Source organism: Enterobacter cloacae complex sp. IR53030 (assembly GCF_049238365.1).
In the GTDB taxonomy this organism is placed as follows: Bacteria; Pseudomonadota; Gammaproteobacteria; order Enterobacterales; family Enterobacteriaceae; genus Enterobacter; species Enterobacter kobei.
Genome location: NZ_JBMKHA010000006.1, coordinates 1 through 115,343, shown reverse-complemented (window position 1 = coordinate 115,343; position 115,343 = coordinate 1). Strand labels below are relative to the sequence as shown.

Below are 115,343 nucleotides of genomic sequence, written 5' to 3'. Positions count from 1 at the left end.
CTAATCCAAATTGCTCACGGAACGTACGTTGTACAAAACTGGAACAGTCAATACCTTTTTTAGTATTGCCGCCAAGACGATAACGCACGCCTTTCCAGTCAGCATACTGGTCCATAATACGGGACTTCACGTCCAGATTACGTACCATATTTTCAAATTCATCCTGAGAAGCTTGCAGTGAAGAGGAATCTTCCGTTCCCACAACACGCGTCTCAGGATGCATATTCTTTGCGGTGTTCGATGTACTACATGCAGATAACAGTACCGCGACTGCTATCGCCGGGATCCCCCGTAAGATATATCTCAGAAACGGTTGAGATTTGACCATTTTGTTTATTTTCCCTTGAAGTCCTTAACGACAAATATCGTTATAAAAATGCCAAACGTGACGAGACTAATTATCTGTACACAATGAGACAATTGTTTCTGATGACATTTGTGGCACAGCGCACAAAATTATTCACCATCGAAATAATTATCCCTATGGGGCAAAACGAGTTCGAGATTAACCGATTGCCTGGGGTATTGCGAGTAAAAAAACCGTTTTTTTTATAAGAAATTGTGATACAGAAAGTAAAAATGGGCAATTGCTCAAAATAGCGGCAGATCCGCAGCGTTATCGCGCAATTGCTTCATTTTTATCATGAATACGATGACGAGAATATGACAGCGTGAAAGGATCGGGGGACGTGATCTATCAGGGATCGCAATGATCCCTGACGATTAACGTTAAAAACGGTAGTTATTTGTTTAATACTTGTTGCTTTCTGCGCGGGAGATAGCGATCAAAAACGGCAATCAGGCGATCGCTCAAGGGGGTCATCAGCACCCACGGCAGACCAATCAGCACTGCTGAAAGAGAACCCACGACAATATCCGTCAGCCAGTGAGCGCCAATCATCACGCGCGGGAAGGCAAATATCACCACAATAAGCAGGGCAATAGTGAATGCCTTCTTGCCGAAATAGCGCAGCATGAAACCTGAAAAAATAAGCAGCATCATGCCGTGATCGCCCGGAAAACTGTCTTTCGACGCATCTTTCGTTGGAATATGCAGCAATTCGCTGACGCGGTAAATATTCGGGAAAGAGAGCGACGGGCTGGCGCGTTTTACCGGCATCAGATGTTGCGCCAGCTGATTAATAACCACCGCAGCCAGAAGCATCACCAGACCGATGATCAGGATACGGCGACGCCCTGTGCCATCCTCTTTGAGCCAGAAAGAGAGCATCAGACCGCCCATCGCCAGCAAGGAAATGCCGTCGAAGGCGCGGTTGTTGGTGATTGCCACCAGCCACAGGAACGCATCGCTCTTCACCAGCGCCTGGTTGAAGAAATGAAACAGGCCTGAATCCAGCGGGAACCAGAAACCGTGATTCGCCGGGATATACCAGGAGAAAAACAGCGCCAGACCGGCGACATTAAGCAGTAATATCAGGGGAAATCGAGTTGTCATAACGTTCAGCATAGAGTGAAAACTGGTGCAACGTTAGCCGCCTGAACTTAAACGAAGCTTCAACAGGCTGGACTGCAGGGCATTCCAGTCGGCGTTAACCGCACTAATTAACTCTATTCGGCTATCCGGCGGCGCGACGTTTTGCGTTTCGATAAAGAAATCCTCGCCCTGACGGTTGATCCGCACCAGCCCGTCTGGCGTGCGCATAATGCCTTTTACGCGATCAACCGGCGCAAGTCTGGCCCACTCAAGGATGCCTATGGTGTCGAAAACCGTATCGGCATCGAAAATCCATCCGCAGGCCTGATATCCCTGGCCGCTGTTCAGATTACGTCGCCAGCGCTGGTGCTCTGGCAGGCTAAGCGCCGCCAGTCCCTGTTTAACGGGATGGTGATGAGCATGCTCTGCGCTGGCCGGGAGTTCCGCCAGATTCTGGCGAGGCAGGTCGAGCAGGGCGCTATCGATTTTTCCCTGGGTGGTCTGCACGCGGGTACGATTGCCGCCGAAATGTTGCCACCACGCCTCAAGCGCGGCCTGGCTTTCCGCCGTGGCGCGATCTTCTTTATTAGCGACAATAACGTCCGCCGAGGCGAGCTGATCGCGGAAGTTCTCATTGGCCACCGCTTTTTCATCAAGCAGCAGACGCGGGTCGAGCAGGCACAGGGTGGCGCGCAGATCGATCCACGGCTCGTAGACCGGTGCGGTCAGCAAATCGAGGATCTGCTTCGGATGGCCCAGACCGGTAGGCTCAATCAGCAGGCGGTCCGGTTTACCCTGACGCAGCAGCGTATTGAGCCCGACCTGCATCGGCAGGCCATTGACGCAGCACATGCACCCGCCGGGGATCTCTTTAATCATTGCGCCACTCTCTGACAGCAGCGCACCATCAATGCCCACTTCGCCAAATTCATTGACCAGTACGGCCCATTTCTCTGCAGGATCTTTATTCGCCAGCAGATGGAGAATTGAGGTGGTTTTACCGCTGCCGAGAAAACCGGTGATGAGGTTCGTTTTGGTCACATGCACTCCAGTCGAGAATTGTGATGCTATAACACTATTCTCTTATCCTGGCGAAAAACGTACCCAATGAGAAGGGGAAGGGCGAACGGAGGCGACGTCCGTTCGCGTTAAGCGCAATAATCGTTAAATATTTAACGTTTCTATAACAGCCTGACGGGCGCCGCGGCGGGTGATGCGCGCGTATGCCTCGCTTACCGCCTCAACAAATACGCTATTCTGGGGGAGATCGTGGCCAAAGACCTCGCTCAGCTCCAGCAGCGCGTTAACGCGGTCAGCGTCGCGGCTGGCCCCGACAATCGCGCGAATTTTATCGCTGAGGGGATCGCGAACATCAATCGCGTTGCCGCGTTCGTCGATACCGCTGACGTACCGTATCCAGCCGGCAACGCCCAGTGCCAGAAGAGGCCAGTCGGTGTTTCGCTCAAGGTGGATGCGGATGCCATCCAGCATCCGTTGCGGCAGTTTCTGGCTACCGTCCATCGCAATCTGCCAGGTCCGATGTTGCAGCGCCGGGTTGGCGAAGCGCGCAATCAGGCTGTCGGCATAGGCGGTCAGGTCCACATCCTTTATACGCAGCGTAGGCGCCTGCTCCTCCAGCATTAACCGCCGGGCGGCTTCACGGAAGGCGGCATCCTCCATACATTCATTAATATGCGCGTACCCGGCGAGGTATCCCAGATACGCCAGGAAAGAGTGGCTGCCGTTGAGCATGCGTAATTTCATCTGTTCCCACGGCAGAACGTCCTGCACCATCTGGACACCTGCCACTTCCCACTCCGGACGCCCGGTAACAAAATTATCTTCCACCACCCACTGAATAAACGGCTCGCAGCTGATGGCACACGGATCGTCGACGCCGAGCGCATCGGCGATTTCTGCAAGCGAGGCCTCCGTCGCCGCGGGAACAATTCTGTCTACCATCGTGCCCGGAAAACTCACGTGGCTTTCGATCCACTCCGCCAGCGCCGGGGAACGTTTCTGCGCCATACCAAGCACGGCATTTTTCACCACGTGGCCATTGTCAGGAATATTGTCACAGGAAAGCACGGTAAACGCTGGCAAACCTCGCTCGCGGCGGCGATGTAGCGCCTCGACCAGGATCCCAGGCGCAGAATGCGGTTCGGCGGGGTTGTCCAGGTCGTGCTGGATCCGCGCGTTTTGTCGATCCAGCTTACCGGTCGCGGGATCGATGCAGTAGCCTTTCTCGGTGATGGTGAGCGATACAATCGCCACCTGGGGCTCACAAAATTTCTCAATAATGGCGGACAGGGAGTCAAGCTTTGCATTCAGGCATTCATGAACGGCGCCGACAATGATTGGCTGATTTCCTTCAGCACCTTTCTCCAGCACGGTAAACAGATGATCCTGCCCGCGTAGCTGGCCCATCAGCACATCGCCGCTAAAGAGGCTAATTTCACAAATCCCCCAGTCGCCGCCTTTTTCATTCAACACCCGGTTTGTTAACAGCGCCTGGTGCGCGCGGTGAAATGCGCCAAAGCCAAAATGGACGATCCGGGAGCGTAATTGCTTGCGATCGTAGCGAGGTTGCTGAACATGGGCAGGAAGCGAGGTGGAGGCAATTGTCTTCATGAAATACACACCTGATTAACCATTAATTAACAATGCCAGTGTAAAGTTATATGACAGCAAATAAAATTGGTGAGCCGTAAATATCCCCGTTCTGTGAGTTAGATCAATCAACGTGTGGCGGTATGTTGACCCTGTACGCTAAACATGTATGGTAGTCGTCATTGCGGTAACACATATTGGTATAACAACTTTAGAGGGTGAGGCAATGGAACAAACCTGGCGTTGGTACGGGCCGAACGATCCGGTTTCTCTTGATGATGTGCGTCAGGCTGGCGCAACGGGTGTCGTGACGGCGCTGCATCACATTCCTAACGGCCAGGTCTGGCCGGTTGAGGAAATTCAACAGCGCCAGGCGCTGCTGGCGGAGAAGGGATTAACCTGGTCTGTCGTGGAGAGCATTCCGGTCCACGAAGATATCAAAACCCATTCCGGGGATTACCAGACCTGGATTGCGAACTACCAGCAGAGCATTCGCAACCTGGCGGCCTGCGGCATTGATACGGTTTGCTATAACTTCATGCCTATTCTGGACTGGACGCGGACCGATCTGGAATACCCGATGCCGGACGGCTCAAAAGCGCTGCGTTTCGACCAGATTGCCTTTGCGGCATTTGAGCTGCACATCCTGAAACGCCCTGGCGCCGACGCGGATTACACCGCTGAAGAGCAGCAGCAGGCGCTTCAATGGTTTAATGACGCGAGTGCAGCGGATATTGAAAAGCTGACCCGCAACATCATTGCGGGCCTGCCGGGCGCAGAAGAGGGATACACGCTGGACCAGTTCCGCGCGCGTCTGGCGGAATACGGCGATATTGATAAGAACCAGCTGCGTGAAAACATGGCTTATTTCCTGCGCGCTATCGTACCGGTTGCGGAAGAAGTCGGCGTGCGTCTGGCCGTGCATCCGGACGATCCACCGCGTCCTATCCTCGGTCTGCCGCGCATCGTTTCCACTATCGAAGATATGCAGTGGCTGAAAGAGACGGTCAACAGCATCTATAACGGCTTTACCATGTGTACGGGCTCCTACGGTGTTCGCGCGGATAACGACCTGGTGCAGATGATTGAAGCCTTTGGCGATCGCATTCACTTCACGCATTTGCGCGCGACCTGCCGGGAGGATAATCCTAAGACCTTCCACGAAGCCGCGCACCTGGGCGGAGACGTCAATATGGTCGCGGTGGTCGATGCCATCCTGGCAGAAGAGGCGCGTCGTAAGCAGGCTGGCGATGTCCGTCCTATTCCGTTCCGCCCGGACCACGGGCACCAGATGCTGGACGATCTGCGCAAGAAAACCAACCCTGGCTATTCGGCGATAGGCCGACTGAAAGGGATGGCGGAAGTGCGCGGCGTTGAGCTGGCGCTGAAGATGACGAAATACCCGGAGCTTCTTTAAGTTCTGTTGCCCGGTGGCGCTACGCTTACCGGGCCTACAAAAAAACCGGCCTGAGAGCCGGTTTTTATGTTTTTGTAGGTCGGGTAAGGCGAAGCCGCCACCCGACAAACGCCGCGATCAGTCAGCGCGACCCATATAGCGTTTTTCTTCGATATGGATGCGGATCTTCTCGCCTGCGGAGAGGTATTCCGGCACCTGCACAACCAGACCGGTGGTCAGAGTGGCAGGTTTGTTGCGGGCACTTGCGGATGCGCCCTTGATGCCAGGTGCCGTCTCAACGATTTCCAGATCGACGGTCTGAGGCAGTTCCAGCGCCAGCAGCACGCCATCCCATGTCAGAACCTGCATGTCAGGCATACCGCCTTCAGGGATGAACAGCAGCTCTTCTTCAATCTGATCTTTGGTGAAGATATACGGGGTGTAATCTTCTTTATCCATGAACACGTACTCGTTGCCGTCGACGTAAGAGAAATCAACATAGCGACGGGTCAGGGTCACGGTATCGACAATATCGTCACCTTTAAAGCGCTCTTCCACTTTCAGGCCGGTACGCACATCGGCAAAACGCATTTTGTACAGCGTGGCAGCACCACGGGCGCTGGGAGCCTGAATGTCGATGTCTTTCACAATCAGCAGTTTGCCGTTGTAATTCAGTACCATACCTTTCTTAATTTCGTTCGCTCTTGGCATTGCAATAATCCTGTTTACGGGAGGTAAAAAATATCGCGCCAAATTACTCGTGCGCGGCCTTTCAGGCAAGCGGAATTCGTGGCTTTTGCTATCAACGCACAAAAGGTGTTACTGTGCGCCCGATGCCCGACTGCACGGGCTTCGTCACTGAGAGAGCATGTATGGATTGTCGTCCAGATTGCGGCGCGTGCTGTACCGCTCCGTCCATTTCAAGCCCGATACCCGGAATGCCGGAGGGCAAGCCCGCCAATACCCGCTGTGTTCAGCTCTCTGAATCCAACCTGTGTATGATCTTTGGTTCGCCCCTGCGCCCGAAGGTCTGCTCCGGGCTACAGCCTGGGGTCGAGATGTGTGGCAGTTCGCGTGCGCAGGCGATGCTCTATCTGCTTGAGCTGGAAGCGCTCACCGCGCCTTAAACGTCTTTGATTCTCGCCAGACAGCCAATGGTCAGCGTACACATCACCAGCGCAATCCAGAACACCGTGTGGTAGTTCCAGATCTCAGCAACGACCCCGGCCATGGAGCCTGCAATAATCCAGCCCACGCGCGTGGTATTAGTATAAAGGGTGGTCGCTGAGCCTGCCTGGCCCGGCATCAGATCCTGGAAGTAGAGCATGCCAATCCCCGCCAGAATCCCGATATAGATGGCGTTCAGCAGCTGTAAAGCCAGCAGCAGCCCCGGCGTATGGACCGTCAGCATACCGACGTAGAACAGCAGCCCGGCGACGGCCGCGATGCGCATCAAAAAACGTTTTCCGAAACGCTTCGCGTAATAGCCCGCTATCAGCATGGTCGGGATCTCCAGACCAGCAGCGGTGCCCATCATTATGCCGGCCAGTTTCTCCGGCAGATGCAGTTCATCAATAATAAACAGCGGCATGTTAATGATATACAGGCTGTTGGTGCCCCACATCAGCGTGCAGATAATAAACAGCAGCAGGGCATCGCGACGATTACGGCGCGGGGCCTCCAGGACGCCTGTCGCCACTTTGGGCTCTTTGCGCATTGACGGCAGGAAGCACCACACCATCGCACCGCACGCCACAAACGCGACCGCCGCGCTCAGGTACATCACCGTAAAGCCAAACCCCATCGCCAGCGCGTAAGCCAGCGGCGGGCCAATCACCCACGCCAGCGACACCTGAGCACGTAGGACCGAGCTGAACATCACCGCTTCACGCCCGGTATGGTCGGCATGCTCGCGGGCGAGGGCAAACAGCTGCGGGTTGGCGGTTGAGCCAAAGCTGCTCAGAAAAACCCCCACGAACAATAAAATGAAGTAGCTACGGTTCCAGGCAAACAAAACGCAGGCCAGGACGCCCATCAGGCAGCAGAAAACGATCAGGCTTTTACGATCGCCTTTTCGGTCGGAACGGCCCGCCAGGAACTGGCTTACCAGGATGCCGATAATGGCGCTCCCGGTAAAAAAGAAGCCAACCATCGCAGGACGGGCGTGAACCTCGTTGGTCAGGAATAAGCTCAGCGTTGGGGTTTGCAACGAGCCAGCAATGCCCGTGAAGAAGGCAACAATCAGGAACGCCGTTGACGTCAAATCGAAGGGCTTCGGCGAGGTGGCCGCAGGGGTGTTATGCATGTTTTATAATTAGCGAGTAACAGAGAGGGGCGGAGTTTACGCCGTTAGCTAAAAAATAAACAGTGGACGAGGTCAATGATGCCACGAAAAATCAAAATGGCATTTCAACTTCTCATCCTGCTGGCTGAACTTAGCTGAAACTCATTTGCTGAACTTCAGCAAAATTCAGCTGAATGCGGAAGAAATGTGCTGCATCTCTAAATTCTGAGATCGTAAATACGACTTTTCTTGCAAGACATTGCAGAAAGCGCAAGACTTTTTGAAACGTTTCAGCGCTATCTTGTTTTAACCAGCGGAGCAGGCTAGCGTATTTTTTCTCATGTAAGCTGAAACGATTCAATTTCAGCAGGAGAGGAGAACCATGTTCCAGTTATCTGTTCAGGATATTCACCCGGGCGCTCAGGCCGGGGATAAAGAAGAGGCTATTCGTCAGGTTGCCGCTGCCCTTGTGCAGGCAGGCAACGTCGCGGACGGCTACGTAAACGGTATGCTGGCGCGCGAGCAGCAGACCTCCACCTTCCTCGGTAATGGGATTGCCATTCCGCACGGTACAACAGACACCCGCGACCAGGTGCTGAAAACCGGCGTGAAGGTTTATCAGTTCCCGCAGGGCGTGCTCTGGGGCGAAGGTCAGGTAGCGTATGTGGCTATCGGCATTGCGGCCAGCAGCGACGAACATTTGGGTCTGCTGCGTCAGCTAACGCATGTCCTGAGTGATGACGCCGTGGCGGAACAGCTGAAGTCTGCGACAACCGCTGAAGAGCTGCGTGCCTTGCTGATGGGTGAAAAACAGAGTGAAGCGCTGAAACTGGATAATGACACGCTGACGCTGGATGTTGTGGCTTCGGATCTGGTCACGCTGCAGGCGCTGAACGCGGGTCGTCTTAAAGAAGCCGGGGCGGCTGATGCCACCTTTGTGACGCGCGTGATTAACGACAAACCGTTGAATCTTGGCCAGGGTATCTGGCTGAACGACAGTGCTGAAGGCAACCTGCGCAGTGCTATCGCGGTGAGCCGTGCAGCCACAGCGTTTGACGTTGAGGGTGAGCCTGCCGCCATGCTGGTCACCGTGGCGATGAACGATGAGCAGCCAGTGTCGGTGCTGAAGCGTCTGGGCGATCTGCTGCTGAATAATAAAGCTGAAAAATTGCTGAACGCGGATGCTGCCACCGTGCTGGCTCTGCTGACCAGTGATGATGCGCTGACGGATGACCTGCTGACCGCTGAGTTCGTGGTACGTAACGAACACGGCCTGCACGCCCGTCCAGGCACCATGCTGGTGAATACCATTAAACAATTCGAAAGTGAGATCACCGTGGCTAACCTTGATGGCACGGGCAAACCGGCCAACGGCCGTAGTCTGATGAAAGTGGTCGCGCTGGGCGTGAAGAAAGGTCACCGTCTGCGTTTCACCGCGCAGGGTGCTGATGCTGAACAGGCGCTGAAAGCGATTGGCGACGCCATCGCGGCAGGTCTGGGGGAGGGCGCATAATGAGCAGACGTGTTGCGACTATTACGCTGAACCCGGCATATGACCTGGTGGGGTTTTGCCCGGAGATTGAGCGCGGCGAAGTAAACCTCGTGCGTACCACTGGCCTGCATGCTGCGGGCAAAGGGATTAACGTCGCGAAAGTGCTCAAGGATCTCGGTATCGATGTCACCGTGGGTGGATTCCTCGGTAAAGATAACCAGGACGGTTTCCAGCAGCTGTTCAGCGAGCTGGGCATTGCTAACCGCTTCCAGGTCGTTCAGGGCCGTACCCGTATCAACGTCAAGCTGACGGAGAAAGACGGTGAAGTGACCGACCTGAACTTCTCTGGCTTCGAAGTCACCCCGTCAGACTGGGAGCGCTTTGTTAACGACTCCCTCACCTGGCTCGGTCAGTTCGACATGGTGTGCGTCAGCGGCAGCCTGCCGTCCGGCGTGAGCCCGGAAGCGTTTACCGACTGGATGACGCGCCTGCGTAGCCAGTGCCCATGCATTATTTTCGACAGCAGCCGTGACGCACTGGTTGCGGGTCTGAAAGCGTCTCCATGGCTGGTGAAACCGAATCGCCGCGAACTGGAGATTTGGGCTGGCCGTAAGCTGCCAGAATTAAAAGATGTGATTGATGCAGCCCATGCGCTGCGTGAGCAGGGTATCGCTCACGTCGTGATCTCGCTGGGTGCAGAAGGCGCGTTGTGGGTTAACGCTTCTGGCGAATGGATTGCCAAACCGCCGTCAATGGAAGTTGTGAGTACCGTTGGCGCTGGGGATTCGATGGTTGGCGGCCTGATTTACGGCCTGCTGATGCGTGAATCCAGTGAACATACGTTACGTCTTGCCACCGCCGTTGCAGCCCTGGCCGTGAGCCAGAGCAATGTCGGTATTACCGATCGTACCCAGTTAGCCGCGATGATGGCGCGCGTTGACTTAAAACCTTTTAACTAACAGCAGGAGAGGAATAATGAAAACGCTGCTGATCATTGACTCCGGTCTCGGACAGGCTCGCGCCTATATGGCGAAGACCCTGCTGGGCGCGGCGGCACAAAAAGCACACCTGGACATCATTGATAACCCGGGTGATGCTGAACTGGCGATTGTTCTGGGTGATAAAATCCCTGCGGACAGTGCGCTGAACGGCAAAAAAGTGTGGCTGGGCGACATTAATCGCGCGGTGGCACATCCAGAACTGTTCCTGAGTGAAGCGAAAGGCCACGCGTCGGTTTACAGCGCACCTGTCGCGACAGCACCGACCGCGGCTGCGGCCACCGGGCCGAAACGCATCGTGGCGGTAACGGCGTGTCCAACTGGGGTAGCGCATACCTTTATGGCGGCTGAAGCCATTGAAACCGAAGCGAAAAAACGCGGCTGGTGGGTAAAAGTCGAAACCCGTGGCTCCGTGGGTGCCGGTAACGCCATCACCCCGGAAGAAGTGGCGGAAGCCGATCTGGTGATTGTGGCGGCCGATATCGAAGTCGATCTGGCGAAGTTTGCCGGTAAGCCGATGTACCGCACCTCAACCGGCCTGGCGCTGAAAAAGACCGCTCAGGAATTTGATAAAGCGCTGGCGGAAGCCAAACCTTACCAGGCTACCGGTGCGGCTAAAACCGCCACCGAAGGGAAGAAAGAGTCTGCGGGGGCCTACCGTCACCTGCTGACGGGTGTGTCTTACATGCTGCCGATGGTGGTGGCGGGTGGTCTGTGTATCGCGCTGTCGTTTGCGTTTGGTATTACAGCATTTAAAGAAGAAGGTACGCTTGCGGCTGCGCTGATGCAGATCGGCGGGGGGTCAGCGTTCGCGCTGATGGTGCCGGTTCTGGCAGGCTTTATCGCTTTCTCCATCGCTGACCGTCCTGGCCTGACGCCGGGTCTTATCGGCGGTATGCTGGCTGTCAGCACCGGTTCCGGCTTTATCGGCGGTATCATTGCCGGTTTCCTGGCCGGTTACGTCGCGAAGCTGATCAGCTCGAAGCTGAAGCTGCCGCAGAGTATGGAAGCGCTGAAACCGATTCTCATCATCCCGCTGATTTCCAGCCTGGTGGTGGGTCTGGCGATGATTTACCTCATCGGTAAACCGGTAGCGGGCATCCTGACGGGTCTGACCCACTGGCTGCAAACCATGGGTACGGCGAACGCGGTTCTGCTGGGCGCAATCCTCGGCGGTATGATGTGTACCGATATGGGCGGTCCGGTGAACAAAGCGGCATACGCGTTTGGCGTTGGCCTGCTGAGTACCCAGACCTACGCGCCGATGGCGGCGATCATGGCGGCCGGTATGGTGCCACCTCTGGCGCTCGGCCTGGCGACCATTATCGCCCGTCGTAAGTTCGACAAAGCGCAGCAGGAAGGCGGTAAAGCGGCGCTGGTGCTGGGTCTGTGCTTCATCACCGAAGGTGCAATCCCGTTCGCGGCGCGTGATCCAATGCGTGTGCTGCCATGCTGTATCGTGGGCGGTGCGGTGACGGGGGCCATCTCCATGGCGATTGGCGCGAAGCTGATGGCACCACATGGTGGTCTGTTCGTCCTGCTGATCCCTGGCGCAATCACCCCGGTATTGGGTTACCTGCTGGCAATCATTGCCGGTACGCTGGTGGCGGGTCTCTCTTACGCGGTGCTGAAACGTCCGGAAGCGGAAGGGGTTGCAAAAGCAGCGTAAGCGATAAGCAACAAAAAAGCCGGGTGCTAAGCAACCCGGCTTTTTTTATGCCGCCTGTTCAGCGGTCTGCTGTGCCTTGAGCCACGCGATCTCTTCCGCCCAGATATCCGGATTGATGGTTTCCAGCACCATGGGGATACCGTCGAAACGGGCATCCTGCATAATAAAGCGAAATGCATCGTGACCAATATTGCCTTCGCCCAGGCTGTGGTGGCGGTCAACCCGGCTACCAAAGGCGCTTTTCGCATCGTTGAGGTGCATACCGCGCAGGTACTTGAAACCCACGATGCGCTCAAACTCATCGAACGTGTTTTTCGTTGCCTCGGTTGTACGCAGATCGTAACCAGCCGCAAACGCGTGACAGGTATCAATGCACACGCCCACGCGGGATTTATCTTCCACGCCGTCGATGATCGCCGCCAGATGTTCGAACTTAAAACCGAGATTGCTGCCCTGACCGGCGGTGTTTTCGATCACCGCGGTCACGCCGTTGGTTTTCTCCAGGGTGATGTTGATGGACTCAGCAATACGCGCCAGACAGGCGTCTTCGTCGATCTGCATCAGATGGCTACCCGGATGGAAGTTCAGCAGCGTCAACCCCAACTGTTCACAGCGCTGCACTTCATCAAGGAACGCCTCGCGGGATTTATCCAGCGCTTCCTGAACCGGATGACCGAGGTTAATCAGATAGCTGTCGTGGGGAAGGATCTGGCCCGGCCCGTAGTGGTATTTTTCACAGGCGGCTTTGAAATCATCAATCACGTCGGTGGTGAGCGGTGCGGCGCGCCACTGGCGCTGATTTTTGGTGAACAGGGCGAAAGCGGTTGCTTCGATTTCGGCGGCGCGAATGGCGGCGTTTGCAAGGCCACCTGCAGCGCTGACGTGCGCTCCAACATATTTCATAAATAGACTCCTGTTAACCCGAAACGCTTATCATAACGGGTTAACAGGAGAACGACGAGAGGGTTTATGCCATCAGGCTGTGTACGGCGAGGTTAATCGCGCCGCCGCCCACAATCAGCCAGATAAAGAGCACCAGCGCCATCAGCAGCGGTTTTGCGCCGGCTTTTTTCAGGGCGCTGACGTGCGTGGTCACACCCAGAGCCGCCATCGCCATGGCCAGCAGCACCGTATCCAGCGTCACCAGCATATCCACGACCGCTTTTGGCAGCAGGTGGAACGAGTTAAAGATAGCGACCACGATGAACAGGATCGCAAACCACGGAATGGTGATTTTGCTTTTCTCGCTGCCACCTGCCGGAGCCAGTTGCTTAACCCGCGCGGCCAGGAAAATCAGGAACGGGGCCAGCATCATGACGCGCAGCATTTTGGCGATGACCGCGGCATTTTCCGCTTCCGGATTGATGGCGTGACCTGCTGCGACCACCTGCGCCACCTCGTGCATCGTCGAACCGATATAGATGCCGTAGGTTTCCGGGCTAAACCAGTGCGCCACCAGCGGATACATAGCCGGATAAAGGAAGATTGCCAGCGTACCGAAGATAACCACCGTCGCGACGGCCACCGTCACTTTACTGGCTTCAGCTTTAACGACCGGTTCCGTTGCCAGTACCGCTGCCGCACCGCAAATGCTGCTGCCTGCGCCAATTAACCAGCTGGTCTGCTTGTCCAGGCCAAACACCTTCTGGCCGATAAAGCACGCCAGCATAAAGGTGCTCGAAAGGGTCAGGACATCAATGGCAATCCCGCTCACGCCGACATCCTCAATCTGCGAAAAGGTCAGGCGGAAGCCGTAAAGAATAATGCCCAGACGTAATAAATGTTGTTTGGCGAAAATGACGCCCCCGTCGCAGGATTTCCAGATGTGCGGGTAGACGGTATTCCCGACCACCATGCCGAGCAAAATAGCCAGCGTTAAGGCACTAAACCCGGCACCGGCCACTGCCGGTATACTGCCGCCCCATAAGGCCACACCGGTGACGACGGCGCTGAGCGCGAGACCCGGCACGAAGTGCCACACTGTACGATGATGTTGTAAGGTGAATTCTGACATAACCTTCTCCTTTGTCTGGCTAAAGGTTACGGCGATCTGGCTTAAAAATAAAATTGATTATATACTTATAATCAATCTATATAAGTGGTAAGTGACCATGCACATTACATTGCGTCAGCTGGAAGTGTTTGCCGAAGTGCTGAAGAGCGGCTCTACGACTCAGGCGTCACAAATGCTGGCGCTCTCTCAGTCTGCCGTTAGCGCGGCGTTGACCGATCTTGAAGGACAGTTAGGCGTTCAGCTTTTCGACAGGGTAGGGAAGCGTCTGGTGGTCAATGAGCATGGCCGCCTGCTTTACCCGCGCGCGCTGGCTCTGCTGGAGCAGGCTATCGAAATTGAACAGCTGTTCCGTGAAGACAACGGCGCGATCCGCGTTTTTGCCAGCAGTACCATCGGTAACTACATCCTGCCGGAAGTGATTGCCCGCTATCGACGGGATTTTCCCTCGTTGCCGCTGGAGATGAGCGTGGGTAACAGCCAGGACGTCATCAACGCGGTGATCGATTTTCGCGTGGATATCGGTCTCATTGAAGGTCCGTGCCACAACGTCGATATCATCGCCGAGCCCTGGCTGGAAGACGAGCTGGTAGTGTTTGCCTCCCCGGCCTCTTCTTTATTACAGGGCGAGGTGACGCTGGAGCGCCTGGCGCAGGCTCAGTGGATCCTGCGCGAGCAGGGTTCCGGCACGCGTGAAATTGTCGATTACCTGCTGCTGTCTCATTTGCCGCATTTCCAGTTGGGAATGGAGCTGGGGAACTCGGAGGCGATTAAGCATGCGGTGCGTCATGGACTGGGTATCAGCTGCCTTTCCCGACGCGTGATTGCGGAACAGCTTGAGACGGGATCGCTGGTGGAAATTCCTGTTCCATTGCCGAAACTGGTGCGCACGCTGTGGTGCATCCATCATCGTCAGAAACACCTTTCCAGTTCGCTGCAGCGTTTTCTGCGCTATTGCGAGATGTGAAATTGCCCCTCATCCTGGCCCTCTCCCCAAAAGGGGGAGGGAAAAATGATGCTTTACTTATAATCCTGGCCGCGTCATGAAGCTCTCTTATAACTGAGTATTTCTGCCGGAAGGAACGCCGATCGTCTGCTACAATCGCGCCTCATTTATTGAATGGACAGCATTTTCACATGGTTTCAGAAACTAAAACCACAGAAGCGCCCACGCTACGTCGTGAACTCAAGGCGCGTCACCTGACGATGATCGCCATTGGCGGATCCATCGGTACAGGTCTTTTCGTTGCCTCTGGCGCAACGATTTCGGCAGCTGGCCCGGGTGGGGCATTATTCTCTTATATCCTGATTGGCCTGATGGTCTACTTCCTGATGACCAGCCTGGGTGAACTGGCGGCATACATGCCGGTATCCGGTTCGTTTTCGACCTACGGACAAAAATACGTGGAAGAAGGCTTCGGCTTCGCGCTGGGCTGGAACTATTGGTACAACTGGGCTGTTACCATCGCCGTTGACCTCGTCGCCGCACAGCTGGTGATGACCTGGTGGTTCCCGGACACGCCGGGCTGGATCTGGAGCGCGTTGTTCCTGGTCGTCATTTTCCTGCTGAACTACATCTCCGTACGCGGGTTTGGTGAAGCGGAATACTGGTTCTCTTTGATCAAAGTGGCAACCGTCATCATCTTTATCGTCGTCGGTGTGGCGATGATCGTTGGTATTTTCAAAGGGGCAGAGCCTGCGGGCTGGAGCAACTGGACAATAGGCGATGCGCCGTTTGCCGGTGGGTTCTCGGCCATGATTGGCGTGGCGATGATTGTCGGCTTCTCTTTCCAGGGCACTGAGCTGATTGGTATTGCGGCCGGTGAATCTGAAAACCCGGAGAAGAACATTCCTCGCGCGGTGCGTCAGGTCTTCTGGCGTATCCTGCTGTTCTACGTGTTCGCGATCCTGATTATCAGCCTGATCATTCCGTATACCGATCCAAGCCTGCTGCGTAACGATGTGAAAGACATCAGCGTCAGCCCGTTCACTCTGGTCTTCCAGCACGCGGGACTGCTCTCTGCGGCGGCGGTAATGAATGCGGTGATCCTGACGGCAGTGCTGTCTGCGGGTAACTCCGGTATGTACGCGTCCACCCGTATGCTTTACACCCTGGCCTGCGACGGTAAAGCGCCACGCATCTTCGCTAAACTGTCTCGCGGTGGTGTGCCACGTAACGCTCTGTACGCCACCACGGTGATTGCCGGTCTGTGCTTCCTGACCTCCATGTTCGGCAACCAGACGGTTTACCTGTGGCTGCTTAACACCTCCGGGATGACGGGCTTTATCGCCTGGCTGGGCATTGCCATCAGCCACTATCGCTTCCGTCGCGGTTACGTAATGCAAGGTCATGATCTGAACGACCTGCCGTATCGCTCAGGGTTCTTCCCGCTGGGGCCAATTTTCGCCTTCATTCTGTGTCTGATTATTACGCTGGGCCAGAACTATGAAGCGTTCCTCGCGGATACTATCGACTGGGGCGCCGTCACGGCAACCTACATTGGTATTCCGCTGTTCCTGATCATCTGGTTTGGTTACAAACTGACGAAAGGAACACACTTCGTTCGCTACAGTGAAATGGAATTCCCGGAACGATTTAAACAATAACCGCAATTCCTCTCTTTCAGCCCGCTCATTCGAGCGGGCTTTTTTATGGGGCGGTTAGAAGCTGTAAGTCATGCCAACGGTATAACGACGCCCATCAAGCACGGTGTCATACGTATCGTAATCAATTTGCTTATCGAGCACGTTATACACACCGGCAGTCACAAGCAGGTTTTTGTTCGCGTTGTAGCGCAGACCCACATCCACCTGGGTATAGGACGGTGTACCCTGGGACATTGATGTACGGCTCAGATACTCAGACGTTTTACCGCGCAGGTTCAGACGACTCCAGAAGCCGACGTCTGGTGTCGCCTGCCAGTCCAGGGTGGTATTGAACATATGTTTTGGCATTTTGTTCAACGGCTTACCGGAGAACTGGCCGCTCTTCTGCTCGGATTCCGTATAAGTGTAGTTGGCAGTCCAGTTCACATCGCGCGTGATTTTCCAGCCGAAGGTAGACTCCACGCCGCGCATGTTGGCTTTGTCCACGTTGACGCGATCGCTCACGAAATCATAGCTGTGATCGCCAATCGTACAGGCGGGATCGGAACTGCTGTTACAGCGGCGAACTTCAGTAATTTTGTCTTTGAAGTCGGTATTGAACAGCGTCACACCGGCATTAAGATTGTCGTTATTATCCCAGATCAGGGCGATCTCTTCACTCAGACTCTTCTCTGGTTTCAGGTCCGGGTTGCCAACGATGATACCGTCAAGACGGCCACCACCCGTTACCTGCCCCCAGCTGGCAGACGACTGACGCAGGTCCGGTGCACGGTAGCCCGCAGAAACCCCGCCTTTCAATGTCCACTGCTCGGCGAGGTGCCATACACCGTAACCACGTGGCGTCCAGTTAGTACCATAGTTTTGGTCTTTGTCCATGCGCAGGCCGCCGGTTAACGTAAAGCTTTCCGTCATTGCCCATTCATCTTCGGCAAACAGTGCCCAACTCCAGCGTGTCAGTTTGTTCAGGCCATCGGCAGCCTCCAGCTGATTGCCGTTGTCGCGCAGTTTCTCATAGCGATATTGCCCGCCGAGAGTCAGGGTATGATCGGCGAGGAAGATCTGGTTCTGGTTGTTGAAGGTGGTGTTGTACGAGCGCATTTCACGATCCGGATTATTCGTCTCTTCCTGTTGGATATAGCTGGTGGTATTGAAGTCGTCGTAATAACCGCTGTGGGTTAATGAGTAGGTGGTATGTTCATAGCGGGTTTCGCTTTTGGTATTTGGCGTACAGGTCGTTCCACGGCAGGTTTCCGTCGCTTTCGACATCCCCGGCGTGCTGTTTCTGTCCTGAAGTTCACGGGCAAAGTCGAGGTCGAAATCATTTTGCTCGTCCGGCGTGAAATTCAACGTAATACCGCCGTTACGCATTTTCTGCTCGTTATACCCGTTTACAATCTTATCTTCTGCGCGGCGTGACAAAAGCCCCGTCACTTTTGCGCCAAGCAGCCCGTCAATCAGGGGACCTGAAGCGTAGGCGTTGGTCTGAAAGATATCACCGGAATCATTGTTTTCCTGGAAGGTTGCATCGCCATGCAACGAACCTGTCCAGGCCTTGGTGTTCGACACTTTTTTGGTAATGACGTTGATGACTCCACCCATAGCATCAGAACCGTAAAGTGAGGACATCGGGCCACGGATAACCTCGATACGCTCAATGGACTCCAGCGGCGGCAGCCAGCCTTGTTCAATGCCCGAGTTGTCGCTGTTTGGGCGGGTACTGCGCGTACTCACGCGTTTGCCGTTCACCAGGAACAGCGTGTACTGCGACGCCATGCCGCGAATACTGATATCACTGCTGCTCCCGCCGCCAGTAACGACGACGCCCGGGACGTCTTTCAGGGCATCGGTGACATCACGGTAGGCTTTATCTTCAATCTGCTGTTTTGAAATCACCGAGATGGAGGCGGGGGCATTCTGGATTTTTTGTTCAAAACCCGTCGCAGTGACGACAACGGTGTCCTGATCGGCTGCGTGAACGAAGGAGGAAAGTGTGGCGGCGCCAATGGCGGCGGCCAGCAATTTAACGCGTGGTATTGTCATTTGTACATTCCATATAAAAAGAAAAAAACTCCATCGGGATAACCCTGAGAACTGTATGTATTTGTCTTGTAAGAACTCTTTGTGATGGAGAAGAGTCTGAAATTGTACAAAAGAATGAATAATTGTAAACACAAATGATAATTGAAATCATTTGTGTTTGATGTGTTGGCAAGAAAATAGCCTGGTTTCAAGCGGATAGGATTATGTCAATAAGGGGAAAAGCCCGACAGGCGAGAGGCTATCGGGCAAATAGCGAAAATTACGCGAACAAATGCGCCGCGTGGAAGCGGAGATGATCCTCAATAAAGGAGGCCATAAAGTAATAGCTGTGGTCATATCCTGGCTGAATGCGCAGCGTGAGCGGCCAGTCCTTCTGGCGTGCCGCTTCAGCTAAAACGGCGGGCTGGAGTTGCCCGGCGAGGAACTGATCCGCATCGCCCTGATCGACAAGCATCGGGATCGCATTCGCTGAGTCGCTCGCCAGCATCAGCGCACAGCTGTCCCATTCCTGCCATTTCGTTTCATCTTTGCCCAGATAGTGGGTGAAGGCTTTTTGTCCCCACGGTACCTGCGTTGGGTTAACAATCGGCGCGAACGCAGAGACGCTGGTATATTTCCCGGGGTTTTTCAGCGCCATGATTAGCGCCCCGTGTCCGCCCATGGAATGTCCGCTGATGGCGCAGCGATCGTTTACCGCGAATTCGGCCTGAATCAGCGCAGGCAGCTCGTCACGGATGTAGTCATACATACGATAATGACTCGCCCACGGCTGCTCGGTCGCATTCAGGTAAAACCCGGCGCCTTTACCCAGGTCGTATCCTGCATCATCCGCCACATCGTCCCCACGGGGGCTGGTATCGGGCATCACCAGCGCGATACCCAGCTCGGCCGCAATACGCTGCGCACCGGCTTTGGTTGTGAAGTTTTCGTCGTTGCAGGTCAGGCCAGAAAGCCAGAACAGAACAGGCGGATTCTCTGCCGGAGGCAGGAAAATACTGAACGTCATGGCGCAGTTCAGCGTGGTGGAGTCGTGCCGCCAGCGCTGCTGTCGACCTTCAAAACAACGGTGCTCTTCGAGCAGTTCCATGCAAGGCTCCTTAATGAGAATAGCTATTCATTGGCATCATAATACAGCGTTTTCATTTACCTGTGAGCAACTTTCACTTTCGCGGAACGGCAAGATGTTGCATCATAAATTTACTTTTCTTTAACAATTGGAGCGGTCATGGCGCTGCGTATCGCGCTTAGTGGGTTTGTCGTTCTGGTGGTGGCGATGGGGATAGGGCGCTTTGCCTTTACGCCTCAGGTACCGCTGATGATTGCCGCCGGGCAACTCACGCTCACCAGCGCAGGCCTGGTGGCGGCGATGAATTATCTTGGCTATCTGGTGGGAGCATGGGATGCCATGCGCGCGCACCGCTTTGTTGAAACGCGGCTCTGGCTCGGCATTACGGGTGCGGTTGCGTTGACGCTGCTCTCCGCGGCGGCGGATAACGCCGTCGTACATGGCCTGCTGCGCTTTGCGATCGGCTGCATGAGTGGCTGGTCAATGGTACTCATTGCCGCCTGGACCAACGAGCGGCTGGGGCAACTGGGTAAACCGGGGCTCAGTGCTGCGGTGTTCGCCGGCCCCGGCGCGGGTATCGCCCTGAGCGGCCTGCTCGCGGTCTATATTCAGGCGAAATCCCTTTCGGCCGGTGCGGCGTGGCAGATCTACGGCGTGCTGGCGCTCGTGTTGATTACGCTGGTGGCACGCTATCTGCCGCGTGCGGGACAGCTTCATCGCCCGGGGACTGCGCCTGAGCCGCTGCGGCTGACCGCGGATTTAAAGCGCCTGGTCTGGAGCTACAGCCTGGCGGGATTTGGCTATATCCTTCCGGCGACCTTTTTATCGCAAATGGCCGCCGTGCGCTTTCCCGGCAGCCTGTTTGCTCAGTTTGTCTGGCCGATTTTTGGTCTCGCCGCTGTGGTGGGGATTGCGCTCAGCATTGCCTTGCGACATATCTCCACGGCTAACCGCAGGCTGGCTATCGTGCTGTGGCTTCAGGGCGCGGGTGTCCTGGCGGCCTGGCTGCTGCCGGGCATCGGCGGTTTGCTGACGGGCGGGCTGCTGGTAGGTGGTGGGTTCCTTTGCGCCGTGCAGCTCTCTCTTTTATACGGCCGAGAGCTGGCACCGAACCACACGCGTTATATGGCGGGACTGCTCACCACCGGGTATGCCATCGGGCAGTTGATTGGCCCGGTGACGTCGGCGTTATCGACCTGGCTAACCCACCGGCTGGAGCCTGCGCTGGGGCTGGCGGGCGTCGCGTTGTTCATCGGCGGCGCGCTGGTCTGGAATCGTCACGCTGAAAGGCAACAGCAATTGCAATAATTATCGTCGTGAATACTGGATTATGTGCGTCGCCTCACGCACAATGAGCGCATACTTTTGCCACAACGAGGGCGAAAGACGCCACACCTGCAGGAGAAGAAAATGTCATCACTCAGTAAAGAAGCTGCCCTGGTCCATGAAGCCCTGCTTGCGCGCGGTCTCGAAACGCCATTGCGTCCGCCCGTTGAGGATATGGACAATGAAACCCGTAAAAGTCTGATTTCCGGGCATATGACCGAGATCATGCAACTGCTGAATCTCGATCTGAGCGATGACAGTCTGATGGAGACGCCTAAGCGCATCGCGAAAATGTACGTCGACGAAATTTTCTCTGGCCTGGATTACGCCAACTTCCCGAAAATTACCGTTATCGAGAATAAGATGAAGGTGGACGAGATGGTCACGGTACGTGATATCACGCTGACCAGCACCTGCGAACATCACTTCGTCACTATCGACGGTAAAGCGACCGTGGCTTACATCCCGAAAGATACGGTGATTGGTCTGTCGAAGATCAACCGTATTGTGCAGTTCTTCGCGCAGCGTCCTCAGGTTCAGGAGCGTCTGACGCAGCAGATCCTGATTGCCCTGCAAACGCTGCTGGGCACCAATAACGTGGCGGTCTCCATCGATGCCGTTCACTACTGCGTGAAAGCCCGCGGCGTACGTGATGCGACCAGTGCAACCACCACCACTTCGCTGGGCGGTCTGTTTAAATCGAGCCAGAACACCCGCCAGGAGTTCCTGCGCGCCGTGCGTCACCACAACTAATCTCACAGGGCAGGGACCATGGAGCGAAACGTCACGCTCGATTTTGTTCGCGGCGTCGCCATACTGGGTATCCTGCTGCTGAATATCAGCGCCTTCGGTCTGCCGAAGGCCGCTTATCTCAATCCCGCCTGGTACGGCGATATCACCCGAAGCGATGCCTGGACCTGGGCAATCCTTGATCTGTTTGCCCAGGTTAAATTCCTCACGCTCTTTGCCCTGCTGTTTGGCGCAGGACTACAGCTTCTGCTTAAACGCGGCACCCGCTGGATCCAGTCGCGCTTAACCCTGCTGGTGATACTCGGTTTTATCCACGGTCTGTTCTTCTGGGACGGCGATATTCTTCTCGCGTATGGGTTAGTCGGGCTTATCTGCTGGCGTCTCATTCGTGATGCGCACAGCGTGAAAAGCCTGTTTAACACCGGCGTGATGCTCTATCTCATGGGGCTTGGGGTGCTGCTGCTGCTGGGGATGATCTCTGGCGAAGCGACCAACCGTTCCTGGATCCCGGATGCTGCAAACCTCCAGTACGAGCAGTTCTGGAAGCTAAAAGGCGGTACGGAAGCCATTAGCAACCGGGCGGATATGCTGGGGGATAACCTTCTTGCGCTGGGGGCGCAATACGGCTGGCAGCTGGCAGGGATGATGCTGATGGGGGCGTCATTGATGCGCACCGGGTGGCTGAAAGGGGAGTTCAGCCTGCGTCATTATCGTCGCACCGGGGCGGGGCTGGTTCTGCTCGGCGTGCTGATAAACCTCCCGGCGGTGATGACACAGTGGCACATTCACTGGGATTATCGCTGGTGCGCTTTCCTGCTCCAGGTACCGCGTGAACTGAGCGCGCCATTCCAGACCATCGGCTACGCGGCGCTAATATATGGCTTCTGGCCGCAGCTTTCTCGCCTGTGGCTTGTCAGCGCAGTCGCCTGCGTCGGGCGCATGGCGTTAAGCAATTACCTCCTGCAAACGTTGATATGCACCACGATTTTCTATCGCTTTGGCCTGTTTATGAAATTCGACCGCCTCGGGCTGCTGGCGTTTGTTATTCCGATCTGGGCGGTTAATCTGGCGTTTTCCGTTATCTGGCTGCGTTATTTCCGTCAGGGGCCGCTGGAGTGGGTGTGGCGTCAGTTAACCGCACATGCTTCAGGGGTATCATTGAGTAATACATCCAGATAACGATCTGGATCACAATCATTAACAAAACGGATGTAAGCGTTTTCATGACTGTGAGCTTCTTCACGTAGTCCCTTTTCTCTCGCTGCCAAAATAGCCACCTTGCTAAACACAGGGGGTGTCTGTGAGTTGCTGCAATCCTTTGAAGGATGGTGAATATGATCACCATTCGTGATGTCGCCCGTCTGGCGGGCGTTTCTGTGGCTACCGTCTCCCGCGTACTGAACAACAGTGCGCTGGTGAGCCCTGAAACCCGTGAAACCGTAATGAAAGCCGTGACCCAGCTCGGGTACCGGCCAAATGCCAACGCGCAGGCGCTTGCCACGCAGGTCAGCGATACCATCGGCGTGGTGGTGATGGATGTCTCAGACGCCTTTTTCGGTGCGCTGGTGAAAGCGGTCGATGTGGTTGCCCAGCAGCATCAAAAATATGTGCTGATTGGCAACAGCTATCATGAGGCGGAGAAAGAGCGTCATGCCATCGAAGTACTGATTCGCCAGCGCTGTAACGCCCTGATTGTTCACTCCAAAGCCTTAAGTGATGAAGAGCTTGCCGGGTTTATGGAACAGATACCGGGCATGGTGCTGATTAACCGGATTGTGCCGGGCTATGCCCACCGCTGTGTTGGGCTGGATAACGTCAGCGGCGCCATGATGGCCACCAAAATGCTTATCAATAACGGCCATCAGCGGATCGGTTATCTTGCCTCCAGCCATCAAATTGAAGATGACGCGTACCGGCGTGAGGGCTGGCAAAACGCCCTGAAAGAACACGGCATTACCGCATCAGAGAGCTGGATCGGCACTGGTACGCCTGACATGCAGGGCGGTGAGGCGGCAATGGTGGAGTTGTTGGGCCGCAATCTGCAGCTTTCTGCGGTGTTTGCGTATAACGACAGCATGGCAGCAGGCGCGTTGACGGCACTGAAAGATAACGGCATTGCGGTGCCGCAGCATTTGTCGTTGATTGGCTTTGACGACATTCCGATCGCCCGTTACACCGACCCGCAGCTGACTACGGTGCGCTATCCCATTGCTTCTATGGCAAAACTGGCTACTGAACTGGCGTTACAGGGAGCCGCAGGGCTGCTGGATCCTGGGGCGACCCATTGCTTCATGCCAACCCTGGTGCGTCGACATTCCGTCGCGTCGCGGCAAATTGTGGCTCCGATCACTAACTGATTACATGAGGTGATGTAACCGTTTTCAATCTGTGAGTAAATTCACAGTATCTTAACAAGGCGCTGACTATGATGTCAGCGTTTTAGCAGCTGAAACGCTATGTAACGGTGATTATTCACTTTAACAGTAGCCAATGTGCCGCAAACAACGAATAAAACGCATTTCTGGAGCGTTACCGACCACGGAAGAGAGAAATTTTATAAGTGAACGTCGGCTGTCAGTAACGTTTTATTAACATCTGCCTGCCGCTCGTTATTCACCAGAACTACCCTGCATAAAAAAAACCGGAGATACCATGAATAAGAAGGTGTTGACCCTGTCTGCTGTAATGGCAAGCATGCTTTTTGGTGCAGCAGCGCACGCTGCAGATACCCGTATTGGTGTGACGATTTATAAATACGACGACAACTTTATGTCTGTTGTACGTAAAGCTATCGAGAAAGATGCGAAAGCAGCGCCAGACGTACAGCTGCTGATGAATGACTCCCAGAATGACCAGTCCAAACAGAACGACCAGATCGACGTTCTGCTGGCGAAAGGCGTGAAAGCCCTGGCGATCAACCTGGTTGACCCTGCTGCTGCAGGCACGGTAATTGAAAAAGCGCGCGGCCAGAATGTGCCAATCGTCTTCTTCAACAAAGAACCTTCCCGTAAAGCGCTGGATAGCTATGACAAAGCGTATTACGTCGGTACTGACTCCAAAGAGTCCGGCATTATTCAGGGCGATCTGATCGCGAAACACTGGGCAGCGAACCCGAACTGGGACCTGAACAAAGACGGTCAGATCCAGTTCGTTCTGCTGAAAGGCGAACCTGGTCACCCGGATGCTGAAGCGCGTACGACTTACGTTATCAAAGAGCTGAATGATAAGGGCCTGAAAACCCAGCAGCTGGCATTAGATACCGCGATGTGGGATACCGCCCAGGCGAAAGATAAGATGGATGCCTGGCTGTCCGGCCCTAACGCGAACAAAATCGAAGTGGTTATCGCCAACAACGATGCGATGGCAATGGGTGCGGTAGAAGCGCTGAAAGCCCACAATAAATCGTCCATTCCGGTATTCGGTGTGGATGCCCTGCCAGAAGCGCTGGCGCTGGTTAAATCTGGCGCGATGGCCGGTACCGTTCTGAACGATGCCAATAACCAGGCGAAAGCCACCTTCGATCTGGCGAAAAACCTCGCTGACGGTAAAGGCGCGGCAGATGGCACCAGCTGGAAAATTGACAACAAAATCGTTCGCGTACCTTACGTGGGCGTAGACCAGTCCAACCTGGCTGAGTTTATCGGTAAATAAGTGAGTTAACCTGTCTCCACTGGGCGCAATTCGTTGCGCCCTTTTATAACGCGATATGCGAGGCCAACAAGGTATAATTATGGTCAGCACAACTACTCAGTCAACCGGTGAATACTTGTTGGAAATGAACGGTATTAACAAGTCATTTCCCGGTGTTAAGGCACTCGATAATGTAAATTTAAAAGTCCGTCCTCACTCTATTCATGCATTAATGGGGGAGAACGGTGCGGGTAAATCAACATTATTAAAATGTCTTTTTGGGATCTATCAAAAAGATTCTGGCAGCATTCTTTTTCAGGGGAAAGAGATCGATTTCCATTCAGCGAAAGAAGCACTGGAAAACGGTATCTCGATGGTTCACCAGGAATTAAACCTGGTACTGCAACGTTCCGTTATGGATAACATGTGGTTGGGGCGTTATCCAACCAAAGGTGTCTTTGTCGATCAGGACAAAATGTATCGTGACACCAAAGCGATTTTTGATGAGCTGGATATTGATATCGATCCGCGCGCTCGCGTGGGAACCTTATCCGTCTCACAAATGCAGATGATCGAAATTGCCAAAGCGTTCTCCTATGATGCGAAAATCGTCATCATGGACGAACCGACATCGTCATTAACGGAAAAAGAGGTTAATCACCTTTTTACCATTATTCGTAAGCTGAAAGAACGCGGCTGCGGCATTGTCTACATCTCTCACAAAATGGAAGAGATCTTCCAGCTGTGCGATGAGATTACCATCCTGCGCGACGGCCAGTGGATTGCCACGCAGCCGCTTGAAGGGCTGGATATGGACAAGATCATCGCCATGATGGTTGGCCGCTCCCTTAACCAGCGCTTCCCGGACAAAGAGAACAAGCCGGGTGAAGTGATTCTTGAAGTGCGCAATCTCACCTCGCTGCGTCAGCCGTCCATCCGCGATGTCTCCTTCGACCTGCACAAAGGCGAAATCCTGGGGATTGCCGGTCTGGTGGGGGCAAAGCGTACCGACATTGTGGAAACCTTGTTTGGTATCCGTGAGAAGGCCCAGGGCACCATTACGCTGCACGGAAAGAAAATTAACAACCACAATGCCAACGAAGCCATTAATAACGGTTTTGCGCTGGTAACGGAAGAACGTCGTTCGACGGGTATTTATGCTTATCTGGATATTAACTTTAACTCGTTAATTTCTAATATTCGTAATTACAAAAATAAAGTCGGACTGCTGGATAACTCCCGCATGAAGAGCGATACCCAGTGGGTGATTGACTCCATGCGCGTGAAAACGCCTGGCCACCGCACGCAAATTGGTTCGCTTTCGGGGGGTAACCAGCAAAAAGTCATTATCGGACGTTGGTTATTAACCCAGCCAGAAATTCTGATGCTGGATGAACCTACCCGTGGCATTGACGTCGGCGCGAAGTTTGAAATTTATCAGCTGATTGCCGAGCTGGCGAAAAAGAATAAAGGGATCATTATTATTTCTTCCGAAATGCCGGAACTGTTAGGGATCACAGACCGTATTCTGGTTATGAGCAATGGTCTCGTTGCCGGTATTGTTGACACCAAAACGACAACGCAAAACGAAATTTTGCGTCTTGCGTCTTTGCACCTTTAAGATCAGGGGCTCCTCATGAGTGCGTTAAATAAAAAAAGTTTTCTCACTTACCTGAAAGAAGGCGGAATTTACGTTGTTCTTTTAGTCCTGCTGGCCATTATCATTTTCCAGGACCCTACGTTCTTAAGTCTGCTGAACCTGAGTAACATTCTGACCCAGTCTTCCGTGCGTATTATCATTGCGCTGGGCGTGGCGGGCCTTATCGTCACCCAGGGTACTGACCTTTCTGCCGGTCGTCAGGTCGGCCTGGCGGCGGTTATTGCGGCAACCCTGCTGCAGTCGATGGAAAACGCCAACAAGGTCTTCCCGGAAATGGCGACCATGCCGATTTTCGTGGTGATCCTGATTGTCTGTGCCATCGGCGCGGTGATTGGTCTGATCAACGGTATCATCATCGCTTACCTGAACGTGACGCCATTTATCACCACGCTGGGTACGATGATCATCGTTTACGGTATCAACTCCCTCTACTACGACTTCGTGGGCGCGTCTCCTATCTCGGGCTTTGACAGCGGCTTCTCAACCTTCACGCAAGGGTTTATCGCGCTGGGCAGTTTCCGCCTGTCGTATATCACCTTCTATGCGCTGATCGCGGTGGCGTTCGTCTGGATCCTGTGGAACAAAACGCGCTTTGGTAAAAACATCTTTGCTATCGGCGGTAACCCGGAAGCGGCGAAAGTTTCCGGCGTCAACGTGGCCCTGAACCTGCTGATGATCTATGCCCTCTCCGGGGTGTTCTACGCCTTCGGTGGGATGCTGGAAGCGGGTCGTATCGGTTCTGCAACCAACAACCTCGGCTTTATGTACGAACTGGATGCGATTGCAGCCTGTGTGGTCGGCGGCGTCTCCTTCAGCGGCGGCGTGGGTACCGTACTCGGTGTGGTCACCGGTGTGATCATCTTCACCGTGATCAACTACGGCCTGACCTACATCGGCGTGAACCCGTACTGGCAGTACATCATTAAAGGCGCGATTATTATCTTCGCCGTTGCGCTGGATTCACTGAAGTACGCACGTAAGAAGTAAGCTCAACAATGAAAAACCCGCAGCGATGCGGGTTTTTTTATGAGAAAAGTGAGGCTATCAGCGATTTTGAAATGGGCACCAGCCCGGTTTGAAGCCCGAAGGGTTTAAAGATTTTGTTAATGATGTCAGCGGAATAGTTGCCTCTGTTATTTTCTACATCTGACAATGTTTTTCGGGATACGCTGACTAATTTTGCATATTCATCCTGTTTTAGCCCCAACACCTCGACCCTGAGTTTTCTCAGTGCTTCTCCTTGCGTGATTTTACCCAACAATATGTCCCGAATGGCTGCGTGCAAGAGATCCTGACGATCGCGTGTATCGACGCGTGTTAAGCTTGGTGAAACGCGTTGCCTGTTTACCTGCGTTAACTTGTCAGGATCCTCTGCGTCGTCATGATGTCTCCTTCCATTTGCACTGCGTATACGGGCTAATGTTTGCAGAAACTCTGACTCTGTCTTATCAGGTATTTTCATAATAAGCCCCAGCGGGAAAGTTTGTCTGGAATAAAGCGAAAACCGATTGCAGGCATTTCCAGTATCTGTTTTGGAACACCGCGCGCCGCCAATCTTTCCGGTAGGTCGACGAGTTGAACGGCTGTCTCATGCAGGGCGTTAAGCAACGTCGAAGGGGGAATCCACTCCGCCAGCTCCGGTTGCGCCACCTGCCGCGGCGCCTCTTTCCTGGGCATAATCCAGAAAGTCGGCTGCCCGCTCGATGACGTCCGTAACCGTAAACGTTTTAGCGCTTGCGAATTCATTCCATTCCGGTACGGATTCTTTAATGCGTAAATTCCCAACAGGGGACATTGTGCCAAATTTTAGCAATAAAAAATTTTGCTGGCTGAGTGGTAATTCACTGATACCAAGCGCATTTATCCAGTAGCGACGACTGGCGCCGGCGGGAATGATATCGTCGATGAATCGCAGCCAGCCTGGATTTCCGTGGTCATTAAAAAAAAGTGATACGGGGTGATTCAGCGTGACGGCGTGTAAATCATCATAATCCAGAAAATTAATCGCATACTCAGTGCGATAGTTTAATTGCGTGGTGTTCCAGTCGTTGTTTTCACTACCGGGAAATGTGATGAGAGCAATATCCGTCCATACTTCATGTAGATACGCCTGTACAGTTAACGTTTCCATCTCACCTCCATAACCGTTCAATGAGTAAAATATTACTCATTGATCGTGATTAAGGTAAGTAATGCCACTTATACCTCACATTATCCATTTTTTGAGAGGTTAATGAGTAATATATTACTCATTGTGCAAATTTATTTTTTCTTCTGCAGATCAAGCAGCTGCTCCGGCGTCACAGCCGGGTAACCCTGCGCGTCTTCCGGTACTTCATGCATCGCCGGAATCGGCACCAGCGGGCCTAAAAAGCGCGGTTCACGTTTGAAAATGTAGAGGTCCGCCAGCGCGCCAAAGCGCGCGCCAAATTCGCGCACGCGCACGCTCAGCATATCTTTAGGCGACGGCACCGCGTAGCACTGCGCCTGAATACCCATATGCAGCGCAATAAACAGCGCGCGCTCGCAGTGGAAACGCTGGGTGATGATGATGAAGTCGTTGGTGTCGAACACTTTGCGGGTGCGCACGATGGAGTCGAGGGTGCGGAAGCCTGCGTAGTCGAGCACGATGTCGGCAGGATCCACGCCTGCGGCAATCAGGTCCTTACGCATCGTCACCGGTTCGTTATAGCTTTGCAGCGCGTTATCACCGCTTAACAGCAGATAGTTCACCTTGCCGCTGTTGTAAGCGTTCAGCGCGCCCTGAATTCGGTAACGATAATACTGGTTGATCACCCCGGTGCGGTAATACTTGGCGGTGCCGAGTACCACGCCCACCTGGCGATAGGGCAGGTCCTGCAGGTCATCAAAGATGTAAGGGGCGGTTTTCCAGCTCATCCAGCGGTCGAGACCCAGCACGATCAACAGCAGTATGCCGACCAGGACAGACAGGCTGTAAAAAACGCGCTTTAACATGGAGATGGCTCGTTCGTGGATGAAAGTTCACTCAGGCTACTTTACCCGTCTGGTTAGCGCAAGAAACAGCGACTCAACTGAGGGGTTTTTCAGCAATGTGGCGGACATTTCAGTCCGCCGGAAGGATTTATGCCAGCAGTACGCGGTCGATCGTCGTGCAGCCTAACGCCTTGAGCGTCGCAGCGGTGGCATCCCACTGAATCAGTGGCGCATCGGCCTTTTCGGCCAGAATTGCGCGCTGAATGTCGGGGTAGTCGTAGCCGTTCAGGCTCAGCAGGTTGAGCGCACCCTGCAGCGGCGGCAGCGTTGGGTTAAACGCGGCGTTTTCCGCATAGCTGCCGGTGAAGATACGGCCATCGCGGCACTGCAGCGCCACGCCGCTTGGGGCGTTACTGTACGGAGTGTGGCTCTTGTTAGCCGCACGAATGGCCGCTTCGCTCAGGTCATCGCCGGACAGGGCGAAACCATGATCCTGCTCGTCCATCAGCAGCGTTTTAATGTCCAGATCTTTCGGGCCGAAGGCATCCGGCAGGTAATCGCCCAGCGTATGTGGCGCACGTCCCGGCAGGTTGATGCGCAGTTGCAGCCCGCTGTTCAGCTCGTTCATAAACTGACGGCAGTGGCCGCACGGCGTGTAGTTCACGGTGATGGCGCTCAAGGCCTTTTCACCGCGCAACCAGGCGTGACTGATAGCGCTCTGCTCCGCATGAACGGTTTGCTGCATGGTTGCGCCCAGGAACTCCATGTTTCCACCGAAGTACCAGGTTCCGCTGACGCCGCGCGCAATAGCGCCGACGTTGAAGTGGGAGAGATCGGCACGCGCGCAGGCGGCAGCCAGGGGCAGCAGTGCGAAAGCCAGCGCGTCTTCGTCCAGTCCCGCTGCTTGTTTCAGCATGGTGACCTGCTCTGCCGTCAGCAGGGCGGGGAAATGTGCATCTGCCAGGACGGGAGCAAGGGCTGATTGCAAATTCTCTGCAAGCTGAGCGAAGGCAGCTTGAAAACGTGGGTGCATGGCGTTTGCCTCATAAAGGTTAATGGATCGGTAGTTTACGGAGCCGCTGGGGCTTTATATGTGATCCACTTCTCATTATGTATGCAACTTATGAAATCAAAATGAAATTTGCGCGACGCATCGCAAATTTTAGCCCATCACCGCCAGTATCAACGGGAAAATGAACGGGGCGAGCAGGGAGGTGATAATCCCGCATATCACCAGCGCCAGGGAGCTAAAAGCCCCTTCCTGATAGTCCAGCTCCGCGCAGCGGGCGGTACCCAGGGCGTGCGAGGCGGTACCCATCGACAATCCCCGCGCCGCTTTAGTATGGATCCGCATCGCGTTCAGGAGGGTGTGACCAAACACCGCGCCGAGAATACCGACGAAAATGACGCACATCGCGCTGATGGCCGGGATCCCGCCGAGGCTGCCGCCTACCGCCATTGCGATAGGTGTGGTCACCGATTTAGGCAGAATAGAGGCCGCAATTTGTGGCGAAGCGCCCATCAATAGCGCCACCGACGTGCCGGTGATCATCGCCACCAGGCTGCCCACAAAACAGATAGTAATGATGGATTTCCAGCGGGCGCGGATCTGGTGCAGCTGCTCATATAAAGGAAAGGCGAGGGCCACAACGGCGGGTTGCAACAGGTCGTTTAAAATTTTGCTGCCGGCAAAGTAACGTTCGTAAGGGATGCCGGTGAGCAGCAGGAAAGGAATAATTACCACCATCGCCACCAGCAGGGGGTTGAGCAGCGGCATTTTGAAACGTGCGGCAAGTTTACGCGCGGCGAAAAAGACCAGCAGGGTTAACGGCAGAGACCACCAGATATTAGCCATCATTTTTTTGTTTTCTCCCCGATGACGTTACGTTCGCCATGTACCAGATGTGAACTCCAGCTCACAACAAGGAAAACCACCAGCGTGCTAACCGCGCAGGAGACCACAATCGGGCCGAACTGGGCTTTAAGCAAATCAAAATACTGCATGACCCCGACGCCGATGGGCACGAAAAGCAGCGCCATATAGCGGATGAGGACGAAACAGCCGGGGTTAACCCACTTTGCGGGCAGAATTTGCATCGCCAGTAAAACAAAGAGGATCAGCATGCCGATAATGCTGCCAGGAATGGTGATAGGCAGCAGCGACGCGATAAAAATCCCGGCATACAGGCAGGCGTAAATCAGGACGAATGCGCGCAGATATTGCCAGATAATGTTCAATGATTTGCTCATGGTGATAGTCCTTGATGAAACGCATTCATCATACAATTAAACCTGAAAATGTGCCACGGATCACATCATGAATTTTGAGCATACCAGACATTCCGGAATGGAACGCCGGGCTTTCCACATACATACAGAGCAGCTACTATAGCGCGTCTTTTTTCACAGGTACTCAGAATGCGTGTTTTACTGGCCCCGATGGAAGGCGTGCTCGACTCTCTTGTGCGCGAGCTGCTTACCGAGGTGAACGATTACGATCTCTGCGTGACGGAGTTTTTGCGCGTGGTCGATATGTTGCTGCCAGAAAAGTCATTCTACCGTCTCTGTCCTGAACTGCACCGCCAGAGCCGGACCCCTTCCGGTACGCTGGTGCGGATCCAGCTGTTAGGCCAGTATCCTGAATGGCTGGCGGAAAACGCCGCCAGGGCCGTGGCGCTGGGTTCGTATGGCGTCGATCTCAACTGTGGCTGTCCGTCAAAGCTGGTCAACGGCAGCGGCGGCGGGGCAACGCTACTCAAGGATCCTGAGCTGATTTATCGCGGTGCAAAAGCCATGCGCGAGGCGGTACCCTCGCATCTGCCGGTCACCGTGAAAGTTCGTCTGGGCTGGGACAGCGGAGATAAGCAGTTTGAAATTGCCGATGCGGTGCAGCAGGCTGGGGCCACCGAGCTGGTGGTGCATGGCCGCACCAAGGAAGATGGTTATAAAGCTGAGCGGATTAACTGGCAGGCGATTGGCGAGATCCGCAAGCGGCTCACTATTCCGGTGATCGCTAACGGCGAAATCTGGGATTACGAAAGCGCGCAGGCATGCCTGAAAGAGACGGGCTGCAATGCGGTGATGATTGGCCGCGGTGCGCTGAACGTGCCCAACCTCAGTCGCGTCGTGAAATATAACGAACCGCGTATGCCGTGGGCTGACGTGGTGACGCTGCTGCAAAAATACAGCCGTCTGGAAAAGCAGGGTGATACCGGTTTGTATCACGTCGCGCGGATCAAGCAGTGGCTGAGCTATTTACGTAAAGAATACAGCGAAGCGCTGGGGTTATTTCAGGCGATCCGCACGCTCCAGACGTCGGCTGAAATTGCGCGGGTCATTCAGTCAAAATAACTAGCGGTAATATTTAAATTTAAATAATTCACTCGGTGAATATTTTGCTGATTATGTAAATGTATAACAATTTGCGGATTGCCACGCGTTACTAAAAAACGGAAAGTCATCAAGCGTAAGTTGCGCCTTTATTTTTTGAGTGCATGGCGTAATGAAACGTTTTCCTATTTTATCTCTGAGTGCTCCCCTTGTTTTTATGCTGGCTGCGTGCGCACCGGAACATTCCACGGTAGCGCCAATAAAAACGCAGGCGACAGCTGCTTCTGTAAATACCCGACTTAACCATGCGGACTGGCCGAAAAACGAATGGTGGAAAGAGTATAACGACCCGCAGCTAAATGCGCTTATTGCGAAAGCGATAGCGGATGCCCCGGATATGCAAATTGCCCGGCAACGTATTACGCTCGCGGAAGCACAGGCGAAGGCCGCTATTGCTGCCGATGGCCCACAACTGGATTTTTCTGCGGATGTTGAACGGCAGAAAATGTCGGCAGAAGGCCTGATGGGCCCGTTCGCGCTGACCGATCCGGCAGCGGGAACGACCGGCCCATGGTACACCAATGGCACTTTTGGCCTCACGGCGGGGTGGGATTTGGATCTCTGGGGGAAAAATCGCGCCCGGATTGCCGCGCGTATCGGTAAAGTGAATGCGCAAAAAGCGGAGCTGGAGCAGACTCGCCAGCTGCTTGCCAGCAGCGTTTCGCGCCTTTACTGGGCGTGGCAGACCCAGGCTGCTGCCGGAGATGTCCTTTCCCAAATTAAGCAGGAGCAGAAAAATATTATCGATGCCGATCGCGAACTGTATCAGCACGGTATTACCTCCTCGGTGGAGGGCGTCGAAACCGATATTTATGCCAGCAAAACGGATGAACAGTTAGCGGACGTGAAGGGCAAAATGAAGGCCATTGAGGCGCGACTGACTGCGTTGACCGGTACATCGGCCATAGCGCTTACGCGCCATGCGTTGCCTGCGACAGAAGCCTCGCTCCCTTCAACGCTGGGATATGAACTGCTGGCGCGCCGCCCGGATCTTCAGGAGGCGCACTGGTATATCGAAGCCTCCCTGAGCGAGGTGGAGGCCGCCAGAGCCGCGTTCTATCCTGACGTGAATCTTATGGCCTTCTTACAGCAGGATGCCCTGCACCTCAGCGATCTGTTCCGCTCTTCCGCTCAGCAGATGGGCGTGACCGCCGGTTTGACCCTGCCGATTTTCGACAGCGGCAGGCTGAATGCTAATCTGGATAGTGCCCAGGCGCAGAATAACCTCTCTGTCGCGAACTACAACAAAGCGGTGGTGGAGGCGGTGAATCAGGTGGCGCGTACGGCCAGCGAAGTCGAAACCCTGTCGGCAAAAAACCGTCACCAGCAGCAGGTCGAAAAAGACGCGGCACGTGTCGTGGCGCTGGCGCAGGCTCGTTTTAGGGCAGGTATCATTGCGGGGTCGCGGGTCAGCGAAGCCAGAATCCCGGCGCTTAAAGAACACCTTGAGACGGTCATGCTGAAAGGACAGTATATCGACGCCACGCTGCAACTGACGTCGGCGCTGGGGGGCGGCTATCATCACGGCTAAAAAGAGGCGTTATCTATACTTATCTCTTTGCTGTTTTTCAGGAGGTGAGTATGACCAGAGTAGCGATTGTTACCGCATCGGATTCCGGGATCGGTAAAACCACGGCCCTGATGCTGGCAGAGCGCGGGTTTGATATTGGCATTACCTGGCATTCTGATGAAAAAGGTGCGCTGGAAACCTGCCGTGAAGTGGAAGCGAAGGGGCAGCGAGCAGAGGCTGTCCATCTCGATTTAAGCACGCTCCCGGAAGGTGCTGAAGCCATTGACGTGCTGATTGCGCGTTTCGGTCGGCTGGACGTGCTGGTTAACAATGCCGGGGCGATGACCAAAGCGCCCTTCCTGGAGATGCCGTTTGACGACTGGCGGAACATCTTCACCGTCGACGTGGACGGTGCGTTTCTCTGTTCGCAGATTGCGGCACGGCAGATGGTGAAGCAGGGGTAAGGGGGGCGAATTGTCAACATTACCTCGGTACATGAGCACACGCCGCTGCCGGAGGCCAGCGCCTACACCGCTGCGAAACATGCGCTCGGCGGCCTGACCAAATCCATGGCGATAGAACTGGTTAAGCACAACATTCTGGTGAACGCCGTTGCGCCGGGTGCCATTGCCACACCCATGAACGATATGGACGACTGCGAAGTGAAAGAAGGCTCAATGCCGGAAATCCCACTGGCGCGCCCCGGACATACGAGAGAAATCGCCAGCCTGGTGGCGTGGCTGTGCGACAGCGACGCCAGCTATACCACCGGGCAATCGTTTATCGTTGACGGGGGTTTTATGCTGGCGAATCCGCAGTTTAAGCCGGAGGGATAGCTACTTTTTGCCCTCTCCCTGTGGGAGAGGGTGAGGGGCAGGGCATCAGGCCGCATCCGGCTACGCCTCATCCCGCGCCTTTTCCCGATGTTTCAGCCACAGCCTGACGCCAATCACCGCCACAACCACGACAAGCAACCATGCCCAGTGCTTCAGATGCTGGTCGAGATTATGCAGCCACGGACCTATCACCTCGCCTCCCACGTAACCGAGCGTCGTAAAGATTAGCGCCCAGGCAATGGCGCCAAGAATATTCAGCGGCAGGAAAATTTTCGGCGGCAGACGGCTGGCGCCAATCAGTATCGGCCCGATTATCCTGAAGCCGTACATAAAACGGGTGCCAATGACGAACAGGTAAGGGTGGCGCTGGATCAGGCGCTGCGCGCGGTTAATTTTCTTTTTGTGTTTAGCGAAACGCTTGAGAAGCGTCGGACCAAAGCGCAGACCCAGAAAGTAGAGTAGCTGATCGCCAATCATGCCGCCCAGCGCGACCGCAGCGACGACCAGCGGAAATTTCAGTAAGCCCTGATGCGCGGCGACGCCGCCTAACAGCGTGATGGTTTCACCTTCTGCCACGCTACCAATGACCAGCGCGGCATAGCCATATTGTTCAATGAGTGCGTTAATATCCATTACGTAAATGTTATCTCCCTCAGCGTACCTCGTTTAATCATATACCCCATGAATCAACAGCGGGGAAATCAACGGAAATTTCCCACTGTACATAAAATAATCTAAAGCCTGCATTATACTTAAGGTATCGCTGACGGGCCGACAACAAGGGGGCGCTATGAACCATGTCTGGGGACTTTTCTCCCATCCCGATCGTGAAATGCATGTCATCAAAAGTGAGAACGAAACGGTCTCGCATCATTACACCCACCATGTGCTGCTGATGGCCGCGGTGCCGGTAATATGCGCGTTTATTGGCACAACACAAATCGGCTGGAATTTCGGTGACGGCACCGTGGTTCAGCTTTCCTGGTTTACCGGGCTTTATCTTGCCATTCTCTTTTATGGCCTGATGCTGGCGGGCGTGGCGGTCATGGGGCGTGTCATTCACTGGATGGCACGTAACTATCCGCAACGTCCATCGCTTGCGCGCTGTATGGTCTTCGCTGGATACGTCGCGACCCCGCTGTTCTTAAGCGGTATTGTTGCACTGTATCCACTGGTCTGGTTGTGCGCACTGATCGGTACGATTGCTCTCTGTTACACAGGTTATCTGCTGTATCTGGGGGTTCCAACCTTCCTGAATATCAACAAAGAAGAGGGGCTGAGCTTCTCCAGCTCAACACTGGCTATCGGTGTGCTGGTGCTGGAGGCGTTACTGGCACTGACGGTTATTCTTTGGGGTTATGGATACCGTCTCTTCTAAGCTCACTGCATTGCTGGCGTAAATGCCAGCAATGCAGCATCTGTTCACGATTATCCGCTGGCGACAAAGCACTGTGACGGCTATGATGCCGAAGCCAGCCTGCGTTTATCCGTCGACGCAGGCGGTGTACGTCATTACGTGCGTGAATAATTATCAGAAGTCTCACCATGCTGAAATTCCGAGTCTCTTTACTTAGCCTTGCGCTGTTGCTGGGGGCGTCCGCTGCTGTGCCAGCCGTCGCTAAAACGCCCGCGGTGACCACTGCTGCTGCCCAGCCGCAAATTGCATCCGGCAGCGCGATGATTGTCGACCTCAACACCAATAAGGTGATTTACGCCAGCCATCCGGACCTGGTGCGCCCGATCGCTTCAATAACCAAATTAATGACCGCGATGGTGGTGCTTGATGCCCATCTGCCGCTGGACGAAAAACTGAAAGTGGATATCAGCCACACGCCAGAGATGAAAGGGATCTACTCTCGCGTGCGCCTGAACAGCGAAATCAGCCGTAAAAACATGCTGCTGCTGGCGCTGATGTCATCCGAAAACCGTGCGGCCGCGAGCCTGGCACACCACTATCCTGGCGGTTACGACGCGTTTATTCGCGCGATGAACGCCAAAGCCAAAGCGCTGGGGATGAACAATACGCACTATGTTGAACCGACGGGTCTGTCGATTAACAACGTCTCGACGGCCCGCGATCTGACGAAACTGCTGATTGCCAGCAAGCAGTATCCGCTGATTGGCCAGCTCAGCACGACCCGTGAAGAGATGGCGACCTTTGCCAACCCGGCCTATACGCTGCCGTTCCGCAACACTAACCATCTGGTTTACCGGGATAACTGGAACATTCAGCTAACGAAAACCGGATTCACCAACGCGGCAGGACACTGTCTGGTGATGCGTACCGTATTTAACGGTAAGCCGGTGGCGCTGGTGGTGATGGATGCCTTCGGGAAATATACTCACTTTGCGGATGCGAGCCGCCTGCGGACCTGGATTGAGACCGGGAAAGTGCAGCCTGTACCGGCCGCGGCTTTGACGTATAAAAAGCAGAAAGCGGAGCAGATGGCGACGGCGCAGAACGATTAAGTACCTGCGCGCGCTGATGCCCTCACCCCAACCCTCTCCCACAGGGAGAGGGAGAACACACTAAAAACGGTAACCCAGGTTACCGTTTTGCTTTTATTCCGGCAGCGTCCAGTCCCCGTCGTTGAGGGGGCGCTGCATAATCACCGTATCCCGCCAGTCGCCTTTCTTGTATCCCACGCTGCGCAGCTGACCGACAATCTCGAAGCCATGCTTTTTATGCAGCCGCAACGAACCGGCATTGTTATTGCCATCTCCCACTACGGCAATCATCTGCCGCCACGGGCCTTGTTCGCAGCGTGCGATAAGCGCATCCATTAATGCCGTGCCAAAACCGCGGCCGGTGGTGCTGGCGTCCACGTAAATCGACTCTTCCAGGGTATAGCGGTAGGCGTGTCGCGGTCGGTAAGGACTGGCATAGCAGTAACCCACCACGATGCCGCGATACAGCGCGATGAGCCACGGTAAACCGTTCTCAGCCACGCTTTTCATACGCTGGCGCATTTCGTCGATAGTCGGGGGGACTTCTTCAAAGGACGCGCGTCCGTGAAGCACATGCCAGGCATAAATTGCGGTGATGGCATGCACATCATCGGGAAGGGCGTCGCGCACTTCCAGTTCGGTTTCGGATAAAACGTCAACAGCCGACATGATGTGCCTGCTCCTCGTGATCGCATGCCGGAGAAACGTTTCTCCGGCGACAGACCGCTACTCTATTACGATTAACAAGCGCTAAACAATCTCTCAAATTTGGCTGTAGTAATTAATCAGACGCTTGCGTTGAGTGCTGCTCCGCGTCTGGGCTCTCTTTCCAGTATTTCTTCCGCGTTGTTTTACCAATGCCGGGGTTCATGCTGTTTGTAGGGTCATTCTCGCGATAAAACTGCTTAAGTGCGTCAGGAGCTTTATAAAGATGCCCGACGTTGTGTTCCGCAGGATATTGTGCGCCACGCTCGTGAAGAAGGGCGAGCATCTGCTCTTTCAGTTCGTGGGCATCAACCCCTTTTTTGACAATGTAATCCTGATGGAAGACATAGCACATAAAATGGCCGTAATAGAGCTTATGCACCAGCTTGCTGTCGATTTCCGGCGGCAAATGCTCAAACCACTCGGTGTCGTTACGGCGCAGGGCAATATCCAGCGCCAGGATATCTTCCACCTCGTCGGAGTGTACTGCCTGGTAACGGATAGCGGCTCCCGCCGCGGCAAAACGGTGCAGGAAGGCTTTGCTGCCCTCTTCAGGGGTGCAGGCGAAGAAATCCCCTTCGGCGGTTTTGAAGAAGTCGGTAAGCCAGGCCTGCGCTTCGGCAATACCGTCCCCGGCCATTTTCAGCAGCAGATGATGTTCGTACTTATCACGCCAGGTTTTCATTCGCTCCGGCAAATGCGCCGGGAAAACGTTGCCCAGCTTCTGCATAAAGCGGTCGGTGAAGTGAGGTTTGAACAGCGACACTTTCTCCAGCATCGCATCGGTGCGGCCCTTCATGGTGAAGAAGAACGGCATTTTGTCGGTGCCGAGCTTGTCGATCATCAGGAACGTATCTTTGCCGTAACGCTCGGCAATGTCGTAAATGTCCCGATGCATATATTCGCCCGCCACCGGCAGGTGGGTGAATTCGCCCAGAATATGACGACGGATTTCGGTTAACACTTCAGGCTGGTTGGTGCCGATATAAAACACCTGCTGCTTTTTCTCTGCCGGGAAGGTGTCGAGACGCACCGCGAAAACGGCAAGCTTGCCCGCACAGCCGGAGGACTCAAACAGACGGTCCGGGTCGGCGTTATAGCGCGCCGGCGTATCGGCTTCAATATCGCGCACGCGGGTAATGTAGTCATGGTAATGCGCGTGGCGGCCATCGTGCTGAACGTCTTCATCCTTCACGCGATCGTCGTCGAGCTTGCTGAGGATCTGTTCCGGCGTTACGCCCAGGTCGATACCCAGGTGGTTCACCAGCGTCAGCTTGCCGTCTTCATTGATACGGGCAAACAGCGACATCTCGGTGTAAGCCGGGCCGCGCTGCACCAGCGAGCCGCCGGAGTTATTGCAGATCCCACCGACGACCGAGGCGCCAATGCAGGAGGAGCCGATCACCGAATGCGGTTCGCGTCCCAGCGGCTTAAGCGCTTTTTCCAGCGAGTAAAGAGTGGTACCTGGGAAGGCGAGTACCTGCTCGCCTTTATCCAGCAGATGCAGCTTGTCGAGGCGCAGAGTGCTGATAATCACGATGTCACGATCGTAATCGTTGCCGTTCGGCGTAGAACCTTCGGTCAGGCCGGTGTTGGCCGCCTGCATTAATATAATCTTGTCGGCGGCAACGCAGGCGCTCAGCACGCGCCACAGTTCCAGCAGCGTGCCCGGAAAGACCACCGCCAGCGCCTCGCCCTGACCGGAGCGGAACCCCTTACGGTAGCGGGCGGTTTTAGCCGGGTCGGTAAGCAGGTGAGAGGAGCCAACCAGGCGCGACAGTTCGTTAATGAATGTTTTGTTATCGTCAGTTCGAACAGAAGACATCTTCCACTCCTTGTGGTGGGGCAAATTTCTCGCTGTAAAGCATAGCGCGATTAACAGTTTCGCGGTCTACTATTCATGAGAAAAATCAGAGAATAACCCTGCAAGCAAAAGAGGGTTTATGGCACACTGCGCTTTTCGCCCGGACCGGTGGCCTTCTTCCGGCGGTTAATGATGAGAGAGTAACGACATGAGATGGATATGTTCTTTAGGTGTCGCCGTCAGCCTGGCGCTGCAGCCTGCGCTGGCAGATGAATTGTTTGGCAATCACCCGCTTACGCCTGAAGCCCGGGACGCATTTGTCACGGAACTGCTTAAAAAGATGACGGTTGATGAGAAGATCGGCCAGCTGCGTCTGATAAGCGTCGGCCCGGATAACCCGAAAGAGGCCATCCGGGAGATGATCAAAGAAAGCCAGGTGGGCGCCATCTTTAACACCGTCACCCGCCAGGATATCCGCAAAATGCAGGATCAGGTAATGGCGCTTAGCCGCCTGAAGATCCCTCTCTTCTTCGCCTATGACGTGGTACACGGCCAGCGCACCGTCTTCCCTATCAGTCTCGGCCTGGCCTCCTCCTTTAACCTCGATGCGGTGAAAACCGTCGGTCGCGTGTCGGCTTATGAAGCGGCGGATGACGGCCTGAACATGACCTGGGCTCCGATGGTCGATGTCTCGCGCGATCCGCGCTGGGGCCGCGCATCGGAAGGCTTCGGTGAAGATACGTATTTAACCGCCACGATGGGCAAAACCATGGTGGAAGCGATGCAGGGAAAAAGCCCGGCAGACCGCTATTCGGTGATGACCAGCGTCAAACACTTCGCGGCCTATGGCGCAGTGGAGGGCGGTAAAGAGTACAACACTGTCGACATGAGCCCGCAGCGCCTGTTCAACGACTATATGCCGCCGTACAAGGCAGGGCTGGATGCAGGCAGCGGCGCGGTGATGGTGGCGCTTAACTCGCTGAACGGCACGCCGGCGACCTCCGATTCGTGGCTGCTGAAAGACGTGCTGCGTGACCAGTGGGGCTTTAAAGGCATCACCGTGTCTGACCACGGCGCGATTAAAGAGCTGATCAAACACGGCACTGCATCCGACCCGGAAGACGCCGTGCGCGTGGCGCTGAAGTCTGGCATCAACATGAGCATGAGCGATGAATACTACAGCAAATACCTGCCGGGGCTGGTGAAGAGCGGCAAGGTGACGATGGCGGAGCTGGACGATGCCACGCGCCACGTGCTGAACGTGAAATATGACATGGGGTTGTTTAACGATCCTTACAGCCACCTGGGGCCAAAGGATTCCGACCCGGCGGACACCAATGCTGAAAGCCGCCTGCACCGCAAAGAAGCGCGTGATGTGGCGCGCGAAAGCCAGGTGCTGCTGAAGAACCGCCTCGACACGCTGCCGCTGAAAAAATCCGGCACCATTGCCGTGGTGGGCCCACTGGCTGACAGTAAACGCGACGTGATGGGCAGCTGGTCTGCGGCAGGCGTCGCCGATCAGTCCGTGACCGTGCTGACCGGTATCAAGAGCGCCGTCGGTGAAAACGCCAAAGTGGTGTACGCCAAAGGGGCAAACGTCACCAATGATAAAGACATCGTCACCTTCCTCAACCAGTACGAAGAAGCGGTGAAGGTCGATCCGCGCACGCCGAAAGAGATGATCGACGAAGCGGTAAACGCGGCTAAGCAGTCGGACGTTGTTGTCGCGGTCGTGGGCGAAGCGCAGGGGATGGCGCATGAAGCTTCCAGCCGTACCGATATCACTATTCCGCAGAGTCAGCGCGATCTGATTGCCGCCCTGAAAGCCACCGGCAAGCCGCTGGTGCTGGTGCTGATGAACGGTCGTCCGCTGGCGCTGGTGAAAGAAGACCAGCAGGCAGATGCCATTCTGGAAACCTGGTTCGCCGGTACCGAAGGCGGTAACGCTATCGCCGACGTGCTGTTTGGCGATTACAACCCGTCCGGCAAGCTGCCGATGTCCTTCCCGCGCTCCGTCGGGCAGATCCCGGTTTATTACAGCCACCTGAACACCGGTCGCCCGTACAACGCCGACAAGCCGAACAAGTACACGTCACGTTACTTCGATGAAGCCAACGGCCCGCTGTATCCGTTTGGTTATGGTCTGAGCTACACCACCTTCAAGGTCTCCGGGGTGAAAATGTCGGCCCCGACCCTGAAGCGTGATGGCAAAGTGACCGCCAGCGTCGAGGTGACCAACACCGGCAAGCGCGAAGGGGCAACGGTGATTCAGATGTACGTGCAGGATGTCACTGCGTCGATGAGTCGTCCCGTGAAGCAGCTGCGTGGTTTCGAAAAGGTTGACCTTAAGCCGGGTGAAACCAAAACCATCAGCTTCCCGATTGACGTGGATGCGCTGAAGTTCTGGAACCAGCAGATGAAATACGATGCGGAACCCGGCAAATTTAACGTCTTTATCGGGGTGGACTCCGCTCGCGTGAATAAAGGCGAGTTCGAACTGCTGTAACCTTTCCTGCCTTTGCATCCCCCCGTCCTGCGGGGGATGCATCTTACCTTATGCTAAAAAGGCATTTTGACGGTTAATTCTGCCGTTTTAAGCTACGCTTTTCTCTCAAGCCTCTGAAAAAGGCAGCAAAAAAATGAGGATAGCGGAATGACGATTATTAAGGGGATGTTGGGATCGGCGGCATTACTGGCGGCGCTGAGTGTGCCGTTACAGGCGGCGGAGCCGGTAAAAGTGGGTTCCAAGATCGATACCGAAGGCGCGCTGCTCGGGAATATTATTTTGCAGGTGCTGGAAAGCCACGGTCTGAAAACCGTCAATAAAGTCCAGCTCGGCACCACGCCCGTGGTGCGCGGGGCGATTACCTCCGGCGAACTGGATATCTACCCGGAATACACCGGCAACGGGGCATTCTTCTTTAAAGATGAAAACGATCCGGCATGGAAAAACGCCAAAGCCGGGTATGAGAAAGTCAAAAAACTCGACGCGGAACAGAACAAACTGGTCTGGCTGACCCCGGCTCCGGCCAACAATACCTGGACCATCGCTGTGCGCAAAGATGTGGCGGAGAAAGGTAAGCTGACCTCACTGACGGATCTTAGCCGCTACCTGAAAGAGAAGGGTGATTTTAAGCTTGCGGCGTCCGCAGAGTTTATCGAGCGTCCTGACGCGCTGCCCGCGTTCGAAAAAGCCTACGGTTTCAAACTCGACCAGGCGCAGCTGCTCTCTCTGGCGGGCGGGGATACTGCGGTGACCATCAAAGCCGCAGCGCAGCAAACCTCGGGTGTTAATGCGGCCATGGCCTACGGTACCGATGGCCCGGTGGCGGCGCTCGGCCTGCAGACCCTGACCGATCCTAAAGGCGTTCAGCCGATTTACGCCCCGACCCCGGTCGTGCGTGAGGCGGTGCTGAAAGCCCATCCGGAGATTGCCGACTGGCTCAAGCCGGTCTTCGAAAAGCTGGATGAAAAAACGCTGCAGCAGCTGAATGCCAGCATTGCCGTCGAGGGACTGGATGCCAAAAAAGTGGCCGCCGACTTCCTGAAACAACAAGGGCTTGTGAAGTAACGGGAAAGGGCTGTGCCAATAAAATGTCATAACCGCGTACTGCTGCTGTTGGCCTGCACGGCCATCGCGGCGGTCGCGTTACCGTTTGTGAATGTCGCCCCTAACCGCCTGATGTCGGGGGAGGGCAAAGCGCTCTGGCAGGTCTGGCCGTTTACGCCGGGGTGGCTGGCGGCGTCGCTGGGCGCGTGGGTGATCCTGTCGCTCTGGCAGGGACGCCCGGCGCAGTGGCTGACGCTGCTCCTCTCCGAAGGGCTGTTTATTCTCCTGTTCTGGAGCGCCGGACTGGCGGCGACGCATATGGCGTCGGCGGAAAGTCCACTGGCGAGGACCTCTATAGGCAGCGGCCTCTGGCTCTGGCTGGCGCTCTGTTTGCTGGCCTGCAGCGATGCGATTCGTCGACTCATCTCCAGTGCCGTCTGGCGCTGGGTACTGAATGCGCAGATATGGTGTATACCCTTGTTCCTGCTGTTCAGCGGGGAGCTGAACAACCTCTCGCTGTTAAAAGAGTACGCCAACCGCCAGGAGGTATTTGATGATGCCCTGGCGCAACACCTGACGATCCTCTTCGGCACGCTCCTTCCGGCGCTTCTGCTCGGGATTTCGCTGGGCATGTGGTGTTACCGCCATCCTTCCCGCCAGGGCAGCATTTTTGCCGTGCTCAACGTCATCCAGACGATTCCTTCCGTTGCGCTGTTTGGCCTGCTGATTGCCCCGCTGGCCGGGCTGGTGAAGTCGTTTCCGGTGCTGGGCGCGGCAGGCATCGCCGGAACGGGATTAACCCCGGCGCTTATCGCGCTGGTGCTCTATGCACTGTTGCCGCTGGTGCGCGGCGTGGTCGCGGGGTTAAGCCAGGTCGCGCCGGATGTGCTGGAAAGCGCCCATGCCATGGGGATGAGCGCGCGGCAGTGTTTCTGGAAGATACAGCTCCCGCTGGCGCTACCCCTGCTGCTGCGCAGCCTGCGGGTAGTTGCCGTTCAGACCGTGGGCATGGCGGTGATCGCCGCGCTGATTGGCGCGGGTGGCTTTGGTGCGCTGGTGTTCCAGGGGCTGCTGAGCAGTGCTCTCGATTTGGTGTTGCTGGGCGTGGTGCCCACGATTGCGCTGGCGGTGGTTGTCGACGCGCTGTTTGCCTTATGGCTCGCGCTGCTCAGGAGAAGCGCCAATGATTGAATTTCATGATGTCAGTAAAACCTTTGCGGGTCGCCCGGCGGCGAGCCATCTCAACCTGAACTTTGCCGAAGGCGCGTTTTCCGTGCTGATTGGTACGTCAGGGTCGGGAAAATCCACCACGCTGAAGATGATCAACCGTCTGGTCGAGCATGACAGTGGGCTGATCCGCTTTGCCGGGGAAGAGATCCGCAGTCTGCCGGTGCTGGAGTTGCGCCGTCGGATGGGCTATGCCATTCAGTCCATCGGACTGTTTCCCCACTGGACGGTGGCGCAAAACATTGCCACTGTGCTGCAGCTGGAGAAATGGTCGCGGGCTAAAACGGCTGACCGGGTGGAGGAACTGATGTCTCTGCTGGGGTTAGAGCCTGCCCTGCGCGACCGCTATCCGCACCAGCTTTCCGGTGGGCAGCAGCAGCGCGTGGGCGTGGCGCGCGCGCTGGCGGCCAATCCGCAGGTGTTGCTGATGGACGAACCCTTTGGTGCGCTGGATCCAGTGACGCGCGGGGCGCTGCAGACGGAAATGACCCGTATTCACCGCATTCTCGGAAGGACGATTGTCCTCGTGACGCACGATATTGATGAAGCTCTGCGCCTGGCCGACCATCTGGTCCTGATGGATCACGGCGAAGTGGTGCAGCAGGGCGCGCCGCTCGCGCTGCTGACCAGCCCGAAGAACGACTTTGTGCGTGAGTTTTTTGGCCGCAGCGAGCTGGGCGTCAGGTTGCTCTCCCTGCGCACGGTCGGTGATTATATGCGTCGACAGGATACGTCGCTCGCCGGTGAACCGCTACAGGCGCAAATGACCCTGCGGGATGCTCTCTCCGCGTTTGTGGCGCGCCAGTGTGAAGTGCTACCCGTTTCGGATGCCCGGGGGGCACCGTGCGGAAGCTTACATTTTCGCGATCTGCTGGCCGGGGAGGTGACGCGTGAAGGCTCTGCGTGATCCGCTCCTCTGGCTGGTAGCGCTGTTTGTCGCCTTACTGTTTTTGATGCCTCACAGCGCGGTACTGTTCAGCGCACTTTTCCCTGGGCTGCCGCGCCCGGTGTACCAGCAGGAGAGCTTTATTAATCTCGCCGTGGCGCATCTCTGGCTGGTGGCGATCTCCAGTTCTGTCGCGATTGTGCTGGGCACAGGTGCGGGTATCGCGGTGACCCGGCCTGCCGGGCGGGAGTTTCGTCCCCTGGTGGAAACCATCGCGGCTATTGGACAGACGTTTCCGCCGGTGGCGGTGCTGGCCATTGCGGTGCCGGTCATGGGATTTGGTCAGCAGCCTGCGCTTATCGCGCTGATTTTATACGGGGTGTTGCCCATTCTGCAGGGCACGCTGGCGGGTATTGCGGCTGTCCCGGCATCGGTGTTAAGCGTGGCAGAAGGGATGGGGATGAGTCGCTGGCAGCGGCTGCGCAAGGTGGAACTGCCGCTTGCAGCACCGGTTATCATTGCCGGGATCCGCACGTCGGTGATTATTAACATCGGGACGGCGACCATTGCGTCTACGGTGGGGGCCAATACGCTGGGAACGCCGATCATTATCGGCTTAAGCGGGTTTAACACGGCTTATATTGTGCAGGGGGCGGTGCTGGTCGCGCTGGCGGCTATCGTCGTCGACCGCCTTTTTGAGCGGCTGGCGATGTACCTCAGCCGACACCGCCACGAACAATAAACGAGTACCCTGCCAGCATTACGCCGCCGATACCGCTTACGGCCATCAGGACAAAAAGGGTAATCACGGCCAGTTTGGTTGCCTTCATCATGTGCTCCTGTTGTTAACGGAACAATTATACGGTGAAGCGCAGCTGTTAATGAACCATTAAATGCCGTTATGGCTCATCCGGGCCAAGGGAATAAACCGGATACCCATTCTCACGCCATTCCGTCAGCAGCTGTTGCTGCGTGGCGGACGGCACTTCGCCACACCAGACCAGCAGAGTCTGGCCGTCGAAAAACTCAGGCTTAAGCTGCGCCAGCGAGTGCGCAAGGACATCCACGCGCCAGCCCTGTTGGGTGGCAATCCACGCTTCCAGCCACAGGCGGGTGGTGTCGTGCACGTTCCAGCCGACCACCAGCGCATCTTTTCCGGCCTTGTTCTTCGCCGAGGCGAGGCAGACGGCAATGTAGTTAATCAGCACGCCGTCGAGCATGCTGAGCAGCGCCTGCAGGGTGGACTGCTGGCATTGCAGGCGTCGACGGAGCGGAATGAAAAGATGGGCGATGAGCGTCTGTGCCGGATAATCGCGGCCCTGCTCTTTGATCCATGCGCGCAGGCGCTGCACATTACCCGCCTGCAGGAGCCGCAGCAGGGTTTCCTGCTGTTCGCGCCAGAGGTGCTGCGTGTCCGGGTCGTCGTGGCTCAGCAAGGACTTCACTTTACCGACCTGCACGCCGTTGTCTATCCAGCTTTTAATTTCGCGGATCCGGTCGATATCGGCATCGTTGAACAGGCGATGTCCGCCGTCCGTTCTCTGCGGTTTAAGCAATCCATACCGTCGCTGCCACGCCCGTAGGGTAACGGGATTGATATCACAAAGGAGTGCCACTTCACCTATCGTGTAAAGCGCCATATTTGCCCCCTAGCTTACGCGTTCCCAGCTTAACTGTAGACCCACTTTGCCGAACCAGGAAGGATTGATTGATTTTTGAACAAATAATGCGAAGGATGCGCGATGATCGGAAAAAGGTGTGATAACGGACACGATTTTGCGCTTTTTTGGGATGCTTCAAAGAAAGCAAACCTGCAACAGTGTATGTTACGCGTTTTTAGCGTGTGCGGTTTTGAGTATGTACGAGTTTAATCTGGTGCTGCTGTTGCTTCAGCAGATGTGCGTGTTTCTGGTCATCGCCTGGCTGATGAGCAAAACGCGTCTTTTTATCCCGCTGATGCAGGTCACCGTACGTCTGCCGCATAAGCTGCTCTGCTACGTCACCTTCTCTATTTTTTGCATAATGGGGACTTATTTTGGTCTTCATATCGAAGATTCTATCGCCAATACGCGCGCGATCGGCGCGGTGATGGGTGGGCTGCTTGGCGGCCCCGTCGTCGGTGGCCTTGTGGGGTTAACCGGCGGGCTGCATCGTTATTCCATGGGCGGGATGACGGCGCTCAGCTGTATGATCTCTACGATCGTGGAAGGGCTGCTTGGCGGCCTGGTACACAGCTACATGATCAAGCGTGGTCGCCCGGATAAAGTCTTTAGCCCGCTCACTGCCGGGGCGATCACCTTTGTGGCCGAAATGGCGCAGATGGCGATCATCCTGCTGATTGCCCGTCCCTTTGACGATGCGCTGCACCTGGTCAGCAGTATTGCGGCCCCGATGATGGTGACTAACACCGTCGGCGCGGCGCTGTTTATGCGCATTCTGCTTGATAAACGCGCCATGTTTGAGAAGTACACCTCGGCCTTTTCTGCCACGGCGTTGAAGGTTGCCGCCTCGACCGAAGGGATCCTGCGCCAGGGGTTCAACGAGGAGAACAGCATGAAGGTGGCGCAGGTGCTCTACAAAGAGCTCGATATCGGCGCGGTCGCCATCACCGATCGCGAAAAGCTGCTGGCGTTTACCGGCACCGGAGACGATCACCATCTGCCAGGCAAACCTATCTCCTCAACCTATACGCTGCGGGCCATTGAAACCGGCGAAGTAGTGTATGCCGATGGTAACGAAGTGCCTTATCGCTGCTCGCTGCATCCGCAGTGTAAGCTGGGCTCCACGCTGGTCATTCCGCTGCGCGGTGAAAATCAGCGGGTGATGGGCACCATCAAGCTGTATGAGGCGAAAAACCGCCTGTTCAGCTCCATCAACCGCACGCTGGGGGAGGGGATCGCTCAGCTGCTGTCAGCGCAAATCCTCGCCGGGCAGTATGAACGGCAGAAAGCCCTGTTAACGCAGTCTGAGATTAAGCTCCTGCATGCGCAGGTTAATCCGCATTTCCTGTTTAATGCCCTGAATACGCTTAAAGCGGTGATCCGCCGCGACAGCGATCAGGCCGCGCAGCTGGTGCAGTTTCTGTCGACCTTTTTCCGCAAGAACCTGAAACGTCCGTCAGAGATAGTGACCCTGTCCGATGAGATTGAGCACGTGAACGCCTATCTGCAGATTGAGCAGGCGCGTTTCCAGTCTCGCCTGCAGGTGTCGCTTTCCGTCCCGGATGACCTGGCGTATCAGCATCTTCCGGCCTTTACCCTGCAGCCTATCGTGGAAAATGCCATCAAACATGGAACTTCGCAGCTGCTCGGGATCGGAGAGATCACGATTGCTGCCAGCCGTTTTAACCATCATCTGGTGCTGGATATTGAAGATAATGCCGGGCTTTATCAGCCTTCCACGTCGGGCGGGCTAGGGATGAGCCTGGTGGATAAACGTCTGCGTGCCCACTTTGGCGACGACTGCGGTATTACCGTGGCCTGTGAGCCGGACCGATTTACCCGTATTACCGTTCGACTGCCGCTGGAGGAAAACGCATGTTAAGAGTGCTGATTGTGGATGATGAGCCGCTGGCACGGGAAAACCTGCGCGTTCTGCTGCAGGAGCAGCCAGATATTGAGGTTGTGGGAGAGTGTGCGAACGCCATTGAGGCCATTGGTGCCGTGCATAAGTTGCGCCCTGACGTGCTGTTCCTCGACATTCAAATGCCGCGTATCAGCGGGCTGGAAATGGTGGGTATGCTCGACCCGGCGCATCGTCCCTACATCGTGTTTCTGACGGCCTTCGACGAGTATGCCGTTAAGGCTTTTGAGGAGCACGCGTTTGATTATTTACTCAAGCCGATTGAAGAGAAGCGGCTGGAAAAGACCCTGAACCGGTTACGCCAGGAGCGAACCGTCCAGGATGTCACGCTGCTGCCAGAGAACCAGCAGCCGCTGAAATTTATCCCGTGCACCGGGCACAGCCGAATCTATCTTTTGCAGATGGATGATGTGGCCTTCGTGAGTAGCCGACTGAGCGGCGTGTTTGTCACCAGTGCAGAAGGAAATGAAGGGTTTACCGAACTGACTCTGCGCACGCTGGAGAGCCGCACGCCGCTGATCCGCTGCCATCGTCAGTATCTGGTGAACATGGCGCATCTGAAAGAGATCCGCCTGGAAGACAACGGCCAGGCCGAGCTGGTCCTGCGCGCCGGGCAGACTGTTCCCGTCAGCCGCCGCTATCTGAAAAGTTTGAAAGAGGCGATTGGCCTATAAAGCTGGTACACTGCGCGCCATTGCATCATCGACATTCGAAGGCTCTATGCTCAGTAACGATATTCTCCGTAGCCTGCGCTACACCCTGAAAGCAAACAACAACGACATGGTGCGCATTCTTGCACTGTCTGACATGGAATCCACGTCTGCAGGCTTTGACACCTGGATGACCAAAGAAGATGAAGAGGGCTTCGTGCGCTGCCCCGACATCATTTTGTCGGGTTTCCTGAACGGTCTGATTTATGACAAGCGTGGCAAAGATGAGTCCGCCCCGGAGCTGGCGCTGGAGCGTCGCGTGAACAACAACACGGTATTGAAAAAGCTGCGCATCGCGTTCTCGCTGAAAACGGACGATATTGTGGCGATCATGACGGAGCAAAAATACCGCGTATCCGTGCCGGAAGTGACTGCCATGATGCGCGCGCCGGACCACAAAAACTACCGCGAATGCGGCGATCAGTTTCTGCGTAATTTTCTGCGCGGGCTGACCCACCGGGTGCATCACCCTAAAGCGTAAAGACGGCATGGGTGCGGCCTGATGCCCTCACCCCGACCCTCTCCCACAGGGAGAGGGAGAACAAAAAAGCCGGAGATAATCTCCGGCTTTTTTGTTATTTCACCTGCTGACCCGGCTTCGCGCCTTCGTCAGGGCTTAACAGGAAAATGTCTTTCCCTCCGGGGCCTGCGGCCATCACCATCCCCTCAGAGATGCCGAAGCGCATTTTACGCGGTGCCAGGTTCGCCACCATCACGGTCTGACGGCCAATCAGCACCTGTGGATCCGGGTAGGCTGAACGGATGCCGGAGAAGACGTTGCGCTTCTCGCCGCCCAGATCAAGCGTCAGGCGCAGCAGCTTGTCAGAGCCTTCCACGAATTCCGCGTTTTCAATCAGCGCTACGCGCAGGTCAACTTTGGCGAAATCGTCAAAGGTGATGGTTTCCTGAATCGGATCGTCCGCCAGCGGGCCGGTCACCGGTGCTGTAGCGGCCTTCACCTCTTCTTTAGAGGCTTCGACCAGGGCTTCAACCTGCTTCATCTCAATGCGGTTATACAGCGCTTTGAAGGTGTTCACCTTGTGGCTGAGCAGCGGCTGCTGGATAGCATCCCAGGTCAGTTCGGTGTTCAGGAAGGCTTCAGCACGCGCGGCCAGCTGCGGCAGAACCGGTTTCAGCCAGGTCATCAGCACGCGGAACATGTTCAGACCCATGGTGCAGATCGCCTGCAGGTCGGCGTCGCGGCCTTCCTGTTTGGCAACCACCCATGGCGCCTGCTCGTCTACATAGCGGTTGGCAACATCTGCCAGCGCCATGATTTCACGAATGGCTTTACCGAATTCACGGCTTTCCCACGCTTCGCCAACCGCAGCGGCGGCGTCAGTGAAGGTTTTATACAGCTCAGGATCGGCCAGCTCTGCGGAGAGCACGCCGTCAAAGCGTTTGGCGATAAAGCCTGCGTTACGGGATGCCAGGTTCACCACCTTGTTGACGATGTCCGCGTTCACGCGCTGGACGAAATCTTCCAGGTTCAGGTCAATGTCGTCGATGCGAGAGGAGAGCTTCGCCGTGTAGTAGTAGCGCAGGCTATCCGCGTCGAAGTGGTTCAGCCAGGTGCTGGCTTTAATGAACGTCCCGCGAGATTTAGACATCTTCGCGCCGTTAACCGTCACGTAGCCGTGCACGAACAGGTTGGTCGGCTTGCGGAAGTTGCTGCCTTCCAGCATTGCTGGCCAGAACAGACTGTGGAAGTAAACGATGTCTTTACCGATGAAGTGATACAGCTCGGCAGTGGAATCTTTCTTCCAGTATTCGTCGAAGCTGACGGTGTCGCCACGCTTGTCGCACAGGTTCTTGAAGGAGCCCATGTAGCCGATTGGTGCGTCCAGCCAGACGTAGAAGTATTTGCCCGGTGCGTTCGGGATTTCGAAGCCGAAGTACGGCGCATCGCGGGAGATATCCCACTGTTGCAGACCGGATTCGAACCACTCCTGCATCTTGTTCGCCACCTGCTCCTGCAGCGCGCCGCTGCGGGTCCACGCCTGCAGCATTTCGCTGAAGGATGGCAGGTCAAAGAAGAAGTGCTCGGAATCACGCATCACAGGCGTAGCGCCGGACACCACGGATTTCGGCTCGATAAGCTCAGTCGGGCTGTAAGTTGCGCCACACACTTCGCAGTTATCGCCGTACTGATCCGGTGATTTGCATTTCGGGCAGGTGCCTTTGACGAAACGGTCCGGCAGGAACATGCCTTTTTCCGGATCGTACAGCTGAGAGATGGTGCGGTTTTTGATAAAACCGTTCTCTTTCAGACGCGTGTAGATTAGCTCTGACAGCTCACGGTTCTCGTCGCTGTGGGTGGAGTGATAGTTGTCATAGCTGATGTCAAAGCCAGCAAAATCGGTCTGATGCTCCTGACTCATTTCGGCAATCATCTGTTCCGGGGAGATACCCAGCTGCTGCGCTTTTAGCATGATCGGCGTGCCGTGAGCATCGTCTGCACAGATGAAGTTTACCTCGTGGCCGCGCATTCGCTGGTAACGGACCCAGACATCAGCCTGGATATGCTCCAGCATGTGGCCGAGGTGGATTGAGCCGTTGGCGTACGGCAGGGCGCACGTTACCAGAATTTTTTTCGCGACTTGAGTCATAGTAGGCATTACTTCTTTTAACTGTGAAAAGGGTTTTCGATATTACCAAAAGGGGCATTATTAAGTAAGCACAAACCGCGGCCTTTCAGGTAAACTTGTTGTCTAAGGTCTTATTCACAAGAACAAAGGAGTCGGGATGAGTTCTCAATCCCAGGCCAAATCACCGGAAGCCTTACGAGCAATGGTCGCCGGGACGCTGGCTAACTTTCAGCATCCAACCCTGAAACATAATCTCACGACGCTGAAAGCGTTACACCACGTTGCGTGGCTGGACGATACGCTGCACATTGAGCTGCAGATGCCCTTCGTCTGGAGCACCGCCTTTGATGCGCTGAAAGAGCAGACCAGCTCTGAGCTGCTGCGCATTACCGGAGCGAAAGCGATCGACTGGAAGCTGAGCCACAGCATCGCCACGCTGAAGCGTGTGAAGAATCAGCCTGGCGTGAACGGGGTGAAAAACATCATCGCCGTGAGCTCAGGTAAAGGCGGGGTGGGCAAATCGTCTACTGCAGTAAACCTGGCGCTTGCGCTGGCGGCGGAAGGGGCGAAGGTGGGTATTCTCGATGCCGATATCTATGGTCCGTCCATTCCAAACATGCTGGGTGCGGAAAACCAGCGTCCAACCTCGCCGGACGGTACGCATATGGCGCCGATCGTGGCGCATGGGCTGGCGACCAACTCAATCGGTTACCTGGTGACTGACGATAACGCCATGGTCTGGCGCGGCCCGATGGCCAGCAAAGCGCTGATGCAGATGCTGCAGGAAACCATGTGGCCGGATCTCGATTATCTGGTGCTGGATATGCCGCCGGGTACCGGTGATATCCAGCTGACGCTGGCGCAGAACATTCCGGTAACGGGCGCTGTGGTGGTGACCACACCGCAGGACATCGCGCTGATCGACGCCAAAAAAGGCATCGTCATGTTCGAAAAAGTGGAGGTGCCGGTACTTGGTATCGTTGAGAACATGAGCATGCACATCTGCAGCAACTGTGGGCACCACGAGCCAATCTTTGGTACTGGTGGCGCAGAAAAGCTGGCCGAACAGTATCATACCCAACTGCTGGGTCAGATGCCGCTGCATATCACCCTGCGCGAAGATCTGGACAGTGGAAAACCGACGGTTGTTAGCCGTCCGGACAGCGAATTTGCGGATATGTATCGTCAGCTGGCGGGGCGCGTTGCGGCGCAGCTTTACTGGCAGGGCGAAGTCATTCCGAGCGAAATCGCGTTCCGCGCGGTGTAATTCCTCTGCACTTTAATGCCGGGTGGCGCTTCGCTTACCCGGCCTACAAATGGCACCATCACGTAGGTCGGGTAAGGCGAAGCCGCCACCCGACGTTAACTCAGCCGATAATGCATCAGATAGTACTCTCCGTCCGGAGAATCACCCGTTGCCTCAATGTGCCAGCCATGTCGCTGGTAAAACGCAATAGCCCGCCTGTTCTTCACCAGACACTTCAATGCACCCGTGCTGGTAAACGTTTTCTGTACGTGCTCAAGTAACAGATGTCCGACACCCAGGCTCTGAGACTGCGGATCAACAAACAGGTTGTGCAGAAAATTATCGTTGGTCCAGACGGAAGCAAACCCCAGTCGATGGCCGTCCTGCTCCGCAACCCAGATGGCTTCGTCCCGGGTAGCGGCGTCGAAATCTTCCAGATGCCAGCCAGAGTCATCAAGCCAGGGCCAGGCATCGCGTCGGGCGTGGAGATAGAGCGTGCGCAGGAAAGGCCGATCGCTCTCCTGCCACGGACGGATGACGATCGTATCAGCGATGATAGAAGATATCCCCATTATAGGCTTTGTAGATTTTGCCATCTGCATCGCCAATCAGGACGTAGTTTTCGCCCATGTAGGTCCAGTGGGTCCCTGCATCCGGTGCCGGCAGGTTACGCAACTGATACTGTTTGATGGTGTATTCGGGCGTTTGATACTGCGCCGGTGCGGTATCGCCGATTTTGAACTTAGTGAAATCAGCGATGAACTCTTGTTCCTCATAGGCTTTGATGCCTGATGGCGCAGCGGCGGTTTGCGGGGCAGAAAATGCGGATCCCGCCAGAGACAGTAATACACCCAGAAGCAGCAATTTACGCTTAGCCATTTTTTCTCCAGTGATATCGTTACAGATGTTTTGTCTGCGGGCGCGCGTATGAAGCAAGGCAGACAGTCCATTTTAAGGATCAACGCAAGCCGTGTATGAAAAAAATGTAACAAAAATGGACAGTTTTGTGTAGTCGAACCGTGTGGGTCTTATTTGCGTGGCCGATATTTACCATTACTAATATTTGTTATTTTTATTAATCTATTCTGAAAATAACTTTTAGCATCAAAATTGCGCGGTTAAGCGAATGCTTTACTGAGGAATACCCTTTAGTATCGCCTTCGGATGAAGTGATATTACTTTTGATTTAATTAGGCGATTGTGCATCGGCTCAGCTTTTTAAAGCGGATGTATTCGTTTTTTAGAATTTCATGGTAATGCCATTAAAATAATAACTAATTATATTTCATGGTGTTAGTTGCATTCTTTTTGCAGATGTAACGCCTGGCGCAACGATAAACCAACATTTTATATAAATGAAAAACACAACTGCATTCCCACTACTCTTTCTTTTTCTTAGCCAGTTAACAGGGTGTGTATTTTCACCGGGTCAGCACTTAAGTCTGTCTGGAAAAAAAGTTACGCCGAGTGAAGGAATTAATCATCAACTGGATAAACGTGTAGAAATTTTTCCAGTGACCCCTGGGTTGATTGAAAAACTGCGTCCGCCCGTGTCGAAATCTCAGGCGAATCCTAATCTGGATGAGCAGCTCAAAAACTGGGAATACCGTATTGGCACAGGCGACATCCTGACGGTCACCGTCTGGGATCACCCTGAATTAACGACGCCTGCCGGGCAGTATCGTAGCGCGAGCGATGCGGGCAACTGGGTCAACGCCGACGGTACGCTTTTTTACCCCTATGTCGGTAAGCTGCACGTAGCGGGCAAAACAGTTTCACAGATACGTGAAGAGATTACCGCGCGACTGGATAAGGTCATTGAGAGCCCTCAGGTGGATGTCAGCATTGCCTCCTTCCGTTCGCAAAAAGCCTATATCACTGGTGAGGTAGAGAAATCGGGCCAGCAGCCCATTACCAATATTCCACTGACGGTGATGGATGCAGTCAACGCTGCTGGTGGGCTATCTGCGGATGCCGACTGGCGGAATGTGGTACTCACGCATAATGGTCAGGACTCACGTCTTTCCCTCTATGCCCTGATGCAGCACGGCGATTTAACGCAAAACAAGCTGCTTTATCCAGGCGATATCTTGTTTGTTCCCCGAAACGACGCGCTGAAAGTGTTCGTGATGGGGGAGGTGGTTAAACAGAGCACCCTTAAAATGGATCGTAGCGGCATGACGCTGGCCGAAGCGCTGGGAAATGCTGGCGGCTTAAACCAGAACATGGCCGATGCCACCGGCATTTTTGTGATTCGACAGGTAGCGAAAAAAGGCGACGCGGACAAAATTGCCAACATCTATCAACTGAATGCAGAAGATGCGTCAGCCATGGTGCTAAGCACGGAATTTCAGCTGGAGCCGTATGACATTGTCTATGTGACCACCGCACCGCTTTCACGCTGGAATCGCGTCATTACCCAACTGGTGCCGACTATCACAGGTGTTCACGATCTGACCGAAACCGTCCGCTATATCAGATCGTGGCCGCAATAATGTTCAATTCAATCTTAGTGGTTTGCACAGGCAATATTTGCCGTTCGCCAATGGGTGAACGGCTGTTGCGCCAGCAGCTACCCGGCAGGCAGGTGACCTCGGCAGGTATCTTCGGTCTCGAAGGATGCCCGGCGGATGCCGCTGCTCAGGCCGTGGCCTGGCGTCATGGTATTTCGCTGGAGGGGCATGTTGCCCGCAAGGTGACGCGTAGCCTGTTACAAAAATCCGATTTGATTCTGGTGATGGAGCCGAAACACCTTCGTTTTATCGCCACTATGGCCCCGGAGAACCGGGGAAAATCGCTGCTATTTGGACAATGGCTGGAAACCAAGGACATTCCCGACCCGTATCACAAAAGTCGTGAAGCCTTCGAATATGTTTTCAACCAATTGGGAAAAGCCAGTCAGGAATGGGCTCGTCGTTTGAGTCAACAAGGAATGAAGCAGTAATGTCGTCTTCTAAATCAGACAAATTTGGTGCCGCGACACCGCAGAATAATGAAATCGATCTCATTCAGTTACTTGCTGAGATGTTTGATCACCGGATCATGATTGCGTGTATCACACTCCTGTTCACGGTATGTGCGGGGATTTATGCATTTAGCGCCACGCCAGTTTATCAGGCTGATGCACTGGTGCAGGTCGAGGCGAAGCAGGATAACTCGCTACTTAAAAGCTTAAGCCAGTTCGGGTCCGATCTCTCCCCCGATGTCGCCCCAGAACTTCTGCTCCTTAAATCAAGGATGATTCTGGGAGAGACCGTTGATCAACTCGGGCTAACATACCACGTTAAGCGGCGCGTACTCCCTGTTATCGGTCCTGTGTGGGAACAGATTCGGGGACGAAAAACTGATGAAATAACGATTGGCGCACTGACTATTCCGCTTCTGGAAGGTGAGCCACAAACGCTTTTACTCACCGCACAGGACCAGGGGCGATTTCATCTTGAGGGTAAGACGCTGGCTGTAGACGGCGTTGTGGGAAAAGCGATGGTTAAAGATGGGGTATCTCTGCTGGTGACATCCCTCGATGCGGTTCCGGGTACCCAATTTATCCTCAAAACCGTCACGAAACTTGAAGCGATCAACGCCATTCAAAAGAGGCTTACGGTTGCTGAATCGGCGAAACAGAGCGGTATGATCGCGTTAACCATAGCGGGTGAAGACCCCGGTAAGATCGCCAGAGTGCTTAATACAATCGCTGAAAATTATCTCAGCCAGAATATTGCGCGTCAGGAAGCTCAAGATACCCGGAGCCTGACGTTTTTACAGACTCAATTACCGAAGATCAGTCGGGAGCTGGATGAAGCCGAAGCACGACTGAATGCCTACAGAGAGAAGCGTGATTCTGTCGACTTGTCTCTGGAGGCAAAGTCGGTCCTGGATCAGGTTGTTAATGTGGAAAACCAGCTTAACGAGCTGACATTCCGTGAAGCAGAGGTTTCTCAGCTTTTCAAGAAGGATCACCCCACTTACCGCGCGTTACGAGAAAAGAAACAAACGCTCGAGCAGGAACGTACGCGCCTCAACAAACGCGTTTCAGCCATGCCCTCCACGCAGCAGGAAATATTACGCCTGAGTCGTGACGTGGAATCCGGGCGTACCATCTACCTGCAACTTCTGACGCGGCAGCAGGAGCTGAATATCTCCCGCTCCAGCGCGATTGGAAACGTGCGGATCATTGACCCGGCCGTGACGCAGCCCATTCCGATTAAACCGCGTAAAGCGCTTATTATTGTGCTGGGCATGCTGATGGGGTTAATGCTCTCGACCGGAACGGTTTTCGTGCGTTCGGCCTTTAAGCGGGGCATTACGTCATCTGAGCAACTTGAAGTGCAGGGAATACCGCTTCTGGCGACGCTCCCGCGCTCAGTCTGGCTCTGGAAAAAGACGCATCTGCGCAGGCGGAACCTGTTTGCTTCCCACTGGAAACACAGAACATCAAACGTACCTTTCCTGCCTGTTGACCGGCCGACCGATATGTTTATCGAAGCGGTGCGCGGGCTCCGTACCAGTCTGCATTTTACGATGATGGATGCAACAAACCGGATCGTAGTGGTGTCAGGCCCTACGCAGGACTGCGGAAAGACCCTGGTCAGTACCTCACTGGCGTCGATTGCGGCTCAGGCGGGACAGCGAGTCTTGTTTATTGATGCGGATATGCGCAAGGGGTATGTCCACAATATTTTCAAACTGAACAATCATCTTGGATTGTCCAGCGTGCTCGGAGGAAACGTAGAATGGCAGGACGCGGTTCAACGCTTTGAGAAAGGCGGTTTTGATGTCCTGACCTGCGGACCCCGGCCTTCACATCCCGTTGATTTGCTCATGAGTGAACGCTTCCAGGCGGTAATGTCACGGATCGACACACTTTATGACATCGTCATTATCGACACCCCACCCGTACTTGCCGTGACGGATGCATTGCTGATCACCAGAGCCGCGGCCACCACGCTACTGGTTGCCCGTTTTGGAAAAACCAGCGGTAAAGAGGTCGAGCACTCACTGAAGCGTCTGCGGCAAACGGGCGTGCAGGTGAATGGCGCTATCCTCAACGATATCGTGAAATCCGCTGCGCTCTATTACAACTCGGGCTATAGCCACTACGACTACGGCTACACTCAGGAATAAGCATCGCGCGACACTTCTTTACAGCACCGTGCCGAACAGCCCGTTAAGATGACCTCCGTTACAACGAGAGGTCATAATGGATAACCGTAAATTGAGTCGACTGCGCCGTTGGGCGCGGGAAGGGATCATTTTCTTTTTGCTCGCGCTGGCCGTGATGTGGGGCGTGGATCAATACCGCAAGCCCACACTCCCCGCCAGTTTTAGCGCCACCCCAATGCAAAGCATTGACGGAAAGCGCCACGATATCGAAGCACTCAGCCAGGAGCGGCCACTGCTGATTTACGTCTGGGCAACGTGGTGTAGCATCTGCCGTTATACGACACCGGCGGTGGATAAGCTGGCAGAAGAGGGCGGTAACGTCATCAGTATTGCCATGCGTTCCGGTGATGATGCGAAGCTGGCTCGCTGGGTCGAGAAGAAAAGCCTGAGTATGCCGGTGATTAACGATGCAAACGGTGCGGTGTCACAACAGTGGCAGGTGAGCGTAACGCCGACGCTAGTGATTGTATCGAAGGGGAATGTGGTCAGTACCACAACGGGCTGGACGAGCTACTGGGGATTAAAAGTCAGGATGTGGTGGGCAGGTCTGTAAAAATAACCCCTCTCCCGGTGGAAGAGGGGTTTTGTATTACTTAGCCAGAACTTCCTGCGCGGTGCGCTCAACCAAAGACAGCAGGGTTTTAATATCCTCCAGCGTCACGGTTGGGTTCAGCAGCGTAAGCTTCAGGCAGGTAACGCCGTTATGCTCGGTCACACCGACGTTCGCGCGACCAGACTCCAGCAGCGCATCACCAATTTTCTGGTTCAGCAGGGCGATACCCGCATCGTCCATCTGCACCTGGCCACGGAAGCGGAACAGCACGCTTGCCAGCTGTGGCTGCATAACCAGTTCCAGAGCAGGCTGCTCTTTCACGTAGGCGGCAACCTGCTGCGCCAGCGTCACGCCGTGATCGATGATCGCGGCGTATTGCTCCTGACCCAGTGCTTCCAGGCTCATCCACAGCTTCAGCGCGTCGAAACGACGGGTCGTCTGCAGAGATTTGGACACCAGGTTTGGCACGCCCGCCTCTTCGTCGAACTCAGAGTTCAGGTAGGCAGCCTGATAGCGCATCAGTTCATAGTGACGTGCTTCTTTCAGCAGGAACGCGCCGCAGCTGATGGTCTGGAAGAACTGCTTGTGGAAGTCCAGCGTGACGGAATCCACCAGCTCAATACCGTCCAGGTAATGACGATACTGCTCAGACATCAGCAGCGCCCCGCCCCAGGCCGCATCAACGTGTACCCAGATGTTCTGCTTCGCCGCCAGTTCAGCAATCGCACGCAGCGGGTCGATAGCACCGGCATCGGTGGTACCGGCTGTCGCGACGATCGCCAGAATCTGCTCGCCGTTCGCGTTGCACTGCGCAATTTTCGCCGCCAGATCGGACAGATCCATACGGGAGAATTCATCCGTTTTCACCTGCACCACGGACTGGTAGCCCAGACCCATCAGCGCCATGTTTTTCTGCACGGAGAAGTGCGCGTTTTCGGAGCACAGTACGCGGATCTTACGCAGATCGCCCACTAGACCGTCCTGCTGAACGGAGTGACCCTGACGCGCGAAGAATGCATCACGGGCCAGCATCAGACCCATCAGGTTGCTCTGAGTGCCGCCGCTGGTGAAAACACCTGCGTCGCCAGCCTGATAACCCACGCGGGTACGCAGCCATTCGATCAGTTTGATCTCAATGATGGTTGCGGACGGGCTTTGATCCCAGGAGTCCATACTCTGGTTAGTGGCGTTAATCAGCACTTCTGCCGCCTGGCTTACGACCAGACTTGGGCAGTGCAGGTGCGCCACACACTGTGGGTGATGAACGGACAAGCTGTCTTTCAGGAAGAACTCAACGGCGCGTTCAATCGCCGCTTCGTTGCCCAGCCCTTTCGGGTTGAAATCCAGCTTAATACGGTCGCGCAGTTCCGCGACCGTTTTGCCCTGGTACATCTCAGGCTGTTTCAGCCACTGCATCACAGCCTGAGTGCTTTGTTCAATCGCCTGCTGATAAGCGTCAATGCTCTGCGCAGAGGAGAACAAAATTGGGTTTGAATCTGACATCGTAATCAACTACTCCGGTTACGCCGGGCGAACGCCCGCAGCAAGCAGTGCCTGCTCGAATTTATCCAGGAAGATTTTCAGCTCTTCATCGCTGATCAGCAGAGAAGGCAGCAGACGCAGAACGATACCATTGCGACCACCACGTTCCAGAATCAGACCCGCTTCGAAGCATTTCTTCTGAATCAGTGCAGACAGCTCGCCGTCGCCCGGGAAGCAACCCATGTGGTCAGCCGCTTCGTGTGGCTTAACGATCTCAATACCGATCATCATGCCCAGACCGCGAACGTGGCCGATGACCGGATAACGTTTCGCCATCTCTTTCAGCTGGCCTTTCAGCCATTCGCCCTGTGCAGCCACTTTGCCTGCGATGTTCTGGTCTTTCAGGATTTTCAGCGTCGTCAGACCGGTTGCCATCGCCAGCTGGTTGCCGCGGAAGGTGCCGGTGTGGTGACCCGGTGCCCATGCGTCGAACTGCTTTTTGATACCGAGCACGGCCAGCGGCAGACCGCCGCCAACGGCTTTAGACATCACGATAATGTCTGGCTCAATGCCCGCGTGTTCGAAGGCGAAGAATTTACCGGTACGGGCAAAGCCTGCCTGAACTTCGTCGAGGATCAGCAGAATGCCATGTTCCTGCGTCACTTTACGGATGCGCTGCAGCCACTCAGCCGGAGCCGGGTTCACGCCGCCTTCACCCTGAACGGCTTCGAGGATCACCGCTGCAGGTTTACGCACGCCGCTTTCAACGTCGTTAATCAGGTTGTCGAAGTAGTAGGTCAGCGCTTTAACACCCGCTTCACCACCGATACCCAGTGGGCAGCGGTATTCGTGCGGGTAAGGCATGAACTGCACTTCTGGCATCATACCGTCAACCGCTTCTTTCGGAGACAGGTTACCCGTCACGGACAGTGCGCCGTGGGTCATCCCGTGGTAACCACCTGAGAAGCTGATGATACCGCTACGGCCGGTCACTTTTTTCGCCAGCTTCAGCGCCGCTTCAACGGCGTCAGCACCGGATGGACCGGTGAACTGCAGGCAGTACTCTTTGCCCTGACCCGGCAGCAGAGAGAGCAGGTATTCAGAAAACGCGTCTTTCAGAGGCGTCGTCAGATCCAGTGTATGTAACGGCAAGCCGCTGGTAATGACATTTTGGATGCTTTTCAGCACATCAGGATGGTTATGTCCAAGCGCAAGGGTCCCTGCACCTGCTAAACAGTCAAGGTATTCTTTATTATCTGCATCGGTGATCCACACGCCTTCTGCTTTAGTGATCGCTAAAGGCAGTTTGCGCGGATAACTCCTGACGTTAGATTCAAACTCGGCCTGACGGGCCAGATAGGTTTCGTTGCTTTTGTGGGCATCTACAGTGTCAATACGGACTTTATCCGTCATCATATCACTCCTACAACCGCCGCTTCGTTATGAGCCACGATTGAATAAAAAGTTAAAAAACAGATGGGGCCTGAAAAAAACGCCGCCAATATAGAGCCTTTTGCCACGGGGCTCAATGGTTAATTTGTTTACTGTTTTGTGACATGGGTTACAGGGGCGGGTTTATCCCCGTTTAAGGAGAGGAAATTACACTTTATGGTAAATAAAAACAGCCTGTTACGTACTTTACGCCCTGATTGTAAAATCATAAAAAAGAGTGTGGCAAATTGTGCGATTCGCTTGATGAAAAGGAGGTAAGCCGCCTCCTTTGCACGCTTATTTCTGCGACCTGTGCAAAAAGCTGCGGTCAGGATGCATGCGCAACGGAATCACGCTTTAAATATGGACTTTCAACACGTGTGGTTTCCAGGTGTTGCTCACCGTTAATAATATGCAGGGCGCTCAGGCGACCAATTTCATAATGCGGCAACTGAACCGTAGAGAGCGGAGGGAGGAAGAGTTCCCCAATGCCGACCATATTGTCGTAGCCGATAACCGCGACATCCTCGGGAATGCGAAGCCCTTGCGCCAGTAGCGTCTGATAGACCATCAACGCGATGCGGTCGTTGCCGCAGATCACGGCGTCGAACCGTGGGACACCATTCTGGATGCGCGCCAGCAACACTGAGGGAATGTCACGATAGTGCTCATCGCCGGGCGCCATATAGTTGTGCTCCAGGCTATCCGGGTCGATTCCCGCTTCAAGGCATGCGCGTTCCAGCCCCTGACGGCGTCGGGTTGTGGCCAGGTGGCCCGCAGGCAAATGCAGGCAGAGTGGTTGTTGATAGCCCTCCGCAAGCAACGCGCGCACGGCGGTGTACTGCCCCAGTTCGTCATCTGGAATATAGCTGGCTACCCGTTCACCGTCACTTTCGCAGTTGGCCAACACACAGGGTAGGGTAAGCAACTTAGCCGGGAGAGGAACCTGACGTAGCCCCATGGTGGTGTAAATAATCCCGTCAGGCCGATGAGACAGGAGAAGGTCGACAATGGCGTCCGGGTTATCATCGCTAAACATATTCATCACGAAGCTGTTCCAGCCGTGCATCCTGGCGGTCTCTTCAATGGACAGCGTAATCTCCACCGAGAAAGGTGTCGTCACCGTATCAAGGGCCAGCACGCCGATGGTTTTAGGTGAGGCATGTGCACCACGTATCTTCTTGGCGGACAGATCGGGCACATAGTTGGTCTGCTCGATGGCCCGATGTACGCGCGCCAGCGTTTCCGGTTTTAGGCGCTCCGGGCTGTTAAGCGCACGTGATACAGTCATCAGAGACACGTTCGCCAGCTTTGCGACGTCCTTCAGGGAAGCCATTTTCTTACTCCGTCAATGATCTGTAAGAGAGAATATACAACTAAGTACATGATGTAAAAGGAAATCCTGTTCTGGGGTAGTGTCGTGCAGCGATCACAGATGAATATTTGATCGCGATCGCACTCCTTCAATGTTAACGTTAACTTTCGTGATTAACATCATAAATCTTAGTCAAACAGCATGAGAATAAAATTATGTTAACGTTACCATTGCGCCATTACTCCAACATGAGAATGTCATGATGAAAACGCATCACTCTCACAGCTACCCTTTATTGAGCGCATTACTGTTTTTCTTTTTTGTGACCTGGTCGTCTTCCGGCTCGTTGCTTTCTATCTGGCTCCACCAGGAAGTGGGCTTAAAGGCAGGGGATACCGGCATTATCTATGCCGTGCTTTCAGTCTCTGCGCTGTTTGCTCAAATCTGCTATGGATTCATTCAGGACAAGCTCGGTCTGCGAAAAAACCTGCTCTGGTTTTTGACCAGTCTGCTCATTCTTTCGGGTCCGGCGTTTTTGCTGTTTGGTTATCTGCTGCAGATTAACGTTTTACTCGGCAGTATTTTCGGCGGGGTTTTTATCGGTTTGACGTTTAACGGCGGGATAGGGGTACTGGAATCCTATACCGAGCGCGTGGCACGCCAAAGCCAGTTTGAATTCGGCAAAGCGAGGATGTGGGGATCGCTTGGCTGGGCAGTGGCGACCTTTTTTGCGGGACTCTTGTTTAACATCGATCCGAAGCTGAATTTCGCTGTCGCGAGCTGCGCAGGACTGGTGTTTTTTATTTTGCTGGCGCGTCTCAGGGTCTCTTCCGCACCGCACGCCATGCAGGAAGCGGTCTCCGGCGGCAAGGTCACGCTGGAAGACGCGCTGCGCCTGCTGACGCTGCCACGCTTCTGGGCGCTGGTGTTTTTCGTAATCGGGACCTGTATTTACGGCGTTTACGACCAGCAGTTTCCGGTCTATTTCTCCTCCCAGTTCCCGACGTTGCAGGAAGGGAACGCCATGTACGGCTACCTCAACTCCTTCCAGGTTTTCCTTGAAGCGGCGGGGATGTTCTGCGCCCCCTGGCTGGTGAATCGCCTCGGCGCGAAGAATGGCCTGATTTTCGCGGGAATGGTGATGGCGATGCGTATGGTGGCATCGGGTCTGGTTGAGGGGCCGGTATTGATCTCCATAACCAAACTATTGCACGCAGTAGAACTGCCTGTTTTGCTGGTCTCAATCTTTAAATACAACAGTTTACATTTTGATAAGCGGCTCTCTTCCACCCTTTATCTGGTGGGCTTCGCCTGTACAAGCTCGGTAATTGCCTCAGTCCTGTCGCCGCTGGCAGGTTACAGCTATGAGAAATACGGTTTTGCCCAGTCTTATCTGATTATGGGGCTGTTAGTGTTCAGCACCACGTTTATCTCCATCTTCCTTTTGCGCTCGGGTAAGTCCTCTTCTGACCCGCTCATGCCGCAACCTTCCACTATCTGATCGAAAGAGTAGAGCAATGACGTATTCCATTACGAAAGCAGAGCAGGAACTTCAGTCCAGACGCGAGGGGCTTAACCTGCGCTGGTATCCGCGTTACCACCTCGCTGCACGCGCTGGCTGGATGAACGACCCTAATGGCCTGGTCTGGTTTGATGGCTGGTATCACGCCTTTTATCAACATCATCCGTATTCGACCCAGTGGGGCCCGATGCACTGGGGCCATGCGCGCAGCAAGGATTTAGTTCACTGGGAACATCTCCCGGTTGCACTGGCGCCAGAAGGAGCAGAAGACAAGGATGGCTGTTTTTCCGGATCGGCAGTGGTGGATGGCGATACGCTTGCGCTGATTTACACCGGACATAAATTCCACGGCGATCCTGATGATGAGGCAAATCTCTACCAGGTGCAGTGTCTGGCGACCAGCCGTGATGGTATTCATTTTAGCCGGGAAGGCATGGTTGTTGACACGCCGCCTGGCCTGCATCACTTCCGTGACCCGAAAGTGTGGCGTGAGGGGGAGAGCTGGTACATGGTCGTCGGTGCGCGGGACGGCGAAACGGGTCAGGTGCGCGTGTATCGCTCTGAAGATCTGCACGCGTGGCAGGATATGGGCGTGCTTGCGGTGGCAGAAAAAGAGATGGGGTATATGTGGGAATGCCCTGACTTTTTCACTCTCAATGGCAAGCGCGTACTGATGTTTTCACCTCAGGGAGTGGTGGCTAAAGGATACAAAAATCGTAATCTATTTCAGAGTGGCTATCTGTTGGGCGAGTGGCAGCCTGGTCAGCCTTTTGTGCGAGAAGGTGAGTTTGTGGAGATGGATCGCGGACATGATTTCTATGCGCCACAAAGTTTCCTGACCCCTGATGGCCGCCGTATCGTTATCGGCTGGCTGGACATGTGGGAATCCCCACTGCCGGAGCAGGAAGATGGATGGGCTGGCATGCTCTCTTTACCGCGTGAACTGACGCTGAGTGCGGATAACCGCCTGCAAATGCGACCGGCCAGAGAGGTCGAAGGCCTCCGGGGAGAGTGGTTCCCCTGGCCAGTAAGTACTCTTAAAAACCAGCAGATTACTCTGGTGGAACACTGCGACGCGATGGAGGTCATGCTGAAGTGGGATTGCGCCAACAGCGGTGCAGAGCAATACGGCATTCGTTTTGGAGATGGCTTACGCGTCTATGTTGATGCGCAGATGCAGCGCCTGGTGCTGGAGCGTTATTATCCGCAGTATGGCCTGTGCGGTACCCGAAGCGTCGCGCTGAACCTGAACGACACGCTAAGCCTGCGCCTGTTCGTTGACAGCTCGTCAGTGGAAGTGTTTGTCAATGAAGGGGAGGCGTGCCTGAGCAGCCGTATTTACCCTGATGCAGAGTGTCGCGAACTTGCGTTGTTCGCGTGGACCGGGGCCGCTTCGCTTATCGATGCCGGAGCATGGCAATTAGGGTAAACGAATGACGTCAGGAATAACGTCCTGAATTTCCTGACGTCATAATCCGTTATGGTCTGCAAATAAAAAGGCGACAGGCGACACCTTTGTTTTACGTTGCTTCTTTACTCACCGCCGATCTGCTCTGACAGAGTAATAAACGAAAGATGAACAGGTGATTCCTTTCCCGGTCTCTGCTGTGATGAGTACCGCGATAAATCGAAACCCCTTGCGCCTGGCACGCCGCCGCGGTTACACTAAACAACAGCAATAAACGTTAATTAACTCATTGTTTCAAAAGTATTTTGACTCGGGGTGCCCTTCTTTGTGAAGGCTGAGAAATACCCGTATTACCTGATCTGGATAATGCCAGCGTAGGGAAGTCAGATGCCTCCCCGGTCATCGCTTCTTCACGCAAGGCAGGAGCGAACCCATGCAGCCTGACCTGCTCGATTTACACGTTTTACATCATTTCCGTACCCGTTCTCCGCTTACCCATTGCATGACCAACGATGTCGTACAGACCTTCACGGCTAACGTGTTGCTGGCGCTTGGCGCATCCCCTGCGATGGTGATTGAGGCCGAAGAGGCTGAACAGTTTGCCGGGATTGCCGATGCCCTGCTGATTAACGTCGGCACGTTGACCTCGCCGCGCGCCCAGTCGATGCGTCGGGCGATTGAAAGCGCGGTGGCGGCAGGAAAGCCCTGGGCGCTGGACCCGGTGGCCGTGGGCGCGCTGACGTTCCGCACCCGCTTTTGCCACCAGATTCTTGCCCTTAAACCGGCCGCCATTCGCGGCAATGCCTCCGAAATCCTTGCCCTTGCCGGAATGAGCGCCGGTGGGCGCGGCGTTGATACCACCGATACCGCGGTCAGCGCGGTGCCAGCTGCACAGGCGCTGGCCCGTCAGACCAATGCCATTGTGGCGGTGACGGGGGAAATAGATTACATCACTGACGGACAGCGCACCCGAACGGTTGCGGGCGGCGACCCGCTGATGACCCGCGTAGTGGGTACGGGCTGTGCGCTCTCCGCCGTCGTCGCGGCCTGCTGTTCGCTGCCGGGCGACAGGCTGGATAACGTTGCCGCCGCCTGCGGATGGATGAAGCGTGCCGGAACGATTGCCGTAACGCACGCTCGCGGGCCAGGCAGTTTTGCCAGCGCGTTCCTTGATGCGCTCTATACACTGGAGGAGCAGGCATGAAACGGATTAACGCCCTGACCATTGCCGGTACCGACCCCAGCGGCGGCGCGGGTATCCAGGCTGACCTGAAAACCTTCTCGGCCCTCGGCGCGTACGGCTGTTCAGTGATTACCGCGCTGGTAGCGCAAAATACGCGCGGCGTGCAGTCGGTTTACCGAATCGAACCGGATTTTGTTGCCGCGCAGCTTGATTCGGTGTTCAGCGACGTGCGCATTGATACCACCAAAATCGGCATGCTGGCCGAAACGGACATTGTTGAAGCGGTGGCAGAACGACTGAAGCGTTATCAGGTGCAAAACGTGGTACTGGACACCGTGATGCTGGCAAAAAGTGGCGATCCGCTGCTTTCCGCTTCCGCGGTTGAGACGTTGCGCTGGAAATTGCTGCCGCAGGTGGCGCTCATTACCCCTAATCTGCCGGAGGCCGCCGCGCTGTTAGGCACATCGCATGCGCAAACTGAACGTGAAATGAAAGAGCAGGGAAACGCGCTGCTGGCGATGGGGTGTGGCGCGGTGCTGATGAAAGGTGGGCACCTCGATGATGCTGAAAGCCCTGACTGGCTCTTTACCCGCGACGGAGAAGTGCGTTTTACCGCCCCGCGCGTACAGACAAAAAATACCCACGGCACGGGCTGTACGCTCTCTGCCGCGCTGGCGGCGCTGCGTCCACGGCATGACAACTGGGCCGATACGGTACGCGAAGCGAAGACCTGGCTCTCGGCGGCGCTGGCAAAAGCCGATACTCTGGAAGTCGGTCACGGTATTGGGCCGGTTCATCATTTTCATGCATGGTGGTAAGCCAGTATACTGGCAGGAAACACCACGTCTGAGAAAACAGAGATGGAACAAGCGCATACCCGATTAATCGCTCAACTGAATGAACGGATCGCCGCGGCCGATAACACACCGCTGTACCTGAAATTTGCCGAAACGGTAAAAAACGCGGTGCGCAGCGGGGTGCTGGAGCACGGGAATATTCTGCCCGGCGAACGCGATCTCAGCCAGTTAACCGGCGTGTCGCGCATCACCGTGCGCAAAGCGATGCAGGCGCTGGAAGCCGAGGGGGTTGTAACGCGTGCCCGGGGTTACGGAACGCAAATCCACAACATCTTCGAATATTCGCTGAAAGAGGCGCGCGGTTTTTCTCAGCAGGTGGTGCTGCGCGGTAAAACGCCCAACACGCTGTGGGTCAATAAACGGGTGGTAAAATGCCCGGAAGAGGTGGCCAGCCAGCTGTCGCTTGAGCCTGAAAGCGAGGTGTTCATGCTGAAACGCATTCGCTATGTTGACGACGACGCGGTGTCGATTGAAGAGTCCTGGGTGCCGGTCGGATTAATTCCCGATCCGGATGCGATTGGTATTTCGCTGTACGATTACTTCCGCAGTCAGAATATTTTCCCGCAGCGTACCCGTTCACGGGTGAGCGCCCGTATGCCGGACAGCGAGTTTCAGGCGCACATCAAGATGGACGAAAAAATACCGGTGCTGGTGATCAAGCAGGTTGCGCTTGACCAGCAACACCGGCCGATTGAGTACAGCATCAGCTACTGTCGTAGCGATCTATACGTCTTTGTGTGCGAGGAGTAGTTCCTCGCGAGTGGGAGCGCAATCACCGCCGCGGTGGCTGACCACCCAGGACGCCACGGCATTCCCCAACAGAATGGCATCTGCCAGTGACCATCCTGCCGCCAGCCCGGCGAGCGTGCCGCCCGCATGGCTGTCGCCTGCGCCAATTGTATCCACGACCGTGGCCGGAAACGCCGGAACAACGCCTGAAGCATCGCCGTCATACCAGGCTGCGCCGTCTTTATCATGACGGACAATCAGCGCGGCGCCGAAACGCCGCTGCCATTCCGCGCCGAGGTTTTCAGGCTTTACCCCCAGTCTTTCTGCCGCAATTTCTGCCTCCTGACGATTAAGCGACACGATCGGCCTGCAGGCCATAATCCGCGCCATAAGGGGGGCGGGAATATCCCCGATGCGCGGGCCGAAATCGATCAAGGCCGTCACCTCATGTAACCCTTCCAGCCAGCTCGTCAGCAGCTCACCGCACGGTGAGGCCAGCTGATATCCGGACAAATAAACCAGGCTGTGTGATGGTACAGACAGCGTATCAAGCCAGCCCGGCTGCCACTGGTTCTCCACCCCGCTAAACGACATAAAGGTGCGCTCGCCGTCAGGCTCTACCAGCGCCAGGCACCAGCCGTTGTCGCCGGTTTCGGCCTCCACGGCGCTGTGCAGATCCTGTTTTGCCATCGCGTTGCGGATAATATCCGCCCACACGCCGTGGCCGACGGGAAGGGCGTTTTGTGCCGCAATGCCGAGTCGTTTCAGGGCGATGGCAATGTTCAGCGCGCAGCCGCCGATATTCACACCCTGCTGTTTAAGCTCGATATCGCACCCGCGCCAGGGCAGGGCGTAGGCGTCGGCGATGACGTCAATCACCGCCGCGCCCAGCACCGTCACCGGGCGTGTGGCATACAAGGTTTCGAGACGTCGGGCAAACGAGTTCATACGCCCTCCCTTTGCTCCCGGTAGTGCAGCAGTTTTTCGCAATAGTGGCCGAAATCGAGCTGGTTGACGGCGTCGAGCTCGGCCTTGAGCGCCGGATCAATCGCCTGCACACCATGCAACGCCCCGCAGATGGCCGTTGCCATCGCGCCAATGGTGTCGGTGTCGCCGCCCAGGTTGGCGCACAGGACCGCGCAGCGGTTCGGGTCGGTTCCCGCCAGTTCCACCATCGCAATGGCCGCCGGAACGGATTCGATGGTGCTGGTTCCCGCGCCCGTGAGCTGATAAATCTGCTCGCTGGCGGAGTCGATGCCGTTAGCTTCCCGTACTGTCTTAAGCGCCAGCTCAATACGCGCTGCCAGCGATGCACTGAAGGTGGTCGTTTTCGCCTCCTGCGCATAGCGGGCGATACCCGGCAGGGCATCGACGATGTTCTGCCAGCGTTCCCCGTCGATGGCGCGGGAAACCGCCCAGGCAATCACCACCGCACCGGCGATGGCAAGATCCGATTTATGGGTCGGGCTGGAGGCCAGTGCCACCTGCTCCACAAAATGTTCCAGACGCGTGGCCGGGAGCAGGCAGCCCAGCGGGGAGGCTCGCATCGCCGCCCCGTTGGTCACGCCGTTGTTTTCCAGTTCACTGACCGGTTTACCGTCACGGATCGCGTTTAGCGCGATTTTCGATGTCGGGCCGAGTACGTTCTTATTAAACGCGTCGAAATCGAGCGCCCAGTTCAGGATATGTTTGCCGATAACATCCGCATCAATCTGTCCGTCGCATTCGATAATCGCATCCGCCAGACACAGCGCCATCGAGGTATCATCGGTGAACTCGGCCTGCCTGAAATAACAGGCTGCATTATTCTCTGCCGGGCCGGGTAAAAAGCGGTCGATCCAGCCGAAGTGCGCCTTAACGCGCTTTCTCGGCCACAGCTCTGACGGCATGCCCATCGCATCGCCTAATGCCTGCCCGTAAAGGGCACCGAGAATACGGTTTTGCTTCATTTAACTTCCCCTTGTGTCAGCGCGGCATCGCCATCAACCACCTCAATTGCAGTGATCTCTTTGTCCGATTCGCGGAAAAACAGCATAAACAGCACGGCGATCACGGCAATCATGATCCCACCAAATGTCCACATTCCGGCCCAGTTGAAGGTCAGCCCATTCACCGGCTCTTTGTAGGCGAACATTTTTTCCATCATCACGCCGCCCAGGCGGTAACCCAGCAGGCTACCAAAACCCTGACAGCACAGCGTAATCAGGCCTTGCGCGGCGGTGCGCATATGCGCCGGCGCTTTTTTATCCACGTAGATATAGGCGGTGACGTAGTAGAAGTCGTAGCTCACGCCATGCAGCAGAATACCGAGGAACAGCAGGGCATAGGTGAAGTACTGTTCCGCGCCGCCGTAAACGAAGAATCCATAGCGAATGGCGGCCGTAATCAGACCCAGCAGTAAGACCTTCTTAATACCAAAGCGTTTGGTGAAGAACGGCAGGGCCAGCATAAAGAAGATTTCGGAGAACTGACCGAGCGTCATCCAGCCGGTGGCGTTTTTCATTCCCACTTCGGTGAGATAGCCGTTGGCGAAGATGTAATAGAAGGCCAGCGGCATGGCGAATAAAAATGAGCAGAAGAAGAACACCAGAAAGTTTTTATCACGCAGCAGGATAAGGGCATCCAGACCCAGCATCACTTTGAAATCCAGCTTGCCGGTACTCTTCGGCGGCGTGTCTGGCAGGAACAGGGCAAAGACACCGAGCAGGGCGGAGCTGGCTGCCGTCATCAGCAGCGGAATATTGGTATCCGAGATGTCGCTATAGCCCAGCATTTGCGGCAGGAATCCGCACGCCAGCCCGGAGGCGATCCAGCCGATCGTTCCCATCACGCGGATGCGCGGGAAATCGGCCTCGACATCGCCCACGTTGGCGAAGGCGATACTGTTGGTCAGTGCGATGGTGGGCATATAGGTCAGGGAGTAAGCCAGCAGCAGCGGGAAGAAGGTGCTGAACTGGGTTTGCTGCGCGGCGAAGTACATCAGAATGGCACCGGCAAACATCAGTACCGCCAGCACTTTCTGGGCGGCGAAGAAGCGGTCCGTCAGCGAGCCGACCAGAATAGGCGAGAGAATAGCGGCAATGGCGGTACAGGCATAAGACCAGCCGATTTCCCCGGCGGTAAACCCGCTTTTACTCAGCCACAGCCACAATGGCACAAACCAGGCGCCCCAGATAAACCATTCAACGAACATCATGAATGACAGTTGGACTTTCGTTTTCATTTTTTAATCCTGCATGTCAGTGAGGGTACGCCTTTAACATACCACTCAATAATACCTTTTAAATACCTTTGTGGCGATTGTTTGATCAATGTAACAGTTTTGTTGTACACGAATCGAGCCAGCAGATTGTGCTGAAAAAAAATGCAAAGGGTGGAAAATCGGTTAAGTCGGTACCAGGCTTAGTCTGCCCATAAAAAATGGGACGGGATAAACACACACCGACACGATGTCGGATTTACGGGAGTATCACATGACTGATATTGCGCAGTTGCTTGGCAAAGACGCCGACAGCCTTTTACAGCATCGTTGTATGACCATTCCAGCCGACCAGCTTTACCTGCCTGGTCATGACTATGTTGACCGGGTGATGGTGGATAACAACCGTCCGCCAGCGGTTCTGCGAAATATGCAAACGCTCTATAACACCGGACGACTGGGTGGCACCGGCTATCTCTCTATTCTGCCGGTAGACCAGGGCGTTGAACACTCGGCGGGGGCCTCCTTTGCCGCGAATCCGCTCTATTTCGATCCGAAGAACATCGTTGAACTGGCGATAGAAGCGGGCTGTAACTGCGTGGCGTCCACCTACGGCGTGCTGGCCTCCGTCTCGCGTCGCTATGCCCACCGCATTCCGTTCCTCGTGAAGTTGAACCACAACGAAACCCTCAGCTACCCAACCGAATATGACCAGACCCTCTACGCCAGCGTCGAGCAGGCGTTCAATATGGGGGCGGTGGCCGTTGGCGCGACGATTTACTTTGGCTCTGAACAGTCCCGCCGTCAGATTGAAGAGATCTCTGCGGCGTTTGAGCGTGCGCACGAACTGGGCATGGTCACCGTGCTCTGGGCGTACCTGCGTAACTCAGCGTTCAAAAAAGACGGGGTAGATTACCACGTCTCCGCTGACCTGACCGGGCAGGCGAACCATCTGGCCGCGACCATCGGCGCGGATATTGTGAAGCAGAAAATGGCCGAGAATAACGGTGGCTATAAAGCGGTCAACTTCGGCTATACCGACGATCGCGTTTACAGCAAGCTGACCAGCGAAAACCCAATCGACCTCGTGCGCTACCAGCTGGCGAACTGCTATATGGGCCGCGCGGGGCTGATCAACTCCGGTGGGGCAGCAGGGGGCGACACTGACCTGTCAGATGCGGTGCGTACAGCGGTTATCAACAAACGCGCGGGCGGCATGGGGCTGATCCTGGGCCGTAAGGCGTTTAAGAAATCGATGGCCGACGGCGTGAAACTGATCAATGCGGTTCAGGACGTCTATCTGGACAGCAAAGTAACCATTGCCTGACCTGAGGACGAAACGTAGGCCGGGTAAGGCGTAGCCGCCACCCGGCAATACAATCAGCGCAAAAGCACACAGTCCGGCGGCAATCTGCACTGCAGCGCGCCGGGCAATACTTCAATGCGGAACTGCGTCCCGCTCAGCGGTTCGCCGTCGAGATTAAAGGTCATCCCGTGCGGGGCATTCACCTCAAACCATGCCGATTTCCCGGCAATAATATTCGGGCTCTCTTCGGGCTGCGTCAGCGTGGTAAACAGCGCGGGCAGCAGGCCGTCACCTGTGAAAATACGTAGCTGGAGCTGACCGTCATTGATCAGCGCCTCCGGGCAGAGCTGCTGTCCGCCGCCTGCCTGACGGCCATTGCCAATCCCAATCACCAGCGCATCTCCCTGCCAGTGAAAATCCTCGCCATGAATTTCGCAGCGGTCTGGCTTAAGGGTATCCATGCGCATCAGACCGTGGATCAGATAAGACACGCCGCCCAACGCCGCCTTCAGCTTTTCCGGCGTTTCGCTGGTGATGCGCGTGCCAAATCCGCCCGTCGCCATATTAATAAAGCAGGTTTTGTCATTCACCTGGGCAATATCTACCGCGGTGGCTTTGCCAAGGATGGCCAGCTGGAGTGCTTTCTCTAAATCTTCCGGGATCCCGGCGCTGGTGGCGAAATCATTGGCGGTGCCGAGCGGTAAGATGCCCATCACCGGGCGGTCAGCCGGGGGAAGGTCGATAAGCGCAGAGGCGATCTCATTGATGGTGCCATCGCCGCCGCCGGAAATAATAGTGCTGACGCCTAACGTTAAGCCTTCATGAATATAGCGTGCCGCGTCGCCCTTTTCCCAGGTTACCCGCACGTGGATACGTGCGCCATCGTCACGCAACCCCTGAATTGCCTGACGCAACAGATCGTTGCCTGCACTTTTGCCATTGAGAATCAATAAACTGTCTGGATAGGTTGCCATCCGCGCTGCTCCCTTTTTTAGCGTTAGTAAGAGTGTATAGCAGAGCGGCAAAAAGCGGGTAAGAACAGGATGAAAGGCAAAAAATAAGCCCGCGTAAGGGAGATTACGCAGGCTAAGGAGGTGGTTCCTGGTACAGCTAGCATTTATGGGTTATGTTTTTCAGCGGGGGGATAATACCCGTATTGAACGAAGCGGTATGTGATCCGATTCTAAGAATTATCCCACCGTGAAAAAATTCCCCTGATTAACTATTTACCGTGTGGGTTTCGGGTGCTTTCACCGTTGAAATTACGCATCAGTAGCGCGAATTTCAGCTCCACCTCTTCCGGAACCGGCAGCCAGACGGTATGACCGTCACCCGGGGCAACCTCAATCGCTTCGCCTTTACCGTTTTCCAGATGCTCCAGCGTGAAGTTCATATTGCCCTGCGGGGTCATCAGCTCCAGGCTGTCGCCTTTAGTGAACTTATTTTTCACCGCCACGGCCGCCAGTGCGCCCTTACGCTCGCCGGTGAAGTCACCGACAAACTGCTGGCGCTCGGAAACGGAGTAGCCGTGCTCATAGTTCTGGTAGTCATCGTGAGTGTGACGACGCAGGAAGCCTTCGGTATAGCCGCGGTGCGCCAGACCCTCTAGGGTTTCCAGCAGGCTGGTATCGAACGGTTTACCGGCTGCCGCATCGTCGATGGCTTTGCGGTAGACCTGCGCGGTACGCGCGCAGTAGTAGTAGGATTTGGTGCGGCCTTCGATCTTCAGGGAGTGCACACCCATCTGGGTCAGGCGCTCAACGTGGGCGATAGCGCGCAGATCTTTCGAGTTCATGATGTAGGTGCCGTGTTCGTCTTCAAAGGCGGTCATGTACTCGCCCGGACGTTTGGCTTCTTCAATCATAAACACGCTGTCGGTTGGTGCGCCGATGCCCAGCGTCGGCTCAACGTTGGTCACCGGGATCGGCTCATGTTTGTGGACGATGTTGCCGATGTCGTCCTCTTTGCCTTCCTGGACGTTGTATTCCCAGCGGCAGGCGTTGGTGCAGGTACCCTGGTTCGGGTCGCGCTTGTTGATATAGCCGGAAAGCAGGCAGCGGCCGGAGTAGGCCATGCACAGCGCGCCGTGAACGAAGATTTCGATTTCCATATCCGGCACCTGAGTGCGGATCTCTTCGATCTCTTCAAGGGACAATTCGCGAGACAGGATAACGCGGGTCAGCCCCATCTGCTTCCAGAACTTCACCGTCGCCCAGTTGACGGCGTTAGCCTGTACCGATAGGTGAATATCCATCTCCGGGAAGTTCTCCCGAACCAGCATGATTAAACCCGGGTCCGACATGATCAGCGCGTCCGGCCCCATATCCACCACCGGCTTCAGGTCACGGATGAACGTCTTCAGCTTGGCGTTGTGCGGCGCGATGTTGACCACCACGTAGAATTTTTTGCCAAGGGCGTGCGCTTCGTTGATGCCGAGCTGCAGGTTCTCGTGGTTGAATTCGTTGTTACGCACGCGCAGCGAGTAGCGAGGCTGGCCCGCGTAAACGGCGTCGGCACCATAGGCGAAAGCGTAACGCATATTTTGCAGCGTTCCCGCCGGGGAAAGGAGTTCCGGTTTAAACATGTTTGTTCTCGTTCTGATGACAGGTCAGATCCGCATGCACCAGGTGCAGCGGTAAGGGGAGATCCCCCACTTTAAGGGCGGGCATTGTAGCGCTGAGGGGCAGGGAGGTAAAGTGATTGTGCCGGGTGGCGGCTTCGCCTTACCCGGCTTACGTTGACCCGCGGCTGACTAGACTATCCTGCACGCATCCGCTTCCCAGCGGTACCCCACGCCGTACACCGCGCGGATAAACGACTGCTCGGCGTCCAGCGCCTCCAGCTTGCGGCGCAGGTTTTTGATGTGGCTGTCGATGGTGCGGTCAGTCACCACGCGGTAATCATCGTACAGATGGTTCAGCAACTGTTCTCGGGAAAATACCTTCCCGGGCTCATGAGAGAGCGTTTTCAGCAGGCGGAATTCGGCAGGCGTCAGGTCCAGCAGCTTACTGCGCCAGCTTGCCTGGAAACGGCTTTCGTCGACAATCAGCGGGCTTTGTGCATCCAGCACCTGCAGTTCGCGCTGCGGTTTGCAGCGGCGCAGAATGGTTTTCACCCGGGCCACAACTTCACGCGGGCTGTAGGGTTTACAGATGTAATCGTCCGCGCCGATTTCGAGCCCCAGCAGGCGGTCAATCTCTTCAATTTTGGCGGTGACCATGACGATCGGCACGTCGGAGAAGCGACGAATTTCCCGGCACAGGGTCAGGCCATCGGTACCCGGTAGCATCAGGTCCAGCAGGATCAGGTCCGGCGGCGTCTGGCGCACGTACGCCAATACCTGGTCGCCGTGGCTTATCAGTGACGGGGCATAGCTGGCCGCGCGTAAATAGTCGATCAGCAGTTGCCCCAGCTTGGGTTCGTCTTCGACAATCAAAATACGTGTCGTGTTTTCGTCAATCGGTAACTCGGTCATGCTTCTCTCGATAAATCCCGTTCCAGAGGTAACTCTACTGTAATGCTAACCCCGCCAAAAGGCGAATGGGCGGCGCGGATCGTCCCATTATGCGCCTCGACGATGTTAACGCAAATCGCCAGCCCCAGGCCGGATCCGCCGCTGGCACGGTTGCGGGAGCCTTCGGTCCGGTAAAAACGTTCGAACAGCTTGTCCAGCTGTGCATCCTGCACCCCTGGAGCGGAATCGGCGAAGGTGAGGGCAAAGCGCCCGTTTTCCTGTCTGCCGGAGATATGCAGCCCGCCGCCGCTGTCGGTATAGCGCAGGCTGTTTTCCAGCAGATTATTGAAGAGCTGCATCAGACGGTCTTTGTCGCCAAACACCACCGCGCTGTCCGGCAGGGAGAGATCGATCTTCAGGTTGCGGCTGGCAAACCGTTCCCGGAAGGCGCCGCTGGCAACTTCAAGCACGTTAATCACATCAACCGGCGCCTTCTGGTAGGCCAGTGCACCTTCGTCGGACATAGAGAGCTGATGGAGGTCATCCACCAGTTTGGTGAGTGTGCCCACTTCCGCCTGCAGAGAGGCCACCGATTCAGGCGTAAACTGACGTACGCCGTCCTGAATGGCTTCCAGCTCGCCGCGCAGGACCGCCAGCGGCGTACGCAGTTCGTGAGAAATATCGGCCATAAAGTCGCGTCGCATCTGCTGGTTTTTCTCCAGCGTGCTGGCGAGCTGGTTAAAGTCCTGCGCCAGCCGGCCGAGTTCGTCCTGGCTACGGGTATCGACGCGGGTGGTGAAATCCCCGGCGGCCAGCTTGTGCGTCCCTTCCACCAGCCGCTTTACCGGGGCGAGCAGACCGCGCGCCAGCGGGAAGGTGGCGAGCGCGGCGAGCAGGGTGGAGAGGGCGACAATCAGCCAGCTTGTCCGGCGCTGCTGGCGGTCAAAGTTGATGTCGGTATTGCGCGTCAGGCGCTCCACCGGGGAGGCGATAACCCAGCCGACGGTGGCGTTATTGACCTTAATCGCCCGCCGGGTACCGTCCGGCGGAATCGGCGCGCGCGGGCCAACCAGCGTGCGCATCTCCTGGTCAATGACCCAAAACTGGGTGCGCCAGCCGTGCGGCGGCATGCCCGGGCCGGGACGATCGTCCCCGGTATCGTGCTCCAGCGAGCGCAGGATCTGGAAAATAAATCGGTCATTGTTGCGCAGAAAACGCCAGTTGCCGTGCTGGGCGTACTGCTCGCCCAGCGCATCGCTTAAGCCCTGCAGACGCTGCTCGTTGCCGTGCTTAATGTAATCAATAAAACCCCGCTCAAAGCTGACCCGCACGGCCCAGTGCATGGTGATCAGCAGGACGATACAGGTGGCGAAGATCGCCACAAAGAGCTTGCCGGTGATCCCCGGTCGCCAGAATTTCATGAGCCACTCCTTTTGCCGCGCCTAATCACGACGTTCTTGCTGGTATCATCCGGCACTCTGGCGAAGATGAATGCGGGCAGGGCGATGATGACCGCCATGCTGAGATACGTATATATAAAGATCTGATGCGCCACCGGCGTATCGACGCTGAGATGGTGCTGGCCGTACATGCCGAGCAGCAGTCCGGCGATCGTCACCCCCACGCTCATGGAGAGCTGCATGATCATCGACAGCAGGCTGTTGCCGCTGCTCGCCAGTTCGTCCGGCAGATCTTTCAGCGTCAGGGTATTCATCGACGAGAAACGCATGGAGTTGATGATCCCCTGGCAGAACAGGACCAGCGGCAGAACGTAGAACCAGCCCATTAACGCCACGGCCATGAACAGCAGGCTCACCAGCGCCAGCCCCAGCGTGGTGGCCACCAGCACGTGACGATAGCCAAAACGGTTCACCACCTGCACTACGATGCGCTTCATGCCCATGCTGCCGAGCACCATCGGGATCATCATCAGGCCCGCGTGAAACGGTGAAAATCCCATCCCGATTTGCAGAAAAACGGGGGTCATGAACGGCAACATGCCGCTGCCAATACGTCCGGCAAAACTTCCCAGCAGTCCCAGACGGTAGGTCGGGTTTTTAAACAAATTCAGGCTGAACAAGGCCCGATCGTTTCCTCTGGCATGCCACAGGTACCACAGAATCGCGGTGATGCCGAGGGCGACCAGAACACCGAGCATGAGGGAAGAGATCCCCAGCCCCTTTTGTCCGTCGAGCGCCAGAGTGAGCGTGGCCATGCCCGCTGCCAGCAGAATGAAACCGAAGAAATCGAAGCGACGCGTCTGCATTGTGTAGTTCGGCATCAGCGCCAGGGTGGCAATCGCGCCGATGATGCCCACCGGCAGGTTGATTAAGAAAATCCAGTGCCACGAGGCGTACTCCACCAGCATCCCGCCCAGCGCCGGGCCCAGCAGCGGCCCCACCTGGCCGGGCAGGGTGACAAAGGTCATCGCCGCCATGTACTGCTCGCGCGGGACAATCTTCATCACCGTTAACCGCCCGACGGGCACCATCATCGCCCCGCCAACGCCCTGCAGCACGCGCGCCATGACCAGCTGGTCGAGGGTACTGGCCTGAGCGCAAAACAGCGAGCCGGTGGTGAACAGCACGATGGCGGTAAAGAAGATATTTCGCACGCCCACTTTGTCCGCCAGCCAGCCGCTGGCAGGCAGCATGACGGCAACCGTCAGCACGTAGGCGACAATCACCATATGCATATGCAGCGGGCTCTCCCCCAGGCTTTTCGCCATGGAGGGGAGGGCGGTGTTGACGATGGTCGTGTCCAGCGACTGCATAAAGAAGCCGAAGGCGACTATCCATAACTGCCAGCGAACGTTAGCGGGGAGGTCGGTCATTTACTCGGTCACCGTGGATCTGTTTTTACGCGAAAAACGCAGCCGCAGGCGGTCGAAGAACAGATAGACCACCGGCGTGGTGTACAGCGTCAACAGCTGGCTCATCACCAGGCCGCCGACAATGGTGATCCCCAGCGGCTGGCGCAGTTCAGACCCGTCGCCGCCCGAGACAACCAGCGGCAACGCACCAAACAGTGCCGCCAGGGTGGTCATCATGATCGGACGAAAACGCAGCAGGCACGCCTGGAAGATCGCCTCTTCCGGGGAGAGATTGCCATTACGCTGGGCGTCCAGCGCGAAGTCGACCATCATAATCGCGTTTTTCTTCACGATACCGATCAATAGCATGATCCCGATGAGCGCGATAAGGCTGAATGGCGCACCAAACAGCTCAAGCGCCAGCAGTGCCCCCACGCCCGCGGAGGGTAGCGTCGAGAGAATAGTCAGCGGGTGAACGTAGCTCTCATACAGGATACCCAGCACAATGTAGACCGTGGCGATGGCGGCCAGAATCAAAATCACCTGCGAGTTCATCGTCTCCTGGAACACCTGCGCGGTGCCGGCAAAACTGCCGCGCACGGTGGACGGCACGCCGAGCTGCGTCATCGCACGGTTGATCGCATCGCTGGCTTCGGAAAGCGACGAACCGGCGGGCAGGTTGAATGAGATGGTCGACGCCGCTGACAGCCCCTGGTGGTTTACCGACAGCGGCGCGTTGGCTGGCTGCCAGCTGGCAAAGTAGGAGAGCGGTATCGCTTTGCCATCGTTGTTAATCACAAACATTTTTTCCAGAGCGCTGATGTCCTGGGTATAACGCGGATCCACCTCCATCACCACCTTGTACTGGTTCATCGGCTGGTAGATGGTCGAGATCTCGCGCTGGCCGAAGGCGTTGTTTAGCAGGCTGTTGGCGGCCTCAACGTTGATGCCCAGCCGCGACATGGTTTCGCGGTCGTAGGTCAGGGCCATCTCGGCGCCGTTGTCCTGCTGATCGGAGTTCACGTCCGCCAGCTCTGGAAGGGCGGCCAGCGCCTTGCGGATCTTCGGTTCCCACTCGCGCAGGGCGGCCAAATCATCCGAGAGCAGCGTGTACTGATAGCTGGCGTTAGCCTGACGCCCGCCGACGCGGATATCCTGAACGGCCATCAAAAACAGGTTGGCACCCGGCTCTTTGGCGAGCTTGACCCGCAGGCGGTCGATCACCTGCTGGGCGGTTTCATTGCGCTCGCTGCGCGGTTTGAGGGTGATAAACATCATCCCGCTGTTGACGCGCGATCCGCCGGTAAAGCCGGTGACGTTATCCACGGCGTTGTCTTCACGAATGATCTTCATAAAGTCCTGCAGCTTGCCGCGCATCGCCTGGAACGAAATGCTCTGGTCCGCCTGAATGCCGCCCATCAGCACGCCGGTATCTTGCTCCGGGAAGAAGGTTTTCGGGATGGTGATATACATCCAGACGTTGAGCACAATGGTGCCGATGAGCACCAGGCCGACAAGCCGGGTATGGTTGAGCACCCACTTCAGCGATTTGCCATAGCCTTCCTGCATCGCCATCAGGAAACGGCCAAAGCCTTTGCGACGCGGCTGGGAGTGCGGCTTGCTGCGCTTGAGCATCCATCCGCACATCATCGGCGTGAGCGTCAGCGAAATCAGCAGCGAGATGCCGATGGCGACCGAAAGCGTGACGGCAAACTCCCGCAACAGCCGACCCGGCAGGCCGCCCATCAGCAGCAGCGGCAGGAACACCGCCACCAGGGACAGGCTCATGGAGAGCACCGTAAAGCCCACCTCGCGCGTCCCCTGCAGCGCGGCCTGAAGCGGCTTCACGCCCGCTTCCAGATGGCGGGAAATGTTCTCCAGCACCACGATAGCGTCATCCACCACAAAACCCGTCGCAATGGTCAGGGCCATCAGCGACAGGTTATTGAGGCTAAACCCGCACAGGTACATGGCGGCAAAGGTGCCAATAAGCGACACCGGCACGGCCACCGCCGGGATCAGCGTCGCCCGACCGGAGCGCAGGAACAGGAATACCACCAGGATCACCAGCGCGACGGAGATCACCAGCGTCTGCTCCACCTCCTCAAGCGAGGCGCGAATGGTCGGGGAACGATCCTGGGCAATTTGCAGATCGATCGCGGCCGGGATAGTCTCCTGCAGCTCCGGGAGGCGGGCGCGAATGCTGTTCACCGTCTCAATAATGTTCGCTTCCGGCAGCTTGCGAATCATCAGCAGGATAGCCGGTTTGGCGTTGGTCATTCCGGCGTTGCGCACGTCCTGCACGGAGTCCGTCACGCTGGCGACATCGCTTAAGCGTACCGCCGCGCCGTTGTTGTAGTGAATAATCAACGTCTGATATTCAGCTGCAGTTTTCAGCTCGTCGTTGGTGTGGATCTGCCAGCGGTGGCTGCTGTCCTCAACCGCCCCTTGCGGTTTGCGCACGTTGGCGTTGCTGATGGCGGATCGCACATCGTCCAGCGACACGCCCTGATTGAACAGCGCCTGCGGGTTTAATCCCACGCGCACGGCGGGCAGGGAGCTCCCGCCGACGCTCACGTCACCGACGCCGTTAATCTGCGAGATCGTCTGCGCCAGCTGGGTGGACGCAAAGTCGTACAGCTGCCCCTGAGAGTAGGTATCGGAGGTCAGCGTCAGGATCATGATCGGCGCATCAGACGGGTTGGCCTTGCGGTAGGTCGGGCGGCTCGGCATCCCGCTCGGCAGCAGGCTTTGCGCGGCGTTGATGGCGGCCTGCACGTCGCGCGCTGCGCCGTTAATATCCCGGTCGAAGCTGAACTCCAGAATGATGCGCGTACTGCCGAGCGAACTGCTGGAGGTCATCTCGTTGACCCCGGCAATCCGCCCGAGCGAGCGCTCCAGCGGCGTGGCGACGGATGACGCCATGGTTTCCGGTGAGGCACCCGGCAGCGAGGCGCTGACCATGATCACCGGGAAATCTACCTGCGGCAGGGGGGCCACCGGAAGTAGCCGGAAACCGAGCACGCCGCAGAGGGTGATGGCGAGCGAGATTAATATCGTCGCCACCGGGCGATAAATGAAGAGGGCGAAAAACTTCACTTACGCCTCCTCTTCACGTTTCGGGAAGCGGCTTTTCGTCCACAGCGCCAGACGGTCAAACAGCAGATAAATCACCGGTGTGGTGAACAGGGTCAATACCTGGCTCACCAGCAGACCGCCGACCATGCCTATTCCCAGCGGGCGGCGCAGCTCCGCGCCGACACCGGTGCTGAGCATCAGCGGCAGTGCGCCAAGCAGGGCCGCCAGCGTGGTCATCAGGATCGGACGAAAACGCAGCAGACAAGCCTGGAAGATGGCCTCACGCGGCGACATGCCCTGCTCACGTTCGGCGGCCAGCGCAAAGTCGATCATCATGATGGCGTTTTTCTTCACGATCCCAATTAACAGGATGATGCCGATAATGGCAATCACGTCCAGCTCGCTTCCCGCCAGCATTAATGCCAGCAGCGCCCCCACGCCTGCCGTCGGCAGGGTAGAGAGGATGGTGATCGGGTGGATAAAACTTTCGTACAGCACGCCGAGCACGATGTACATTGCCACGACGGCGGCGACAATCAGCCAGATGGTGTTGCCCAGTGCGGCCTGGAACGCCAGCGTGCTGCCCTGGAACTGGGTCTGAATATCGGACGGGAAGCTGAGCGCTTTTTCAGCCGCCTGGATCGCCTCCACCGCTTCGCCGAGCGAATAATTGTCCGACACGTTGAAGGAAATCGTGGTAGACGGGAACTGATCCAGGTGGTTAATCGACAGCGGGGTATAGCGCTCTTCCACCGTGGCGATAGCGCTTAACGGCACAATCCCCCCGTCTTTGCTGGTCAGGCGCACCGAATCCAGCCCGGCCAGACCGGGTGTATTTTCCGTGTTGTGCTCCAGTACCACGCGGTATTGATTCGCCTGGGTGTAGATGGTGGAGATCAGTCGCTGCCCAAACGCGTTATACAGGGCGTTATCCACGTCCGCCATGGTAATGCCGAGACGGCTTGCCGTGTCGCGGTTGACGTTCACATAGGCGGCCAGCCCTTTGTCCTGCCAGTCGCTGCTTACATCGTTAAGTTGCGGCAGCGTTTTTAGCTTATCGACCAGCTGCGGCACCCAGGTGCTGAGAGCATCCAGCGTGGTGGCCTGCAGCGTAAACTGGTACTGCGTGCGGCTGACCTGGGTATCAATGGTCAAATCCTGTATCGGTTGCAGATAAAGCTCCACGCCCGGGACGCGAGCGACGGCGCTTTGCAGCCGTTCAATAACGGCATTGACGCGATCGTCACGCTCATCCAGCGGTTTGAGGTTGATCTGCAGACGGGCGCTGTTCAGCGACGGGTTGGTGCCGTCGACGCCAACGTAGGACGTCAGGCTCTCTACCGCCGGGTCTTTCATGATGATTTCCGACACCTGCTGCTGACGCTGCGCCATATTGGCGAAGGAGACCGACTGCGGCGCCTGCAGGGTTCCCTGAATAATGCCGTTGTCCTGAATCGGGAAGAAGCCTTTCGGGATAAAAATCCACAGCATTACGCTGAGCGCCAGCGTGCCAAGCGCCACGCCGAGCGTGGCCCATGGATGGTTCAGCACTTTGGCCAGCACGCGACCATACGCCGCAATGATCCGTTCGAACATCCGCTCGGAGGCGCGCGAGAAGCGGTTTTGCTTGCGCAGGGACGCGTGGCTCAGCATGCGGGCGCACATCATCGGCGTCAGGGTCAATGACACCACGGCGGAGATCAAAATGGCCACCGCCAGCGTGACGGCAAATTCGCGGAACAGTCGCCCGACGATATCGCCCATAAACAGCAGCGGGATCAGCACGGCAATCAGCGAGAAGGTCAGCGAGATAATGGTAAAGCCGATCTCACCCGCCCCTTTCAGCGCCGCCGCCAGCGGTTTTTCGCCTTTCTCGATATAGCGCGAGATGTTCTCGATAACCACGATGGCGTCGTCCACCACGAAGCCGGTGGCGATGGTGAGCGCCATTAGCGTCAGGTTGTTGATTGAAAAATCGAGGAACACCATCACCGCAAACGTGCCAACCAGCGAGAGCGGCACGGCGACGGCGGGAATAATGGTTGCCGGGACGTTGCGCAGGAACAGGTAGATAATCATCACGACCAGGGCAATCGCCAGCATCAGTTCGAACTGAGTATCGGTGACCGACGCGCGAATGTTCGTGGCGCGGTCGGAAAGCACCTTCACGCTGACCGACTTCGGCAGGCTTTCGATCAGCTGCGGCAGCATGGTGCGAATGCTGTCGGCGGTTTCGATGATGTTGGCGCCCGGCTGGCGCTGGACGTTCATTACGATCGCCTGCTGCTTGTTCGCCCATGCGCCAAGCCAGCTATTCTCCGCCCCTTGCTCCACCGTCGCCACATCGCCCAGACGCACCGGGGCGCCGTTCTGGTAAGCAATAATCAGCTGACGGTATTCATCCGCGGACTGCATCTGATCGTTGGCAGAGAGCGTGACGGCGCGGGTTGGGCCGTCCAGCGAGCCTTTTGCCGAATTAACGTTGGCGCTGCTGATGGCGGTGCGGATGGTTTCACTGGTCAGCCCCAGTGCGGCAATCGCCTGCGCATTAAGCTTAACGCGCACCGCCGGGCGCTGCCCGCCCGCCAGCGTGACGAGACCGACGCCTGAGACCTGAGAAATCTTTTGCGCCACGCGGGTCTCGACCATGTCTTCCACCTGCGTCATTGGCATGGCGGAGGAGGTGACGGCAAGCGTCATGATCGGCGGATCCGCCGGGTTTACTTTGCTGTAGACCGGCGGGTTAGGCAGGTCCGACGGCAGCAGGTTGGTGGCCGCATTGATGGCGGCCTGAACTTCCTGCTCGGCGACATCCAGCGACAGCGTCAGCTGGAACTGTAGCGTCACGACAGAGGCCCCGCCGGAGCTTTGGGAGGACATCTGCTTCAGGCCCGACATCTGCCCAAACTGGCGCTCCAGCGGGGCGGTAATGGCGGACGTCACCACGTCAGGGCTGGCGCCGGGATAAAGCGTCACCACCTGAATGGTGGGGTAATCCACTTCCGGCAGCGCCGAGACGGGCAGGAAGCGGTAGCCGATAATCCCGGCCAGCAGGATCGCCACCATCAGCAGCGTGGTGGCGACAGGACGGAGGATAAACAGGCGTGACGGCCCACCTGTAGCGACGGGAGGCATAACCTGCATCAGGAGGCCGCTCCCTGTTTCGCAGGTTCAACCACTTCCACTTTCGCCCCTTCGGTCAGACGGTCGATACCGTCGGTGACCACGCGGTCGCCAGCGGAAAGCCCGGCGCTGATTACCACCGTCTGACTGTCCTGAATCCCGGTTTTCACCAGATGCTTACTGACTTTGTTTTCACTGTTCAGTACCCAGACAAAGTTGCCTTCGTTACCCATCTGCAGCGCGGCGGTGGGGATCACCACCGCGTTCTCTTCGGTCGCGACCAGCATTCGCGCATTGACGAACTGGTTCGGGAAGAGGGCATCGTCCTGGTTGTTAAAGCGGGCCTTCAGCTTAATGGTACCGGTCGTGGTGTCGATCTGGTTATCCAGGCTGAGCAGGCTACCTTCGCTGAGCTTCTGTTTATTGGTGCGGTCCCAGGCTTCCACCACCAGGCCTTTCCCGGCTTTTTGCGCCTGAATGACCGTCGCAATGTCGCTTTCCGGCAGGGTAAAGACTAAATCAATCGGGTGAGTCTGGGTGATCACCACGATGCCCGTGGTATCTCCGCTGGAGATTTGGTTGCCGATATCGACCTGCTTCAGACCAACCCGCCCGTCAATCGGTGCGGTGATGCGGCTCCAGTCGAGCTGTAACTGGGCGCTGGCCACGGCGGCTTCGTCGGCTTTGATGGTGCCCTGCGTTTCGCTGACCAGCGACTGCTGTGTGTCCAGCTCCTGGCGGGAGACCAGATTGGTTTTTACCAGCTGCTGATAGCGCGCTAAATCACGCCGGGCGTTGGCAAGGGTGGCTTTGTCTTTCGCGAGCTGTCCCTGCGCCTGGGCGAGGGCCACCTTAAACTGGCTTGGGTCGATCTCCGCCAGTAAGTCACCGGCCTTAACCTGCTGACCTTCCTGGAAGTGGATCGCAATGAGCTGACCATCGACGCGGCTACGCACCGTGGCGGTGTTAGCGGCGGTAATGGTTCCGAGCCCCGTCAGATAACGCGGAACGGCTTTACTCACCGCCGTAGCTGCCTGAACCGGCGCCAGCGCACCGCCTCGCATACCGTGACGGCCGCCACCTGCCGGGCGCTGTGATGCGCTGTTGGCACCGGCGGGGGCGCCAGAGTTTGCGGATTGGCTGTGCCAGTACCAGGCGGCGGCAAGTGCCACCACAATGATGCCAGCGGCGATTGCCCAGCGGGATTTATTACGGCCTTTCATCGTTATACGTTCTCATCCTGAATACTTCGGGGAATGATACTAGTTTAGTCAGGCAACACAGCGGAAAGATGGAGGAAATATGGAAGACTGTCTGGAATTGTCTGAGTGTGGTGCTTTTTTTCGCCGGGTGGCGCTTCGCTTACCCGGCCTACGGTGCGAGGGTTTTGTGGGCCGGGTAAGGCGAAGCCGCCACCCGGCACAGCGGCACTAGCTAAACATCACCTGCGCCCAGCGCGCCAGCCCCGCGGTAACGGAACCAAAGTCATCTCCACCGGCAATAGGAATACCCGGCAGCTGTTCCGCCAGCGCTTTTTTGATCAGCGGTGAACGGGCGCTTCCGCCGGTGAGGTAGATGACGTCCGGCTTCTCTTTGCCGTTCTCCAGCGCGAGTTGCACCTGTTCCAGTATGCGCTGTAGCGGCTGCGCGAGCGCGGTCTCCAGCCCCTCCTGTGAAATCGCCGTGGCCAGATCGTCGCTGATAAATGGCAAGGACACCGCATGTTCAGCGCGGTTTGAAAGGGCAATTTTGCTCTCTTCGGCGGTGCGTACCACGCGGTAGCTCAGGCGCTGACGCCACACTTTATACAGCAGGGCGACTTTATCGGCGTCCTGCGCATCACGCATCAGGTCATTCAGGAAGCGGCCGTTGGCGGTACTGTAAAAATCACTCTGCGCCGGGACGTCGTTGATGGCAATCGCGTTCCACCACGGCAGGATCGGCAGGGCGATGCCTTTTTCCGTTTGCCCGCCCATGCCGAGCAGCGGCATCAGGCTCTTGAATGCCAGGGCGATATCCAGATCGTTACCGCCCACGCGGCAGCCGCTGTGCCCCAGCAGGCTATTTTCACGGTCGCGGCGGTGATGCCACTGCGGCCCCATCAGCAGCAGCGAGCAGTCCGTTGTACCCCCGCCGATATCCACGACCAGCACCCGTTTTTCTTCCGTCAACGTGGCCTCAAAGTCCAGCCCCGCCGCAACCGGCTCATACTGGAACACCACGTCGCGAAAGCCTGCCCGGTGCGCCGCGCGCTCAAGGATCCCCTGCGCCTGCTGGTTGGCCTCATCGCCGCCCAGCCCCTGGAAGTTGATCGGGCGGCCAATCACGGCCTGGGTAATCGTCTCGGGGACCTGCGTCTGCGCCTGATGACGGATATGCAGCATCATGGCGCATACCAGGTCTTCAAACACCGCCACCTGCTGCGGCTTGAGGCCGCTGGCCCCGAGGAAAGATTTTGGCGATTTAACAAAGTAGACCTCTTCCGGGTCTTCAATGTAATGCCCGAGTGAAGAGAGGCCGAACTGCACGCTGGAAGGCGTAACGTCGATATCTTCCTCGCGGTTAAAGCTGACCGCCCGGCGCAGCAGCGCCTGGGTTTCTGCCGCAGTCGCCGGAACCTGATGGTGGCGGAACAGCCACTCGCTCACCGCTTCACGCGTCGGCGCGCAGAGCATTGACGGCAGCAGCGTGCTCTCTTTTTCCATTTTCAGGAGCTGTGGTTGCCCGTTTTGCATAATTGCAACCGAGCAGTTTGCCGTACCGTAGTCGAATCCGATAAACACAATAAATCCCCATGCCAGTGAGAAGGGGCGAGACTTTAGCGGAATGCCTGTCCGGCGACAACAGGAATATGAAAGCAAGGCGTAACACGCTTTTTCAGTTTATCCTGAGGGGAACAAAAAAGGAGCGACAATGTATACCCTGACCTGGCACCCCCCTTACGACTGGCAATGGATGTTTGGCTTTCTTGGCGCCCGTGCGGTGGCGGGGGTTGAGACGGTCACGGAAAGCTATTACGAGCGCAGTTTTGCCTGTGAAGGGCGTCAGGGGATCTTCCGCGTTACGCCGGACACGCAAACCCATACGCTACAGGTCACGCTGAGCCCGGGGTTAACGCCGGTGGCCGGACTTTGCCTTGAGCGTATCGGGCGTCTGTTCGATCTTGCCTGCGATCCGCAGGACGTCCACCGGACTTTGGGCGATCTCGGCGCCGCGCGGCCAGGCCTGCGTTTGCCCGGGGCGATGGATGCCTACGAACAGGGCGTGCGGGCCATTCTGGGTCAACTGGTCAGCGTGGCGATGGCGGCGAAACTGGCTTCACGCGTTGTCGCCCTGTGCGGCGAGCCGGTCAAGGATGCGCCGGGCTATGTCTGCTTTCCCTCCCCACAAGCCCTGGCGGCTGCCGACCCGCTGGCGCTCAAAGCGCTCGGGATGCCGGTCAAACGCGCGGAATCGCTGATTCATCTGGCACAGTCGGTCGTCGACGGGACGTTTCCGCTCACGCCGCCTGAGGACGTTGAGGCAGGCATGAAGGCGTTACAACAACGGCCGGGTATTGGCCGCTGGACGGCAAATTACCTCGCCCTTCGCGGCTGGCAGGCGAAAGATGTGTTTCTTCCGGATGATTATCTGATTAAGCAACGTTTCGCCGGAATGACGCCTGCGCAAATTCGTCGCTATGCCGAGCGCTGGCAGCCGTGGCGTTCCTACGCGCTGCTGCACATCTGGTATACCGACGGCTGGGCGCCGTCAGTTGATGGCGAAATAACTGGTGTTGAGCAGTAGATCCAGCGGCTGCGGCTCGGCGATGGTGTCACCATAGATAAAATCAATGCCAATGCCGGAAAGCGTATCCATCATGATGGGCTGGTTGCAGGGGCCTGCGATGGTTCTCATCCCCAGACGCTGGGCATGGCCCTGAACGATGGTCACCATCATCTCATCCATCAGGTTGCCATAGACGTTGCTCACGACTTCGGCATCCAGCATCAGGTAATCGGCCATGTTCGGACTCAGGTGGGTGAAAATGTCCATGTCGCGGCCTATCTGGCTGAGGATCACGCGGCAGCCCGCCTGGCGAAGCTTTTGTAAACCCCGCTGCAGATTCTCATCCGAATCACACACCACGCCGGCAGGGATCACCAGATGCAGCAGACGGCCCGGCATTGGGCTTTTATCAAGAAGATCGAGAAGTTCGTCGACCAGCGTCACGCTGGCTAAACCGGCTGCCGAAAGCGGCAATGCGATCCCCATGCCTTTACTGGCGATCCTGGCGGCAGATGTCCGGAAGAAGTCGCTAAAGATGCGTCTGTCGAGGGCGTGCAGCAGTTCCGGCTCTGCCAGGCCAGAACGGAAGGCGTGTTCCTCCAGGACTTCGCCCTGGCTGGTCCACAGGCGCAGCGAAATCAGCCAGAAATTACAGCTCTCCGGTATGCGAGGGGAGGCGACGCTGCGGGCTATCATCATCAGGTGATTGTCTTTGATCATGTGCCATTGTTCGTCCAGCGACATCATGCTGCGCGTGCTGTGATCCCGCTCCTGCTGCGGTTCGTAAACCGTCACGATGCCGCGCCCGCTGTTTTTCGAGGCATAACAGGCAATATCCGCCTGTGACATCACTTCTGATGCCAGGTGGTTATGTTCATCGATCAGCGTGATCCCGGCGCTGGCGCCAATTCGATGCAGGCGGCCTTCCCACATAAAGTGATAGTCGTTGATGCTATGGACCAGACGACCGGTGATATAGCGTGCGCTCTCAATATTGCAGTCCGGCAGCAACAGCCCAAACTCATCACCCCCCAGACGCGCCAGCACATCGCTGGAGCGCAGCATGGTTAACATCATGGAAGAGAGTTCCCGCAGCAGGGCATCGCCCGCCGCATGGCCTGCGGTATCATTGACGGCTTTGAAGCGGTCCAGATCGATAAAGACCAGCGCATGACGCTGCCGCGTCTCACGAACCGTTTGCAGGAGTCGTTTGAGGTGGTTTTCAAAGCTGACCCGGTTTGCCAGGTGGGTCAGGGCATCGTGCGACGCGCTGTAACTCAGCTGACGCAGCATTTTGCGCGACTCGGTGACATCCTGAATAACGATAACCGAGCCGATACTTTGTCCATCCAGCGTGCTGAGTGGCGTAATGCTGTAATGGATGTCAATCGCTCCACCCGTGCGGCAGTTCAGCACCACGTCCTGGTCGATATCTGAGCGTGACATATCCCCGCTGTGGATGTTCTCCATCAGCGGCCCTCGCTCCCCAAACGTGATGTGTAATACCTTGAGAACCGGCTGGCCGATAGCCTCGGTTTGCAGCCAGCCGCTCATCTTCTCGGCGACCGGGTTCATAAAGGTGACGTTCATGTCGATATCGGTACAGAGCACGGCTTCGCCGATGGAGTCGAGCGTGATATGCAGACGCTCTTTTTCCTGGAACAGCGCCTCGTTAAGCTGCTTAACCTCGGTCATGTCCATGTTGATGCCAAGCAAACGCTCGACTTCACCCTCTTTATTCAACACCCGGTTTGCCAGGGAGCGAATATGGCGTACGCCTTCCTTCACGCGGATACGGAATTCCAGCTTAAACGGCAGACGTGAGATCAGTGAATCCCGCAGCACCTGTTCTGCATGGGCGCGGTCTTCCGGCAGCATCGTGTCGTGCCAGAGCTGCCAGGTGGGCTTGATGTGCGGCGGGATTTCATACAGTTCGAACATCCGCTTATCCCAGCTGATGATGTCAGGCTCCAGATCCCACTCCCAGATGCCGATGCCGCCCGCTTCGTTGGCCAGCGTAATGCGCTCCATCAGGCGTTTGTTGACCCACTCGGTCTGCTTCAGGTCGTTAATGTCTTCAATCTGGGCGATAAAATAGAGCGGCGAGCCGTCGGTATGGCGCACAACGGAGACGGCAAGCAGCGCCCAGACCACTTCACCGTTGCGCGTGTAATAGCGCTTTTCAAGGGTATAGGTGTTGATGTCGCCGTTGACCAGCTGCTCCAGCTGTTCGAGGTCGGTGTGCAAATCTTCCGGCCAGGTGAGCTGCTGGAAGGTGAGTGACTGTAGTTCGGACTGGCTGTAACCGAGGAAATTGCACAGCGCTTTGTTGGCCTGTAGCCACTGCCCCTCAATGCTGACTAACGCCATCCCGATGGCGGAATACTCCATCGCATTACGAAAACGCGCTTCGCTTTCAGTGATGTGTTTGCGTTCGGCACGGAAGGCATACATCACCATGGTCATCACGTTCGCCGGGAGAAGCAGCATCAGGAACGGCAGCCAGGGCGCGTTGATCATCGGCCCTTCGTGTTGGGTGGTCAGCGCCTCAGGGTTATGGGCAATCATCAGGGACACGACCATCACGGTGACCAGAAACACCAGGAACGCTTCCATTCGCGGTAAGCGCACGGCGCTCCACATAAGCAGGACGATCACGCAGGTAAATGGCCATGGAAGCCAGGTGATGGCTGCCCAACTCAGGGCCAACGTCACGGCCATTGTGAGCAGCGTTTCCAGCAGCAGTCGCGGATCACGGTGGCGCAGCAGGTAGTGGGGTTTAAACAGTAATCCCAGCGGCACCAGTGCCAGCGCGCCAATGGATTCAGATAACACCCACACAATGAAATCGCGCAGTGGCTCAGGACCGGGAACCAGAAAAATCACCAGAATACCGCCTACCAGCGGCGGCACCAGCGCGCTGCCCATCGCCAGACGGATCCAGTCACTTAAATTTTGCAGCGGGTTATACCACGGGAGCAGTTTGCGCAGTAGTAATGCACCGACGACGGCCTCAATCACATTTATGGCGGTGTAGGTGAGGTTAATCGCCCCCCACGAGAACAACATCCACGAGGCCAGAATATTGCCGAACGAACAGGCCAGGGCAATGCCCGGCCACATTTTTCCCGCGTGGCGGTAAAACGCCACCATCATGATGGCGGTGGGGAACCAGAGCGGCGCCAGCAGGGTGCCGAAGCGGGTAAGCTCCAGCGAAAATAAGGTAAAGATAAAGGTGACCAGGCCCAGACAGACAAGTCGTAATAAAGGATGTGGGGTGGTAACCAAAACCCGCTGGTATTGTTTATTCATTACCGCTTTATCCAGAGACGCCGTGCCGTCAGGAGAGAAGTCCGTACGAGTGAATTTGATAATTTGGTTTATGCTAGTACAAACAATTTACAATTCATATGGCGACTGCTCATAATTTGACATCATAGACTTATTAAATAGTTACAGGTTAAAAAATCGCTGTGAAACGCTGAAAAAACGCGCATTAAAATTTCACTCAGGGAACAATTCGCAACTTTACAGGCTGTCTCGCATTACCTGCGCTTTCGACTGGTATCACGCCCGCGAAATCCCTATAATTGCCGCGTTTGACGCTCCGGCGTCGTCCTTCCTTAACATCCAGGTTAATCAGGTCGCTAAATTTATGACTGATAAGTCTCATCAGTGCGTCATTATAGGCATCGCCGGCGCATCGGCTTCAGGTAAAAGTCTAATTGCCAGTACGCTTTATCGCGAACTGCGTGAACAAGTAGGTGATGAGCACATCGGCGTCATTCCCGAAGACAGCTATTACAAAGATCAATCCCATCTGTCGATGGAAGAGCGCGTAAAAACCAACTATGACCACCCGAATGCAATGGATCACAGTTTACTGTTCCAGCATTTAGAAGCCCTAAAAAGCGGCCAGGCAATTGAGCTGCCCGTTTACAGTTACGTAGAACACACCCGCACCCAGGAGACGATCCGCATCGAGCCGAAAAAGGTGATTATCCTTGAAGGTATCCTGCTCCTGACCGATGCTCGCCTGCGTGAATCGATGAACTTTTCGATTTTCGTCGATACCCCGCTGGATATTTGCCTGATGCGCCGCATCAAGCGAGACGTTAACGAGCGCGGCCGTTCGATGGATTCCGTCATGGCGCAATACCAGAAAACGGTCCGTCCGATGTTCCTGCAGTTTATTGAGCCCTCCAAACAATACGCCGATATCATCGTGCCGCGCGGAGGCAAAAACCGCATTGCCATTGATATCTTAAAAGCGAAAATCAGCCAGTTTTTTGAATAAGCCGCGCGAATTGTGTACCGTTCAGAGATAACCTGGTTTTACCCTGAGATGTTAAGGTCTCAGGGGTCGATGCATGAAAGGAGAAAGTGCCATGCGTCTTTGTGATCGCGATATTGAAGCCTGGCTGGATGAAGGCCGTTTGTCTATTACCCCACGTCCTCCTGTAGAGCGTATCAATGGGGTGACCGTTGATGTACGGTTGGGGAATAAATTCCGCACCTTTAGTGGCCATACTGCACCGTTCATCGACCTCAGCGGGCCGAAGGATGAAGTCAGCGCGGCGCTCGATCGCGTGATGAGTGACGAAATCGTCATTGACGAAGGTGACGCTTTTTACTTGCATCCAGGTGAACTGGCGCTGGCGGTGACGTTCGAATCCGTGACCCTGCCTGCTGACCTCGTCGGCTGGCTGGACGGCCGTTCTTCTCTGGCCCGTCTGGGGCTGATGGTGCACGTGACCGCGCACCGTATCGATCCCGGCTGGTCGGGCCGTATCGTGCTGGAGTTCTTCAACGCCGGCAAACTGCCGCTGGCGCTGCGCCCCGGCATGATGATTGGTGCGTTAAGCTTTGAACCGCTAACCGGCCCGGCAGACAGGCCTTATAACCGCCGGCAGGACGCAAAATACCGCGACCAGCAGGGTGCGGTTGCCAGCCGTATTGATAAAGACTGATCGTTAGTCCATTGAGGATGCCATGAGAAGAGTTCTGACAACGCTGATGATTTTGCTGGTCGTGCTGGTTGCTGGCCTTTCGGCGTTGGTTCTGCTGGTTAACCCTAACGATTTCCGCGCTTACATGGTGCGGCAGGTCGAGGCGCGCAGTGGTTACCAACTGAAGCTCGACGGGCCGCTACGCTGGCACGTCTGGCCACAGCTCAGCATTCTCTCTGGCCGCATGTCGTTAACGGCACCGGGCGCTGCCCAGCCGATCGTGTCTGCGGACAATATGCGTCTGGATGTGGCGCTCATCCCCCTCATTTCTCACCAGTTGCAGGTAAACCAGGTGATGCTCAAAGGGGCGGTCATACAGCTTACCCAGCAGACTGAAGCCGTGCGCAACGCGAATGCGCCGGTTGCACCGCGTGAGAATACCTTACCGGATGAGCCGTCCGATACGGGCTGGTCCTTTGATATTGCCAAACTGAAAGTTGCCGATAGCGTGCTGGTATTCCAGCATGAGGATCAAGAGCAGGTTACGGTTCGCAATATTAATCTGCAGATGGAACAGGATGCGCATCATCTTGCGTCGCTGGAATTCAGCGGGCGAATGAATCGCGACCAGCGCGATCTGACCCTCTCGCTAAATGCCAGGGTCAATGCGTCAGATTATCCCCATCAGCTGACGGCCGATATTCAGCAGCTCAACTGGCAGCTCATGGGCGCAGATCTTCCGACCCAGGGGATCACCGGGCAGGGGACGATGCAGGCCGTCTGGCGCGAAGAACAAAAACAGCTGGAGCTGGATAACCTCAACCTGCAGGCCAATGACAGCAGCCTGAAGGGGCAGGCGAGCGTCACGCTCGAAGAGAAGCCGAAATGGGTGCTGAACCTGCAGTTTGACAAGCTCAACCTGGAGAACATCCTGCCGCCGCTACCGGCTGGCACAACGGACAGCGATGCTGTGCAGACAGGACAAAGCCAGCCGCCGGTGTCGCGTCCGGTTATCTCGTCGAATCTTGATCAACCTGACTATAACGCCCTTCGCGGATTCACGGCCGATATCCTGTTGAAAGCCAACAGCCTGCGCTGGCGCGGTATGGACTTCACCGACGTGAGCGGCCAGATGTTTAACCACAACGGGTTGCTGGTGATCTCCGAGCTGAGCGGCAAAATGGGGGCAGGGCATCTTTCACTGCCTGGCACGCTGGACGTGCGTAAGGACGAAACCCGCGCGCAATTCCAGCCGCGTCTCGACAACGTTGAGATTGGTACCATCCTTAAAGCCTTTAACTATCCGATATCCCTGACAGGGCAGTTGACGCTGGCGGGGGATTTCTCAGGCACAAAAATTGATGCCGAAGCTTTCCGCCGTGAATGGCAGGGCGAGGCGCACGTGGATCTGAAAGACTCCCGTATGGAAGGTCTTAACTTCCAGCAGCTGGTACAGCAGGCAGTGGAGCGCAGCAGTGACGTCAAAGCGCAGGAAAACTACGATAGCGTCACGCGCCTCGACAGTTTCTCCACGGATCTGACGCTGGATAACGGGCAACTGACGCTGGCAGCTATGCAGGGAACCTCTTCTATGCTGTCGTTGACCGGAGAAGGCTCGCTGGATCTGGTCAAAGAGACGGCGGACACGCGCTTTAACGTCCGGGTACTTTCCGGCTGGCAGGGCGAAAGTAAGCTGATTGATTTCCTGAAAGAGACGCCAGTGCCGCTTAGCGTCTATGGTAAATGGCAGGCGCTGAATTACAGCCTTCAGGTGGATCAGATCCTGCGTAAGCATCTGCAGGATGAAGCGAAACGTCGGCTTAATAGCTGGGCAGATCGTAATAAAGATTCCCAGAACGGCAAGGATGTGAAGAAACTGCTGGATAAGCTTTGATGCTGTTTTTGCCGGGTGCAAACACAAAAAACGGCAACGGGGTTGCCGTTTTGCTTTTACCTACACCTCAAAATCCAGTTCTTCCTCATCCCGCAGTGGAATGAGCTGCACTTTCTGCACGCGATGGTTTTCAATCTGCAGCGTTTTAAGCCGATAGTCACCCACCTGAACCTCTTCACCTGGCTGCGGGATACGCTGTAAGTATTCCATCAGCAGGCCCGCAATGGTGTGGTACTCCCGCTTTTCATCCAGCGGCAGCGGCACATACTGCACCAGGTCTTCCAGCGGCATATGGCCGTTGGCCGTCCACGAGCCGTCGGCGTTTTTCTGAATATCATGGCGGGCATCAATCTCATCCACTTCGTTTGGCAAATTACCGGCAATGGTTTCCATCACGTCGCTGAGCGTGACCAGCCCTTCAACCGAACCAAACTCATCCACCACAAAGGCAAAGTGCGTTCGCGCATTCCGGAATTGCTCAAGGGCAGAGAGCAGTTGCAATCCTTCCGGGAAGACCAGGGGCTGGCGTACCAGGGCGCGTAGATTGAGCGCCTCCCCGTGCAGCTGCTGCTGGAGCAGGTCGATAACGTGCACGACGCCCAGTAATTCTTCTTCCTCTTCACCGCCGGTTACCACCACGCGCGTGTGCTGGTTTTTATCCAGCAGGGCGCGGATGTGCTCTTCGGGTGCCGTCAGATCGATATGCTCAATGTCATGCCGGGAAGTCATGATGCTGCTGACCGTGCGCTCATTAAGGTTAAGCACTCGCTCAATCATCAGGCGCTCCTGCGGGTTAAAGATCTGCCCGTCGCTGTGATCGGCCAGCATGGCAGCAGATTCGGCGTCCAGCTCTGCATCCTCTTTTTTACCGCTCAGCAGGCGCATAACGGTGTCGGCCGTGCGCTGACGCAGGGTCTGATTAGCGGAAAGGAAGCGGCGGCGGTTAAATATCGCCAGCTGGTTAAGCGCTTCAATCATGACGGAGAAACCAATGGCGGCGTACAAATAGCCTTTCGGAATGTGGAAGCCAAAACCGTCGGCCACCAGACTAAAGCCAATCATCAGCAGGAAGCTCAGGCAGAGGATCACGATGGTCGGGTGGCTGTTCACAAAGCGGGTGAGTGCCTTGCTCGCCATCACCATCAGCGTGATGGCGATAATCACCGCTGCCATCATAACGGCCAGATGGTCCACCATCCCGACGGCGGTGATCACCGAATCCAGGGAGAAGACGGCATCCAGCACCACTATTTGCGCTACCACCGGCCAGAATCTCGCGCCACGTCGCTGGGTCGGGTTCTCGCTGTCTTTACCTTCGAGCCGTTCATTGAGCTCTACCGTGGCTTTGAACAGCAGGAACAACCCGCCGAAGAGCATGATCAGATCGCGGGCGCTAAAGCTGAGGCCGTGAACGGAAAACAGCGGTTGCGTGAGTGTGACCATCCAGGAGATAGAGGCCAGCAACAGTAAACGCATCACCATCGCCAGCAGCAGGCCCGTTACGCGCGCGCGCTCGCGCTGGGAAGGGGGCAGTTTTTCAGCGAGGATGGCAATAAAGACCAGATTATCAATCCCGAGCACTAATTCGATGACGACCAGCGTCACCAGCCCGGCCCAGATTGATGGATCGGCAATCCATTCCATAGTAATAGCAATACCTTCTGTTATATGACGATTGTCACACTTCGATCATGGATAAAGCCGGGGAAAATTGCAATGCCGGGCTGAGATTTCTCTTAATACGAAACGCTTAAAAGAGAGCAAACTCATCGGGGTGTAAATAAGCAAAATACGTATATTTAATTATAAAGAGAACATTTTAGGATATATCGCAGATAATGGTTTTCACTCCCGTTTTGTCAATATAAAGAAAATCCTAAAAGGTTAAAACTTTGCTCTTAATATTAATCTTAAAAACAGATATTAGGACAGTTGTCTCCTTGCCTGCTATTAGGTTAGCTGCAACAATTCTCCCAGCATCAAATGTTAAATCTTGTTGTTGCTATTTTTGTTTTGGTCTTCCGGGATGGTTATTCATTATCCGTTGGGTGTCTCACCCGGCTGATATATTTCCAGTAGGCCTTGCTCAAGAGGGTGTCTATCCATAACACATTGTTTAGTCAGTGGATTGGTAACTGAAAGCCAAGGGCGGTAGCGTGCCTGAAAGCGTGTGAATCAGCCTCGGTTATTCTGTCAATAGCCAATGGATGAATAAGCTTTTTTTAGGACTGATGCCAGTTATATTTCTATTTGATTAACTGCATGCTGAAACCCAATACGACCCAAGCTTATTTAAATTGCACAGGATAATTACTCTGCCAAAGTGATAAATAATCAATGATGAAATCCAAAATGAAATTGATGCCATTATTGGTGTCTGTGACCTTGATGAGTGGTTGCACGGTCTTTCCCGGCAGCAATATGTCAACAATGGGTAAGGATGTGATCAAGCAACAGGATGCCGATTTTGATCTCGACAAAATGGTGAATGTTTATCCACTTACGCCACGTCTGGTCGAACAATTACGCCCACGTCCGAATGTTGCTCAGCCGAATATGTCTCTGGACCAGGAAATCGCCGCTTATCAGTATCGCGTGGGGCCGGGTGACGTGATCAACGTGACCGTCTGGGACCACCCTGAACTGACCACGCCTGCGGGCCAGTACCGTAGCTCAAGCGACACCGGGAACTGGGTACAGTCAGATGGCACGATGTTCTACCCCTACATTGGTAAAGTCCATGTTGCCGGGAAAACCCTTGCCGAGATCCGGAGTGATATTACCGGCCGCTTAGCGCAGTACATCGCCGATCCGCAGGTGGACGTTAATATTGCCGCATTCCGCTCGCAAAAAGCCTACATTTCCGGCCAGGTCAATAAATCCGGCCAGCAGGCCATCACCAACGTACCGTTAACCGTTCTGGATGCCATTAACGCCGCAGGCGGGTTAACCGACGGTGCCGACTGGCGCAACGTGGTCCTGACCCACAACGGCAAAGAGCAGCGCATCTCACTGCAGGCGCTGATGCAAAACGGCGATCTGACCCAGAACCGCCTGCTCTATCCGGGCGATATTCTCTACGTACCGCGCAATGACGATCTAAAAGTCTTCGTGATGGGTGAAGTGAAGAAACAGAGCACCCTCAAAATGGACTTCAGCGGCATGACGCTGACCGAAGCGCTGGGCAATGCGGAAGGCATCGATCTGACCTCCTCCAACGCCAGCGGTATCTTCGTGATTCGCCCACTTAAGGACGACGCCAGCAACAAAGGCAAGATTGCCAACATTTACCAGCTCGATATGTCCGACGCCACCTCGCTGGTGATGGCAACGTCGTTCCGCCTCCAGCCATACGATGTGGTGTATGTCACTACCGCGCCGGTTGCCCGCTGGAACCGTCTGATCAACCAGTTGCTGCCAACCATCAGTGGCGTTCGCTACATGACGGATACGGCGCGCGACATTCATACCTGGTAATCCGCGATGTTTAACAAAATTCTGGTGGTATGCGTGGGGAACATTTGCCGTTCCCCGACGGCAGAGCGGTTGTTGAAACACTACCAGCCTGAACTGACCGTCGAGTCCGCAGGCCTTGGCGCGCTGGTCGGTAAATCGGCCGATGAGCGCGCAACGAGCGTGGCCCGCGATCATAACCTCTCCCTTGACGGGCATATTGCCCGCCAGGTCACCGGCCGCATGTGCCGGGAATATGACCTGATCCTGGCAATGGAAAAACGCCATATTCATGCGCTATGCGATATCGCACCGGAGATGCGCGGCAAGGTGATGCTGTTTGGTCACTGGGACAATGAACGCGAAATCCCCGATCCGTATCGCAAAAGCCATGAGGCCTTCGAGGCGGTTTACACCTTACTTGACCAGTCTGCCCAACAGTGGGCGCAGGCACTGAAAGCTCAGCAGGGATAACAATGACAGAAAAAACAAGACCTTCTGCCGCCCCGACTTCGGGCAGTGATGAAATTGATATTGGTCGCCTGGTCGGCACGGTTATCGAGGCAAAGTGGTGGGTGCTTGGCATTACCGCTGTGTTTGCCGCGGCAGCCGTCGTCTACACGCTGTTCGCCACGCCTATCTACAGCGCCGACGCGCTGGTGCAGATTGAGCAAAATACCGGCAACTCGCTGGTGCAGGATATTGGCTCTGCGCTGGCGAACAAACCACCGGCATCCGACGCTGAAATTCAGCTGATTCAGTCACGTCTGGTACTGGGGAAAACGGTTCACGACCTCGGTCTCGATATCTCCGTCACCAAAAATACCTTCCCGATCTTTGGTGCCGGCTGGGATCGCCTGATGGGACGAAGCAACGATACGGTAAAGGTGACTGACTTTGTGCTGCCGAAAGGGGCGGGCGATCAAACCTTTACCCTGACGGTGCTGGGTCCGAAACAGTACCAGTTGACCAGCGATGCGGGATTCAGCGCCCGCGGCGAAGTGGGCCAGATGCTGACGAAAGATGGCGTCAGCATGATGGTGAGCGCCATTCATGCCCAGGAGGGCGGCGAGTTCACCGTGACCAAATTCTCCACGCTGGGAATGATCAACAATCTGCAAAACAACCTCACCGTGACTGAAAACGGTAAGGACACCGGCGTGCTGAGCATGACCTTTACCGGTGAAGATAAAGATCAAATCCGCGACATCCTGAACAGCATCACCCGCAACTATCTTGAGCAGAACGTTGAGCGTAAGTCGGCGGAAGCGGCGAAAAGCCTGGCTTTCCTTGCTAAACAGCTCCCGGAAGTGCGGGCCCGTCTGGATGATGCCGAGAATAAACTGAACGCTTACCGTCAGGATAAAGACTCTGTCGACCTGCCGCTGGAGGCGAAGTCTGTTCTTGATTCAATGGTTAACATCGACGCCCAGCTCAACGAGCTGACCTTCAAAGAGGCGGAGATTTCCAAGCTGTACACCAAACGCCACCCGGCCTACCGGACGCTGCTGGAAAAACGTCGCACGCTTGAAGAAGAGAAGGCGAAGCTGAACGACCGCGTAACCGCGATGCCGAAAACGCAGCAGGAAATTGTACGTCTGACCCGCGACGTGGAATCTGGTCAGCAGGTGTACATGCAGCTGCTGAACAAACAGCAGGAGCTGAAAATCACCGAAGCCAGTACCGTGGGTGATGTGCGCATCGTCGACCCGGCGATTACCCAGCCGGGCGTGCTGAAGCCGAAGAAAGCGCTGATCGTTCTCGGCAGCATTATTCTCGGCCTGATGCTCTCCATTGTCGGTGTGCTGCTGCGCTCGCTGTTCAACCGCGGAATCGAAAGCCCGCAGGCGCTGGAAGAGAGTGGTATCAACGTCTATGCCAGCATCCCGCTTTCCGAGTGGCAAAAATCCCGTGACAGCGTCAAAACCATTAAAGGCGTTAAGCGATACAAACAGAGCCAGTTGCTGGCCGTGGGTAACCCGACGGACCTGGCGATTGAAGCGATACGTAGCCTGCGTACCAGCCTGCACTTCGCCATGATGCAGGCCAAAAACAACGTCCTGATGTTAACCGGTGTCAGTCCGTCAATCGGTAAGACCTTTGTCTGCGCCAACCTGGCGGCCGTCGTCAGCCAGACCAACAAACGCGTGCTGCTAATCGACTGCGATATGCGCAAGGGTTATACCCACGAGCTGCTGGGCACCAACAACGTTAACGGTCTGTCGGAAATCCTGCTGGGGCAGGGGGAGATTAGCCAGAGCGCCAAGCCGACCTCGATTCCGAGATTCGATCTGATCCCTCGTGGTCAGATACCGCCTAACCCGTCGGAACTGCTGATGAGCGAACGCTTCACCCAGCTGATTGAGTGGGCGAGCAAACACTATGACCTGGTGCTGATCGATACGCCGCCGATTCTGGCCGTGACCGATGCCGCCGTGGTAGGTCGCCATGCGGGTACCACCCTGATGGTGGCACGTTACGCGGTGAACACCCTGAAAGAAGTGGAAACCAGCCTGAGCCGCTTCGAGCAGAACGGGATTGAGGTGAAAGGGGTGATCCTGAACTCCATCTTCCGCCGCGCGACCGGGTATCAGGATTACGGTTATTACGAGTACGAATATAAGTCTGACAGTAAATAACAGCCAAAACATACCCTTACACCCCTCACCCTAACCCTCTCCCCTGAGGGGAGAGGGGACTGTTCGGTGCCGCTTTCACCCTATCCCCACAGGGGAGAGGGCCGGGGTGAGGGGTAGGAGAAAGAAATGACCACACAACGCCCTTTGATTTCTATCTATATGCCGACATGGAATCGTCAGCAGCTGGCGATCCGCGCAATCAAGTCGGTGTTACGTCAGGATTATGACAACTGGGAACTGATCATCGTGGATGACTGTTCTTCTTCGTATGAACAGCTGCAAAAATTTGTCACCGATCTCAATGACCCGCGCGTGATGTACACCCATAACCCGATTAACTCCGGGGCATGCGCGGTGCGTAACCAGGCGATTATGCAGGCCAAAGGGCAGTATCTGACCGGCATCGACGACGATGACGAATGGACCCCGAACCGACTGTCTGTCTTCCTTTCACATAAAGCACAGCTGGTGACGCATGCGTTCCTGTATGCCAACGACTATGTCTGTCAGGGTGAAGTCTATTCGCAGCCTGCCAGTCTGCCGCTGTACCCGAAATCACCCTATTCTCGCCGCCTGTTCTACAAGCGCAACATTATCGGCAATCAGGTTTTCACCTGGGCATGGCGCTTTAAGGAGTGCCTGTTCGATACCGAACTGAAAGCCGCGCAGGATTACGACATCTTCTTGCGGATGGTGGTTGAGTATGGCGAACCGTGGAAAGTGGAAGAGGCCACGCAGATCCTGCACATCAATCACGGGGAGATGCAAATTACCTCCTCGCCGAAGAAGTTCTCGGGCTACTTCCATTTTTACCGCAAGCACAAGGACAAGTTCGACCGTGCCAGCCGGAAGTATCAGCTCTTTACCCTCTATCAGATCCGCAATAAGCGCATGAACTGGCGCACGCTGCTGACGCTGCTGTCCGTCCGTAACGGCAAACGTCTGGCTGATGGACTTCGGGGGAAATAATGTTTCTTGAAGATTGCCGCGCAAACAGCTGGAGCCTGCGCCCATGCTGCATGGTCCTGGCGTACCGTATCGCGCATTTTTGTTCGGTGTGGCGCAAGAAAAACGTGCTGAACAACCTTTGGGCAGCGCCGGTTCTGGTGCTGTACCGCATTATTACTGAATGCTTTTTTGGTTATGAAATTCAGGCCGCTGCCACCATTGGCCGCCGCTTTACCATTCACCACGGCTATGCGGTGGTGATCAATAAGTTCGTGGTTGCCGGGGATGATTTCACCATTCGTCATGCGGTCACCATTGGCAACCGAGGGCCAGACAGCCTGGCCTGCCCGGTTATCGGCAATAACGTCGAGCTGGGCGCGAACGTGGTGATCATTGGTGACATTACCATCGGTAACAACGTGACGATTGGTGCGGGCAGCGTGGTGCTGGACAGCATTCCGGACAACGCGCTGGTGGTGGGAGAAAAGGCCCGCGTGAAGGTGATTAAATGAACATTCTGCAATTTAACGTCCGCCTCGCTGAAGGCGGAGCGGCAGGCGTGGCCTTGGATCTGCACCAGCGCGCACTGCAAAAAGGACTTCAGTCTCGTTTTATTTATGGCTACGGCAAAGGCGGCAAGAAAAGCGTCAGTCACGATAACTTCCCGCAGGTGCAAAAGCACACGCCGCGTCTGACCTCGATGGCCAACATTGCCTTGTTCCGCCTGTTTAACCGCGATCTGTTTGGCAACCTGAATAATCTTTATCGCACTGTGACCCGAACCACGGGCCCGGTTGTGCTGCATTTCCACGTCCTGCACAGCTACTGGCTGAATCTGGAAGAGGTGGTGGCGTTTTGTCAGAAGGTGCAGGCGCACAAGCCTGATACACGCTTCGTCTGGACGCTGCACGATCACTGGAGCGTGACCGGACGCTGCGCCTTTACCGACGGCTGCGAAGGCTGGAAGGATAACTGCCAGAAATGCCCGACGTTAAGCAACTACCCGCCGGTGAAAGTGGATCGTGCTCACCAGCTGGTGACCGGTAAGCGCAAACTGTTCCGCGACATGCTCTCGCTCGGCTGCACGTTTATCTCCCCGAGTCAGCACGTGGCCGATGCCTTCAACAGCCTTTACGGGGCAGGGCGCTGCCAGATTATCAACAACGGTATCGACGTGGCGACGGAAGCCATTCTGGCTGAGCTGACGCCGGTGGCGGACACCGCGGGTAAGCCGAAAATCGCCATCGTTGCGCATGACCTGCGTTACGACGGCAAAACCAACCAGCAGCTGGTGCGCGACATGATGGCGCTCGGTGACAAGATTGAACTGCATACCTTCGGCAAGTTTTCCCCGTTCGAAGGGGTGAACGTCGTGAACCACGGTTTTGAAACCGACAAGCGCAAACTGATGAGCGCGCTGAACGGCATGGATGCGCTGGTGTTCAGCTCCCGCGTGGATAACTACCCGCTGATCCTCTGCGAAGCGCTTTCCATCGGCGTGCCGGTGATTGCCACCCACAGCGATGCCGCGCGTGAAGTGCTGGAAAAGTCGGGCGGTAAAACGTTCTCGGAAAAGGAAGTGCTGCCGCTGGTGCAGATGCCGAAAGCGCAGATCGCTGAGACTGTTTTTGGTACTGACCTGGAATCGTTCCGCAACCGCAGCCGCAAGGCCTACAGTGGACAACAGATGCTGGAGGAGTATGTCTCGTTCTATCAGAATCTGTAGTTATCTGCTGCTGCCGCTGATCTACCTGCTGGTCAACGTCAAAATTGCCCAGCTTGGCGAAAGCTTCCCGATAACCATCGTCACCTTTTTGCCCGTTCTGCTTTTGCTGTATGTCGATAAAATCAACCTGAAGAAGCTGATGATTGCCCTGGGGTTGGGCACGGGCCTGACGCTGTTTAACTACATCTTTGGTCAGTCACTGGATGCCAGTAAATACGTCACCTCCACCATGCTGTTTGTCTATATTGTCATTATTATCGGCATGGTCTGGAGTATTCGGTTTAAAACGATTTCTCCGCACAATTATCGGAAAATCCTCAGGTTCTTTTATATTGCCGTTGCGTTAATTGTTATGCTTGCTGCACTGGAAATGGCGCAAATTATTCTCACCGGTGGCAGCAGCCTGATGGAGATAATTTCGAAATATCTCATTTACAGCAACAGCTATGTATTGAACTTCATTAAGTTTGGCGGAAAACGTACCACTGCCCTCTATTTTGAACCGGCGTTCTTCGCTCTGGCGTTAATCTCAATTTGGCTCAGCATCAAACAGTTTGGTATCAAAACACCTAAGACCGATGCTATGATTCTTGCAGGAATTGTTCTGTCTGGATCGTTCTCAGGGGTAATGACATTTATCCTGTTTTACCTGCTGGAGTGGGCGTTCCAGTACCTGAACAAAGATGCGATTAAGAAAAAACTGCCGCTGGCGATTATCTCCCTGACGGTATTTTTGGTCGGCGTGATATTTGCGTTCCCGTACATCTCAGAACGTCTGGGAGATTTGGGAACAGAAGGCTCATCGTCCTATTATCGCATCATTGGTCCGCTGGTGATGGTGGGTTATTCCTTAACCCATATTGATGGTGTAGTAAGATTCGGCTCACTTTACGAATATGTTGCATCATTCGGAATCTTTAACGGTGCGGATGTCGGTAAAACCATAGACAATGGTCTGTATCTGTTAATTATTTATTTTTCGTGGTTCGCCGTACTGTTGACGCTGTGGTATCTGTTTAAAGTTTTCAAAATGATGATTAACGCGTTTGGTGATAACCAGAACTTTCGCGTGCAACTTTATCTGTTTACACCGGTGTCGCTGTTTTTTACCGGGTCAATATTTAGCCCGGAATATGCTTTCTTGATTGTCTGTCCGTTTATTTTGCGCAAAGCGCTTAATATTACGAACGTATGACGAAATGAGGTGATTTATGTTTCTTAGCGTCATTACTGTCGCTTTTCGTAATTACGAAGGGGTGGTAAAAACCTGGCGCTCGCTGCGCAACCTGGCGCGCGATCCAAGCCTCACTTTTGAGTGGATTGTGGTCGACGGCGGCTCGAACGATGGCACGGCGGAGTTTCTGGAAAAACTCAACGGCGAGTTCAACTTACGTTACATCAGCGAGAAAGATAAAGGCATTTACGATGCGATGAACAAGGGCATTAACATGGCCCAGGGTCGTTATGCCATCTTCCTCAATTCTGGCGATGTTTTCCATGATGACGTGGCGCTGTTTGCCCGTCAGCTGGCGCGTCAGAAAGAGGAGGCCATGTATATTGGCGATGCACTGCTTGATTTTGGTGATGGGCATAAAGTGTGCCGCAGCGCAAAGCCAGGCTGGTATATCTACCACAGTTTGCCCGCCAGCCATCAGGCCATTTTCTTCCCGGTAAACGGTCTGAAAAAACAGCCATACGATTTGCAGTATAAAGTGTCATCGGATTATGCCCTGGCCGCCAGCCTGTATAAATCAGGCTATCCGTTCCGCCGAATTAAAGGGCTGGTCTCTGAATTCTCAATGGGTGGCGTGTCAACATCGAATAATCTGGAATTGTGCCAGGATGCCAAAAACGTGCAGCGCAAAATATTACGCGTGCCGGGGTTCTGGGCGGAATTGTCTTATTTATTGCGCCTGCGGACGACAGGTAAAACGAAAACCTTATATAACAAAGCCTGAATATAAGGAAACGCAATGCAGGATTTGAAGGGTTTCTCCGTGCCGAAAGGCTTTCGGGGCGGCAACGGTATTAAAGTGCAGCTGTGGTGGGCCGTTCAGGCAACGTTATTTGCCTGGTCACCACAAATATTGTACCGCTGGCGAGCATTCTTATTGCGTCTGTTTGGCGCAAAAATCGGAAAAAACGTAGTCATTCGACCTTCGGTAAAAATTACCTACCCCTGGAAATTAACGCTTGGGGATTACGCCTGGGTAGGGGATGACGCGGTGTTATATACCCTTGGCGAAATTACGATTGGCGCAAATTCGGTGGTGTCACAGAAGTGTTATTTGTGCACCGGCAGCCACGATTTTATGAGTCAGCATTTTGATATTACCGCTTCGCCTATTGTGATTGGTGAAAAATGCTGGCTGGCAACGGATGTTTTTGTTGCACCAGGTGTTTCTGTTGGCGATGGCACGGTAGTGGGTGCCCGCAGCAGCGTTTTTAAATCGCTACCGGCAAATAAAGTTTGCCGTGGCAACCCCGCAGTGGTGATACGCGAACGCGTTGAAACTGATTAAATTCATAAGTAGAGGAATATAAACATGTCTAAAGTCGCTCTCATCACCGGCGTTACCGGGCAGGATGGTTCTTATCTGGCAGAGTTCCTGCTGGAAAAAGGGTATGAAGTACACGGTATTAAACGTCGTGCCTCTTCGTTCAACACCGAACGTGTCGATCATATTTATCAGGATCCTCACGCGGCAAACCCGAAATTCCACCTGCACTACGGCGACCTGACCGATACCTCCAACCTGACCCGTATCCTGCAGGAAGTGCAGCCGGATGAAGTGTACAACCTGGGCGCGATGAGCCACGTGGCGGTCTCCTTCGAATCCCCGGAATACACCGCTGACGTTGACGCCATGGGTACTCTGCGTCTGCTGGAAGCGATTCGCTTCCTGGGTCTGGAGAAGAAAACCCGTTTCTATCAGGCCTCTACCTCTGAGCTGTACGGTCTGGTGCAGGAAATCCCACAGAAAGAGACCACGCCGTTCTACCCACGTTCTCCGTATGCGGTCGCAAAACTGTACGCCTACTGGATCACCGTGAACTACCGTGAATCCTACGGCATGTATGCCTGTAACGGCATTCTGTTCAACCACGAATCCCCACGTCGCGGTGAAACGTTCGTTACCCGTAAAATCACCCGCGCTATCGCGAACATCGCCCAGGGGCTGGAATCGTGCCTGCACCTCGGCAACATGGACTCCCTGCGTGACTGGGGCCATGCGAAAGACTACGTGAAAATGCAGTGGATGATGCTGCAGCAGGAACAGCCAGAAGACTTCGTGATCGCAACCGGCGTTCAATACTCCGTACGTCAGTTCGTTGAGATGGCCGCTGCACAGCTGGGCATCAAGCTGCGCTTCGAAGGTACCGGCGTGGAAGAGAAAGGTATCGTTGTTTCCGTAACCGGCCATGATGCGCCAGGCGTGAAACCAGGCGACGTCATTGTTCAGGTTGACCCACGTTACTTCCGTCCTGCTGAAGTGGAAACCCTGCTGGGTGACCCAACCAAAGCGCACGAGAAACTGGGCTGGAAACCAGAAATCACTCTGCAGGAGATGGTTTCCGAGATGGTCGCCAAAGATCTTGAAGCAGCGAAAAAACACTCCCTGCTCAAGTCTCATGGCTACGAGGTTGCCATCGCGCTGGAGTCCTGAGAATGACAAAACAACGTATTTTTGTCGCCGGTCATCGCGGAATGGTGGGTTCCGCGATTGTTCGCCAGCTGGAACAGCGCGGTGACGTAGAAGTGGTTGTCCGCACGCGCGACGAGCTGAACCTGCTCGATAGCCGTGCGGTGCAGGACTTCTTTGCTAACGAACACATTGACCAGGTGTATCTGGCGGCGGCGAAAGTGGGCGGCATTGTCGCCAACAACACTTACCCGGCGGATTTCATCTACGAGAACATGATGATTGAGAGCAACATCATTCACGCGGCGCACCTGCACAACGTGAATAAGCTGCTGTTCCTCGGTTCATCCTGCATCTACCCGAAAATGGCAAAACAGCCGATCGCGGAAAGCGAACTGCTGCAGGGCACGCTGGAGGCAACCAACGAGCCTTACGCGATTGCCAAGATTGCCGGGATTAAGCTCTGCGAATCTTACAACCGTCAGTACAACCGCGACTATCGCTCGGTGATGCCGACCAACCTGTACGGACCGCACGACAACTTCCACCCGAGCAACTCGCACGTGATCCCGGCGCTGCTGCGTCGCTTCCACGAGGCGACCGCCGAGAACGCACCGGATGTGGTGGTGTGGGGCAGCGGCACGCCGATGCGCGAATTCCTGCACGTGGACGACATGGCTGCCGCCAGCATTCACGTGATGGAGCTGGATCGCGAAGTGTGGCAGGAGAACACCGAGCCGATGCTGTCGCACATCAACGTGGGAACCGGCGTGGACTGCACCATTCGCGAGCTGGCGCAAACCATCGCGCAGGTGGTGGGCTACAAAGGCCGCGTGGTGTTTGACGCGACGAAACCGGACGGCACGCCGCGCAAACTGCTGGACGTGACCCGTCTGCATCAGCTGGGCTGGTATCACGAGGTATCACTGGAGCAGGGGCTGGCCAGCACCTACCAGTGGTTCCTCGAAAACCAGCACCGCTTCCGGGGGTAACGATGTTTTTAAGTCAGGAAGATTTTGCCACGGTGGTGCGTTCCACTCCGCTCATCTCGATTGATTTGATCGTGGAGAACGAACGCGGCGAGTTCTTGCTGGGGAAACGAACCAACCGTCCTGCACAGGGCTTCTGGTTCGTGCCCGGCGGGCGCGTGCAGAAGGATGAGACGCTTCATGATGCGTTTGAGCGTCTCACTCTGGCGGAACTGGGCCTCCAGCTGCCGATGGCGGCGGGCCAGTTTTACGGGGTCTGGCAGCACTTCTATGACGATAACTTTTCAGGCACCGGGTTCACCACGCACTACATCGTGCTGGGGTTCCGCCTGAAGGTGACTCAGGCAGACCTGCGTCTGCCTGATGCTCAGCATGACGACTACCGCTGGCTGGCACCGGAGCCGCTTCTGGCAAGCGAGAACGTCCATGACAACAGTCGGGCGTATTTCCTGGCGGATCGTCAGGCCGAGGTGCCAGGCATATGAAAATCCTCGTATACGGAATTAACTACTCGCCGGAATTAACCGGTATCGGAAAATATACCGGCGAGATGGTCGAGTGGATGGCGAGCCAGGGACATGACGTGCGGGTCATTACCGCGCCGCCGTACTACCCGGAATGGAAAGTCGGTGAGCGCTACTCAAGCTGGCGCTACCGTCGTGAAGAGGGGGCGGCAACCGTCTGGCGCTGCCCGCTTTATGTACCTAAGCAGCCCTCGACGCTGAAACGGCTACTGCATCTCGGCAGCTTTGCCCTGAGCAGTTTTTTCCCGCTGATGGCGCAGCGTCGCTGGAAGCCGGATCGCATCATTGGTGTGGTGCCGACGCTGTTTTGCACGCCGGGCATGCGCCTGCTGGGCAAACTCTCCGGCGCACGCACCCTGCTGCACATACAGGATTATGAAGTGGACGCCATGCTGGGCCTGGGGATGGCAGGCAAAGGCAAGGGTGGAAAAGTGGCGAAGCTCGCCAGCGCCTTTGAGCGTAGCGGTCTGCATAACGTGGATTACGTTTCGACCATCTCACGCTCGATGATGAACAAGGCGCAGGAGAAGGGCGTACCTGCCCGGAAGGTGATCTTCTTCCCGAACTGGTCCGAAGTGGCGCGTTTTCGCGACGTGACGGAGCAGGACGCTCAGACGCTACGCGCCCAACTCGGTTTGCCTGAAGACCAAAAAATCATTCTTTACTCAGGCAACATCGGCGAAAAGCAAGGGCTGGAAAGCGTGATTGAAGCGGCTCAGCAGCTTAACGAGCATCCGTGGATGTTTGTGATTGTCGGGCAGGGCGGCGGGAAAGCGCGGCTGGAAAAGATGGTCAGCGAACGCGGCCTGAGCAACGTGAAATTCTTCCCGCTTCAGTCTTACGAGGCGTTACCTGCGCTGCTGAAGATGGGCGACTGCCATCTGGTGGTACAAAAACGTGGCGCGGCGGATGCGGTGTTGCCTTCCAAGCTGACAAACATTCTGGCGGTGGGCGGCAACGCGGTGATCACGGCAGAAGCCGAAACTGAATTAGGCCAGCTGTGTGACAGCTATCCGGGGATTGCCGTGTGCGTCGAACCGGAATCGGTCCCGGCACTGGTCACCGGCATTGAACAGGCACTTGCCATGCCAAAAGTGAACACGGTGGCACGTGAATATGCCGAACGCACGCTCGAGAAAGAGAACGTGCTGAGTCAATTTATTGCAGATATACGGGGATAAATCATGAGTCAAACCACTTTGTATCCGGTCGTAATGGCGGGTGGATCCGGGAGCCGGTTGTGGCCACTGTCCCGCGTGCTTTATCCAAAACAATTTCTGTGCCTGAAGGGTGACCTCACCATGCTGCAGACGACGGTAAACCGTCTGCACGGTGTGGAGTGTGAAAGCCCGGTGGTGATTTGTAACGAACAGCACCGCTTTATTGTTGCCGAGCAGCTGCGCCAGCTGAATAAACTCACAGAAAACATCATTCTGGAGCCTGCCGGACGTAATACCGCGCCTGCTATCGCCCTCGCGGCGCTGGCGGCAAAACGCAGCAGTCCTGACTGTGACCCGCTGATGCTGGTGCTGGCGGCAGACCACGTTATCCAGCAGGAAGAGGCGTTCCGCGAGGCGGTGCGTGCAGCGATCCCTTACGCCGAAAGCGGCAAACTGGTGACCTTCGGCATCGTGCCGGATCTGCCAGAAACCGGCTATGGCTATATTCGCCGCGGTAATGTGACGCCTGGCGAAGGCGACAGCGTGGCGTTTGATGTGGCGCAGTTTGTCGAAAAACCGAATCTGGAAACCGCTCAGGCCTACGTCGCCAGCGGTGAGTACTACTGGAACAGTGGGATGTTCCTGTTCCGTGCCGGGCGCTATCTGGAAGAGCTGCGCAAATACCGTCCGGATATTCTGAATGCCTGTGAGAAGGCGATGGCAGTGGTGGACCCGGATCTCGACTTCATCCGCGTGGATGAGGAGGCGTTCCTCGCCTGCCCGGAAGAGTCCATTGACTATGCGGTGATGGAACGCACGGCCGACGCCGTTGTGGTTCCGATGGATGCGGGCTGGAGTGATGTGGGCTCCTGGTCCTCACTGTGGGAGATCAGCGCCCATACCCCGGAGGGTAACGTCCATCACGGCGATGTCATTAGCCACAAAACGGAAAACAGCTACGTCTACGCCGAGTCCGGCCTGGTGACCACGGTTGGGGTGAAAGATCTGGTGGTTGTTCAGACCAAAGACGCCGTGCTGATTGCCGACCGTAACGCCGTGCAGGACGTTAAAAAAGTGGTCGAGCAAATCAAGGCCGATGGCCGACACGAACACCACATTCACCGCGAAGTGTACCGTCCGTGGGGCAAATATGACTCCATCGATGCAGGTGAGCGTTATCAGGTGAAACGCATCACCGTGAAGCCGGGCGAAGGGCTGTCGGTGCAGATGCACCATCACCGCGCCGAGCACTGGGTCGTGGTGGCGGGCACGGCTAAAGTCACCATCGACGGCGAAGTCAAACTGCTGGGTGAAAACGAGTCCATCTATATTCCGCTGGGGGCCACGCACTGTCTGGAGAACCCGGGGAAAATTCCTCTCGATTTAATTGAGGTGCGCTCCGGATCGTATCTGGAAGAGGACGATATCGTGCGCTTCCAGGATCGCTACGGCCGGGTGTAGCACTCTGCAATATGCCCGGTGGCGCTGCGCTTGCCGGGCCTACGAATGACAAAATAATCAATTTGGCCATTTAGTGGTCAGGGCCGACTGTTGCCTGAAAAAGGGGTCATCATGGAAAAATTAACCTGTTTTAAAGCCTACGATATTCGCGGCAAGCTGGGCGAAGAGCTGAATGAAGATATCGCGTGGCGCATTGGCCGCGCCTATGGCGAATACCTGAAGCCGCAGACCATCGTGCTGGGCGGCGACGTGCGTCTGACCAGTGAATCCCTGAAGCTGGCGCTGGCGAAAGGGTTGCAGGACGCGGGCGTGGACGTGCTGGATATCGGACTTTCCGGGACCGAAGAGATTTACTTTGCCACCTTCCACCTGGGCGTGGACGGCGGTATCGAAGTGACCGCCAGCCACAACCCGATGGACTACAACGGCATGAAGCTGGTGCGCAAAGGTGCGCGTCCTATCAGCGGCGACACCGGCCTGCGCGACGTGCAGCGTCTGGCGGAAGCCAACGATTTCCCGCCGGTGAACGACGCGAAACGCGGCAGCTATAAGCAAATCAACCTGCAAAAAGAGTATATCGATCACCTGCTGGGCTACATCAACGTGGCGAACCTCAAGCCGCTGAAGCTGGTCATCAACTCCGGTAACGGCGCGGCCGGCCCGGTGGTGGATGCCCTGGAAGCCCGCTTTAAAGCGCTGAACGTGCCGGTGACCTTCATCAAAGTGCACAACACCCCGGACGGCAACTTCCCGAACGGTATTCCTAACCCGCTGCTGCCGGAGTGCCGCGACGACACCCGTAACGCGGTGATTGAGCACGGCGCGGATATGGGCATTGCCTTTGACGGCGATTTCGACCGCTGCTTCCTGTTCGACGAGAAAGGGCAGTTCATCGAGGGCTACTACATTGTCGGCCTGCTGGCGGAAGCGTTCCTTGAGAAAAACCCGGGTGCGAAAATCATTCATGACCCGCGTCTTTCCTGGAACACCGTCGATGTGGTGTCAGCGGCAGGCGGCACGCCGGTGATGTCCAAAACCGGTCACGCCTTTATCAAAGAGCGCATGCGTGAAGAAGACGCTATCTACGGCGGCGATGTCCGAGGACAATAAAGTTGTACACAAAGCACTAAAGTTGTAACCATTCTCAAAAAACGACGCTAAT

Annotated in this window: 96 protein-coding genes, 2 pseudogenes and 1 riboswitch (1 of these 99 running past the window's edge); of the genes and pseudogenes, 57 read left to right on the top strand and 41 right to left on the bottom strand. The window is 55.7% G+C overall.

Features of this window, described 5'->3' with window-relative positions:
- The 4 genes from mepS to ACOTXR_RS08410 form a co-directional block, all read right to left on the bottom strand.
- Positions 1 to 328, bottom strand: partial view of a bifunctional murein DD-endopeptidase/murein LD-carboxypeptidase gene (gene mepS, locus ACOTXR_RS08425; RefSeq protein ID WP_014884584.1) — the 5' portion only. 242 nt of this gene lie to the left of the window's left edge; only the first 328 of its 570 coding nucleotides appear in the window; it begins with the start codon at positions 326 to 328; the stop codon falls past the left edge of the window.
- Positions 329 to 742: 414 nt separating this feature from the next.
- Positions 743 to 1,456, bottom strand: coding sequence for a phosphatase PAP2 family protein (locus tag ACOTXR_RS08420; protein ID WP_014884583.1), 714 nt, complete (start codon positions 1,454 to 1,456; stop codon positions 743 to 745).
- 33 nt (positions 1,457 to 1,489) lie between these two features.
- A complete protein-coding gene (locus ACOTXR_RS08415; protein WP_014884582.1) occupies positions 1,490 to 2,476 on the bottom strand; it encodes a CobW family GTP-binding protein in 987 nt (328 codons plus the stop codon).
- A 123-nt stretch (positions 2,477 to 2,599) separates the two neighbouring features.
- Positions 2,600 to 4,066: a mannitol dehydrogenase family protein gene (locus ACOTXR_RS08410; protein WP_058691090.1), complete on the bottom strand. Its 1,467-nt coding sequence runs from the start codon at positions 4,064 to 4,066 to the stop codon at positions 2,600 to 2,602.
- Positions 4,067 to 4,271: 205 nt separating this feature from the next.
- On the opposite strand from ACOTXR_RS08410, the gene uxuA reads away from it, so the two are divergent.
- The gene (gene uxuA, locus ACOTXR_RS08405; protein WP_014884580.1) at positions 4,272 to 5,462 is read left to right on the top strand and encodes a mannonate dehydratase; all 1,191 of its coding nucleotides are present in this window, start codon (positions 4,272 to 4,274) and stop codon (positions 5,460 to 5,462) included.
- A gap of 117 nt (positions 5,463 to 5,579) precedes the next feature.
- Here uxuA and yeiP read toward each other — a convergent pair whose 3' ends face one another.
- Complete coding sequence (yeiP, locus tag ACOTXR_RS08400; protein ID WP_014884579.1) at positions 5,580 to 6,152, bottom strand: elongation factor P-like protein YeiP; 573 nt, start codon at positions 6,150 to 6,152, stop codon at positions 5,580 to 5,582.
- A 161-nt stretch (positions 6,153 to 6,313) separates the two neighbouring features.
- Between yeiP and ACOTXR_RS08395 the strand changes: the two genes are divergently transcribed.
- Positions 6,314 to 6,568, top strand: a complete 255-nt coding sequence (locus tag ACOTXR_RS08395; protein WP_023330932.1) for a YkgJ family cysteine cluster protein — start codon at positions 6,314 to 6,316, stop codon at positions 6,566 to 6,568.
- On the opposite strand, the gene setB is transcribed toward ACOTXR_RS08395, so the two are convergent.
- The gene (setB, locus tag ACOTXR_RS08390; RefSeq protein ID WP_058691089.1) at positions 6,565 to 7,746 is read right to left on the bottom strand and encodes a sugar efflux transporter SetB; all 1,182 of its coding nucleotides are present in this window, start codon (positions 7,744 to 7,746) and stop codon (positions 6,565 to 6,567) included. The two genes, ACOTXR_RS08395 and setB, sit on opposite strands and share 4 nt — an antisense overlap.
- Positions 7,747 to 8,107: 361 nt before the next feature.
- Here setB and fruB point away from each other — a divergent pair, with 361 nt between their 5' ends.
- The 3 genes from fruB to fruA are packed head-to-tail and all read left to right on the top strand — an operon-like array spanning position 8,108 to position 11,884.
- Complete coding sequence (fruB, locus tag ACOTXR_RS08385; protein WP_023330930.1) at positions 8,108 to 9,238, top strand: fused PTS fructose transporter subunit IIA/HPr protein; 1,131 nt, start codon at positions 8,108 to 8,110, stop codon at positions 9,236 to 9,238.
- Positions 9,238 to 10,176: a 1-phosphofructokinase gene (gene fruK, locus ACOTXR_RS08380; RefSeq protein ID WP_008500936.1), complete on the top strand. Its 939-nt coding sequence runs from the start codon at positions 9,238 to 9,240 to the stop codon at positions 10,174 to 10,176. The genes fruB and fruK overlap by 1 nt, the downstream gene beginning before the upstream one ends.
- A 16-nt stretch (positions 10,177 to 10,192) precedes the next feature.
- Positions 10,193 to 11,884, top strand: coding sequence for a PTS fructose transporter subunit IIBC (gene fruA, locus ACOTXR_RS08375; protein WP_014884575.1), 1,692 nt, complete (start codon positions 10,193 to 10,195; stop codon positions 11,882 to 11,884).
- 45 nt (positions 11,885 to 11,929) lie between these two features.
- Here the strand turns inward: fruA and nfo are convergent, their stop codons facing one another.
- Both nfo and ACOTXR_RS08365 read right to left on the bottom strand, forming a co-directional pair.
- Positions 11,930 to 12,787, bottom strand: coding sequence for a deoxyribonuclease IV (gene nfo / locus ACOTXR_RS08370; protein ID WP_014884574.1), 858 nt, complete (start codon positions 12,785 to 12,787; stop codon positions 11,930 to 11,932).
- A gap of 64 nt (positions 12,788 to 12,851) precedes the next feature.
- Positions 12,852 to 13,898, bottom strand: a complete 1,047-nt coding sequence (locus ACOTXR_RS08365) for a YeiH family protein (RefSeq protein ID WP_058691088.1) — start codon at positions 13,896 to 13,898, stop codon at positions 12,852 to 12,854.
- Positions 13,899 to 13,995: 97 nt separating this feature from the next.
- Here ACOTXR_RS08365 and yieE point away from each other — a divergent pair, with 97 nt between their 5' ends.
- Positions 13,996 to 14,862, top strand: a complete 867-nt coding sequence (yieE, locus tag ACOTXR_RS08360; RefSeq protein ID WP_014884572.1) for a DNA-binding transcriptional regulator YeiE — start codon at positions 13,996 to 13,998, stop codon at positions 14,860 to 14,862.
- A 170-nt stretch (positions 14,863 to 15,032) separates the two neighbouring features.
- Entirely contained in the window at positions 15,033 to 16,502 is a 1,470-nt protein-coding gene (gene lysP / locus ACOTXR_RS08355; RefSeq protein WP_014884571.1) for a lysine-specific permease, read from the top strand.
- 54 nt (positions 16,503 to 16,556) lie between these two features.
- Here lysP and ACOTXR_RS08350 read toward each other — a convergent pair whose 3' ends face one another.
- Both ACOTXR_RS08350 and fghA read right to left on the bottom strand, forming a co-directional pair.
- Positions 16,557 to 18,542: a ligand-gated channel protein gene (locus tag ACOTXR_RS08350; protein ID WP_078310354.1), complete on the bottom strand. Its 1,986-nt coding sequence runs from the start codon at positions 18,540 to 18,542 to the stop codon at positions 16,557 to 16,559.
- 259 nt (positions 18,543 to 18,801) lie between these two features.
- Positions 18,802 to 19,629 carry an S-formylglutathione hydrolase gene (gene fghA / locus ACOTXR_RS08345; protein ID WP_058691087.1) on the bottom strand — a complete coding sequence of 276 codons (828 nt, stop codon included), beginning with the start codon at positions 19,627 to 19,629 and terminating at the stop codon, positions 18,802 to 18,804.
- Positions 19,630 to 19,767: 138 nt separating this feature from the next.
- On the opposite strand from fghA, the gene ACOTXR_RS08340 reads away from it, so the two are divergent.
- From ACOTXR_RS08340 to mglC, 7 genes are all read left to right on the top strand, one after another.
- Complete coding sequence (locus tag ACOTXR_RS08340) at positions 19,768 to 20,916, top strand: YbfB/YjiJ family MFS transporter (RefSeq protein ID WP_050862526.1); 1,149 nt, start codon at positions 19,768 to 19,770, stop codon at positions 20,914 to 20,916.
- 102 nt (positions 20,917 to 21,018) lie between these two features.
- Positions 21,019 to 21,687: a GTP cyclohydrolase I FolE gene (folE, locus tag ACOTXR_RS08335; RefSeq protein ID WP_014884567.1), complete on the top strand. Its 669-nt coding sequence runs from the start codon at positions 21,019 to 21,021 to the stop codon at positions 21,685 to 21,687.
- A gap of 18 nt (positions 21,688 to 21,705) precedes the next feature.
- The gene (yeiB, locus tag ACOTXR_RS08330; RefSeq protein ID WP_023338540.1) at positions 21,706 to 22,863 is read left to right on the top strand and encodes a DUF418 domain-containing protein YeiB; all 1,158 of its coding nucleotides are present in this window, start codon (positions 21,706 to 21,708) and stop codon (positions 22,861 to 22,863) included.
- A gap of 155 nt (positions 22,864 to 23,018) precedes the next feature.
- Positions 23,019 to 24,041 (top strand): HTH-type transcriptional regulator GalS, encoded by a 1,023-nt coding sequence (gene galS / locus ACOTXR_RS08325; RefSeq protein ID WP_014884565.1) that lies wholly within the window; start codon positions 23,019 to 23,021, stop codon positions 24,039 to 24,041.
- Positions 24,042 to 24,336: 295 nt separating this feature from the next.
- Positions 24,337 to 25,335 (top strand): galactose/glucose ABC transporter substrate-binding protein MglB, encoded by a 999-nt coding sequence (mglB, locus tag ACOTXR_RS08320; protein WP_014884564.1) that lies wholly within the window; start codon positions 24,337 to 24,339, stop codon positions 25,333 to 25,335.
- A 79-nt stretch (positions 25,336 to 25,414) separates the two neighbouring features.
- Positions 25,415 to 26,935: a galactose/methyl galactoside ABC transporter ATP-binding protein MglA gene (gene mglA / locus ACOTXR_RS08315; RefSeq protein ID WP_014884563.1), complete on the top strand. Its 1,521-nt coding sequence runs from the start codon at positions 25,415 to 25,417 to the stop codon at positions 26,933 to 26,935.
- A 15-nt stretch (positions 26,936 to 26,950) separates the two neighbouring features.
- Entirely contained in the window at positions 26,951 to 27,961 is a 1,011-nt protein-coding gene (gene mglC / locus ACOTXR_RS08310; RefSeq protein WP_013097952.1) for a galactose/methyl galactoside ABC transporter permease MglC, read from the top strand.
- 37 nt (positions 27,962 to 27,998) lie between these two features.
- Here mglC and ACOTXR_RS08305 read toward each other — a convergent pair whose 3' ends face one another.
- The 6 genes from ACOTXR_RS08305 to ACOTXR_RS08280 all read right to left on the bottom strand — a co-directional run bounded on the left by ACOTXR_RS08305 (position 27,999) and on the right by ACOTXR_RS08280 (position 32,179).
- Positions 27,999 to 28,436, bottom strand: coding sequence for a helix-turn-helix transcriptional regulator (locus ACOTXR_RS08305; protein ID WP_058691086.1), 438 nt, complete (start codon positions 28,434 to 28,436; stop codon positions 27,999 to 28,001).
- 138 nt (positions 28,437 to 28,574) lie between these two features.
- Entirely contained in the window at positions 28,575 to 29,105 is a 531-nt protein-coding gene (locus ACOTXR_RS08300; RefSeq protein ID WP_058691085.1) for a hypothetical protein, read from the bottom strand.
- A gap of 131 nt (positions 29,106 to 29,236) precedes the next feature.
- On the bottom strand, positions 29,237 to 29,950 hold the full coding sequence (gene sanA, locus ACOTXR_RS08295; RefSeq protein ID WP_032636024.1) for an outer membrane permeability protein SanA: 714 nt from the start codon (positions 29,948 to 29,950) through the stop codon (positions 29,237 to 29,239).
- 127 nt (positions 29,951 to 30,077) lie between these two features.
- Positions 30,078 to 30,962, bottom strand: a complete 885-nt coding sequence (cdd, locus tag ACOTXR_RS08290) for a cytidine deaminase (RefSeq protein ID WP_014884560.1) — start codon at positions 30,960 to 30,962, stop codon at positions 30,078 to 30,080.
- A gap of 129 nt (positions 30,963 to 31,091) precedes the next feature.
- Positions 31,092 to 31,787 (bottom strand): CidB/LrgB family autolysis modulator, encoded by a 696-nt coding sequence (locus ACOTXR_RS08285; RefSeq protein WP_014884559.1) that lies wholly within the window; start codon positions 31,785 to 31,787, stop codon positions 31,092 to 31,094.
- A complete protein-coding gene (locus ACOTXR_RS08280) occupies positions 31,784 to 32,179 on the bottom strand; it encodes a CidA/LrgA family protein (RefSeq protein WP_058691084.1) in 396 nt (131 codons plus the stop codon). Before ACOTXR_RS08280 ends, ACOTXR_RS08285 begins: the two co-directional genes overlap by 4 nt.
- Before the next feature lie 168 nt (positions 32,180 to 32,347).
- Here ACOTXR_RS08280 and dusC point away from each other — a divergent pair, with 168 nt between their 5' ends.
- From dusC to ACOTXR_RS08265, 3 genes and pseudogenes are all read left to right on the top strand, one after another.
- Complete coding sequence (gene dusC / locus ACOTXR_RS08275) at positions 32,348 to 33,280, top strand: tRNA dihydrouridine(16) synthase DusC (protein ID WP_023330920.1); 933 nt, start codon at positions 32,348 to 32,350, stop codon at positions 33,278 to 33,280.
- Positions 33,281 to 33,431: 151 nt separating this feature from the next.
- A complete protein-coding gene (mdtQ, locus tag ACOTXR_RS08270) occupies positions 33,432 to 34,850 on the top strand; it encodes a multidrug resistance outer membrane protein MdtQ (RefSeq protein WP_058691083.1) in 1,419 nt (472 codons plus the stop codon).
- 50 nt (positions 34,851 to 34,900) lie between these two features.
- Positions 34,901 to 35,665 (top strand): annotated as a pseudogene (locus ACOTXR_RS08265) (SDR family oxidoreductase).
- A 60-nt stretch (positions 35,666 to 35,725) separates the two neighbouring features.
- On the opposite strand, the gene ACOTXR_RS08260 reads toward ACOTXR_RS08265, so the two are convergent.
- A complete protein-coding gene (locus tag ACOTXR_RS08260; protein WP_023338535.1) occupies positions 35,726 to 36,298 on the bottom strand; it encodes a DedA family protein in 573 nt (190 codons plus the stop codon).
- Between the two features lie 157 nt (positions 36,299 to 36,455).
- On the opposite strand from ACOTXR_RS08260, the gene ACOTXR_RS08255 reads away from it, so the two are divergent.
- Both ACOTXR_RS08255 and pbpG read left to right on the top strand, forming a co-directional pair.
- Positions 36,456 to 37,043 (top strand): Yip1 family protein, encoded by a 588-nt coding sequence (locus ACOTXR_RS08255; protein ID WP_014884553.1) that lies wholly within the window; start codon positions 36,456 to 36,458, stop codon positions 37,041 to 37,043.
- A gap of 167 nt (positions 37,044 to 37,210) precedes the next feature.
- On the top strand, positions 37,211 to 38,134 hold the full coding sequence (gene pbpG / locus ACOTXR_RS08250) for a D-alanyl-D-alanine endopeptidase (RefSeq protein ID WP_014884552.1): 924 nt from the start codon (positions 37,211 to 37,213) through the stop codon (positions 38,132 to 38,134).
- Positions 38,135 to 38,227: 93 nt separating this feature from the next.
- On the opposite strand, the gene ACOTXR_RS08245 is transcribed toward pbpG, so the two are convergent.
- Both ACOTXR_RS08245 and dld read right to left on the bottom strand, forming a co-directional pair.
- A complete protein-coding gene (locus tag ACOTXR_RS08245) occupies positions 38,228 to 38,782 on the bottom strand; it encodes a GNAT family N-acetyltransferase (RefSeq protein ID WP_014884551.1) in 555 nt (184 codons plus the stop codon).
- Between the two features lie 112 nt (positions 38,783 to 38,894).
- A complete protein-coding gene (gene dld, locus ACOTXR_RS08240; RefSeq protein ID WP_222834592.1) occupies positions 38,895 to 40,643 on the bottom strand; it encodes a D-lactate dehydrogenase in 1,749 nt (582 codons plus the stop codon).
- Positions 40,644 to 40,830: 187 nt separating this feature from the next.
- Here dld and bglX point away from each other — a divergent pair, with 187 nt between their 5' ends.
- The 5 genes from bglX to ACOTXR_RS08215 all read left to right on the top strand — a co-directional run bounded on the left by bglX (position 40,831) and on the right by ACOTXR_RS08215 (position 47,027).
- Entirely contained in the window at positions 40,831 to 43,128 is a 2,298-nt protein-coding gene (gene bglX / locus ACOTXR_RS08235; protein WP_023338534.1) for a beta-glucosidase BglX, read from the top strand.
- Positions 43,129 to 43,275: 147 nt separating this feature from the next.
- Positions 43,276 to 44,193, top strand: coding sequence for a glycine betaine ABC transporter substrate-binding protein OsmF (osmF, locus tag ACOTXR_RS08230; protein ID WP_014884549.1), 918 nt, complete (start codon positions 43,276 to 43,278; stop codon positions 44,191 to 44,193).
- Positions 44,194 to 44,205: 12 nt separating this feature from the next.
- Complete coding sequence (locus ACOTXR_RS08225) at positions 44,206 to 45,363, top strand: ABC transporter permease (protein WP_023338532.1); 1,158 nt, start codon at positions 44,206 to 44,208, stop codon at positions 45,361 to 45,363.
- Positions 45,356 to 46,306, top strand: a complete 951-nt coding sequence (locus ACOTXR_RS08220; protein WP_014884547.1) for an ABC transporter ATP-binding protein — start codon at positions 45,356 to 45,358, stop codon at positions 46,304 to 46,306. Before ACOTXR_RS08225 ends, ACOTXR_RS08220 begins: the two co-directional genes overlap by 8 nt.
- Positions 46,290 to 47,027 carry an ABC transporter permease gene (locus tag ACOTXR_RS08215; protein WP_014884546.1) on the top strand — a complete coding sequence of 246 codons (738 nt, stop codon included), beginning with the start codon at positions 46,290 to 46,292 and terminating at the stop codon, positions 47,025 to 47,027. Before ACOTXR_RS08220 ends, ACOTXR_RS08215 begins: the two co-directional genes overlap by 17 nt.
- On the opposite strand, the gene ACOTXR_RS08210 is transcribed toward ACOTXR_RS08215, so the two are convergent.
- Together ACOTXR_RS08210 and mlrA are read right to left on the bottom strand one after the other, a co-directional pair.
- Complete coding sequence (locus tag ACOTXR_RS08210) at positions 47,002 to 47,115, bottom strand: protein YohO (protein ID WP_010433613.1); 114 nt, start codon at positions 47,113 to 47,115, stop codon at positions 47,002 to 47,004. The two genes, ACOTXR_RS08215 and ACOTXR_RS08210, sit on opposite strands and share 26 nt — an antisense overlap.
- A gap of 69 nt (positions 47,116 to 47,184) precedes the next feature.
- A complete protein-coding gene (mlrA, locus tag ACOTXR_RS08205; RefSeq protein ID WP_014884545.1) occupies positions 47,185 to 47,925 on the bottom strand; it encodes an HTH-type transcriptional regulator MlrA in 741 nt (246 codons plus the stop codon).
- A gap of 217 nt (positions 47,926 to 48,142) precedes the next feature.
- Between mlrA and ACOTXR_RS08200 the strand changes: the two genes are divergently transcribed.
- The 3 genes from ACOTXR_RS08200 to ACOTXR_RS08190 are packed head-to-tail and all read left to right on the top strand — an operon-like array spanning position 48,143 to position 51,058.
- The gene (locus ACOTXR_RS08200; protein WP_014884544.1) at positions 48,143 to 49,828 is read left to right on the top strand and encodes a sensor histidine kinase; all 1,686 of its coding nucleotides are present in this window, start codon (positions 48,143 to 48,145) and stop codon (positions 49,826 to 49,828) included.
- Positions 49,822 to 50,541: a two-component system response regulator BtsR gene (gene btsR / locus ACOTXR_RS08195; RefSeq protein ID WP_014884543.1), complete on the top strand. Its 720-nt coding sequence runs from the start codon at positions 49,822 to 49,824 to the stop codon at positions 50,539 to 50,541. The genes ACOTXR_RS08200 and btsR overlap by 7 nt, the downstream gene beginning before the upstream one ends.
- 46 nt (positions 50,542 to 50,587) lie before the next feature.
- Positions 50,588 to 51,058 (top strand): DUF1456 family protein, encoded by a 471-nt coding sequence (locus tag ACOTXR_RS08190; protein WP_014884542.1) that lies wholly within the window; start codon positions 50,588 to 50,590, stop codon positions 51,056 to 51,058.
- 94 nt (positions 51,059 to 51,152) lie between these two features.
- Here ACOTXR_RS08190 and metG read toward each other — a convergent pair whose 3' ends face one another.
- Positions 51,153 to 53,186 (bottom strand): methionine--tRNA ligase, encoded by a 2,034-nt coding sequence (gene metG, locus ACOTXR_RS08185; RefSeq protein WP_023337540.1) that lies wholly within the window; start codon positions 53,184 to 53,186, stop codon positions 51,153 to 51,155.
- A 136-nt stretch (positions 53,187 to 53,322) separates the two neighbouring features.
- Between metG and apbC the strand changes: the two genes are divergently transcribed.
- The gene (apbC, locus tag ACOTXR_RS08180) at positions 53,323 to 54,432 is read left to right on the top strand and encodes an iron-sulfur cluster carrier protein ApbC (protein ID WP_023330911.1); all 1,110 of its coding nucleotides are present in this window, start codon (positions 53,323 to 53,325) and stop codon (positions 54,430 to 54,432) included.
- Positions 54,433 to 54,527: 95 nt separating this feature from the next.
- Here apbC and ACOTXR_RS08175 read toward each other — a convergent pair whose 3' ends face one another.
- Complete coding sequence (locus ACOTXR_RS08175) at positions 54,528 to 54,983, bottom strand: GNAT family N-acetyltransferase (protein WP_226856235.1); 456 nt, start codon at positions 54,981 to 54,983, stop codon at positions 54,528 to 54,530.
- Positions 54,958 to 55,290, bottom strand: coding sequence for an RcnB family protein (locus tag ACOTXR_RS08170; RefSeq protein ID WP_008500887.1), 333 nt, complete (start codon positions 55,288 to 55,290; stop codon positions 54,958 to 54,960). The genes ACOTXR_RS08175 and ACOTXR_RS08170 overlap by 26 nt, the downstream gene beginning before the upstream one ends.
- A gap of 476 nt (positions 55,291 to 55,766) precedes the next feature.
- Between ACOTXR_RS08170 and ACOTXR_RS08165 the strand changes: the two genes are divergently transcribed.
- The 4 genes from ACOTXR_RS08165 (at position 55,767) to ACOTXR_RS08150 (ending at position 60,127) form a co-directional block, all read left to right on the top strand.
- Positions 55,767 to 56,906: a polysaccharide export protein gene (locus ACOTXR_RS08165; RefSeq protein ID WP_023337539.1), complete on the top strand. Its 1,140-nt coding sequence runs from the start codon at positions 55,767 to 55,769 to the stop codon at positions 56,904 to 56,906.
- A complete protein-coding gene (locus tag ACOTXR_RS08160; protein ID WP_023330908.1) occupies positions 56,906 to 57,355 on the top strand; it encodes a phosphotyrosine protein phosphatase in 450 nt (149 codons plus the stop codon). Before ACOTXR_RS08165 ends, ACOTXR_RS08160 begins: the two co-directional genes overlap by 1 nt.
- Positions 57,355 to 59,535 carry a polysaccharide biosynthesis tyrosine autokinase gene (locus ACOTXR_RS08155; protein WP_047624400.1) on the top strand — a complete coding sequence of 727 codons (2,181 nt, stop codon included), beginning with the start codon at positions 57,355 to 57,357 and terminating at the stop codon, positions 59,533 to 59,535. The genes ACOTXR_RS08160 and ACOTXR_RS08155 overlap by 1 nt, the downstream gene beginning before the upstream one ends.
- A gap of 76 nt (positions 59,536 to 59,611) precedes the next feature.
- Positions 59,612 to 60,127 (top strand): protein disulfide oxidoreductase, encoded by a 516-nt coding sequence (locus ACOTXR_RS08150; RefSeq protein WP_032636035.1) that lies wholly within the window; start codon positions 59,612 to 59,614, stop codon positions 60,125 to 60,127.
- 36 nt (positions 60,128 to 60,163) lie between these two features.
- Here ACOTXR_RS08150 and ACOTXR_RS08145 read toward each other — a convergent pair whose 3' ends face one another.
- The 3 genes from ACOTXR_RS08145 to ACOTXR_RS08135 form a co-directional block, all read right to left on the bottom strand.
- Positions 60,164 to 61,630, bottom strand: a complete 1,467-nt coding sequence (locus ACOTXR_RS08145) for a pyridoxal phosphate-dependent decarboxylase family protein (RefSeq protein WP_014884534.1) — start codon at positions 61,628 to 61,630, stop codon at positions 60,164 to 60,166.
- Positions 61,631 to 61,648: 18 nt separating this feature from the next.
- Positions 61,649 to 63,025: a diaminobutyrate--2-oxoglutarate transaminase gene (locus ACOTXR_RS08140; RefSeq protein ID WP_014884533.1), complete on the bottom strand. Its 1,377-nt coding sequence runs from the start codon at positions 63,023 to 63,025 to the stop codon at positions 61,649 to 61,651.
- A gap of 343 nt (positions 63,026 to 63,368) precedes the next feature.
- Positions 63,369 to 64,376, bottom strand: a complete 1,008-nt coding sequence (locus tag ACOTXR_RS08135; protein WP_014884532.1) for a LacI family DNA-binding transcriptional regulator — start codon at positions 64,374 to 64,376, stop codon at positions 63,369 to 63,371.
- Positions 64,377 to 64,614: 238 nt separating this feature from the next.
- Here ACOTXR_RS08135 and ACOTXR_RS08130 point away from each other — a divergent pair, with 238 nt between their 5' ends.
- The 5 genes from ACOTXR_RS08130 (at position 64,615) to ACOTXR_RS08110 (ending at position 70,075) form a co-directional block, all read left to right on the top strand.
- On the top strand, positions 64,615 to 65,856 hold the full coding sequence (locus ACOTXR_RS08130; protein ID WP_014884531.1) for an MFS transporter: 1,242 nt from the start codon (positions 64,615 to 64,617) through the stop codon (positions 65,854 to 65,856).
- Positions 65,857 to 65,872: 16 nt separating this feature from the next.
- A complete protein-coding gene (locus ACOTXR_RS08125; RefSeq protein WP_058691082.1) occupies positions 65,873 to 67,306 on the top strand; it encodes a glycoside hydrolase family 32 protein in 1,434 nt (477 codons plus the stop codon).
- A gap of 280 nt (positions 67,307 to 67,586) precedes the next feature.
- A riboswitch (TPP riboswitch) is annotated at positions 67,587 to 67,683 on the top strand.
- Between the two features lie 35 nt (positions 67,684 to 67,718).
- On the top strand, positions 67,719 to 68,489 hold the full coding sequence (thiM, locus tag ACOTXR_RS08120) for a hydroxyethylthiazole kinase (protein ID WP_058691081.1): 771 nt from the start codon (positions 67,719 to 67,721) through the stop codon (positions 68,487 to 68,489).
- Positions 68,486 to 69,286, top strand: coding sequence for a bifunctional hydroxymethylpyrimidine kinase/phosphomethylpyrimidine kinase (gene thiD, locus ACOTXR_RS08115; protein ID WP_058691080.1), 801 nt, complete (start codon positions 68,486 to 68,488; stop codon positions 69,284 to 69,286). The genes thiM and thiD overlap by 4 nt, the downstream gene beginning before the upstream one ends.
- Positions 69,287 to 69,328: 42 nt before the next feature.
- Positions 69,329 to 70,075, top strand: a complete 747-nt coding sequence (locus tag ACOTXR_RS08110; protein ID WP_023330895.1) for a GntR family transcriptional regulator — start codon at positions 69,329 to 69,331, stop codon at positions 70,073 to 70,075.
- Here the strand turns inward: ACOTXR_RS08110 and ACOTXR_RS08105 are convergent.
- From ACOTXR_RS08105 to ACOTXR_RS08095, 3 genes are read right to left on the bottom strand one after another with little or no spacing between them, the layout of a single operon-like run.
- Positions 70,049 to 71,002: a PfkB family carbohydrate kinase gene (locus ACOTXR_RS08105; protein WP_047344800.1), complete on the bottom strand. Its 954-nt coding sequence runs from the start codon at positions 71,000 to 71,002 to the stop codon at positions 70,049 to 70,051. The genes ACOTXR_RS08110 and ACOTXR_RS08105 overlap by 27 nt on opposite strands.
- On the bottom strand, positions 70,999 to 72,003 hold the full coding sequence (locus ACOTXR_RS08100) for an ADP-ribosylglycohydrolase family protein (protein ID WP_045280995.1): 1,005 nt from the start codon (positions 72,001 to 72,003) through the stop codon (positions 70,999 to 71,001). The genes ACOTXR_RS08105 and ACOTXR_RS08100 overlap by 4 nt, the downstream gene beginning before the upstream one ends.
- Positions 72,000 to 73,277, bottom strand: a complete 1,278-nt coding sequence (locus ACOTXR_RS08095) for a nucleoside permease (protein WP_014884524.1) — start codon at positions 73,275 to 73,277, stop codon at positions 72,000 to 72,002. The genes ACOTXR_RS08100 and ACOTXR_RS08095 overlap by 4 nt, the downstream gene beginning before the upstream one ends.
- A 250-nt stretch (positions 73,278 to 73,527) precedes the next feature.
- Here ACOTXR_RS08095 and fbaB point away from each other — a divergent pair, with 250 nt between their 5' ends.
- Complete coding sequence (gene fbaB / locus ACOTXR_RS08090; protein ID WP_014170857.1) at positions 73,528 to 74,580, top strand: class I fructose-bisphosphate aldolase; 1,053 nt, start codon at positions 73,528 to 73,530, stop codon at positions 74,578 to 74,580.
- 53 nt (positions 74,581 to 74,633) lie between these two features.
- Here fbaB and yegS read toward each other — a convergent pair whose 3' ends face one another.
- The 9 genes from yegS to yegD all read right to left on the bottom strand — a co-directional run bounded on the left by yegS (position 74,634) and on the right by yegD (position 89,809).
- Positions 74,634 to 75,533 carry a lipid kinase YegS gene (gene yegS / locus ACOTXR_RS08085; protein ID WP_023330892.1) on the bottom strand — a complete coding sequence of 300 codons (900 nt, stop codon included), beginning with the start codon at positions 75,531 to 75,533 and terminating at the stop codon, positions 74,634 to 74,636.
- A 248-nt stretch (positions 75,534 to 75,781) separates the two neighbouring features.
- Complete coding sequence (yegQ, locus tag ACOTXR_RS08080) at positions 75,782 to 77,143, bottom strand: tRNA 5-hydroxyuridine modification protein YegQ (RefSeq protein WP_008500866.1); 1,362 nt, start codon at positions 77,141 to 77,143, stop codon at positions 75,782 to 75,784.
- A gap of 168 nt (positions 77,144 to 77,311) precedes the next feature.
- Positions 77,312 to 78,034 (bottom strand): two-component system response regulator BaeR, encoded by a 723-nt coding sequence (gene baeR, locus ACOTXR_RS08075; protein ID WP_058691079.1) that lies wholly within the window; start codon positions 78,032 to 78,034, stop codon positions 77,312 to 77,314.
- Complete coding sequence (gene baeS, locus ACOTXR_RS08070; protein ID WP_023330891.1) at positions 78,031 to 79,434, bottom strand: two-component system sensor histidine kinase BaeS; 1,404 nt, start codon at positions 79,432 to 79,434, stop codon at positions 78,031 to 78,033. Before baeS ends, baeR begins: the two co-directional genes overlap by 4 nt.
- The gene (locus ACOTXR_RS08065; protein WP_058691078.1) at positions 79,431 to 80,846 is read right to left on the bottom strand and encodes an MFS transporter; all 1,416 of its coding nucleotides are present in this window, start codon (positions 80,844 to 80,846) and stop codon (positions 79,431 to 79,433) included. The genes baeS and ACOTXR_RS08065 overlap by 4 nt, the downstream gene beginning before the upstream one ends.
- Positions 80,847 to 83,924: a multidrug efflux RND transporter permease subunit MdtC gene (mdtC, locus tag ACOTXR_RS08060; protein ID WP_058691077.1), complete on the bottom strand. Its 3,078-nt coding sequence runs from the start codon at positions 83,922 to 83,924 to the stop codon at positions 80,847 to 80,849.
- The gene (locus ACOTXR_RS08055; protein WP_421767015.1) at positions 83,925 to 87,047 is read right to left on the bottom strand and encodes an MdtB/MuxB family multidrug efflux RND transporter permease subunit; all 3,123 of its coding nucleotides are present in this window, start codon (positions 87,045 to 87,047) and stop codon (positions 83,925 to 83,927) included.
- Positions 87,047 to 88,249, bottom strand: a complete 1,203-nt coding sequence (locus tag ACOTXR_RS08050; protein WP_014884517.1) for an MdtA/MuxA family multidrug efflux RND transporter periplasmic adaptor subunit — start codon at positions 88,247 to 88,249, stop codon at positions 87,047 to 87,049. The genes ACOTXR_RS08055 and ACOTXR_RS08050 overlap by 1 nt, the downstream gene beginning before the upstream one ends.
- A gap of 207 nt (positions 88,250 to 88,456) precedes the next feature.
- Positions 88,457 to 89,809: a molecular chaperone gene (yegD, locus tag ACOTXR_RS08045; protein ID WP_014884516.1), complete on the bottom strand. Its 1,353-nt coding sequence runs from the start codon at positions 89,807 to 89,809 to the stop codon at positions 88,457 to 88,459.
- 130 nt (positions 89,810 to 89,939) lie between these two features.
- Here yegD and alkA point away from each other — a divergent pair, with 130 nt between their 5' ends.
- Positions 89,940 to 90,812 carry a DNA-3-methyladenine glycosylase 2 gene (alkA, locus tag ACOTXR_RS08040; RefSeq protein ID WP_047027439.1) on the top strand — a complete coding sequence of 291 codons (873 nt, stop codon included), beginning with the start codon at positions 89,940 to 89,942 and terminating at the stop codon, positions 90,810 to 90,812.
- On the opposite strand, the gene ACOTXR_RS08035 is transcribed toward alkA, so the two are convergent.
- Positions 90,777 to 94,106, bottom strand: a complete 3,330-nt coding sequence (locus ACOTXR_RS08035) for a diguanylate cyclase (RefSeq protein WP_257269743.1) — start codon at positions 94,104 to 94,106, stop codon at positions 90,777 to 90,779. The genes alkA and ACOTXR_RS08035 overlap by 36 nt on opposite strands.
- Before the next feature lie 343 nt (positions 94,107 to 94,449).
- Between ACOTXR_RS08035 and udk the strand changes: the two genes are divergently transcribed.
- From udk to asmA, 3 genes are all read left to right on the top strand, one after another.
- Entirely contained in the window at positions 94,450 to 95,091 is a 642-nt protein-coding gene (gene udk, locus ACOTXR_RS08030) for a uridine kinase (protein WP_008500855.1), read from the top strand.
- Between the two features lie 91 nt (positions 95,092 to 95,182).
- Positions 95,183 to 95,764 carry a dCTP deaminase gene (gene dcd, locus ACOTXR_RS08025; protein ID WP_014884513.1) on the top strand — a complete coding sequence of 194 codons (582 nt, stop codon included), beginning with the start codon at positions 95,183 to 95,185 and terminating at the stop codon, positions 95,762 to 95,764.
- Positions 95,765 to 95,786: 22 nt separating this feature from the next.
- Positions 95,787 to 97,637, top strand: coding sequence for an outer membrane assembly protein AsmA (gene asmA, locus ACOTXR_RS08020; protein WP_058691076.1), 1,851 nt, complete (start codon positions 95,787 to 95,789; stop codon positions 97,635 to 97,637).
- Between the two features lie 60 nt (positions 97,638 to 97,697).
- Here asmA and ACOTXR_RS08015 read toward each other — a convergent pair whose 3' ends face one another.
- Positions 97,698 to 99,281 carry a TerC family protein gene (locus tag ACOTXR_RS08015; RefSeq protein ID WP_421767014.1) on the bottom strand — a complete coding sequence of 528 codons (1,584 nt, stop codon included), beginning with the start codon at positions 99,279 to 99,281 and terminating at the stop codon, positions 97,698 to 97,700.
- A 693-nt stretch (positions 99,282 to 99,974) separates the two neighbouring features.
- Here ACOTXR_RS08015 and ACOTXR_RS08010 point away from each other — a divergent pair.
- The 15 genes and pseudogenes from ACOTXR_RS08010 to cpsG form a co-directional block, all read left to right on the top strand.
- Positions 99,975 to 101,114, top strand: a complete 1,140-nt coding sequence (locus tag ACOTXR_RS08010; RefSeq protein ID WP_014884510.1) for a polysaccharide export protein — start codon at positions 99,975 to 99,977, stop codon at positions 101,112 to 101,114.
- A 6-nt stretch (positions 101,115 to 101,120) separates the two neighbouring features.
- A complete protein-coding gene (gene wzb, locus ACOTXR_RS08005; protein WP_047344793.1) occupies positions 101,121 to 101,564 on the top strand; it encodes a low molecular weight protein-tyrosine-phosphatase Wzb in 444 nt (147 codons plus the stop codon).
- A gap of 2 nt (positions 101,565 to 101,566) precedes the next feature.
- Complete coding sequence (gene wzc / locus ACOTXR_RS08000; RefSeq protein WP_014884508.1) at positions 101,567 to 103,729, top strand: tyrosine-protein kinase Wzc; 2,163 nt, start codon at positions 101,567 to 101,569, stop codon at positions 103,727 to 103,729.
- A 126-nt stretch (positions 103,730 to 103,855) separates the two neighbouring features.
- Positions 103,856 to 104,698, top strand: a complete 843-nt coding sequence (gene wcaA / locus ACOTXR_RS07995) for a colanic acid biosynthesis glycosyltransferase WcaA (protein ID WP_014884507.1) — start codon at positions 103,856 to 103,858, stop codon at positions 104,696 to 104,698.
- On the top strand, positions 104,698 to 105,189 hold the full coding sequence (gene wcaB, locus ACOTXR_RS07990) for a colanic acid biosynthesis acetyltransferase WcaB (RefSeq protein ID WP_014170825.1): 492 nt from the start codon (positions 104,698 to 104,700) through the stop codon (positions 105,187 to 105,189). The genes wcaA and wcaB overlap by 1 nt, the downstream gene beginning before the upstream one ends.
- Entirely contained in the window at positions 105,186 to 106,403 is a 1,218-nt protein-coding gene (gene wcaC / locus ACOTXR_RS07985) for a colanic acid biosynthesis glycosyltransferase WcaC (RefSeq protein ID WP_058691075.1), read from the top strand. Before wcaB ends, wcaC begins: the two co-directional genes overlap by 4 nt.
- Positions 106,378 to 107,598 (top strand): colanic acid polymerase WcaD, encoded by a 1,221-nt coding sequence (gene wcaD, locus ACOTXR_RS07980; protein ID WP_014884505.1) that lies wholly within the window; start codon positions 106,378 to 106,380, stop codon positions 107,596 to 107,598. Before wcaC ends, wcaD begins: the two co-directional genes overlap by 26 nt.
- A 16-nt stretch (positions 107,599 to 107,614) precedes the next feature.
- A complete protein-coding gene (gene wcaE, locus ACOTXR_RS07975) occupies positions 107,615 to 108,361 on the top strand; it encodes a colanic acid biosynthesis glycosyltransferase WcaE (protein WP_023330882.1) in 747 nt (248 codons plus the stop codon).
- A gap of 15 nt (positions 108,362 to 108,376) precedes the next feature.
- Positions 108,377 to 108,925, top strand: a complete 549-nt coding sequence (gene wcaF / locus ACOTXR_RS07970; protein WP_023330881.1) for a colanic acid biosynthesis acetyltransferase WcaF — start codon at positions 108,377 to 108,379, stop codon at positions 108,923 to 108,925.
- 24 nt (positions 108,926 to 108,949) lie between these two features.
- Positions 108,950 to 110,071, top strand: coding sequence for a GDP-mannose 4,6-dehydratase (gene gmd, locus ACOTXR_RS07965; RefSeq protein ID WP_014884502.1), 1,122 nt, complete (start codon positions 108,950 to 108,952; stop codon positions 110,069 to 110,071).
- A gap of 2 nt (positions 110,072 to 110,073) precedes the next feature.
- Positions 110,074 to 111,039 carry a GDP-L-fucose synthase gene (gene fcl, locus ACOTXR_RS07960; RefSeq protein ID WP_014884501.1) on the top strand — a complete coding sequence of 322 codons (966 nt, stop codon included), beginning with the start codon at positions 110,074 to 110,076 and terminating at the stop codon, positions 111,037 to 111,039.
- Between the two features lie 2 nt (positions 111,040 to 111,041).
- A complete protein-coding gene (locus ACOTXR_RS07955; protein WP_014884500.1) occupies positions 111,042 to 111,521 on the top strand; it encodes a GDP-mannose mannosyl hydrolase in 480 nt (159 codons plus the stop codon).
- Positions 111,518 to 112,741: a colanic acid biosynthesis fucosyltransferase WcaI gene (gene wcaI, locus ACOTXR_RS07950; RefSeq protein ID WP_014884499.1), complete on the top strand. Its 1,224-nt coding sequence runs from the start codon at positions 111,518 to 111,520 to the stop codon at positions 112,739 to 112,741. Before ACOTXR_RS07955 ends, wcaI begins: the two co-directional genes overlap by 4 nt.
- A gap of 3 nt (positions 112,742 to 112,744) precedes the next feature.
- Positions 112,745 to 114,181, top strand: coding sequence for a mannose-1-phosphate guanyltransferase (gene cpsB / locus ACOTXR_RS07945; protein WP_014884498.1), 1,437 nt, complete (start codon positions 112,745 to 112,747; stop codon positions 114,179 to 114,181).
- A gap of 111 nt (positions 114,182 to 114,292) precedes the next feature.
- Positions 114,293 to 115,279, top strand: a pseudogene (cpsG, locus tag ACOTXR_RS07940) (colanic acid biosynthesis phosphomannomutase CpsG); the annotation flags it as partial.
- Between the last annotated feature and the right edge of the window lie 64 nt (positions 115,280 to 115,343).

Excerpts from the sequence above, each read along its gene's own strand:
- ACOTXR_RS08420 (WP_014884583.1), bottom strand. The coding sequence starts at position 1,456 with ATGACAACTCGATTTCCCCTGATATTACTGCTTAATGTCGCCGGTCTG.
- ACOTXR_RS08410 (WP_058691090.1), bottom strand. The coding sequence starts at position 4,066 with ATGAAGACAATTGCCTCCACCTCGCTTCCTGCCCATGTTCAGCAACCT.
- uxuA (WP_014884580.1), top strand. The coding sequence starts at position 4,272 with ATGGAACAAACCTGGCGTTGGTACGGGCCGAACGATCCGGTTTCTCTT.
- yeiP (WP_014884579.1), bottom strand. The coding sequence starts at position 6,152 with ATGCCAAGAGCGAACGAAATTAAGAAAGGTATGGTACTGAATTACAAC.
- ACOTXR_RS08395 (WP_023330932.1), top strand. The coding sequence starts at position 6,314 with ATGGATTGTCGTCCAGATTGCGGCGCGTGCTGTACCGCTCCGTCCATT.
- setB (WP_058691089.1), bottom strand. The coding sequence starts at position 7,746 with ATGCATAACACCCCTGCGGCCACCTCGCCGAAGCCCTTCGATTTGACG.
- fruB (WP_023330930.1), top strand. The coding sequence starts at position 8,108 with ATGTTCCAGTTATCTGTTCAGGATATTCACCCGGGCGCTCAGGCCGGG.
- fruK (WP_008500936.1), top strand. The coding sequence starts at position 9,238 with ATGAGCAGACGTGTTGCGACTATTACGCTGAACCCGGCATATGACCTG.
- fruA (WP_014884575.1), top strand. The coding sequence starts at position 10,193 with ATGAAAACGCTGCTGATCATTGACTCCGGTCTCGGACAGGCTCGCGCC.
- nfo (WP_014884574.1), bottom strand. The coding sequence starts at position 12,787 with ATGAAATATGTTGGAGCGCACGTCAGCGCTGCAGGTGGCCTTGCAAAC.
- ACOTXR_RS08365 (WP_058691088.1), bottom strand. The coding sequence starts at position 13,898 with ATGTCAGAATTCACCTTACAACATCATCGTACAGTGTGGCACTTCGTG.
- yieE (WP_014884572.1), top strand. The coding sequence starts at position 13,996 with ATGCACATTACATTGCGTCAGCTGGAAGTGTTTGCCGAAGTGCTGAAG.
- lysP (WP_014884571.1), top strand. The coding sequence starts at position 15,033 with ATGGTTTCAGAAACTAAAACCACAGAAGCGCCCACGCTACGTCGTGAA.
- ACOTXR_RS08350 (WP_078310354.1), bottom strand. The coding sequence starts at position 18,542 with ATGACAATACCACGCGTTAAATTGCTGGCCGCCGCCATTGGCGCCGCC.
- fghA (WP_058691087.1), bottom strand. The coding sequence starts at position 19,629 with ATGGAACTGCTCGAAGAGCACCGTTGTTTTGAAGGTCGACAGCAGCGC.
- ACOTXR_RS08340 (WP_050862526.1), top strand. The coding sequence starts at position 19,768 with ATGGCGCTGCGTATCGCGCTTAGTGGGTTTGTCGTTCTGGTGGTGGCG.
- folE (WP_014884567.1), top strand. The coding sequence starts at position 21,019 with ATGTCATCACTCAGTAAAGAAGCTGCCCTGGTCCATGAAGCCCTGCTT.
- yeiB (WP_023338540.1), top strand. The coding sequence starts at position 21,706 with ATGGAGCGAAACGTCACGCTCGATTTTGTTCGCGGCGTCGCCATACTG.
- galS (WP_014884565.1), top strand. The coding sequence starts at position 23,019 with ATGATCACCATTCGTGATGTCGCCCGTCTGGCGGGCGTTTCTGTGGCT.
- mglB (WP_014884564.1), top strand. The coding sequence starts at position 24,337 with ATGAATAAGAAGGTGTTGACCCTGTCTGCTGTAATGGCAAGCATGCTT.
- mglA (WP_014884563.1), top strand. The coding sequence starts at position 25,415 with ATGGTCAGCACAACTACTCAGTCAACCGGTGAATACTTGTTGGAAATG.
- mglC (WP_013097952.1), top strand. The coding sequence starts at position 26,951 with ATGAGTGCGTTAAATAAAAAAAGTTTTCTCACTTACCTGAAAGAAGGC.
- ACOTXR_RS08305 (WP_058691086.1), bottom strand. The coding sequence starts at position 28,436 with ATGAAAATACCTGATAAGACAGAGTCAGAGTTTCTGCAAACATTAGCC.
- ACOTXR_RS08300 (WP_058691085.1), bottom strand. The coding sequence starts at position 29,105 with ATGGAAACGTTAACTGTACAGGCGTATCTACATGAAGTATGGACGGAT.
- sanA (WP_032636024.1), bottom strand. The coding sequence starts at position 29,950 with ATGTTAAAGCGCGTTTTTTACAGCCTGTCTGTCCTGGTCGGCATACTG.
- cdd (WP_014884560.1), bottom strand. The coding sequence starts at position 30,962 with ATGCACCCACGTTTTCAAGCTGCCTTCGCTCAGCTTGCAGAGAATTTG.
- ACOTXR_RS08285 (WP_014884559.1), bottom strand. The coding sequence starts at position 31,787 with ATGATGGCTAATATCTGGTGGTCTCTGCCGTTAACCCTGCTGGTCTTT.
- ACOTXR_RS08280 (WP_058691084.1), bottom strand. The coding sequence starts at position 32,179 with ATGAGCAAATCATTGAACATTATCTGGCAATATCTGCGCGCATTCGTC.
- dusC (WP_023330920.1), top strand. The coding sequence starts at position 32,348 with ATGCGTGTTTTACTGGCCCCGATGGAAGGCGTGCTCGACTCTCTTGTG.
- mdtQ (WP_058691083.1), top strand. The coding sequence starts at position 33,432 with ATGAAACGTTTTCCTATTTTATCTCTGAGTGCTCCCCTTGTTTTTATG.
- ACOTXR_RS08260 (WP_023338535.1), bottom strand. The coding sequence starts at position 36,298 with ATGGATATTAACGCACTCATTGAACAATATGGCTATGCCGCGCTGGTC.
- ACOTXR_RS08255 (WP_014884553.1), top strand. The coding sequence starts at position 36,456 with ATGAACCATGTCTGGGGACTTTTCTCCCATCCCGATCGTGAAATGCAT.
- pbpG (WP_014884552.1), top strand. The coding sequence starts at position 37,211 with ATGCTGAAATTCCGAGTCTCTTTACTTAGCCTTGCGCTGTTGCTGGGG.
- ACOTXR_RS08245 (WP_014884551.1), bottom strand. The coding sequence starts at position 38,782 with ATGTCGGCTGTTGACGTTTTATCCGAAACCGAACTGGAAGTGCGCGAC.
- dld (WP_222834592.1), bottom strand. The coding sequence starts at position 40,643 with ATGTCTTCTGTTCGAACTGACGATAACAAAACATTCATTAACGAACTG.
- bglX (WP_023338534.1), top strand. The coding sequence starts at position 40,831 with ATGAGATGGATATGTTCTTTAGGTGTCGCCGTCAGCCTGGCGCTGCAG.
- osmF (WP_014884549.1), top strand. The coding sequence starts at position 43,276 with ATGACGATTATTAAGGGGATGTTGGGATCGGCGGCATTACTGGCGGCG.
- ACOTXR_RS08220 (WP_014884547.1), top strand. The coding sequence starts at position 45,356 with ATGATTGAATTTCATGATGTCAGTAAAACCTTTGCGGGTCGCCCGGCG.
- ACOTXR_RS08210 (WP_010433613.1), bottom strand. The coding sequence starts at position 47,115 with ATGAAGGCAACCAAACTGGCCGTGATTACCCTTTTTGTCCTGATGGCC.
- mlrA (WP_014884545.1), bottom strand. The coding sequence starts at position 47,925 with ATGGCGCTTTACACGATAGGTGAAGTGGCACTCCTTTGTGATATCAAT.
- ACOTXR_RS08200 (WP_014884544.1), top strand. The coding sequence starts at position 48,143 with ATGTACGAGTTTAATCTGGTGCTGCTGTTGCTTCAGCAGATGTGCGTG.
- btsR (WP_014884543.1), top strand. The coding sequence starts at position 49,822 with ATGTTAAGAGTGCTGATTGTGGATGATGAGCCGCTGGCACGGGAAAAC.
- ACOTXR_RS08190 (WP_014884542.1), top strand. The coding sequence starts at position 50,588 with ATGCTCAGTAACGATATTCTCCGTAGCCTGCGCTACACCCTGAAAGCA.
- metG (WP_023337540.1), bottom strand. The coding sequence starts at position 53,186 with ATGACTCAAGTCGCGAAAAAAATTCTGGTAACGTGCGCCCTGCCGTAC.
- apbC (WP_023330911.1), top strand. The coding sequence starts at position 53,323 with ATGAGTTCTCAATCCCAGGCCAAATCACCGGAAGCCTTACGAGCAATG.
- ACOTXR_RS08175 (WP_226856235.1), bottom strand. The coding sequence starts at position 54,983 with ATGGGGATATCTTCTATCATCGCTGATACGATCGTCATCCGTCCGTGG.
- ACOTXR_RS08170 (WP_008500887.1), bottom strand. The coding sequence starts at position 55,290 with ATGGCTAAGCGTAAATTGCTGCTTCTGGGTGTATTACTGTCTCTGGCG.
- ACOTXR_RS08165 (WP_023337539.1), top strand. The coding sequence starts at position 55,767 with ATGAAAAACACAACTGCATTCCCACTACTCTTTCTTTTTCTTAGCCAG.
- ACOTXR_RS08160 (WP_023330908.1), top strand. The coding sequence starts at position 56,906 with ATGTTCAATTCAATCTTAGTGGTTTGCACAGGCAATATTTGCCGTTCG.
- ACOTXR_RS08155 (WP_047624400.1), top strand. The coding sequence starts at position 57,355 with ATGTCGTCTTCTAAATCAGACAAATTTGGTGCCGCGACACCGCAGAAT.
- ACOTXR_RS08150 (WP_032636035.1), top strand. The coding sequence starts at position 59,612 with ATGGATAACCGTAAATTGAGTCGACTGCGCCGTTGGGCGCGGGAAGGG.
- ACOTXR_RS08145 (WP_014884534.1), bottom strand. The coding sequence starts at position 61,630 with ATGTCAGATTCAAACCCAATTTTGTTCTCCTCTGCGCAGAGCATTGAC.
- ACOTXR_RS08140 (WP_014884533.1), bottom strand. The coding sequence starts at position 63,025 with ATGATGACGGATAAAGTCCGTATTGACACTGTAGATGCCCACAAAAGC.
- ACOTXR_RS08135 (WP_014884532.1), bottom strand. The coding sequence starts at position 64,376 with ATGGCTTCCCTGAAGGACGTCGCAAAGCTGGCGAACGTGTCTCTGATG.
- ACOTXR_RS08130 (WP_014884531.1), top strand. The coding sequence starts at position 64,615 with ATGATGAAAACGCATCACTCTCACAGCTACCCTTTATTGAGCGCATTA.
- ACOTXR_RS08125 (WP_058691082.1), top strand. The coding sequence starts at position 65,873 with ATGACGTATTCCATTACGAAAGCAGAGCAGGAACTTCAGTCCAGACGC.
- thiM (WP_058691081.1), top strand. The coding sequence starts at position 67,719 with ATGCAGCCTGACCTGCTCGATTTACACGTTTTACATCATTTCCGTACC.
- thiD (WP_058691080.1), top strand. The coding sequence starts at position 68,486 with ATGAAACGGATTAACGCCCTGACCATTGCCGGTACCGACCCCAGCGGC.
- ACOTXR_RS08110 (WP_023330895.1), top strand. The coding sequence starts at position 69,329 with ATGGAACAAGCGCATACCCGATTAATCGCTCAACTGAATGAACGGATC.
- ACOTXR_RS08105 (WP_047344800.1), bottom strand. The coding sequence starts at position 71,002 with ATGAACTCGTTTGCCCGACGTCTCGAAACCTTGTATGCCACACGCCCG.
- ACOTXR_RS08100 (WP_045280995.1), bottom strand. The coding sequence starts at position 72,003 with ATGAAGCAAAACCGTATTCTCGGTGCCCTTTACGGGCAGGCATTAGGC.
- ACOTXR_RS08095 (WP_014884524.1), bottom strand. The coding sequence starts at position 73,277 with ATGAAAACGAAAGTCCAACTGTCATTCATGATGTTCGTTGAATGGTTT.
- fbaB (WP_014170857.1), top strand. The coding sequence starts at position 73,528 with ATGACTGATATTGCGCAGTTGCTTGGCAAAGACGCCGACAGCCTTTTA.
- yegS (WP_023330892.1), bottom strand. The coding sequence starts at position 75,533 with ATGGCAACCTATCCAGACAGTTTATTGATTCTCAATGGCAAAAGTGCA.
- yegQ (WP_008500866.1), bottom strand. The coding sequence starts at position 77,143 with ATGTTTAAACCGGAACTCCTTTCCCCGGCGGGAACGCTGCAAAATATG.
- baeR (WP_058691079.1), bottom strand. The coding sequence starts at position 78,034 with ATGACCGAGTTACCGATTGACGAAAACACGACACGTATTTTGATTGTC.
- baeS (WP_023330891.1), bottom strand. The coding sequence starts at position 79,434 with ATGAAATTCTGGCGACCGGGGATCACCGGCAAGCTCTTTGTGGCGATC.
- ACOTXR_RS08065 (WP_058691078.1), bottom strand. The coding sequence starts at position 80,846 with ATGACCGACCTCCCCGCTAACGTTCGCTGGCAGTTATGGATAGTCGCC.
- ACOTXR_RS08055 (WP_421767015.1), bottom strand. The coding sequence starts at position 87,047 with ATGCAGGTTATGCCTCCCGTCGCTACAGGTGGGCCGTCACGCCTGTTT.
- ACOTXR_RS08050 (WP_014884517.1), bottom strand. The coding sequence starts at position 88,249 with ATGAAAGGCCGTAATAAATCCCGCTGGGCAATCGCCGCTGGCATCATT.
- alkA (WP_047027439.1), top strand. The coding sequence starts at position 89,940 with ATGTATACCCTGACCTGGCACCCCCCTTACGACTGGCAATGGATGTTT.
- ACOTXR_RS08035 (WP_257269743.1), bottom strand. The coding sequence starts at position 94,106 with ATGAATAAACAATACCAGCGGGTTTTGGTTACCACCCCACATCCTTTA.
- udk (WP_008500855.1), top strand. The coding sequence starts at position 94,450 with ATGACTGATAAGTCTCATCAGTGCGTCATTATAGGCATCGCCGGCGCA.
- dcd (WP_014884513.1), top strand. The coding sequence starts at position 95,183 with ATGCGTCTTTGTGATCGCGATATTGAAGCCTGGCTGGATGAAGGCCGT.
- asmA (WP_058691076.1), top strand. The coding sequence starts at position 95,787 with ATGAGAAGAGTTCTGACAACGCTGATGATTTTGCTGGTCGTGCTGGTT.
- ACOTXR_RS08015 (WP_421767014.1), bottom strand. The coding sequence starts at position 99,281 with ATGGAATGGATTGCCGATCCATCAATCTGGGCCGGGCTGGTGACGCTG.
- ACOTXR_RS08010 (WP_014884510.1), top strand. The coding sequence starts at position 99,975 with ATGATGAAATCCAAAATGAAATTGATGCCATTATTGGTGTCTGTGACC.
- wzb (WP_047344793.1), top strand. The coding sequence starts at position 101,121 with ATGTTTAACAAAATTCTGGTGGTATGCGTGGGGAACATTTGCCGTTCC.
- wzc (WP_014884508.1), top strand. The coding sequence starts at position 101,567 with ATGACAGAAAAAACAAGACCTTCTGCCGCCCCGACTTCGGGCAGTGAT.
- wcaA (WP_014884507.1), top strand. The coding sequence starts at position 103,856 with ATGACCACACAACGCCCTTTGATTTCTATCTATATGCCGACATGGAAT.
- wcaB (WP_014170825.1), top strand. The coding sequence starts at position 104,698 with ATGTTTCTTGAAGATTGCCGCGCAAACAGCTGGAGCCTGCGCCCATGC.
- wcaC (WP_058691075.1), top strand. The coding sequence starts at position 105,186 with ATGAACATTCTGCAATTTAACGTCCGCCTCGCTGAAGGCGGAGCGGCA.
- wcaD (WP_014884505.1), top strand. The coding sequence starts at position 106,378 with ATGTCTCGTTCTATCAGAATCTGTAGTTATCTGCTGCTGCCGCTGATC.
- wcaE (WP_023330882.1), top strand. The coding sequence starts at position 107,615 with ATGTTTCTTAGCGTCATTACTGTCGCTTTTCGTAATTACGAAGGGGTG.
- wcaF (WP_023330881.1), top strand. The coding sequence starts at position 108,377 with ATGCAGGATTTGAAGGGTTTCTCCGTGCCGAAAGGCTTTCGGGGCGGC.
- gmd (WP_014884502.1), top strand. The coding sequence starts at position 108,950 with ATGTCTAAAGTCGCTCTCATCACCGGCGTTACCGGGCAGGATGGTTCT.
- fcl (WP_014884501.1), top strand. The coding sequence starts at position 110,074 with ATGACAAAACAACGTATTTTTGTCGCCGGTCATCGCGGAATGGTGGGT.
- ACOTXR_RS07955 (WP_014884500.1), top strand. The coding sequence starts at position 111,042 with ATGTTTTTAAGTCAGGAAGATTTTGCCACGGTGGTGCGTTCCACTCCG.
- wcaI (WP_014884499.1), top strand. The coding sequence starts at position 111,518 with ATGAAAATCCTCGTATACGGAATTAACTACTCGCCGGAATTAACCGGT.
- cpsB (WP_014884498.1), top strand. The coding sequence starts at position 112,745 with ATGAGTCAAACCACTTTGTATCCGGTCGTAATGGCGGGTGGATCCGGG.